General features: G+C 64.1%; 110 protein-coding genes and 3 pseudogenes (1 of these 113 running past the window's edge). 52 read left to right on the forward strand and 61 right to left on the reverse strand.

Annotation, left to right across the window (positions count from 1 at the left end):
* Positions 1 to 484: ArdC-like ssDNA-binding domain-containing protein (locus EN824_RS25125; protein ID WP_135916899.1), on the reverse strand; the 484-nt coding region annotated here is incomplete at its 3' end.
* A 494-nt stretch (positions 485 to 978) separates the two neighbouring features.
* Here EN824_RS25125 and EN824_RS25130 point away from each other — a divergent pair.
* The 3 genes and pseudogenes from EN824_RS25130 (at position 979) to EN824_RS25140 (ending at position 3190) form a co-directional block, all read left to right on the forward strand.
* Positions 979 to 1265, forward strand: a pseudogene (locus EN824_RS25130) (AlpA family phage regulatory protein).
* 199 nt (positions 1266 to 1464) lie between these two features.
* Positions 1465 to 1953, forward strand: a complete 489-nt coding sequence (locus tag EN824_RS25135; protein WP_135916900.1) for a helix-turn-helix domain-containing protein — start codon at positions 1465 to 1467, stop codon at positions 1951 to 1953.
* Positions 1931 to 3190, forward strand: a complete 1260-nt coding sequence (locus EN824_RS25140) for a type II toxin-antitoxin system HipA family toxin (protein WP_135916901.1) — start codon at positions 1931 to 1933, stop codon at positions 3188 to 3190. Before EN824_RS25135 ends, EN824_RS25140 begins: the two co-directional genes overlap by 23 nt.
* 144 nt (positions 3191 to 3334) lie before the next feature.
* Here EN824_RS25140 and EN824_RS25145 read toward each other — a convergent pair whose 3' ends face one another.
* The 4 genes from EN824_RS25145 to EN824_RS25160 all read right to left on the reverse strand — a co-directional run bounded on the left by EN824_RS25145 (position 3335) and on the right by EN824_RS25160 (position 7630).
* Entirely contained in the window at positions 3335 to 4591 is a 1257-nt protein-coding gene (locus EN824_RS25145) for a tyrosine-type recombinase/integrase (RefSeq protein WP_135906793.1), read from the reverse strand.
* Between the two features lie 292 nt (positions 4592 to 4883).
* Positions 4884 to 6446: a glutamine-hydrolyzing GMP synthase gene (gene guaA, locus EN824_RS25150; RefSeq protein ID WP_135880926.1), complete on the reverse strand. Its 1563-nt coding sequence runs from the start codon at positions 6444 to 6446 to the stop codon at positions 4884 to 4886.
* A gap of 55 nt (positions 6447 to 6501) precedes the next feature.
* Positions 6502 to 7167: a 5'-methylthioadenosine/S-adenosylhomocysteine nucleosidase gene (locus tag EN824_RS25155; RefSeq protein WP_135880927.1), complete on the reverse strand. Its 666-nt coding sequence runs from the start codon at positions 7165 to 7167 to the stop codon at positions 6502 to 6504.
* A gap of 4 nt (positions 7168 to 7171) precedes the next feature.
* Positions 7172 to 7630 (reverse strand): PaaI family thioesterase, encoded by a 459-nt coding sequence (locus EN824_RS25160; RefSeq protein ID WP_023686843.1) that lies wholly within the window; start codon positions 7628 to 7630, stop codon positions 7172 to 7174.
* A 275-nt stretch (positions 7631 to 7905) separates the two neighbouring features.
* On the opposite strand from EN824_RS25160, the gene EN824_RS25165 reads away from it, so the two are divergent.
* Positions 7906 to 8304 (forward strand): GFA family protein, encoded by a 399-nt coding sequence (locus tag EN824_RS25165; RefSeq protein WP_135880928.1) that lies wholly within the window; start codon positions 7906 to 7908, stop codon positions 8302 to 8304.
* On the opposite strand, the pseudogene EN824_RS25170 reads toward EN824_RS25165, so the two are convergent.
* Positions 8301 to 8390: pseudogene (locus EN824_RS25170) on the reverse strand (tryptophan-rich sensory protein); the annotation flags it as partial. The gene EN824_RS25165 and the pseudogene EN824_RS25170 sit on opposite strands and share 4 nt — an antisense overlap.
* A gap of 83 nt (positions 8391 to 8473) precedes the next feature.
* Positions 8474 to 9763 (reverse strand): RsmB/NOP family class I SAM-dependent RNA methyltransferase, encoded by a 1290-nt coding sequence (locus tag EN824_RS25175; RefSeq protein WP_135880929.1) that lies wholly within the window; start codon positions 9761 to 9763, stop codon positions 8474 to 8476.
* 322 nt (positions 9764 to 10085) lie between these two features.
* Between EN824_RS25175 and EN824_RS25180 the strand changes: the two genes are divergently transcribed.
* A complete protein-coding gene (locus EN824_RS25180) occupies positions 10086 to 10763 on the forward strand; it encodes an MIP family channel protein (protein WP_135861795.1) in 678 nt (225 codons plus the stop codon).
* Positions 10764 to 10832: 69 nt separating this feature from the next.
* On the opposite strand, the gene katG is transcribed toward EN824_RS25180, so the two are convergent.
* Entirely contained in the window at positions 10833 to 13034 is a 2202-nt protein-coding gene (gene katG / locus EN824_RS25185) for a catalase/peroxidase HPI (RefSeq protein ID WP_135932816.1), read from the reverse strand.
* 179 nt (positions 13035 to 13213) lie between these two features.
* On the opposite strand from katG, the gene EN824_RS25190 reads away from it, so the two are divergent.
* Entirely contained in the window at positions 13214 to 14122 is a 909-nt protein-coding gene (locus EN824_RS25190; protein ID WP_135932817.1) for a hydrogen peroxide-inducible genes activator, read from the forward strand.
* An 18-nt stretch (positions 14123 to 14140) separates the two neighbouring features.
* Here the strand turns inward: EN824_RS25190 and EN824_RS25195 are convergent, their stop codons facing one another.
* From EN824_RS25195 to EN824_RS25210, 4 genes are all read right to left on the reverse strand, one after another.
* Entirely contained in the window at positions 14141 to 14947 is an 807-nt protein-coding gene (locus EN824_RS25195) for an amino acid ABC transporter ATP-binding protein (RefSeq protein WP_135920380.1), read from the reverse strand.
* Entirely contained in the window at positions 14944 to 15885 is a 942-nt protein-coding gene (locus tag EN824_RS25200) for an amino acid ABC transporter permease (protein ID WP_135932818.1), read from the reverse strand. Before EN824_RS25200 ends, EN824_RS25195 begins: the two co-directional genes overlap by 4 nt.
* Before the next feature lie 56 nt (positions 15886 to 15941).
* A complete protein-coding gene (locus EN824_RS25205) occupies positions 15942 to 16799 on the reverse strand; it encodes an ABC transporter substrate-binding protein (protein ID WP_135932819.1) in 858 nt (285 codons plus the stop codon).
* A gap of 96 nt (positions 16800 to 16895) precedes the next feature.
* Positions 16896 to 17909, reverse strand: a complete 1014-nt coding sequence (locus EN824_RS25210; protein WP_135932820.1) for a 2OG-Fe(II) oxygenase family protein — start codon at positions 17907 to 17909, stop codon at positions 16896 to 16898.
* Positions 17910 to 18012: 103 nt separating this feature from the next.
* Here EN824_RS25210 and EN824_RS25215 point away from each other — a divergent pair, with 103 nt between their 5' ends.
* Complete coding sequence (locus EN824_RS25215; RefSeq protein ID WP_135932821.1) at positions 18013 to 18957, forward strand: nucleoside hydrolase; 945 nt, start codon at positions 18013 to 18015, stop codon at positions 18955 to 18957.
* A 103-nt stretch (positions 18958 to 19060) separates the two neighbouring features.
* Positions 19061 to 19735: a TetR/AcrR family transcriptional regulator gene (locus EN824_RS25220; protein WP_135932822.1), complete on the forward strand. Its 675-nt coding sequence runs from the start codon at positions 19061 to 19063 to the stop codon at positions 19733 to 19735.
* Positions 19736 to 19750: 15 nt separating this feature from the next.
* Here EN824_RS25220 and EN824_RS25225 read toward each other — a convergent pair whose 3' ends face one another.
* On the reverse strand, positions 19751 to 20392 hold the full coding sequence (locus EN824_RS25225; protein ID WP_135932823.1) for a class I SAM-dependent methyltransferase: 642 nt from the start codon (positions 20390 to 20392) through the stop codon (positions 19751 to 19753).
* A gap of 282 nt (positions 20393 to 20674) precedes the next feature.
* Here EN824_RS25225 and EN824_RS25230 point away from each other — a divergent pair, with 282 nt between their 5' ends.
* On the forward strand, positions 20675 to 22147 hold the full coding sequence (locus EN824_RS25230; protein ID WP_335930833.1) for an alpha/beta fold hydrolase: 1473 nt from the start codon (positions 20675 to 20677) through the stop codon (positions 22145 to 22147).
* 7 nt (positions 22148 to 22154) lie between these two features.
* Here EN824_RS25230 and EN824_RS25235 read toward each other — a convergent pair whose 3' ends face one another.
* From EN824_RS25235 to hisS, 4 genes are all read right to left on the reverse strand, one after another.
* Entirely contained in the window at positions 22155 to 23927 is a 1773-nt protein-coding gene (locus EN824_RS25235) for an AMP-binding protein (protein WP_135932824.1), read from the reverse strand.
* 97 nt (positions 23928 to 24024) lie between these two features.
* On the reverse strand, positions 24025 to 24723 hold the full coding sequence (gene hisG / locus EN824_RS25240) for an ATP phosphoribosyltransferase (RefSeq protein ID WP_127280715.1): 699 nt from the start codon (positions 24721 to 24723) through the stop codon (positions 24025 to 24027).
* The gene (locus EN824_RS25245; RefSeq protein WP_135932825.1) at positions 24720 to 25841 is read right to left on the reverse strand and encodes an ATP phosphoribosyltransferase regulatory subunit; all 1122 of its coding nucleotides are present in this window, start codon (positions 25839 to 25841) and stop codon (positions 24720 to 24722) included. Before EN824_RS25245 ends, hisG begins: the two co-directional genes overlap by 4 nt.
* Before the next feature lie 181 nt (positions 25842 to 26022).
* Entirely contained in the window at positions 26023 to 27519 is a 1497-nt protein-coding gene (gene hisS, locus EN824_RS25250) for a histidine--tRNA ligase (protein ID WP_127278596.1), read from the reverse strand.
* Between the two features lie 251 nt (positions 27520 to 27770).
* Here hisS and EN824_RS25255 point away from each other — a divergent pair, with 251 nt between their 5' ends.
* Positions 27771 to 28022 carry a hypothetical protein gene (locus EN824_RS25255; protein WP_127278595.1) on the forward strand — a complete coding sequence of 84 codons (252 nt, stop codon included), beginning with the start codon at positions 27771 to 27773 and terminating at the stop codon, positions 28020 to 28022.
* A 51-nt stretch (positions 28023 to 28073) separates the two neighbouring features.
* Positions 28074 to 28463, forward strand: a complete 390-nt coding sequence (locus EN824_RS25260; protein ID WP_127278594.1) for a hypothetical protein — start codon at positions 28074 to 28076, stop codon at positions 28461 to 28463.
* A gap of 89 nt (positions 28464 to 28552) precedes the next feature.
* Here EN824_RS25260 and EN824_RS25265 read toward each other — a convergent pair whose 3' ends face one another.
* On the reverse strand, positions 28553 to 29191 hold the full coding sequence (locus tag EN824_RS25265; RefSeq protein WP_127278593.1) for a DNA-3-methyladenine glycosylase I: 639 nt from the start codon (positions 29189 to 29191) through the stop codon (positions 28553 to 28555).
* A 211-nt stretch (positions 29192 to 29402) separates the two neighbouring features.
* Between EN824_RS25265 and EN824_RS25270 the strand changes: the two genes are divergently transcribed.
* Complete coding sequence (locus EN824_RS25270; protein WP_127278592.1) at positions 29403 to 30131, forward strand: L,D-transpeptidase; 729 nt, start codon at positions 29403 to 29405, stop codon at positions 30129 to 30131.
* A gap of 289 nt (positions 30132 to 30420) precedes the next feature.
* Positions 30421 to 31341 carry a bifunctional 5,10-methylenetetrahydrofolate dehydrogenase/5,10-methenyltetrahydrofolate cyclohydrolase gene (locus tag EN824_RS25275; RefSeq protein ID WP_127278591.1) on the forward strand — a complete coding sequence of 307 codons (921 nt, stop codon included), beginning with the start codon at positions 30421 to 30423 and terminating at the stop codon, positions 31339 to 31341.
* A 176-nt stretch (positions 31342 to 31517) separates the two neighbouring features.
* Here the strand turns inward: EN824_RS25275 and glcF are convergent, their stop codons facing one another.
* From glcF to EN824_RS25300, 4 genes are all read right to left on the reverse strand, one after another.
* Positions 31518 to 32843 (reverse strand): glycolate oxidase subunit GlcF, encoded by a 1326-nt coding sequence (glcF, locus tag EN824_RS25280; protein WP_127278590.1) that lies wholly within the window; start codon positions 32841 to 32843, stop codon positions 31518 to 31520.
* Positions 32844 to 32853: 10 nt separating this feature from the next.
* The gene (locus tag EN824_RS25285) at positions 32854 to 34059 is read right to left on the reverse strand and encodes an FAD-binding protein (RefSeq protein ID WP_127278589.1); all 1206 of its coding nucleotides are present in this window, start codon (positions 34057 to 34059) and stop codon (positions 32854 to 32856) included.
* Positions 34060 to 34298: 239 nt separating this feature from the next.
* A complete protein-coding gene (locus tag EN824_RS25295; RefSeq protein WP_135932826.1) occupies positions 34299 to 35795 on the reverse strand; it encodes an FAD-linked oxidase C-terminal domain-containing protein in 1497 nt (498 codons plus the stop codon).
* Positions 35796 to 35951: 156 nt separating this feature from the next.
* Positions 35952 to 37274 carry a DUF3422 family protein gene (locus EN824_RS25300; protein ID WP_135861811.1) on the reverse strand — a complete coding sequence of 441 codons (1323 nt, stop codon included), beginning with the start codon at positions 37272 to 37274 and terminating at the stop codon, positions 35952 to 35954.
* Positions 37275 to 37481: 207 nt separating this feature from the next.
* On the opposite strand from EN824_RS25300, the gene EN824_RS25305 reads away from it, so the two are divergent.
* Genes EN824_RS25305 through EN824_RS25315 form a run of 3 tightly spaced genes read left to right on the forward strand, consistent with a single transcriptional unit; the run spans position 37482 to position 40255 of the window.
* Entirely contained in the window at positions 37482 to 38285 is an 804-nt protein-coding gene (locus tag EN824_RS25305) for an FCD domain-containing protein (protein WP_127279738.1), read from the forward strand.
* Positions 38286 to 38310: 25 nt separating this feature from the next.
* Entirely contained in the window at positions 38311 to 39447 is a 1137-nt protein-coding gene (locus tag EN824_RS25310; RefSeq protein ID WP_127279737.1) for an alpha-hydroxy acid oxidase, read from the forward strand.
* A 34-nt stretch (positions 39448 to 39481) separates the two neighbouring features.
* Positions 39482 to 40255 carry a metallophosphoesterase gene (locus EN824_RS25315; RefSeq protein ID WP_127279736.1) on the forward strand — a complete coding sequence of 258 codons (774 nt, stop codon included), beginning with the start codon at positions 39482 to 39484 and terminating at the stop codon, positions 40253 to 40255.
* A 52-nt stretch (positions 40256 to 40307) separates the two neighbouring features.
* Here the strand turns inward: EN824_RS25315 and EN824_RS25320 are convergent, their stop codons facing one another.
* Both EN824_RS25320 and EN824_RS25330 read right to left on the reverse strand, forming a co-directional pair.
* Positions 40308 to 40448 (reverse strand): hypothetical protein, encoded by a 141-nt coding sequence (locus EN824_RS25320; RefSeq protein WP_023782442.1) that lies wholly within the window; start codon positions 40446 to 40448, stop codon positions 40308 to 40310.
* A gap of 404 nt (positions 40449 to 40852) precedes the next feature.
* Positions 40853 to 41551, reverse strand: a complete 699-nt coding sequence (locus EN824_RS25330) for a type 1 glutamine amidotransferase (protein ID WP_127279734.1) — start codon at positions 41549 to 41551, stop codon at positions 40853 to 40855.
* 88 nt (positions 41552 to 41639) lie between these two features.
* Between EN824_RS25330 and EN824_RS25335 the strand changes: the two genes are divergently transcribed.
* From EN824_RS25335 to EN824_RS25350, 4 genes are all read left to right on the forward strand, one after another.
* Positions 41640 to 42287 (forward strand): hypothetical protein, encoded by a 648-nt coding sequence (locus EN824_RS25335; RefSeq protein ID WP_127279733.1) that lies wholly within the window; start codon positions 41640 to 41642, stop codon positions 42285 to 42287.
* Positions 42288 to 42318: 31 nt separating this feature from the next.
* Positions 42319 to 43053 carry a 16S rRNA (uracil(1498)-N(3))-methyltransferase gene (locus EN824_RS25340; RefSeq protein WP_135861814.1) on the forward strand — a complete coding sequence of 245 codons (735 nt, stop codon included), beginning with the start codon at positions 42319 to 42321 and terminating at the stop codon, positions 43051 to 43053.
* A 145-nt stretch (positions 43054 to 43198) separates the two neighbouring features.
* Entirely contained in the window at positions 43199 to 44572 is a 1374-nt protein-coding gene (locus EN824_RS25345; RefSeq protein ID WP_135932827.1) for a glutamate--cysteine ligase, read from the forward strand.
* A gap of 89 nt (positions 44573 to 44661) precedes the next feature.
* Positions 44662 to 45693 carry a DUF937 domain-containing protein gene (locus tag EN824_RS25350; RefSeq protein WP_127280519.1) on the forward strand — a complete coding sequence of 344 codons (1032 nt, stop codon included), beginning with the start codon at positions 44662 to 44664 and terminating at the stop codon, positions 45691 to 45693.
* Between the two features lie 171 nt (positions 45694 to 45864).
* Here EN824_RS25350 and EN824_RS25355 read toward each other — a convergent pair whose 3' ends face one another.
* Complete coding sequence (locus EN824_RS25355) at positions 45865 to 46155, reverse strand: DUF1127 domain-containing protein (RefSeq protein WP_127280520.1); 291 nt, start codon at positions 46153 to 46155, stop codon at positions 45865 to 45867.
* Positions 46156 to 46332: 177 nt separating this feature from the next.
* Here EN824_RS25355 and EN824_RS25360 point away from each other — a divergent pair, with 177 nt between their 5' ends.
* The 3 genes from EN824_RS25360 (at position 46333) to EN824_RS25370 (ending at position 50130) form a co-directional block, all read left to right on the forward strand.
* On the forward strand, positions 46333 to 47289 hold the full coding sequence (locus tag EN824_RS25360; RefSeq protein WP_127280522.1) for a LysR substrate-binding domain-containing protein: 957 nt from the start codon (positions 46333 to 46335) through the stop codon (positions 47287 to 47289).
* 71 nt (positions 47290 to 47360) lie between these two features.
* On the forward strand, positions 47361 to 49007 hold the full coding sequence (gene xseA / locus EN824_RS25365; protein WP_127870920.1) for an exodeoxyribonuclease VII large subunit: 1647 nt from the start codon (positions 47361 to 47363) through the stop codon (positions 49005 to 49007).
* 4 nt (positions 49008 to 49011) lie between these two features.
* Positions 49012 to 50130 (forward strand): P1 family peptidase, encoded by a 1119-nt coding sequence (locus EN824_RS25370; RefSeq protein ID WP_127279163.1) that lies wholly within the window; start codon positions 49012 to 49014, stop codon positions 50128 to 50130.
* A 55-nt stretch (positions 50131 to 50185) separates the two neighbouring features.
* On the opposite strand, the gene EN824_RS25375 is transcribed toward EN824_RS25370, so the two are convergent.
* Entirely contained in the window at positions 50186 to 50437 is a 252-nt protein-coding gene (locus EN824_RS25375) for a DUF768 domain-containing protein (protein ID WP_015316487.1), read from the reverse strand.
* A 400-nt stretch (positions 50438 to 50837) separates the two neighbouring features.
* The gene (locus EN824_RS25380) at positions 50838 to 51527 is read right to left on the reverse strand and encodes an SDR family NAD(P)-dependent oxidoreductase (RefSeq protein WP_135861819.1); all 690 of its coding nucleotides are present in this window, start codon (positions 51525 to 51527) and stop codon (positions 50838 to 50840) included.
* 32 nt (positions 51528 to 51559) lie between these two features.
* Here EN824_RS25380 and EN824_RS35365 point away from each other — a divergent pair, with 32 nt between their 5' ends.
* Positions 51560 to 51727 (forward strand): hypothetical protein, encoded by a 168-nt coding sequence (locus EN824_RS35365; RefSeq protein WP_167531258.1) that lies wholly within the window; start codon positions 51560 to 51562, stop codon positions 51725 to 51727.
* Between the two features lie 84 nt (positions 51728 to 51811).
* Here EN824_RS35365 and EN824_RS25385 read toward each other — a convergent pair whose 3' ends face one another.
* A complete protein-coding gene (locus EN824_RS25385; RefSeq protein WP_245464414.1) occupies positions 51812 to 52813 on the reverse strand; it encodes an isopenicillin N synthase family oxygenase in 1002 nt (333 codons plus the stop codon).
* Between EN824_RS25385 and EN824_RS36165 the strand changes: the two genes are divergently transcribed.
* The 12 genes from EN824_RS36165 to EN824_RS25445 all read left to right on the forward strand — a co-directional run bounded on the left by EN824_RS36165 (position 52706) and on the right by EN824_RS25445 (position 63907).
* Positions 52706 to 53182 carry a hypothetical protein gene (locus EN824_RS36165; protein ID WP_245464415.1) on the forward strand — a complete coding sequence of 159 codons (477 nt, stop codon included), beginning with the start codon at positions 52706 to 52708 and terminating at the stop codon, positions 53180 to 53182. The genes EN824_RS25385 and EN824_RS36165 overlap by 108 nt on opposite strands.
* A gap of 189 nt (positions 53183 to 53371) precedes the next feature.
* Positions 53372 to 54433: a hypothetical protein gene (locus tag EN824_RS25395; RefSeq protein ID WP_127279167.1), complete on the forward strand. Its 1062-nt coding sequence runs from the start codon at positions 53372 to 53374 to the stop codon at positions 54431 to 54433.
* Between the two features lie 75 nt (positions 54434 to 54508).
* Complete coding sequence (locus tag EN824_RS25400) at positions 54509 to 55759, forward strand: hypothetical protein (RefSeq protein ID WP_245521009.1); 1251 nt, start codon at positions 54509 to 54511, stop codon at positions 55757 to 55759.
* An 11-nt stretch (positions 55760 to 55770) separates the two neighbouring features.
* Positions 55771 to 57531, forward strand: coding sequence for a hypothetical protein (locus tag EN824_RS25405; protein WP_245521010.1), 1761 nt, complete (start codon positions 55771 to 55773; stop codon positions 57529 to 57531).
* A 23-nt stretch (positions 57532 to 57554) separates the two neighbouring features.
* Positions 57555 to 58229 (forward strand): hypothetical protein, encoded by a 675-nt coding sequence (locus tag EN824_RS25410; RefSeq protein ID WP_135932828.1) that lies wholly within the window; start codon positions 57555 to 57557, stop codon positions 58227 to 58229.
* Between the two features lie 38 nt (positions 58230 to 58267).
* A complete protein-coding gene (locus tag EN824_RS25415; RefSeq protein WP_127870915.1) occupies positions 58268 to 59371 on the forward strand; it encodes a hypothetical protein in 1104 nt (367 codons plus the stop codon).
* 73 nt (positions 59372 to 59444) lie between these two features.
* Positions 59445 to 60278, forward strand: a complete 834-nt coding sequence (locus EN824_RS25420; RefSeq protein ID WP_127280028.1) for a hypothetical protein — start codon at positions 59445 to 59447, stop codon at positions 60276 to 60278.
* Positions 60275 to 61309, forward strand: coding sequence for a DUF4438 domain-containing protein (locus tag EN824_RS25425; protein WP_135932829.1), 1035 nt, complete (start codon positions 60275 to 60277; stop codon positions 61307 to 61309). Before EN824_RS25420 ends, EN824_RS25425 begins: the two co-directional genes overlap by 4 nt.
* A 47-nt stretch (positions 61310 to 61356) precedes the next feature.
* Positions 61357 to 62061 (forward strand): hypothetical protein, encoded by a 705-nt coding sequence (locus EN824_RS25430; RefSeq protein WP_135932830.1) that lies wholly within the window; start codon positions 61357 to 61359, stop codon positions 62059 to 62061.
* Positions 62062 to 62077: 16 nt separating this feature from the next.
* Positions 62078 to 62428, forward strand: coding sequence for a hypothetical protein (locus EN824_RS25435; protein ID WP_135932831.1), 351 nt, complete (start codon positions 62078 to 62080; stop codon positions 62426 to 62428).
* Positions 62425 to 63240 carry a serine protease gene (locus tag EN824_RS25440; RefSeq protein ID WP_127870912.1) on the forward strand — a complete coding sequence of 272 codons (816 nt, stop codon included), beginning with the start codon at positions 62425 to 62427 and terminating at the stop codon, positions 63238 to 63240. Before EN824_RS25435 ends, EN824_RS25440 begins: the two co-directional genes overlap by 4 nt.
* A gap of 178 nt (positions 63241 to 63418) precedes the next feature.
* Positions 63419 to 63907 carry a helix-turn-helix transcriptional regulator gene (locus tag EN824_RS25445; protein WP_127275917.1) on the forward strand — a complete coding sequence of 163 codons (489 nt, stop codon included), beginning with the start codon at positions 63419 to 63421 and terminating at the stop codon, positions 63905 to 63907.
* A 55-nt stretch (positions 63908 to 63962) separates the two neighbouring features.
* Here the strand turns inward: EN824_RS25445 and EN824_RS36170 are convergent.
* Positions 63963 to 64269, reverse strand: a pseudogene (locus tag EN824_RS36170) (hypothetical protein); the annotation flags it as partial.
* 73 nt (positions 64270 to 64342) lie between these two features.
* Between EN824_RS36170 and EN824_RS25455 the strand changes: the two are divergent.
* From EN824_RS25455 to EN824_RS25470, 4 genes are read left to right on the forward strand one after another with little or no spacing between them, the layout of a single operon-like run.
* The gene (locus EN824_RS25455) at positions 64343 to 65287 is read left to right on the forward strand and encodes a MurR/RpiR family transcriptional regulator (protein ID WP_135932832.1); all 945 of its coding nucleotides are present in this window, start codon (positions 64343 to 64345) and stop codon (positions 65285 to 65287) included.
* On the forward strand, positions 65284 to 65946 hold the full coding sequence (locus tag EN824_RS25460; RefSeq protein WP_135932833.1) for an isochorismatase family cysteine hydrolase: 663 nt from the start codon (positions 65284 to 65286) through the stop codon (positions 65944 to 65946). The genes EN824_RS25455 and EN824_RS25460 overlap by 4 nt, the downstream gene beginning before the upstream one ends.
* Complete coding sequence (locus EN824_RS25465) at positions 65943 to 67265, forward strand: glutamine synthetase (protein WP_127275914.1); 1323 nt, start codon at positions 65943 to 65945, stop codon at positions 67263 to 67265. The genes EN824_RS25460 and EN824_RS25465 overlap by 4 nt, the downstream gene beginning before the upstream one ends.
* The gene (locus EN824_RS25470; protein ID WP_135932834.1) at positions 67265 to 68050 is read left to right on the forward strand and encodes an N-formylglutamate amidohydrolase; all 786 of its coding nucleotides are present in this window, start codon (positions 67265 to 67267) and stop codon (positions 68048 to 68050) included. The genes EN824_RS25465 and EN824_RS25470 overlap by 1 nt, the downstream gene beginning before the upstream one ends.
* A gap of 90 nt (positions 68051 to 68140) precedes the next feature.
* Here the strand turns inward: EN824_RS25470 and EN824_RS25475 are convergent, their stop codons facing one another.
* The 5 genes from EN824_RS25475 to EN824_RS25495 form a co-directional block, all read right to left on the reverse strand.
* Positions 68141 to 69037, reverse strand: coding sequence for a dihydrodipicolinate synthase family protein (locus tag EN824_RS25475; protein WP_189522222.1), 897 nt, complete (start codon positions 69035 to 69037; stop codon positions 68141 to 68143).
* A 25-nt stretch (positions 69038 to 69062) separates the two neighbouring features.
* Complete coding sequence (locus EN824_RS25480) at positions 69063 to 71138, reverse strand: ABC transporter ATP-binding protein (RefSeq protein WP_127870910.1); 2076 nt, start codon at positions 71136 to 71138, stop codon at positions 69063 to 69065.
* Positions 71135 to 72034, reverse strand: a complete 900-nt coding sequence (gene opp4C, locus EN824_RS25485; protein WP_135880957.1) for an oligopeptide ABC transporter permease — start codon at positions 72032 to 72034, stop codon at positions 71135 to 71137. The genes EN824_RS25480 and opp4C overlap by 4 nt, the downstream gene beginning before the upstream one ends.
* On the reverse strand, positions 72027 to 72983 hold the full coding sequence (locus EN824_RS25490) for an ABC transporter permease (protein WP_127275910.1): 957 nt from the start codon (positions 72981 to 72983) through the stop codon (positions 72027 to 72029). The genes opp4C and EN824_RS25490 overlap by 8 nt, the downstream gene beginning before the upstream one ends.
* Positions 72984 to 73069: 86 nt before the next feature.
* Positions 73070 to 74671 (reverse strand): ABC transporter substrate-binding protein, encoded by a 1602-nt coding sequence (locus EN824_RS25495; RefSeq protein ID WP_167531256.1) that lies wholly within the window; start codon positions 74669 to 74671, stop codon positions 73070 to 73072.
* A 219-nt stretch (positions 74672 to 74890) separates the two neighbouring features.
* Here EN824_RS25495 and nanR point away from each other — a divergent pair, with 219 nt between their 5' ends.
* A complete protein-coding gene (gene nanR / locus EN824_RS25500) occupies positions 74891 to 75592 on the forward strand; it encodes a transcriptional regulator NanR (RefSeq protein ID WP_272483020.1) in 702 nt (233 codons plus the stop codon).
* A gap of 50 nt (positions 75593 to 75642) precedes the next feature.
* Here the strand turns inward: nanR and EN824_RS25505 are convergent, their stop codons facing one another.
* The 14 genes from EN824_RS25505 to uxuA form a co-directional block, all read right to left on the reverse strand.
* Positions 75643 to 76989, reverse strand: coding sequence for an FAD-binding oxidoreductase (locus tag EN824_RS25505; protein ID WP_135932835.1), 1347 nt, complete (start codon positions 76987 to 76989; stop codon positions 75643 to 75645).
* Positions 76990 to 77228: 239 nt separating this feature from the next.
* Entirely contained in the window at positions 77229 to 78074 is an 846-nt protein-coding gene (locus tag EN824_RS25510; RefSeq protein ID WP_135932836.1) for an SMP-30/gluconolactonase/LRE family protein, read from the reverse strand.
* A gap of 3 nt (positions 78075 to 78077) precedes the next feature.
* Positions 78078 to 79871 (reverse strand): CoA-transferase, encoded by a 1794-nt coding sequence (locus tag EN824_RS25515; RefSeq protein ID WP_245521011.1) that lies wholly within the window; start codon positions 79869 to 79871, stop codon positions 78078 to 78080.
* The gene (locus EN824_RS25520) at positions 79868 to 80884 is read right to left on the reverse strand and encodes a hypothetical protein (protein WP_135932837.1); all 1017 of its coding nucleotides are present in this window, start codon (positions 80882 to 80884) and stop codon (positions 79868 to 79870) included. The genes EN824_RS25515 and EN824_RS25520 overlap by 4 nt, the downstream gene beginning before the upstream one ends.
* Positions 80881 to 81669 carry an enoyl-CoA hydratase/isomerase family protein gene (locus EN824_RS25525; RefSeq protein WP_135861837.1) on the reverse strand — a complete coding sequence of 263 codons (789 nt, stop codon included), beginning with the start codon at positions 81667 to 81669 and terminating at the stop codon, positions 80881 to 80883. Before EN824_RS25525 ends, EN824_RS25520 begins: the two co-directional genes overlap by 4 nt.
* A 2-nt stretch (positions 81670 to 81671) precedes the next feature.
* Entirely contained in the window at positions 81672 to 82877 is a 1206-nt protein-coding gene (locus EN824_RS25530) for a CaiB/BaiF CoA-transferase family protein (protein ID WP_135861840.1), read from the reverse strand.
* Between the two features lie 18 nt (positions 82878 to 82895).
* Positions 82896 to 83681 (reverse strand): SDR family oxidoreductase, encoded by a 786-nt coding sequence (locus EN824_RS25535; protein ID WP_135861842.1) that lies wholly within the window; start codon positions 83679 to 83681, stop codon positions 82896 to 82898.
* Position 83682: 1 nt separating this feature from the next.
* Positions 83683 to 84678: an ABC transporter permease gene (locus EN824_RS25540; RefSeq protein WP_135932838.1), complete on the reverse strand. Its 996-nt coding sequence runs from the start codon at positions 84676 to 84678 to the stop codon at positions 83683 to 83685.
* A 4-nt stretch (positions 84679 to 84682) separates the two neighbouring features.
* Complete coding sequence (locus tag EN824_RS25545; RefSeq protein ID WP_135861847.1) at positions 84683 to 86215, reverse strand: sugar ABC transporter ATP-binding protein; 1533 nt, start codon at positions 86213 to 86215, stop codon at positions 84683 to 84685.
* On the reverse strand, positions 86205 to 87188 hold the full coding sequence (locus EN824_RS25550) for an ABC transporter permease (protein ID WP_135861849.1): 984 nt from the start codon (positions 87186 to 87188) through the stop codon (positions 86205 to 86207). The genes EN824_RS25545 and EN824_RS25550 overlap by 11 nt, the downstream gene beginning before the upstream one ends.
* A gap of 69 nt (positions 87189 to 87257) precedes the next feature.
* A complete protein-coding gene (locus tag EN824_RS25555; RefSeq protein WP_127278950.1) occupies positions 87258 to 88289 on the reverse strand; it encodes a sugar ABC transporter substrate-binding protein in 1032 nt (343 codons plus the stop codon).
* Between the two features lie 27 nt (positions 88290 to 88316).
* Entirely contained in the window at positions 88317 to 89168 is an 852-nt protein-coding gene (locus EN824_RS25560) for an IclR family transcriptional regulator (RefSeq protein WP_127278949.1), read from the reverse strand.
* Entirely contained in the window at positions 89168 to 90310 is a 1143-nt protein-coding gene (locus EN824_RS25565; RefSeq protein ID WP_135861851.1) for an extracellular solute-binding protein, read from the reverse strand. Before EN824_RS25565 ends, EN824_RS25560 begins: the two co-directional genes overlap by 1 nt.
* A 118-nt stretch (positions 90311 to 90428) precedes the next feature.
* Positions 90429 to 91613: a mannonate dehydratase gene (gene uxuA, locus EN824_RS25570; protein ID WP_135861853.1), complete on the reverse strand. Its 1185-nt coding sequence runs from the start codon at positions 91611 to 91613 to the stop codon at positions 90429 to 90431.
* A gap of 135 nt (positions 91614 to 91748) precedes the next feature.
* Between uxuA and EN824_RS25575 the strand changes: the two genes are divergently transcribed.
* From EN824_RS25575 to EN824_RS25595, 5 genes are all read left to right on the forward strand, one after another.
* Positions 91749 to 92537 (forward strand): FCD domain-containing protein, encoded by a 789-nt coding sequence (locus EN824_RS25575; RefSeq protein ID WP_245511974.1) that lies wholly within the window; start codon positions 91749 to 91751, stop codon positions 92535 to 92537.
* Positions 92530 to 93315, forward strand: a complete 786-nt coding sequence (locus EN824_RS25580) for an SDR family oxidoreductase (RefSeq protein WP_135861855.1) — start codon at positions 92530 to 92532, stop codon at positions 93313 to 93315. Before EN824_RS25575 ends, EN824_RS25580 begins: the two co-directional genes overlap by 8 nt.
* A gap of 4 nt (positions 93316 to 93319) precedes the next feature.
* Positions 93320 to 94435 carry a mannonate dehydratase gene (locus EN824_RS25585; RefSeq protein WP_135932839.1) on the forward strand — a complete coding sequence of 372 codons (1116 nt, stop codon included), beginning with the start codon at positions 93320 to 93322 and terminating at the stop codon, positions 94433 to 94435.
* A complete protein-coding gene (locus EN824_RS25590; RefSeq protein ID WP_245521012.1) occupies positions 94435 to 95136 on the forward strand; it encodes an RraA family protein in 702 nt (233 codons plus the stop codon). The genes EN824_RS25585 and EN824_RS25590 overlap by 1 nt, the downstream gene beginning before the upstream one ends.
* A 124-nt stretch (positions 95137 to 95260) precedes the next feature.
* Positions 95261 to 96007, forward strand: coding sequence for a DUF1236 domain-containing protein (locus tag EN824_RS25595; protein ID WP_135932840.1), 747 nt, complete (start codon positions 95261 to 95263; stop codon positions 96005 to 96007).
* Positions 96008 to 96128: 121 nt separating this feature from the next.
* On the opposite strand, the gene EN824_RS25600 is transcribed toward EN824_RS25595, so the two are convergent.
* Positions 96129 to 96740 carry an alpha-ketoglutarate-dependent dioxygenase AlkB gene (locus tag EN824_RS25600; protein WP_135932841.1) on the reverse strand — a complete coding sequence of 204 codons (612 nt, stop codon included), beginning with the start codon at positions 96738 to 96740 and terminating at the stop codon, positions 96129 to 96131.
* Positions 96741 to 96907: 167 nt separating this feature from the next.
* On the opposite strand from EN824_RS25600, the gene EN824_RS25605 reads away from it, so the two are divergent.
* Entirely contained in the window at positions 96908 to 97345 is a 438-nt protein-coding gene (locus EN824_RS25605) for a GFA family protein (RefSeq protein WP_135932842.1), read from the forward strand.
* Between the two features lie 67 nt (positions 97346 to 97412).
* Complete coding sequence (locus tag EN824_RS25610) at positions 97413 to 97613, forward strand: KTSC domain-containing protein (protein WP_135932843.1); 201 nt, start codon at positions 97413 to 97415, stop codon at positions 97611 to 97613.
* Positions 97614 to 97631: 18 nt separating this feature from the next.
* Here the strand turns inward: EN824_RS25610 and EN824_RS25615 are convergent, their stop codons facing one another.
* From EN824_RS25615 to cyoA, 8 genes are all read right to left on the reverse strand, one after another.
* Positions 97632 to 98894, reverse strand: a complete 1263-nt coding sequence (locus tag EN824_RS25615; RefSeq protein WP_135932844.1) for a DUF763 domain-containing protein — start codon at positions 98892 to 98894, stop codon at positions 97632 to 97634.
* 111 nt (positions 98895 to 99005) lie between these two features.
* Positions 99006 to 99542, reverse strand: coding sequence for a response regulator transcription factor (locus EN824_RS25620; protein WP_189343529.1), 537 nt, complete (start codon positions 99540 to 99542; stop codon positions 99006 to 99008).
* Entirely contained in the window at positions 99532 to 100884 is a 1353-nt protein-coding gene (locus EN824_RS25625) for an ATP-binding protein (protein ID WP_135932845.1), read from the reverse strand. The genes EN824_RS25620 and EN824_RS25625 overlap by 11 nt, the downstream gene beginning before the upstream one ends.
* Positions 100881 to 101696 (reverse strand): SURF1 family protein, encoded by an 816-nt coding sequence (locus tag EN824_RS25630; RefSeq protein ID WP_135932846.1) that lies wholly within the window; start codon positions 101694 to 101696, stop codon positions 100881 to 100883. The genes EN824_RS25625 and EN824_RS25630 overlap by 4 nt, the downstream gene beginning before the upstream one ends.
* Positions 101693 to 102070 (reverse strand): cytochrome o ubiquinol oxidase subunit IV, encoded by a 378-nt coding sequence (gene cyoD / locus EN824_RS25635; protein WP_135932847.1) that lies wholly within the window; start codon positions 102068 to 102070, stop codon positions 101693 to 101695. Before cyoD ends, EN824_RS25630 begins: the two co-directional genes overlap by 4 nt.
* Positions 102067 to 102693, reverse strand: a complete 627-nt coding sequence (gene cyoC, locus EN824_RS25640; protein ID WP_127870887.1) for a cytochrome o ubiquinol oxidase subunit III — start codon at positions 102691 to 102693, stop codon at positions 102067 to 102069. The genes cyoD and cyoC overlap by 4 nt, the downstream gene beginning before the upstream one ends.
* Before the next feature lie 9 nt (positions 102694 to 102702).
* Positions 102703 to 104700, reverse strand: a complete 1998-nt coding sequence (gene cyoB, locus EN824_RS25645) for a cytochrome o ubiquinol oxidase subunit I (RefSeq protein ID WP_135932848.1) — start codon at positions 104698 to 104700, stop codon at positions 102703 to 102705.
* Positions 104701 to 104710: 10 nt separating this feature from the next.
* Positions 104711 to 105892, reverse strand: a complete 1182-nt coding sequence (cyoA, locus tag EN824_RS25650; RefSeq protein ID WP_135932849.1) for a ubiquinol oxidase subunit II — start codon at positions 105890 to 105892, stop codon at positions 104711 to 104713.
* A 205-nt stretch (positions 105893 to 106097) separates the two neighbouring features.
* Here cyoA and EN824_RS25655 point away from each other — a divergent pair, with 205 nt between their 5' ends.
* Positions 106098 to 107420, forward strand: a complete 1323-nt coding sequence (locus EN824_RS25655; RefSeq protein WP_127871029.1) for an MFS transporter — start codon at positions 106098 to 106100, stop codon at positions 107418 to 107420.
* A 53-nt stretch (positions 107421 to 107473) separates the two neighbouring features.
* Here the strand turns inward: EN824_RS25655 and EN824_RS25660 are convergent, their stop codons facing one another.
* The 4 genes from EN824_RS25660 to EN824_RS25675 all read right to left on the reverse strand — a co-directional run bounded on the left by EN824_RS25660 (position 107474) and on the right by EN824_RS25675 (position 110726).
* Positions 107474 to 108256, reverse strand: a complete 783-nt coding sequence (locus tag EN824_RS25660) for an SDR family oxidoreductase (protein ID WP_127870884.1) — start codon at positions 108254 to 108256, stop codon at positions 107474 to 107476.
* A gap of 70 nt (positions 108257 to 108326) precedes the next feature.
* A complete protein-coding gene (locus EN824_RS25665) occupies positions 108327 to 108662 on the reverse strand; it encodes a hypothetical protein (protein WP_135932850.1) in 336 nt (111 codons plus the stop codon).
* The gene (locus EN824_RS25670; RefSeq protein WP_127871028.1) at positions 108662 to 109528 is read right to left on the reverse strand and encodes a DUF6772 family protein; all 867 of its coding nucleotides are present in this window, start codon (positions 109526 to 109528) and stop codon (positions 108662 to 108664) included. The genes EN824_RS25665 and EN824_RS25670 overlap by 1 nt, the downstream gene beginning before the upstream one ends.
* Before the next feature lie 58 nt (positions 109529 to 109586).
* Positions 109587 to 110726, reverse strand: coding sequence for a mandelate racemase/muconate lactonizing enzyme family protein (locus EN824_RS25675; protein ID WP_135932851.1), 1140 nt, complete (start codon positions 110724 to 110726; stop codon positions 109587 to 109589).
* Between the two features lie 131 nt (positions 110727 to 110857).
* On the opposite strand from EN824_RS25675, the gene EN824_RS25680 reads away from it, so the two are divergent.
* The 3 genes from EN824_RS25680 to EN824_RS25690 form a co-directional block, all read left to right on the forward strand.
* Positions 110858 to 111616 carry a FadR/GntR family transcriptional regulator gene (locus EN824_RS25680; RefSeq protein WP_135861871.1) on the forward strand — a complete coding sequence of 253 codons (759 nt, stop codon included), beginning with the start codon at positions 110858 to 110860 and terminating at the stop codon, positions 111614 to 111616.
* Positions 111613 to 112398, forward strand: coding sequence for an SDR family oxidoreductase (locus EN824_RS25685; protein WP_135932852.1), 786 nt, complete (start codon positions 111613 to 111615; stop codon positions 112396 to 112398). The genes EN824_RS25680 and EN824_RS25685 overlap by 4 nt, the downstream gene beginning before the upstream one ends.
* A gap of 75 nt (positions 112399 to 112473) precedes the next feature.
* A protein-coding gene (locus EN824_RS25690; RefSeq protein WP_135932853.1) for a sugar ABC transporter substrate-binding protein crosses the window boundary here: on the forward strand, positions 112474 to 113372 show its 5' portion. It continues 346 nt past the right edge of the window; 899 of the gene's 1245 nt are visible here — the first part of the coding sequence; the start codon lies at positions 112474 to 112476; its stop codon lies off the right edge, out of view.

A 113372-nucleotide genomic window follows, 5' to 3' on the forward strand; every position in this document is an offset into this window, starting at 1 on the left:
AGCTAGCCACCGGCAGCGGAGCCGAAACCGCGACTTCATCAGGCAGTCCTTCACATTGCTCGATATTGAAAACGGTGAAGCGCTTGAGGAAAGGGATCGCCTGGGCATCCTCGCCTGTCTCGCGAGCGCGCTTCCTCTCATGATCCGGGACAAAACGATCGGCATAAACGACCGTTGTCCCACGTTCGCCTTTGCGGACGTTCCCGCCGAGCGCGACAGACTGTCGATAGGTTAGCCAACTCTGCGTTGGGAACCCGCGTTCGACGACGGCACCCCAGAGGATAAGCACGTTGATCCCGCTGTACGTACGATGCGTGCTGGCATTCTTAGGCAAGGAAAGCGACGCTTTTGCCGCGGAAGTCCCCCATGGCTGAACCCAAGGAAAACGACCCGCTTCCAGTTCGGCAATTATCTTGCCAGTGATGTCGTCGTAGAGATTGGACCGGTCGGCGACGGCATGGTTTCGATTGTTCCGGACAGACATCGCGGTTCTCCGCGACGGGCGCCGAAGGCCTTTCCTTCCGCTTTTAACCCGTCGTGAAAACCCGACCCTCCTCTCACTCTCCGTCGGGAGAGCCCTCTGCTCTCCCGACCAAATGCGAAAAAGGGCGTACAAGGCGGAAGCCCCGAAATGTCCGTGAGCGGGAATAAGTCAGTTCGGTGCTGGAGCAGGTTCGTGGGCCTGAGACCGGTTCAACAGGGCGGCCGAAGGAGCATCAGCATAGCGCCGCCGTGAGGCGGGATGCGGGACCGACAGCCCCCGGCGAAGGGCGCCATATGAAACTTTGCTCGCTAACTTCAGCGCAGATCAGGAAGCGAGCCGTCGGGCATGACGCATGGTCGATCCGGGCCACAGCTACTCCTCACCGGCCGATATCCACGAAATCACCGCCCGGCATACGCTTGCCGGCTTTCGCCCTTTCCACCCGTGAAGGCTATCGGCTTCAATTGTCTGCTTAGCGAAGGAGGAATGGCGTCATGACAGGTCCCAGGGAAAGTGAACTAAAGCGGACGATCCGCCGCAAGCAGCTGCGCGAAATCGTACCTCTGGCCGACAGCACAATCTATGAAATGGAACAACGCGGGCAATTTCCACGACGTTTCGCTCTCACTCCTCGGTGCGTGGTTTGGGATCTCGCCGAAGTAGAAGCCTGGCTCAAGGCCCGCAGGGCAGTTCCGATCTCCCGTGCGAGTCCTCCTGATGTGCGTTTACGGAAACCTCTCCTGTCAGAGCGCGAGATCGGGCACAAATGCCGCAAGCATAGTGGGACGAGCGCCACGGTGAGGTCGATGATCAATCCGTTCGGGTAAATTTGCCGCTGCCGCGGACACATGGCGCCGCAAAGCCCCCTGGCCACGTCACTCCAATGCCTGAATGCAGCTCCCGGGTACGCGTCCAAGAAACCAGATTGAGCGGTCGCGAACGTCGAAAGCGCTGCTCACCCGACATCTGAGACATCTGTCATGACCATCCATCCTGCCGAAGATCAGCGATGGTCATGCCGGCACGATCACGTCGTCCCCATGATGCCGATGATGATCAGGATCAATAGCGCGTTCGGCTTGCTGCTTACGATCGGCATGATGCCGTCTCAAGTTACGAAGCGTCACACTCTTGAAAACAGCCATTATATGAGCTATTTTTTTCACAATGGCTCTAAACAGCTAATTTGTGAGGCGAAAATGATCGACCTGAACGATCTTGGCAATGAGATCAAGAATGCCAGAAAGCAGCGTAAGCTGACACGCGAAAAGCTCTCTGAACTCTCCGGCGTCAGTCGGGCGAGGATCGAAGCGCTTGAGAACGGCAGGGTATCCGACATGGGTTTCAAAGGCGTGCTCACGCTCATGAACATTGTAGGGCTCGATTTCCGACTGACGACCTTCAACAACAAGCGGCCCACACTCGAAGACATCTTGGAGGAAGACGATGCTGCGCGTTTGGGTGGGTAGCAAGCCAGTCGGCGTCCTGGACAGATCCGGCAAGCGTGGTTCGACTTTCGTGTACGATGTGAAGACCGATGGTCCTGACGCCGTGTCGCTCACAATGCCCAAGCGGACCGAATCATGGAATTCGGAGTTCGGGCTCCTTCCCATTTTCGACATGAACCTTCCCGAGGGGGCACTTGAAGGGAAGATCAGGGCGGCCTTCGCGAAGGCATTGGGCCGGTTCGATGACATCGACCTGCTGGCCGTTGTCGGCCGGTCGCAGATCGGCCGTATCCGCTTCACTGGAATGGAAGAGGAACTGGTGGAGGACGTCCCTTTCCGAAGCATTGACGACTTGCTGCGCGCTCGTCGGGCCGGCGATCTCTATAACGAGCTCCTGGAAACATACGCAGTCCATTCAGGGGTCGCCGGAGTGCAGCCGAAGGTCCTGGTGCGAGCCAGGGAGGATAGTCCGTTGGACGGACGCCAGTCGCTCAACGTCCGCGGAGCTACCCACATCGTCAAAATGTGGGATCCCGACGAGTATCCCGAATTGGCAGCAAATGAGTTCTTCTGCCTTATGGCAGCTCGGGAAGTTGGCCTCGAAGTGCCGGACTTCCGGCTATCCGAGGATGGTCTTGCCCTGGTGGTCGAGAGATTCGACCTGACCGACAGCTCGTACCTCGGATATGAGGACTTCTGTGTGCTGAACGGCGTGACCAGCAAGGACAAGTACAACGGAGGGTATGAAACAAAGCTCTTTAGGCGGATCAAGGAATTCGTCTCTCCCGAAAATGCCGTCGGGTCATTGGAAGCCGCTTTCCGCCTGTTTGTGATCAACTGCGCCATCCGCAATGGCGATGCACACCTGAAGAATTTCGGCGTCGTCTACAAAGACGCGGAAAGTCCGGTACGGCTGGCTCCCGTGTATGACCTCATCACGACTAGGGCCTACATCAAGAACGATGCCATGGCGCTTACGCTCGACGGCACCACTGCCTGGCCCGACCGAAAGAGGCTTGACCGGTTGGGCGTCACCCGCGCGAACCTCCGACCGGGGCGCGTAGCAGAGATCGTGGAGCAGACCTGCGACTCGCTCTCAGACGTTTCGGGAAGGGTGAAGGCCTATTTTGAAGGATCCCGCTTCCCTGAGGTCGGCGAAGACATGCTTAGGGAATGGCAGGCCGGAGTGCGCTCGCTTTGCGAGGGAAAGACGATCCACCTGATGGGGGTTTTGGACGAAACACGAGCAAACGACTAAAATATCAGCTCTTTCAGGGAAATCAGAATATAATAGCTAGTATTTAAGCTGTTCAGACCGAGGTGCGCTAGATTCCACCGCTGGCTTGCAGTCCATCGCCAAAACCAATTCTCCGCGCGTTCAGACCGGCACGGGCTCGTTCAGTCAAAGCGCCGGATCGGGCGCCAGGATCGGCAGCGACGGCGGAACGAGCGTCGGCAGGTACCTCTTGCCATCCACCCAGGCATCAATGATGTCCGACCATTCCTGCATCATATGGCGGCGCTGCACCTCATATTCGGCTTTGTTGTAAACGCCACGCGACGAGCGTCCGTCTTCGTGCGCCAAGCACTTTTCTATCCAGTCGCTGTTGAAACCAAGTTCGTTCAGCAGCGTCGAACCTGTCCGCCGCAGGTCGTGAACCGTAAACGGCTCAAGGGGCAGCCCCTCCATCTTGGCCCGTTCGACGACAGCATAGGTCACGCGGTTGAAGGTCGCGCGCGACATCGATGCATCCGCGTCATATCGAGACGGCAGCAGATATCTTGAATTGCCTGCACAGGTCTTCAAGGCGATCATGATGTCGAGCGTCTGGCGCGACAGATAGACGTTGTGCGCCTTCGAACGCTTCATCCTCTCCTTCGGGATCGTCCAGACTGCGTTCTCAAAATCGACTTCGTCCCAGACGGCGTCCTGCAGCTCGCTCTTGCGCACCATGGTCAGGAGGTAGAGGCGCATCCCCAAGCGGATGGTCGGAAGCGTTGCGACATGCTCGAGTTGCTTCAGCATCACTCGAATTTCTGAAGGGGTGAGTGAGCGATCCCGTGGAACGAAGTTGGCGATGGAGGCCGGCCCTACGTCGTCAGCCGGATTGGCGACCTTCTCGCCATGAAGAACCGCGAAGCTGTAGATCTGCTTGAGGATATCGCGCACGTGGATCGCTGTGGCAGGAGCACCACGATCAACGATCTTGCCGCAAAGTACCCTGAGGTCGTCAGGCGTGATTTCCGTCAGAAGGCGGTTCCTCCAGACCGGGAGCAGTTCACGTTCGAAGATTGAACGCCGCATCGCGCGAGTGCTGTCGGCCATGGGTCCGGCAGTCAACCACTTTTCACCGAACTCGCCGAAGCTCTTTGCCTCCTTGATACGGCGCTTCTCCCGCTGCTTCTCAATCGCAGGAGATCGGCCGTCGCGAATGTCTCGTCTTGCATCGAGGCACCGCTCTCGCGCCAGGGCAAGTGAGATGCCGTCGCGTCCGTATTTGCCCAGGTAGACAGTCTCCCGACGGCCGTTGAGCCTGTAATCCAGCCGGAATGAGATCGCGCCACTCGGCATGACGCGAATGTACATGCCATCGCGGTCCGCAATCTTGTAGATTTTATCTTTTGGTTTCAATGCCTTGAGGGCTGTGTCCGTCAGCATTCCTGCTGCCTCCTGAAAAGTACCGTCAGCGCAATTTCGGGGGCTCCTGGCAGGGATTTCCTATTGTCTTCAATAGGTTAAAACGAAAAAAGTACCGTCACGAGCCTCATTGGTCGTGACGGTACTTTGAAAAATTGGTGGGAGCAATATGGGCGAGGTCCGTCAGGCGGACCGCCAGCGCCAAAACCTGCCTGCCGATAGATGCCGAATGTCTTAGAGAGGATTTATTTTTGATTTCAATGGCTTGCGTCGAACTACAGCGTATTTTCGGCGGCGTTCGGATAGGCCTGAATCATTCCCACTCGATTGTCCCAGGCGGCTTCGAGGTGACGTCATAGACCACGCGGTTAATGCCGCGCACTTCGTTGATGATGCGGGTTGCGGCGGCACCCAGGAAGGCCATGTCGTAGTGGTAGAAGTCAGCCGTCATGCCGTCGACCGAAGTGACGGCGCGCAGCGCACAGACGAATTCGTAGGTGCGGCCGTCGCCCATCACGCCGACGGTCTGCACCGGCAACAACACGGCGAAGGCTTGCCAGATGGCGTCATAGAGGCCGGCCTTGCGGATCTCGTCGAGATAGATGGCGTCGGCCTCGCGCAGGATCTCCAGCTTCTCGCGCGTGATGCCACCGGGACAGCGTATGGCAAGACCGGGGCCTGGAAACGGATGGCGGCCTATGAAGCTTTCGGGCAGGCCGAGCTCCTTGCCCAGCGCCCTCACCTCGTCCTTGAACAGTTCGCGCAGCGGCTCGACCAGCTGCATGTTCATGCGCTCCGGCAGACCGCCGACATTGTGGTGCGACTTGATCGTCACCGACGGGCCGCCGGTGAAGGAGACGCTCTCGATGACGTCTGGATAGAGCGTGCCCTGCGCCAGGAAATCGGCACCGCCGAGCTTTTTCGCCTCTTCCTCGAACACCTCGATGAACAGCCGGCCGATCGTCTTGCGCTTCTTTTCCGGGTCCGACTCGCCTTCCAGCGCGGTGATGAACTTTTCCGAAGCATCGACCAGGATCAGCGGCAGATTATAGTACTGGCGGAACATCGCCACCACACCGGCGGCCTCGTCCTTGCGCATCAGGCCGTGGTCGACGAGGATGCAGGTGAGCTGATCGCCGACCGCCTCGTGGATCAGAAGGGCGGCGACCGAGGAATCCACGCCGCCCGAGAGCGCGCAGATGACCTTGCCCTTGCCGACCTGCTTGCGGATCGCCTCGACCGCGTGCTCGCGGTAGGCGCGCATCGTCCAGTCGCCTTCGATGCCGGCGATGTTGTGGACGAAATTCCTCAGCAGCCTCGCGCCGTCCGGCGTGTGCACCACCTCCGGATGGAACATGATGCCGTACATCCTGCGCTCGACATTGCCGAAGATGGCGAAGGGCGAGCTTTCCGATTTGCCGAACACCTCGAAGCCCGGTGGCAGGGCGATGACGCGGTCACCATGGCTCATCCACACCTGATGGCGCTGGCCGGTCGCCCACAGGCCCTCGAACAGCGGGCTGTCCTTCTCGATCTCGACGAAGGCGCGGCCGAATTCGCGATGGTTGGAGCTTTCGGCGACGCCGCCCATCTGCACGCACATGGCCATCTGGCCATAGCAGATGCCAAGCACCGGCACGCCGGCATCGAAGACGATCTGGGGCGCGCGCGGGCTGCCGATATCGGATGTCGAGGCCGGTCCGCCGGACAGGATCACCGCTTTCGGATTGATGCGCTTGAATGCCGCCTCGGCCGACTGGAACGGCACGATCTCGGAAAACACGCCGGCCTCACGGATGCGGCGGGCGATGAGCTGCGTAAACTGGCTGCCGAAATCGACAATCAGGACGGTGTCGGGGTGATTGGCTGTTGTCATGGCGAGCGTTTAGAGAAAGAAACGAGTCTGCGCAATGGGTTGCGTAGCCTGACTTTCAGACTGGTCTGGGCTGATCGTCGGATGAAGCCGCCCGCAGCAAACCCGAACCGATCGCCTGTTCGAGGCGCATGACGGCGTCGGCCAGCTTCTCGTCGATGACATGGAGATATTCGGTCCAGTCGCCGACGTGCCTCAGATCAGCCGCACCGTCGGAAATGCCGCGCAGCCCGATGAGAGGGATGTCGAACAGCTGGCAGGCACGCAAGCAGGCGAAGGTTTCCATGTCGACCATGTCGGCGGCGATCGCTTCGTACGCCGAGCCGGTAATGATGGCGCCGCCCGTCGACAGTGTCGCCTGCTTGATTTCGGGAATACGCAGCGGCAGCGGTACGGTCACCGGCAGGTCGAGAAACGGCGTGGCGCCCTTCTCGAAGCCCAGCGGCGAGGCATCGATGTCGCGATAGGCGGCCGAGACCGCCTGGTAGATTTCCGTCTGTTCCAGGGTCCGGCTGCCGGCCGAGCCGAGCGATACGACAAGGTCCGGCAATGCTTTTGCGGATTTCAACCAGGAAAGCTCGGCACCCAGCCGTACGCCGGCTTCGACCGGCCCGACACCCGTCATCAGCGGGGTGAACAGCCGCTGCAAATGCGGGCCGTATTCGGCCTTCGCCGCCATGACGAAGAGGACATCCTTGCCACCAATTCGCACGACGTTGCTCATCGGATCAGCCAGCTATCCCGTCACGCCCAACCACCGTCATCATCGTCCCGGTCATGGTTGCGATCAGCTTGGCCTCGCCGTCGGCGGCGAAGGCATAGGCCTGGCCGTCGGCAACGATGATGGTGCGGCCGGGTTTGGTCACCGACCCGCGGAACAGAAAGCGCTCGCCCCGGCCCGGCGCCAAAAGGTTGACCTTGAACTCGATGGTCAGCACGCCGGAATTTTCCGGCATCAGCGAGAACGCCGCATAGCCGCAGGCCGAGTCCAGCGCCGTCGAGATGACCCCCGCATGCAGGAAGCCATGCTGCTGGGTCAGCGCCGCCGAATAGGGCATCTCGATCTCGATGATGCCGGGCGTCACCAATGTCAGTTCGGCGCCGATCGTCGCCATCGCCTGCTGGCGCGCGAAGGACGCCCTGACGCGATCCTCATAGTCCGGAGCCGGTACGATCTTCGCTGCCATCGCCATTGCCTTCACGTTTGCCGGGAAAGCTTATCGCAGAGGCATGGGCGGCAGGCAAATGCTTTTGCTGCACTGCAACAAAACGACATCGAGGCGTCCTGGGCTACGGACTCGTAAAAGCGAAGCTGATGGCCGCCAAGGCCATGCTCGCGCACGCGAGCACAATCGCTAACGCCGAATGTCGCATTTGAGCGCCAGCTCGGCGCATCTCATGGCGACCTCTCGCTACGCCCGGTACAAATTATTGGTCAGGTCAGTTGGCAAGGAGGCCTTGCATGCGTGGTCATTGCTTATGTGGCGCTATTGCTTTTGAAGTCGACGGCCCGGCACAAGCATGCGTGGTCTGTCATTGTGAAAGCTGTCGGCGGCAATGTTCCGCGCCGATGACCGCCTACATTGGCGTCCTGAACGGCCAATGGCGATGGCTAAGCAAGCCGCCAAAGCTGTTCAACTCTTCTCCCGGTGTGGAAAGAACATTTTGCGATCACTGTGGCACGCCGCTGTCCTTCCGCTCAAAGAAGATGTCCAATGTCATGCATTTTTTCTCGGCAGCGATGGAGGAGCCGGAAAAATTCGCACCAACGCTGCATGTCGCTTTTGAGGAGAAGCTGCCTTGGTTGAAACTCGCCGACGGTCTGCCGACACGGTTTGGGCCTGACTATACGAAAAACTAGTTCAACCAGAGAAACGAAGCGGCGAGCGGAGTGGCGAACGCCACCCATGCCGCATAGGGCGCGAACAGCCAGCCGGAAAGCCGATCGCCGTTGCTGGGCGCCCCAGATCTTCATCGCGATGCCCGCCGGGTCACGCAACCAGGGGCGTTGCCGGCACCTGTCAACGGCGTCAGTTCACCCGGCGCATGGCGCAGAAGTAAAATCCGTCAGTGCCACTCAGCGCCGGCGAGAGCGAAATGCCACCCAGGGCACCGATCCGCATCGCGGCGGCATGGCCTGGAAAGTGGCTGTCCCAAAGCTGGCGATGATCGACCGGGGCAAAGCCGCCGTGCCGCTCGCGAAACGCGGCGACCTGTTCGCCATTTTCCTCGTCGAACACGGAACAGGTGATGTAGACCAGCAGGCCGCCGGGTTTGACATAGGTTCTGGCGGCATCGAGGATCGTCGACTGCTCGCCCTTGCGGGCGTCGAGCTGTCTCTGCGTCAGCCGCCATTTGGCGTCGGGACGCCGCCGCCAGGTGCCGCTGCCGGTGCAGGGCGCGTCCACCAGCACGATGTCCATATGATTGGCGAGCGGGGCAAGCTCGGCCGGCTTGGTGGCGACCTGCACATTGCGGTTTTCCGAGCGGCGGATACGGTCGAAGATCGGCGCCAGCCGCGCCTTTTCGGCATCGTGAGCGAAGATCTGACCGTGATTGCCCATCGCAGCCGACAGCGCCAGCGTCTTGCCGCCGGCGCCGGCGCAAAAGTCGAGTACCTGCATGCCTGCCGTCGCGCCGGCAAGCGCTGCCGCAATCTGCGACCCCTCGTCCTGGACCTCGAACCAGCCTTTCTGGAAGGCCGGCTCGGCCTGCACGTTCGGGTGTCGGCCGTCACCGTCGATCGGCGGGATGCGGATGCCGTAGGGTGCGATCCGTGCGGCGCTGGCACCGGTCTGCTCCAGTTCGGCCAAGACCTTGGCGCGATCGGCCTGCAGGGTGTTGACCCGGATGTCGAGCGGCGGACGCGTGGCAAGTGCTGCGCCCTCCTCGACCCATGTCCCGCCAAAGGCCCGTTCGAATAGCGGTTCGCACCAATCGGGGATGTCGGCGCGAACCGCAGGCGGCGCATCGGCAAGCCGGCGGTCTGCGATTGCCTGGAGTTCCGTTGCGCTGAGCAGCGGCGGCGCGAACTTGTCACCTTCGAGCGCAGCGTTGAGCGACTGCCCCGTCTGGCTCCATTCGAGCAGCAGCGCCCCGAAGCCGATGGCGCGCGGCGTGTCTTCGCCCAGCAACCAGCCGGCGGAGCGTTTGTGGCGCAGCGCGTCGTAGACGATGTTGCCGATCGCGGCGCGATCACCACCGCCGGCGAAGCGATGTGACAGGCCCCAATCCTTCAGCGCATCGGCCACCGGCCGGTGACGCCGACCAATGTCCTCCAGCACTTCGATGGCCGCAGCCAGCCGTCCGCCCAGTCGCATTCGTCATTCCATCAAATCGAGCACATGAATCCCAGGGCCTGCTCTTAGAGCCTTTCACGTCCGGATTGAACCCCGCTCCGTCGAGCACCGCCGAGACACTGCTGACCACGCCCACGGATCAAGCCGTCCAATAAATCTCCCCGGTCCGCGAAAGCAGATCGATCAATAGATGAAAGGTCTCTAATGTTCGCAACTGGCGACTGCAAGCACGGCTTGTGGCGCAACCGCTCTGCTTTCCAAGTTTTTCGGTTGGGAATACTCTTGCCGCCATGATTCGCGGCGCGGAAACCGTGGACCGGCGGATCGTCACGAGGAGAGGGCAATGAAGACTTATCTGGCGGAAGTTCTAGGCACATTTCTGTTGGTGTTCATCGGTACGGCGTCCGTGGTGACGGGCGGCTTCGGCGGCGCGCTGCCGCTTGGTCAGGAGGGCATCGGCCTGGCATTCGGCATCGGCCTCATCGCAGCGGCCTATGCGATCGGCCCGATTTCGGGCGCGCATCTCAATCCGGCGGTGACGCTCGGCGTCTTCCTTGCCGGCCGGCTGCCCGCCAAGGACGTCATCCCCTATTGGATCGCGCAGATCATCGGGGCCATCATCGCCTCGCTGGCGTTGTGGATCATCGTTTCCGGCCAAACCGGCGGCCACACCGGCGGCTTCGGCGCCAATGGCTGGGACGAGACGAAATGGGGCATGAGCTCGGCGTTCCTGTGGGAGCTGATCGGCACCTTCACCTTCGTCACGGTGATCCTCGGCGTTACCGCTGAAAAGCACTCGACGGCTTTTGCCGGTCTGGTCATCGGCCTGACGCTGGCGGGCATTCACTTCGCCATGATCCCGGTCACCGGCACCTCGGTCAATCCGGCGCGCTCCATCGGTCCGGCGCTTTTTACCGGCGGTGCCGCGCTTAGCCAGCTCTGGCTGTTCATCGTCGCGCCGTTGATCGGTGGCGCCATTGCCGGCGTCGTCGCCAAGGCGCGTGTCTTCGAGAAGGATTGATTTCCAAAGCCCGAATGCAAAAGGCGCGGGCCATGGCCCGCGCCTTTTTTGTAGGTCCTTAAGTTCGGATCAGGCAGCGATATCAAAGCGATCGGCGTTCATCACCTTGGTCCATGCCGCAACGAAATCCCGGGCGAATTTCTGCCCGGCATCCCCGGATCCATAGACTTCGGCCAATGCACGCAATTGTGCGTGCGAGCCGAAGATCAGATCGGCACGGGTGCCGGTCCACCTGAACGCCTTGGTCTTGCGGTCGCGCGCCTCGTAGACCTCTTCCGAGCCCGGCTCGGAGCCGGCAGCCGGATCCCACACCGTGCTCATGCTGAGCAGGTTGACGAAGAAGTCGTTGGTCAGCGTACCCGGCCTGTCGGTGAACACGCCGTGCTTTGACTGCCCGGTGTTGGCTCCAAGCACCCTCAGACCGCCGACAAGCACCGTCAGCTCCGGCGCCGTCAGGCCCAGCAACTGCGCCCGGTCGACCAGCATGGCTTCGACCGACATGGGCTGCTTGCCCCTGACATAGTTGCGGAAGCCGTCGACTTTCGGCTCGAGCGGGGCAAAGGAGTGGACGTCCGTCTGCTCCTGCGAGGCATCCATGCGGCCTGGCGTGAACGGCACCTTCAGGTCGTTGCCGCCATCCTTCGCCGCCTTCTCGACCGCGGCAACGCCACCGAGCACGATCAGGTCGGCCAGCGAGACCTTCTTGCCACCGGCATTGAACTCCTTCTGGATGGCTTCGAGCTTGGCCAGCACCTTCGACAATTGGGCCGGCTCATTGACGGCCCAGTCCTTCTGCGGTGCCAACCGGATGCGGGCGCCGTTGGCGCCGCCGCGCTTGTCGGAGTTGCGGAAGGTCGAAGCCGAGGCCCAGGCTGTCGAGACCAGTTCGGAAACCGACAGGCCGGAGGCCAGGATCTTGGCCTTCAGCGATGCGATGTCCTGGTCGCTGACCAGTTCATGATCGATCGCGGGGATCGGGTCCTGCCAGATCAGCTCTTCCTTCGGCACCAACGGGCCGAGATAGCGCACGACCGGACCCATGTCGCGGTGGGTCAGCTTGAACCAGGCGCGGGCGAAGGCATCGGCGAACTGGTCCGGATGCTCGTGGAAACGACGCGAGATCTTCTCGTAGGCCGGGTCCGCCCGCAGCGCGAGGTCGGTGGTCAGCATGGCCGGCGCGTGACGCTTCGAGGGGTTGTGCGCATCCGGCACCGTGCCGGCACCGGCGCCAGCCTTCGGCGTCCACTGATGGGCGCCGGCCGGACTCTTGGTCAGTTCCCATTCATAGTTGAACAAATTGTCGAAGAAGTTGTTGCTCCACTTGGTCGGCGTCGTCGTCCAGGTGACTTCGAGGCCCGAGGTGATGGCGTCGCCGGCAATGCCTGAGGCATGCTTGCTCGACCAGCCGAGACCCTGCGCCTCGATGCCGGCGCCTTCGGGTTCGGCACCGACCAGCGAGGCGTCGCCGGCGCCATGGGTCTTGCCGAAAGTGTGACCGCCGGCGATCAGCGCCACGGTTTCCTCGTCGTTCATGGCCATGCGCGCGAAGGTTTCCCGGATGTCGCGGGCCGAGGCCAGCGGATCGGGCTTGCCGTTCGGGCCTTCCGGATTGACGTAGATCAGGCCCATCTGCACGGCGCCGAGATGGCCGCGAAGCTCACGGTCGCCCGAATAGCGCTCGTCGCCGAGCCACTTGGTTTCGGAACCCCAGTCCACGTCCTGCTCTGGCTCCCAGACATCGGCGCGGCCGCCGGCGAAGCCGAAGGTCTTGAAGCCCATCGATTCCAGGGCGACGTTGCCGGTGAGGATCAACAGGTCGGCCCAGGAAATCTTGCGGCCATATTTCTGCTTGACCGGCCAGAGCAGACGGCGCGCCTTGTCGAGATTGGCATTATCCGGCCAGCTGTTGAGCGGCGCGAAACGCTGCTGGCCCGCTCCGGCGCCGCCGCGGCCGTCGCCAATGCGGTAGGTTCCGGCGCTGTGCCAGGCCATGCGGATGAACAGCGGCCCGTAATGGCCAAAGTCAGCCGGCCACCAATCCTGCGAGTCCGTCATCACATGGTGCAGATCCTTGATGACCGCATCGAGATCGAGGCTTGCGAATTCCTTGGCATAGTCGAAGTCCTCGCCCATCGGGTCGGACAGGTTCGACTGCTGGTGGAGAACGCCGAGGTCAAGCTGGTTCGGCCACCAGTCACGGTTGGTCCGGCCGGCGGATCCATGCGCCACGGGGCATTTGCCCGCGCTGTTATCGTCGGTTTTCGCGTCCATCTCTCACTCCAATTTTGCCGAGGTTTGATTTTGCCGAGGTTGATTTTTGCCGAGATTTTGGGGGCGGCCGGCGGCCCGCGCCAATCTGGAACGGTTCCAGACTAGGCCACACTGGCGATAAAAACAAATTGCCTTTCCTGTTTATTTCGATAGGATTTTCTTATGACAGGCTTGACTGCATGATCGGATTGACAGTTCGCCAGATGCACTATTTCGACGCGCTGGCGCAAACGCTGCATTTCGGGCGCGCGGCGAAACTTGCCGGCGTCAGCCAGCCGGCGCTGTCTTCCCAGATCGCCGAAATGGAGCAACGGCTGAACTGCCGGCTGTTCGAACGCGGGGGCAGGTCGGTGCGCATGACGGACGAAGCGATTACTCTGTTGCCGCGCATCGAGCGCATCCTGGCTGACATACGTGACGTGGAAACGACGGCCCGGCGCGGCCGCACGGCGATGGAGGGACGCTTCCGGCTGGGCATCATCCCGACCGTCGCGCCCTATCTTCTGCCGCGCGCCCTGCCCAAACTGAAGAAACATTTCCCGGCCTTGCTGCTCGAATTGCGCGAGGCGGTCACCACCTCCCTGGTCGAGGACACCGCATCGCGAAAACTCGATGCCTTCATCGCCGCACTTCCGCTCGACCATCCCGGGCTGATCACCGAGGCGCTGTTTCCCGACCGGTTCTTCCTGGCCGTGCCATCAGGCGATCCGGCCTTTGCATCGCCGCCGGTTCCACCCGAGAGCCCGGCGCTGGAGAGACTGATGCTGCTGGAAGAAGGCCATTGCCTGCGCGAACAGGCGCTGGCCGTCTGCGGCAATGTGCGGCCGGTGGCGATGGCAAGCTACGGCGCCACCAGCCTGACGACGCTCCTGCAGATGGTGGCGCATGGGCTCGGCGTCACACTCATCCCCGAAATGGCGGTCGGCCCCGCCGGCACTATCCCCGACCTCAAGATCGTGCCGTTCCAGGAGCCGATGCCGCAGCGCATGATCTGCCTTGCCTGGCGGCGCAACAATGCGCGGCATGGCGAATGCGTCGAGCTGGCGAAGATCATCCGGGGCCTCGGCGCGGCGGTGCTGGCTGGCTGAGAGCCGGTCTAACCGGCGCTACAGAACCCTGGACAGGAACTCGCGGGTGCGCGGCGATGTCGGGTTGGCGATCATCTCGCGCGGCGCGCCACGTTCGACGATCACGCCACCGTCCATGAAAACGAGCTGGTCGCCGATCTCGCGGGCGAAGCCGATCTCGTGGGTGACGACGACCATCGTCATACCGCTCTCGGCAAGGTCGCGCATGACCTGCAGAACTTCGCCGACCAGTTCCGGATCGAGCGCCGAGGTCGGCTCGTCGAAGAGCAGCACCTTGGGCTTCATCGCCATGGCGCGCGCGATCGCGACACGCTGCTGCTGACCGCCGGACAGTTCGCGCGGATAGCGGTCGACCTTGTCGGCGAGGCCGACACGCCGCAGCAGCACCTCCGCCTCGGCCTTCGCCTGGTCCAGCGGGATTCGCCGCACCTGCGTCGGCGCCTCGATCAGGTTCTCCATCACGGTCATGTGCGAGAACAGGTTGAACGACTGGAACAGCATGCCGATCTCGGCGCGGCGCCGGCACAGAAGATCGTCCTTCACCTCATAGAGCTTGTCGCCCTGGAGGTCGTAGCCGACGAACTGGCTGTCGACGAGCAGGATGCCGCCGCTGAGCTTTTCCAAATGGTTGATGCAGCGCAGGAACGTGCTCTTGCCGGATCCGGACGGACCAATGATGCAGGCGACCGATCCCTCCGGCACATCGAGGTCGACGCCTTTGAGAACTTCAAGCTGGCCATAGGTTTTGCGCACGCCGCGCGCGAACACCATGGAATCGGCCGGCACGCCGAAGCGGGCACGATTTTCGGATTTCACATCGCTCATCGGGCAAGGCCGCGCAGGCTGATGGCGTTGCGCAAGGCGCGCATCGTCAGGGGGTCGCGGCGGATATCGCTGCGGCCGAAATGGCGCTCCAGGAAATGCTGCCCGACCGACATGATGCTGACCACGGCGAGATACCAGAAGGCGACCACGATCAGCAGCGGGATCGTCTCGAAGGTGCGCGCGTAGATGCTCTGCGCGGTGTAGAACAGGTCATCGACGGCGATGAACGTTACCAGCGAGGTCATCTTCAGGAGGTTGATCGCCTCATTGCCGGTCGGCGGCAGCACGAAGCGCATGGCTTGCGGCAAGGTGATGCGCTTCAGGATCATGCGATAAGGCATGCCGAGCGCGCTCGCCGCTTCCGACTGGCCGGACGGCACCGACTTGATGCCGGCGCGGATGATCTCGGCCATGTAGCCGGCCTCGCACAGCGAAAGCGCCACCACGGCAGAGAAGAACGGGGTCATGAAATCATTGGTGCGCACGGAAAACAGCGTGCCCAGGAACGGCAGCGTCAGCGAGATCTCGCGCACCAGCAGCGACAGGTTGAACCAGAAGATCAGCTGGATCAGCGCGGGCACGCCGCGGAAGAACCAGACATAGACGCCGGAAAAGGCGCGCAGCACCGGGCTCGGCGACACCCGCATGATGGCGATGACGGTGCCGACCACGATCGCCAGCACCATGATGATGACGGTAAGCATCAGCGTGTTGCCGAGGCCGCGCATGATCGAGGGATGGAACAGGTAGCCGGCTGCCGTGCCCCAGGCAAAGGCCGGGTTGCTGGCGAAAGCGCGAATGATCAGGAAGGCCAGCAGCAGGGCGAACGCCGTGCCGATCCAGATGCCATAGCGGCGCTGCGGCACGACGATCAGCCGTGACACGGCGGCGGCGGCGCCCGGCTCGATGCCGATCTCGGTCGGGTGGGCCAAGCCCATCGGATGTCTCCAGGTTGCGGGCCGGCGCCTGATGAAGCATCAGACGCCGGTAGTCTCTATTCGGCGCGAAGCGCGTCCATGGAGCCAACGAAATACGGTTCCTTGATCGCGTAGGCACCCATGCCGTACTTCTCCAGGATAGCCTTGTACGTGCCGTTCTTGAACAGCTCGGCAAGTGCCGCCACCATCATGCCGGCGGTCTCCTTGTCGTCCTTGGCGATCGCCATGCCGAGTGGCGCGACTTCATAAAGCGTCGGCAGGACCACCAGTTGCCCTTTGCTCGTCACCTCGAAATAGCTCGATGCCGTGGCATCGTCCATACGCCCGTCGACGCGGTCCGAAAGCACAGCCTGGACGATATCGGTAGAGGAATTGAACACCGACTTTTCGATCGCCTTCTGGCCCTTGTCGGTGCATTCCTTGCCGAGCTTGTCGACCAGGAAATCCGAAGCACTGCCGGCCGAGACGCCTATGCGCTTGCCACAAAGCGGCGTGTCGCCGCTGAAGCTCGCCTTCTTGTCGGGTGACGTCGATACGGCGAGGCCCGCTTTCAGGAACATGACGAAATCGACCTGCTTCAGGCGCTCCGGCGTGGCCGAGAAGGTCTCCCAGGCGATCTTGAAGCGGCCGGCCGCGAGGCCCGGGATCATCGACGGAAACGGCGTGCGCTGGATATCGAGCTTGGCGTCGACGAGCTTGGCCACCTCGCCAGCGAGTTCGATGATGATGCCGGTATGCTTGCCGTCGGCGTCGAGATATTCGAACGGCGCGAAGTCCAGCGTGTTGGCGACGGCGAGCGTTCCGCTCTGTTTCACCTCAGCCGATTTCGGCACATCGGCGGCTTTGGAAACCCCACCCCAGACGGTGGCGGAGACCGCCAGCGCGAGACTGGTCATTCGCAGATATCTGTTCATTGCTGTTCCCCTTTCTTGTCCTGTTTACGATTCTTGTCCTGTTTACGATCTTTGTGGCAGAGCCCGAGCCGGTGGCCGGCGCGGGCTCGGCATTCCTTACGAAGCAGCGGCTTCGGCCGCCTTCTTCTTGCGGTAGTGATAATTCTTGTCGATGCGCTCCATCAGGTAATCGCCATAGAGCACCGGCTCGTATTTCGGCCGTGTGCCGGCCGGCACGCAGACCGGAAGTGCGGCGATCGTTTCATCCATGGACGGATCGAAGAAGAAGGGCTGCGAATAGCGCTCGCGTCCGGAGCGGTTGATGACGCGGTGCGGCGTCGAGACGAACTGGTCGTTGGACCAGCGCGCCAGGATGTCGCCGACATTCATGACGAAGGAATCCGGAACCGGAGGTGCTGGAACCCAGTTACCGGCCTTGTTCTTGACCTCGAGGCCGCCGACATTGTCCTGCGCCAACAGGGTGATGAAGCCATAGTCGGTGTGGGGGGCCGAGCCGAACAGGCCCTCTTCCTGGGGCTGCGTCGGATAGTGCAGCAGCCGCAGGAAGGTCGTCGGCTGCTCGAAATAGCGGTCGAGGCTGTCGGAGGGCAGCCCGAGCGAGAGCGCGATGGCACGCACCATCTTGCGGGCGAGCGTGCCCATCTCCTGGACATAGCGCTCGATGGTCTCCCTGAAGCCGGCAAGAGCGGCCTCGTCAGGCCACTGGTTGGGGCCTTGCAGCGGCTTGCCGGCCAAAGCCCGGGGATCGTCGGCGCCGACCTCGTGCATGAAGAAGATCGATTCGCTCTGGTTCGGCTTGCTGACCGCCGCCACGGACGAGGTCACGATGGTCGAGCCGGCAAAGGGCAGGAAGCCGCGGAAATTCTTGTCGATCTTCAGCTTGGCCTTCTCCTCCTCGGGCAAGGCGAAGAAACGCTTGGAGGCCTCGCGGACCGCTTCGACATCGGCGCGCGGAATGGGGTGGCCGGTGACATAGAGGAAGCCGATCGTCTCGAGATAGCGGCGCAGTGTCGCTGCCGTTGCCCGGATCGCCGCTTCGTCGTCGCCATAGAGCGCCGAGACGTCGAGGATCGGAATTTCGGAAAAATCGCCGCGCTCTTGTCCATCCATTTTCGAACACCCTGTCTTGAACATAAGATACAGTACTGTATTTCTACACATCCGAACGGCCTCATCAATAGGCTTTCGATCGCAAAACGAAGGACGCGGCATCATGGCACCACGCAAGATCATCATCGACACCGATCCCGGCCAGGATGACGCCTTCGCCATCCTCTTCGCACTGGGGTCGCCCGATGAACTCGACGTGGTCGGCATCACCACGGTCGGCGGTAACGTGCCGCTTGCACTGACCTCGAAGAATGCGCTCAAGGTCGTGGAGCTTGCAGGGCGGCCGGATGTGCCTGTTTATGCCGGCTGCCCGGCGCCGATGGTGCGCACGCTGATCACCGCCGAATATGTCCACGGCGAAACCGGCCTCGACGGCGCCGACCTTGCCGAACCGGTGACGCCGCTACAGGACGAACACGCGGTCAACTACCTGGTGCGCGCGATCATGGACGCGCCTGAAGGCGAATTGACCGTCTGCACGCTCGGGCCGATGACCAATCTGGCCATGGCCATGACCATGGAGCCGAGGATCGTGCCTCGCCTGCGCGAAGTGGTGCTGATGGGCGGCGGCTTCTTCCAGGGCGGCAACGCCACGCCGGCCGCCGAGTTCAACATCTTCGTCGACCCGCACGCCGCGCACAAGGTGTTCGCCAGCGGCGTGCCGGTGACCATGGCGGGTATCGACTGCACCTACACCGCACTGATGACGCCCGAATGGCTGGACCGCCTGCGCGCCACCGGCAGCCGCGCCGCGATCGAGGCCGCGAACCTGGCCGACTTCTACCGCCAGTACGGCACCCACAAATTCGAGACGCCGGCGCGCCCCATCCACGATGCCTGCGTGACAGGTTATCTCCTGGCGCCGCAAATCTATGAACAGCGCCAGTGCGCGGTGACGGTCGACATTGTCTCGCCGGAGACGATCGGCATGACGGTCGTCGACTGGTGGCATGTCACCGGCCGGCGCAAGAACTGCAATGTGCTGCGGCGCATCGATCCGGCGCCGTTCTTCGAACTCATGCTGGAGCGGATAAGCTCATTGCCCTGAGTTGCGCCTTCCGCGATAGATGGACACTTGATGAGTCGCGAAGCGCATCGGAGCCGGCGAACGGATTGCTGGCGTTGAGCATGGCGATGAAGGTCTTGACCACATGAAAGTCGACAGCGCCCCTGCCAGAGGCAAGAGACCGCCCAAAGCCGCCGCGCCCGCGAAGGCGGCGCGGCAGACGCTGAGCCGCGAGGCCTGGATATCGGCGGCGCGCAAGGTGCTGGAGAAACACGGCATCGGCGAGGTCAAGATCGACCGCCTCGCCAAGCAATTCAAGGTGACGCGCGGCAGCTTTTATTTCCATTTCACCAGCCTGGCCGATCTTCGTGACGGACTGCTGCAGGAATGGCGGGACATCAATTGCGAGCCCTTCTGGGCGATGCGCGAGATACTAGATATAGACGGCCTGCAGTTCTTCACCGACATCGTGCATGTCTGGGTCGACGAGGCCCCGTTCAGTCCCCTGCTCGACCTCGCCGTGCGCGACTGGTCGCGAACTTCGAAAAAGCTGGCGCGGGAAGTCAAGGATATCGACGACCTGCGCATCGAGCTCCTGATCCGTTCCTTCCGCGCCATGGGTTATCCCGAGGATGAGAGCCTGGTCAGGGCCCGCATCACCTATTTCCACCAGATCGGCCAATACGCTCTGTCCTTCAAGGAGGACCCGGCGGTGCGCCGGAGCTACCAGCCGCTGTTCGGCGAAGTGCTGCTCGGCCCGCTGGTCCAAGAGCCGGGTTCGGCGCCGAGGCCGGTGGAAATACGTGGTGGGCGGCGATAGCAGGGCGAAGGCGCATCAGCCCGTTGGGGGTATCGCGATGCCGGCATGGTGGCTTCCCAACTGCCAGAAGGGTAGCCGGAACCGTTCACGCTCCGCTTCGACGACATGGAAGCCCGCCGCCCGGATCAGGTGCAATGGATCGCGGTTGAGGTGGCAGCCGCCGGCGAGTCGGCCCCAGGACCGGTTCAGACGCTCTTGCCATTTGCGGCAGCGCGGCCCCTCGGCCTGGCCGTGCTCGATGAAGATCAGCCGGCCCGTGGGCTTCAGGATGCGCCGGATCTCGGTCAGCGCCGCCTCGGGATCCGGAATGGTGCAGAAGGCGTAGGTGACGACGACCGTGTCGGCGAAGCTGTCGATCAACGGCAGTCTTTCACCGCTGGCCCGGATACAGTCGACATTGAATGGCAAGGAACGGCTCTTCGGTTCGGCCAGGCCGAGCATCGTGCCGTCGGGATCGACGCCGACCAGCCGCTTCACCCTGCCGGCGTCGTAATAGGGAAGGTTCAGGCCGGACCCGAAACCGACCTCGACGACAACGCCGTCTGCCCGTGGGATCAGGCGCCGTCGCATATGCGTGAAAGTGCGGGCTGAACAGCCGACGTGGACGAAGTAGGGAGCCATGCAGCGCGCGTACCAGGAGAGACAGGATTGGCACATGTCTCAGCCTCCTTGCCCTGCGCCAGCAGCGCCAACAGGGGCGCCACCGCCGGCAACAGGCCCTGCTGTGCAATGGTGGATGAGAGTATTGACCAGTGACATTTCTCGCTCCAAGGGAGTCTCATGATCGGGCCCGATCGGCCCGATGTCGTGGGAATGGATAGAAGGCCGGCGTCCCCTCAGCGTCCCCGCATGGCCGTGGTCGGATCGATGGAGCGATTGGAATTCCGATTTCTGGGTTTTCCGGAGTTCCGCTTGAGCGGCCGGCGGGTGGAACTTGCCTTGCGCAAGGCGGCGGCGCTCCTCATCTACCTGGCCGAGGCCGGCGGACCGGTGGCGCGCGATGTCGTCGCCACGCTTCTGTGGCCCGAGACCGACGAACAGGCCGCTCGCGCCCGCCTTCGGCGGACACTCTATAAAATCCGCATCGCGTTCGGCAGAGAGATCATCGCCGCCACAGGCGCCTCGCTGAGCCTACACCCAGCCTTGTCCGCCGAGATCGACACCAGGGTTTTCGAGCAGGCCTGCAATTCCCGCTCTCTCGACGAGGCAGCCGACATCTACAACGACGATTATCTCGCCGGCTTCTCGCTGCCGGACAGTCCGGAATTCGAGGAATGGATCTTCTTCCGGCGAGAGACCTTGCGCGGCCGGCTGGTGCAGGCGCTGGAGCGGCTCGTCGAAGCCAAGATCGCCGGCGGCGAGCCGCGCGGCGCGGTCGTTCATGCGACACGGTTGACGGCGCTCGACCCCTTGAGCGAAAGCGCGCACCGCCACCTGATCCATGTCCACCTGACCGCCGGGGACAGGGCGGCGGCCGAGCGCCAGATCGAGACGTGCATCCGGCTCTTGCGGGACGAACTCGGCGTGGCGCCGGACCCCGCCACGCTAGCCATGCTGCGCGAGCCAACTCAGGACGCTACCTTGGACCTGCCCAGGACGTGCTACGTCGCAGTGGACGGCATTCACATCGCGTACCAGATCGTCGGTAGCGGCCCGACGGACATCGTGCTTGTTCCCGGCTTCATTTCGCATGTCGAGCGTATCTGGGAAGACGCAGGCTGCCGCGCCTGGCTGACCGCGGTTTCGCGCCTGGGTCGCCTGATCCTCTTCGACCGGCGCGGCATGGGGCTTTCAGACCGCGTCGGCGCCCGTCCCACGGTCGAGGCAACGGCGCAGGATATTCTGGCGGTCATGAACGCGGCCGGCAGCCGCCGGGCCTTGCTGGTCGGTGCGTCGGAGGGCGGGCCGGGCTGCATCCGTTTTGCAGTCGAGCATAGCGACCGGCTGAGCGGCCTTGTTCTCTGGGGCTCGCTGGCGAAGGGCAGCCGCGCCCCCGACTATCCCTACGCCTTGACCGTCGCGCAGTATGATCTGTGGAAGCAACGCCTGCTCGCGGGTTGGGGTGGCCCAGCGGAAATCGAAACCTTCGCCCCAAGCCTCACTGGCGACCGTCAGGCGAGGATCTGGTGGGCCGGATTGCTCAGGGCAGCCTCCAGCCCGGGCGCGGTCGCGGGCCTGCTCGAGGCATTACGGGATGCAGATGTCCGTCACCTCCTGGCAAAAGTCTCCGCCCCGACGATGGTCCTCCACCGTTCAGGCGACCGCGCCGTGCGCATCGAGGCCGGGCGGTTCCTCGCGTCCAGGATTCCGGGCGCCCGGTTCATCGAGGTCGACGGCGACGACCACTGGTTCTGGGTCGGCGACCGGCAGTCCCTGCTCGACAGCATCAGTGCCTTCGTACGACGCGGCTGATCCCGCCTCACGCCGTTTTCTGCGCCACCAGCCCCAACTCTTCCACCATCGCCTGACGCATCAGGAATTTCTGCGGCTTGCCGGTCACCGTCATCGGCAATTCGGTGCGGAAGCGAATGTGGCGCGGTATCTTGTAATGGGCGATCTGGCCCGCACAGAAGGCCTTGATTTCCTGTTCGGTGGCGACCTGGCCGGGTTTGAGCACGATCCAGGCGCACAACTCCTCGCCATATTTGGCATCCGGGATGCCGAAGACCTGCACTTCCCGCACCTTGGGATGACGGTAGAGGAATTCCTCGACCTCCCTGGGATAGACGTTCTCACCGCCGCGGATGACCATGTCCTTGACGCGGCCGACAATGTTGCAATAGCCCTCGGCGTCGATGGTGGCGAGGTCGCCAGTGTGCATCCAGCCGTCGGTGTCGATTGCCTCACGGGTCTTTTCGTCGTCGTCCCAATAGCCTTTCATCACCGAGTAGCCGCGCGTGCAAAGCTCGCCCGGCGCGCCGACGGCAACGGTGGCGCCATCGGCATCGACCGCCTTGACCTCGACATGCGGATGGATGCGCCCGACGGTCGACACGCGCTTTTCCAGCGGATCGTCGGTGCTGCTCTGGAACGAGACCGGACTGGTCTCGGTCATGCCGTAGGCGATGGTCACCTCCGACATATGCATCAGCGACACCACCTTCTTCATCACCTCGATCGGGCATGGCGAGCCGGCCATGATGCCGGTGCGCAGGCTGGAGAGATCGAAGGATGAGAAATCCGGATGGTCGAGCATGCCGACGAACATGGTCGGAACGCCGTAGAGGCCCGTGCAGCGCTCCTGCGCGATCGCTTTCAGCGTCAGGCCGGGATCAAAACCCTCGCAAGGGAAAACCATGGTCGCGCCTTTCGACACACAACCCATCGTGCCCATCGACATGCCGAAGCAATGATAGAGCGGCACCGGGATACAGAGCCGGTCGTCGACGGTGAGCTTGATGGCCGAAGTGACGAAGTTGCCGTTGTTGACGATGTTCAGATGAGTGAGCGTCGCGCCCTTGGGAGCGCCTGTCGTGCCTGAGGTGAACTGGATGTTGATCGCGTCGCCCGGCTTCAGACCCTCGGAGATGCGGTCGAGGCTGTCATGCTCGTCGCGGCCGGCCATGGCCAGCACGTCGCCGAAATTGAACATGCCTGGCGAGTTCTCCTCGCCCATGCGGATGACGATCCTCAGCGCCGGCAATTTGGCGGCCTTCACCTTGCCCGGCGTCGCCGTGGCGATTTCCGGCGCCAGCGTCTCGATCATGCCGAGATAGTCCGAGGTCTTGAAGCTCGCCGCCGTCACCAGGGCCTTGCAGCTGACCTTGTTCAGGGCATATTCCAGCTCGGTCAGCCGATAGGCCGGGTTGATGTTGACCAGAATCAGGCCGATGCGGGCGGTGGCGAATTGCGTCACCAGCCATTCCCAGCGGTTGGGCGACCAGATGCCGACGCGATCGCCCTTGCGCAGGCCGAGCGCCAGGAAGCCGGCGGCCAGCGCATCGACGGTGTCCGACAGTTCGCTCCAGGTGAAGCGCTTGTCCTGGCCGACGAAGATTGCGGCATCGAGCGTGCCGTATTTGCTGACGGTATCGGAGAACAGGGCCGGAATGGTCTCCTCCAGCAACGGCACCTTGCGCTCGCCCGAGACATGCGCCTTGCCGTCGACGGGCGCGACAAAGACAATGCCGGAGCGCGCGCCGCGTCCGCGCAGATTGGTGGCGTTCTTCAGCTCGTCGAGATTGACCGGCATCGCTCTCTCCTCCCAGCACGGACCGAGCCTATCAGCCTGCCGGAACGGTGGAAATCCCGCCGATGGTAGTGACACCCCTCCCGCCAGGGAAAGCAGGCTATCCGACCGTCGCCGTCATTTTCGCGGCTATATCCCGGAAGATGGCCTCATCGGCGGCGGAACGATCTTTCTTCGAGGCCACCAGGCAGGCCTGCGACTTCAGCAGGACGCCATCGCCCAGCACCTTGAGATGGTTGGCGCGCAGCGTCGAGCCCGTGGTGGTTATGTCGACGATGACGTCGGCAAGGCCGGCCGCCGGCGCGCCTTCGGTGGCGCCGAGGCTTTCGACGATGCGATAGACCTGGATGCCGTGCTTGAGCGAAAAGAACTGCTGCGTCAGCCGCCAGTATTTGGTGGCGATCCTGAGCCGCCGGCCATGGCGCTGGCGGAAATCTGCGGCGACGTCATCGAGATCGGCCATGGTGTCGACATCGAGCCAGATCTCGGGCACCGCGACCACGACATCGGCATGGCCGAAGCCGAGACGGGCGACGATCTCGGCCCGCGCTTCCCAGTCGGCGAGATTTTCCCGCACAAGGTCCTCGCCGGTGATGCCGAGATCGACCGCGCCCTGCCCTATTTCGCCCGATATTTCGGAAGCCGACAGGAAGACCACTTCGACATTGTCCAGGCCCTCGACGCGGGCGTGATATTTGCGCTCGTCGCCGGGCAGGCTGACGGCGAGGCCGGCCTTGGCCAGCACCTCCAGCGCCTGCTCCTTGAGCCGGCCCTTGGACGGGATCGCCAGCGTGATCATGGTGCCGTCTCCCGCAACGCCTCGATGCGGTCGAGCCACACCGAGAAGCCGACACCGGGGATCGCGGTCTTGGCGCCGAGCAGCGTCAGCAATCTGTCATAGCGGCCGCCACCGGCCAGGGGACGCTCGCCACTTGCGGCCGCGACTTCGAAGACCACACCGGTGTAATAATCGAGCGGACGGCCGAAGGCGGCGTCGTAGCGGATTTTTCCCGACGGCAAGCCATGCGCCTCGATCGCCTTGGCGCGGGCCGCGAATTTTTCCAGCGCCGCACCCAATGAAAGTCCGGCGCCGGCGGCGAAGGTTTCCAATGCCTGGGCCGCGCCATCGAGCGGCACGTCGATGGCCAGAAAACCTTTCAGCGCCGCGAAGGCCTCGTTCGACAGCCGCACGCTGCGCAACTCGGCCTTCTCGATGAGCCGCCGCGCGATGTCCGACGGCGCGCGGCCGGCCGATGCCGAGAGGCTGGCCTCCTCCATGCCGCCGGCAATGTGCTGGGAAAGGCCGTCCAGATCACCGTCGAGGACAAGCGCTGCGACCGGGCCGGAGAGCTGGCCGTTGCGCGGCGGGTTGGCGAGATCGGCGAGTGCCGCCTCCAGCATCGGCGCCGAGCCGAAGGCGCGCGCCAGCCGCATGCGCCAGCCGCGCGGCAGGCCGAGTGCCGCCAGCACCGCCTCGAAGATGCCCTGATCACCGAGCGTGACCACCAGCGGCCTGCCGGGCAGCACCAGCGAAAGCAGTGCGTGCGCGTCAGCGACAGAGCGGGCATCCGCTTCAGCCGTGTCGCGGTCGCCGAGATCCTCGATGCCGGCCTGAAAGAACTCGTTGCCGCCCTCGCGGCGCTGGCGAAACACCTCGCCGAGATAGGAATAGCGGCGCGGCGTGCCGGCCTGGCTGGTTATGTGGTCGAGACAGACCGGAATGGTGAATTCGGGCCGCAGGCAGAGCGTCTGCCCAGTCTCGCTCTCCGTAAGGAAAATGCGCCGGCGCAGATCCTCGCCGGCCATGTCGAGGAACGGATCGGCCGGCTGCAGCACGGCAACTTCCACCGCATGCGTGTTGCGGGTTGCGAAGAGCGCGATGATGTCGGCTGATATGGCGGGGTAGCGGGAGGTCATATGCCGCGCCCTTCCCTTCTCCCCCTGTGGGAGAAGGTGGATCGGCGCGCAGCGCCGAGACGGTTGAGGGGTGCGTGTCGGAATGAAGCGTTTGCGTTCCCTGGAACACCCCTCATCCGACCTCGCTTCGCGAGGCCACCTTCTCCCACAAGGGGAGAAGGACAAGAGCGCGCGGCGCTCGTCACTTGGTCCGCTCCTGGGCCTGCGCCGCCAAGATCTTCTTCACTTCGGCGACCAGCTCGCTTTCCGCCACCGTCACCTGCGCCGGGCGCGCGGCGCGCCATTCGGCATTGTCGGTGATTTCGGCGGACATGCGCGCGCCTTCGATCAGGTCCTTGATCTGCAGTTCACCCTTGGCGCGCTCGTCGCCGCCCTGAATGATGGCGACCGGACAGCCGCGACGGTCGGCATATTTGAGCTGCGCCTTCATGCCGGCGCCGCCGAGGTACATTTCGGAGCGGATGCCGGCGGCGCGCAGTTCCGCCACCATCTTCTGGTAGCGGCCGAGGCTTTCCGTGTCCTTGTCCATGACCAGCACGACAACCGGCGCGATCACGTCGGCGCTTCCGAGCTTGCCAAGGTTCTTCAGCGCCGTCATCAGCCTGGAGACGCCGATGGAAAAGCCCGTCGCCGGCACCGGCTCACCGCGGAAGCGTGAGACCAATCCGTCATAGCGGCCGCCGCCACCGACCGAGCCGAAGCGTACGATCTGGCCGTCCTCATTGGGGATCTCGGCCAGCAGTTCGGCCTCGAAGACGGGACCCGTGTAATATTCCAGGCCGCGCACGACGGAACGGTCCATGGCGATGCGGTCCTCGCCGTATCCGGCGGCCCTGACCAAGGCTTCGATCGTCGCGAGTTCGCCGACGCCCTCCTGGTAGACCGTGTTGCCGCTGACGCTGGCATCCTGGCCGGCCTGCGCATTGCGCGCCGTCGCCAGAAGGACGGCTTGGGCTTGAGTATCGTTCAGCCCGGCGCCCTTGGCGAAGTCGCCCTCGCCTTCCTTGCCGCCATCCCAACGCCCTGGGCCAAGCAGAAGCCGGACACCTTCCGCGCCGAGCTTGTCCAGCTTGTCGATGGCACGCAGCACGGTCAGCCGACGACCGGCATTCTCCTCGCCGCCAAGGCCGATTGCTTCCAGCACGCCGTCCAGCACCTTGCGGTTGTTGACGCGGATGACATAGTCGCCGCGCTTGATGCCGAGCGCTTCCATGACGTCGGCCATCATCATCGCCATCTCTGCATCCGCCGCAACGCCCGGCGTGCCGATCGTATCGGCGTCGAACTGCATGAACTGGCGGAAGCGGCCGGGGCCGGGCTTTTCGTTGCGGAACACCCAGCCGGACCGGTAGCTGCGGTATGGCTTGGGCAGGCGTTCGAAATTCTCGGCGACGAAGCGTGCCGTCGGCGCTGTTAGGTCGTAGCGCAGCGACAGCCACTGGTCGTCATCGTCCTGGAAGGAGAACACGCCTTCGTTCGGCCGGTCCTGGTCGGGCAGGAATTTGCCGAGCGCATCGGTGTATTCGATCAGCGGCTGGTCGGCCGGCTCGAAGCCATAGAGCTCATAGACCGAGCGGATCGTCGCCATCATCTTCTCGACGGCGCGGATGTCCTCGGCGCCGCGGTCGGCAAACCCGCGCGGCAGCCGCGCTTTCGTCTTTTCCGATTTGTCGGCCATAATCTGGGCACCCGATGGTTCATGACTTCGTGGCGCGGTAAATCTACCGCGTTCCACAGCGCGCGTTTCCTAACCGATGAAGCCGGGAGCGGCAAGGGTTGGCGCCCCGCGGCGCACCCGACGAGATCAGGAAAAATCGAAACCCTCTGAAACAAAAACACGCCAGAAGTGAAACAATGCCGCCATGAGCGCGGCATCGTGCCGACACAATCGCGGCCGATACAGCGCATCGAAACGAAGGGGTTCAGGACATGACCAGTGCAACGGAATTCCAGGCCAACGGCGAGGCCGGTGAACTGCCCACACGCTTGCGCCCTGCGGGCACCCATGCACCGAAAATGGCTGGCCAGGCGGCCGGGCCGTTCGATGTACCCGCCGACACCGGCAAGGGATCTTCCCTGCGCGACGCCCTGGTGACCGGCCTGCTGGTGATCTATCCGACAGTGGCCACCGTGGCGGCAATCGTCGCCGGGCTGTTCCTGGCCGGCGCCAACGGCACCTGAAACCGTCCGTTTCGCTGGATGCGATTTTCATTCTTGATCAGGGGATTGAGCATGCGACTGGGCTACGCATACGCGCTTGGCTGCGCGTTTTTACTTGGGGCGGCCAATCCGGCCAGCGCCGCAGGCTGCAAGCCGGGGGACGCGGGCCTTGCCGGCCATTACTACCTGCGCGGCGTCATGGAGGTCGGCTCCGAACTGCTGCTGAAGAAGGACGGCAGCTTCGAGTTCATGCTCGCCTATGGCGCCAATGACCAGTACGGTAAGGGCTGTTGGGTGAAAAAGGGCTCGACGGTCGAGGTCATCCCCGCCGGACGCAGTTCGGCATCGACGCATCATACGCCCGACGACAGCGGTTTCAGCGGCCTTGTGCTGAGCATTTCAGGCCGCAGCCTGGTGTGGGACATCAATGGCAGCGGACACAAGGGACGGTTCGAGAAGTGAGGGCAGCGCGACACCTGGCAAGGTCGGCGCCGCCCCTCATCCGGCCTTCGGCCACCTTCTCCCCGTGAACGGGGAGAAGGAAAAAGCAGCTATTTCGGCCGCTTGAAAGCCTTCCGCTGCTTCTCGACCTGCTTGCGGCATACACAGCCTTCGAGATGGTCGTTGACCAGCCCCATGGCCTGCATGAAGGCGTAGACCGTGGTCGGGCCGACGAAGCTCCAGCCTCGCTTCTTCAGGTCCTTCGAAATCCGCACGGAAACCGCGGTGGTCGGGTTGGCGCGCAGATGGGCGAGATCGACGGTTTGCGGCCGTTCCTCCTTGCCGGGTTCGAACCTCCAGAACCAGGCGGCCAGCGAGCCGAACTCGTCGACCATTTCGCGGGCGCGTTTGGCGTTGTTGATGGTCGAGACGATCTTGCCGCGATGGCGGATGATACCGGCATTGCCGAGCAGGCGTTCCACATCCTTGTCGGTGAAGGCGGCGACCTTGTCGAAGTCGAAGCCGGCGAAGGCCTCGCGAAAATTCTCCCGCTTGCGCAAAATGGTCAGCCATGAGAGGCCCGACTGAAACCCTTCGAGGCAGATCTTCTCGAACAGCCTACGGTCGTCGGCCACCGGCCGGCCCCATTCATGGTCGTGGTAGTGCAGATAGTCGGGCAGATTGCCATGCCAGAAGCAGCGCACGACACCGTCAGGACCGGCAAGCAGGCCGGTGTTTTCATTGCTCATCTCAAGAGATCCATCCGTTAACGCGCTTCCGCGCTGCTTTTACCGTGGCTTTACCAGATTCCTGAACCCGGCGGTAACCACACAAAAGGTTTACTGACAGAACCGCATTTTACGCATTCCGATTCATGTTTCGGTTGCTGCTCGCCGCCAATGATCGCGCAAACCGGGAGCGTTCTTGCCCGGCGTATCAGGCTATCAAGGTGCGTTCCCGATGAAATTCCTGCTTCCGTTGTTCAGCGCGGCGGTGCTTGCCGCAAGCGTCATGCCCTCCCTTGCCGACGACCGCTATGCCGACAGGCCGCCGGTGATGGTGAGCCCCGACCTTTCCGCGCCCTGGGTGCTGCAGCTTGGCCATGCGCCGGGCATCGTGCGGCAGAACCGACAGGCCGTGCAGCAGCCGCGCCAGCGCACCGCGCAGCCCGACCGTGTGCAGACGGCGGGCGTGCAGGCGCCGGCCAAGCGCATGGTCATGCGCCCGCAGATCAACCCGGTCTACCTGCCGCAGGAAGTCGCTTATGACGGAGGCCAGAAGCCAGGCACCATCGTCATCGATACCACGCAGAATTTCCTCTATCTGGTCGAGAAGAACGGCAAGGCGCGGCGTTACGGCGTCGGCACCGGCAAGCCCGGCTTCGAATGGTCGGGCACCCACAAGATCACCAACAAGCGCGTCTGGCCGGACTGGCGTCCGCCTGCGGAGATGATCAAGCGCGAGGCGGCCAAGGGCCGCTACCTGCCGACTTATCTGGCCGGCGGGATGGAAAACCCGCTCGGCGCGCGCGCGCTCTATATCGGCACGACGGAGTACCGCATCCACGGCACCAACCAGCCCTGGACGATCGGCGGCGCGGTGTCGTCGGGCTGCATCCGCATGCGCAACGAGGACGTGGTCGACCTTTATGAGCGGGTCAATGTCGGAACCACGGTCGAGGTGATATAATGATAGCGAATCAGCCGGTTAAGCAGTGCTGAGCAGGTTTTTGCGCGCTGTTGCCCTCAAGCCATAGCGCGCTTCTGGAAGACGTGCTTAGACTGGCGGCGAGTTAACGGGGGACGGGCCGTGTGGGGATACGGCCAGTCACGAGAGGGCAGCACGGGTAACCGGGCTGCCCTTTTCGTTTCACGGTGCGACAGGTCGCCCCGGAGGCACGGTGTTTCGCTTTCAGGGCTGATTTCCGGGCCATGCTCTGCTATTGCAGTGCACAATCTTCCCACCAAAGGTTCGAGCTATGTCCCTCTCCGACGACAGCCGCTATCTCAAGGGCGGCCCGGTCGCCCAGCGCATCATCGCCGCCGTGCGCGAGGACGCGGCCATTGCCAAAGCCGAGGGTTTCCCGCCCAAGCTGATCTCGATCACCGTCGGCGATACCGACGCGGTCGATGTCTATGTACGCAACCAGCGCGCCAAGGCTCAGCTCGCCGGCATCGATTTCGAGGAGCGGCGCTTTCCCGCCACCATCACCTCGGGTGAGCTGGAAGCAGCCATCCACGGGCTGAACGCCGATCCGCGCGTCACCGGCATCATCATCCAGCGGCCGGTTCCCGCGCATATCCCGGTCAAGACGCTGCAGGCAGCGGTGCATCCGCTGAAGGATGTCGAGGGCATGCACCCGGCCTCGATCGGCAACATCGTCTACAACCAGCTCGACCTCGCGCCCTGCACGGCCGCGGCCTCGGTCGAACTGCTCAAGGAAACCGGCCTCGACCTCAAGGGACTGGAAGTGGTCGTCGTCGGCCATTCGGAAATCGTCGGCAAGCCGATCGCCTTCCTGTTGATGAGCGAAGGCGCGACCGTGACGGTCTGCCATCACATGACCCGGTCGGTCGCCGCCCATGCGCGGCGCGCCGACGCGCTGTTCGTCGCCGTCGGCAAGCCAAGGCTGATCAAGGCCGACATGGTGAAGCCAGGTGCGGCCGTCATCGACATCGGCATCAATTCCGAAATCGGGCCTGATGGCACCAGCCGCGTCGTCGGCGACGTCGACACCGACAGCGTCAAGCACGTGGCCTCCTGGATCACCCCGGTTCCAGGCGGCGTCGGCCCGATCACGGTGGCCATCTTGCTGCGCAACACGATGGTCGCGCTCAGCCGCCAGCGCGCGCTCTACGAGGCGACCTACGGCACGGCCGACAGGCTGGCGGCGGAATAAGACAGGGCGGCGTCACCCCCCTCACCCAGCCTCCGCTTTGCTCGGCTGACCTCTCCCCGAGGGGAGAGGAGACTATCACCGCCGGCGTCAACCTCTTCTCCCCGACGGGGAGAAGGTGGCCGCGAAGCGGCCGGATGAGGGGGATTTGCCGTAACTCTGACAGGGGCAACGCCGCGCTACTCAGCCGCAACCAGCCTTTCCTCGGAGACGCCTTCCGGTCGCGGCCCGCCATAGGCCCAGTCGAGCAGCTTGACCGTGTGCACCACCGGCATCCTGGCAGCGGACGCGATCTGCGTGATGCAGCCGATATTGCCCGTGGCGACGATCGCGGCGCCCGTCGCCTCGATGTTTTTCACCTTGCGGTCGCGCAGCCTGGCCGAAATCTCGGGCTGCAGAATGTTGTAGGTGCCGGCCGAGCCACAACAGAGATGGCCCTCGCGCGGCTCGCGCACGATGAAACCGGCCCTGGCGAGCAGTTCCTTCGGCTGACGCGTGATCTTCTGGCCGTGCTGCATCGAGCAGGCCGAGTGATAGGCGACGACCGCGCCCGGCTTGCGCACCGGTTCGGGCAGATCGATGGCGGACAGATACTCGGTGATGTCCTTGGCCAGCGCCGACACGCGCGCGGCCTTGTCGGCATAGGCCGGATCGAGCCGCAGCATGAAGCCGTAATCCTTGATCGTCGTGCCGCAGCCCGACGCGGTGATGATGATGGCGTCGAGCCCGCCCTCATCGATGGCACGGGTCCAGGCATCGACATTCTGCCTGGCCGAAGCAAGAGCGGCTTCCTCCCGTCCCATATGATGAACCAGTGCGCCGCAGCAGCCCTCGCCCGGCGGCACCACAACCTCGACGCCGAGCCGTGTCAGCAGCGAGATGGCCGTATCGTTGATGCCGGGATCCAGCACCGATTGCGCGCAGCCGGTCAGGATGGCCACGCGTCCTCTTTTCGCTAACTGTCCGGCATGGATGCCCGGCAAGGCCATCGGCGAGGCTGCCGGGATTGATGCCGGCGCGAGCTTGAGCATCGCGCCGAGCGGCTTCAGCGCCGGGATTTTTTCGAACAGGCCGATGAACGGCTTGCCGAGCTTCGCTAGTTTGAGCGCGGCGCGGAAGCGACGGGGATAGGGCAGTACGAAGGCGAGCATGGCGCGGGTCAACCGGTCGAGCAGCGGCCGCTTGTAGGTTTGCTGGATATGGGCGCGGGCATGGTCGACCAGATGCATGTAGTTCACGCCTGAGGGGCATGTCGTCATGCAGGCGAGGCAGGACAGGCAACGATCGATATGGGTGACGATTTCCTTGTCGGCGGGACGGCCGTTCTCCAGCATGTCCTTGATCAGGTAGATGCGCCCGCGCGGCGAATCGAGCTCGTTGCCAAGCGTCACATAGGTCGGGCAGGTGGCGGTGCAGAAGCCGCAATGGACACATTTGCGCAGGATTTTTTCGGACTCGGCGACATGCGGATTAGCTAGCTGTGCGGGCGAAAAATTGGTCTGCATCTCTGATGTCCTAGGCCATGCGGCCGGGATTGAGGATGTTCTTCGGATCGAATTCCTGCTTCAGCCGCTGGCTGAGTGCCGCCAGCGCCGGCGCCTGCGGTTCGAACACCGGCAAGGCAGCGCGGTGGGCAGGCGCGGCGCGCACCAGCGTCGCGTGGCCGCCGCCGTGTTTTCTCAAGAGACCGCGCAGCAAAGCGGCTTCCGGATCCCCCTCTTCCATACGCAGCCACACCAGCCCACCCTGCCAGTCATAGAAGGCGCTGACGGCGGCCTGCATGCGCAGCGTCAGGACCATCTGGTGGCCCTGCGCAGGCGTCATAGAGACCCGCCAGACCGGCTTCCCGCTGCCGTCCGCGAAGGGCCTGATATCCCTGATATCACGCCAGATTGCCTTGGAGGTCTCGCTGGTAATCTCGTCCAGCGGGCCGGCCTTGCCGAGCAGTGTTTTCAGCGCTGCAATGCGATAGTCAACGGACGGGCCAAAGCCTTCGACGCGCAGCAGCGTGGCGGCTTCAGTGCCGAGCGCTCCGCCCGCGACGCGCGCGGCAATGCGCTCCGGCAAATGGGCGGCACTCGACACTTCGGCGCTGGAGCCGAGCGCCAGGGCCATGGCGGCGCAGGCGGCATCGTCGAGCAGGCCACGGACGGCGAGCGTGACTTCGGTCTCGGCGGCTGGCAGCACCTTGAAGGTGAGGTCGGTGAAGACGGCCAATGTACCCCAGCTGTTGGCCATCAGCTTCGACAGATCGTAGCCGGTGACGTTCTTGACCACGCGGCCGCCCGACTTGAACGCTTCGCCCCGACCGGAGACGACGTTGATGCCGAGAATATGATCGCGCGCGGCGCCCGCCTTCAGCCGGCGCGGACCGGACAGGTTGGCGCCGAGCACGCCGCCAATGGTGCCTTTTCCCGGCTCGCCGCCGAGCAGCGGGCCGTAATCCATCGGCTCGAAGGCGAACTGCTGACCGTTGTCCGCCAGCAGCCTTTCGATATCGGCCAGCGGCGTGCCGGCCTTTGCCGACAGCACCAGTTCGGCGGGTTCGTAGAGGGTCACGCCTGAGAGTTTCGACAGGTCGAGTGTATGCTCGGTCTGCAACGGACGACCGATGCCGCGCTTGGAGCCGTGGCCGAGGATTTCGAGCGATGTTTCCTCCGCCGCCGCCCAGGCAACGGTGGAGAGGACTTCGGCTGGGGTAAGTGGGGTGAAGGTGGTCATGAGTTCGCGCCTTTCCTCGCCCCCGCGAAGTGGGGGAGACAGGATAGGCCGAGTTCCGTCGCGCCCCCCTCTGTCCTGCCGGACATCTCCCCCTCAAGGGGGGCGATCAGATGTCGCGCAGGGTTTCGCCAATCTTCTGCGTTGAAGAAAAGCCGAAGCGCACAAACAGCCAATCTCCCCCCTTGAGGGCGAGATGTCCGGCAGGACAGAGGGGGGTGTTCGCGCGCCGACATATCCGCTCAAAACCTCGGAATGTCCGGGAACGCCACTTGGCCCCGATGCACGTGCATGCGGCCCAGTTCGGCGCAGCGGCGCAGCTGCGGGAAGACCTTGCCGGGATTGAGAAGATGGTTGGGGTCGAAAGCGCATTTGACGCGCATTTGCTGGTCGAGGTCGACCTGGTTGAACATTTCCGGCATCAGGTCGCGCTTCTCGACCCCCACGCCATGCTCGCCGGTGAGCACGCCACCGACCTTGACGCAGAGCCGCAAAATGTCGGCGCCGAAGCTTTCGGCCTTGTCGAGTTCGCCCGGCACGTTGGCATCGTAGAGAATGAGCGGATGCAGATTGCCGTCGCCGGCGTGGAAAACGTTGGCGACGCCGAGACCGTATTTTTCCGACAGCTCGCGCATGCCGGCCAACACGCGCGGCAGTTCCTTGCGCGGGATGGTGCCGTCCATGCAGTAGTAATCGGGCGAGACGCGGCCAACGGCGGGGAAGGCCGCCTTGCGACCGGCCCAGAAACTCAGCCGCTCCTGCTCGGACTGCGAGATGCGGCACGTGGTCGAGCCGTTGGCGATGGCGATCGCCTCGACCGCCGTGATCAGATGATCGACCTCGACGCCGGGGCCATCGAGCTCGACGATCAGCAGCGCCTCGACGTCGAGGGGATAGCCGGCATGGACGAAATCCTCGGCGGCATGGATCGCCGGCCGGTCCATCATTTCCATGCCGCCCGGAATGATGCCGGCGCCGATGATGTCGGCGACGCACTGGCCCCCCTGCTCGCTGGTCGGAAAGCCGATCAGCAGGGCGCGCGCCGTCTCCGGCTTCTTCAGGATGCGCACGGTGACCTCGGTGACGACGCCGAGCAGGCCTTCCGAACCGGTCATGACGCCGAGCAGGTCATAGCCCTCGGCGTCGAGGTGACCGCCGCCGAGCCGCACCACCTCGCCATTCATCAGAACCATCTCGATGCCGAGCACATTGTTGGCGGTGAGGCCGTATTTCAGGCAGTGCACGCCGCCGGAGTTCTCCGCCACGTTGCCACCGATCGAGCAGGCGATCTGGGAGGATGGATCGGGGGCGTAGTAAAACCCCTCCTGCTCGACGGCTGACGTGATGCCGAGATTGGTGACGCCGGGCTGGGCGACGACGATGCGGTCGGGAAAATCGATCTCGAGAATGCGGTTGAACCGGCTCATGACGAGCAGCACCGCGTCCTCCAGCGGCAGCGCGCCGCCCGACAGCGAGGTGCCCGATCCGCGCGGCACGACGCGGATGTTGCGGTCGTTGCAGTATTTCAGCACGCGCGAAACCTGCGCCACCGTCTCGGGCAGCACCACGACCAGCGGCAGTTGCCGGTAGGCGGTCAGGCCATCGCTTTCGAAGGCACGCATTTCATTGGCCGCGTCGACCACGCCCTCGCCCGGCACGATGATGCGCATGTCGGCGACGATTTCGCTGCGCCGGCGCAGCGTCTCGGCGTCTGGCTTGGGCATGGCAAGGCCGGACATCGGCGCTTCCTCCACTCGACTGGTAAAAATGATTTACCAGCTAGCGGCATTTGTTGCAAATCTTGCTTTGGTGGCGTCAGGGCGGCGGATGCAGGCAAAGCTTCCGCAGCGGCAATCTGCCGCTGCACATCCGTTGCGTCCGAAGCATGGCGCGGACTATTCGCCCGGATGTTTCGCCGGCTCGGAATGCATCCGTCGCACGCGGCGCACGCCCCACCAGACCAGCAGGATGGCGAACGGCACCGAGGCGGCGGTGACGACCTCGGGCGCGAAGGCGTGGCCAAAGACCGACGCGCCCTTGGCGACATAGCCGATGAGGCCGACAACGTAATAGGAGACGGCGGCGACCGAAAGGCCTTCGACGGTCTGCTGCAGCCGCAGTTGCAGGCGGGCGCGGTTGTTCATCGAGGCGAGCAGGTCGCGGTTCTGCTTCTCGACCTCGACGTCGACCCAGGTCCGCAGCAGCGTGGTGGCACGGGTCAGCTTGCGCGACAAATTGGCCTGGCGCTCCTCGACCGAGCGGCAGGTGCGCATGGCTGGCGCCATGCGCCGCAGCAGAAAGCCCGCCCAGGTGTCGTAGCCCTGCACGGGCTCCTCATCCAGCGCCTCCAGTCTTTCCGTGACGATGCCGTCATAGGCGCGGCTGGCGCCGAAGCGGTAGAGGCTGGAAGCGGCATCGGCCTCCAGTTCGGCGGCAAGCTCCGTCAGACCGGCGAGCAGCGTCTGGTTGTCGCGGGTCTCGGCGACCTTCATTTCCAGCGTCGTCTGCGCCAAGCGGTCCTCGATGCGGCGGGCGCGGCCGGACAAGGTGAGCGCCAGCGGCAGGCCGAGCATGGCAAGCGTGCGGTAGGTCTCGATGTCGATCAGCCGCTGCGACAGCGCGCCGGTGCTGGCCGGGGTCAGGCCGCGGTCGAGCACCAGCATGCGGGTCATGCCGTCGCCGTCCTGGCGGAAGTCGGTGACGATGGCCGCGCTGCCACGCTCGACAAGCGAGTAACAGAGGCTGGTCGGGTCGAAGCCGGCGACCTGCCTCTCGCTCGCCTGCGTCCATTTGCGGATCTCGAGCCGGATGCCCGAGATGACGGTTCCCGGCGGCGAAAAGCCATTGCCAAAGGGCGAATCCTCTTGCCCCCGGCCATTCTCGGCCAGCGGCCCTTCCCAGAGATAGGTCGAGAATTCCGTGTGCCGCTCCCAGCGCAGCGTCCCCTTGCCCCATTTCATGGCGTGGTGGCGGGCGTGACGCTCGGGAGCGGCGATGCCGAGACGGCGCGACAGTTCCGAAAGCACGGCGTGGTCGACCGCTGAGCCGCCTTCGGTCATGAAGGAGAGTTGGACAAGCACGCGCGGCTTCTCGACCAGCGGATGGGGGCGGGCGTGAACCTCGCCGAGCGCGCCGGGCCGGCCTTCATGCGCCGGAAAGCCCATGACGCTGCCCTGGCTGCGCGGCTGGAATTCAAGATTGGACGTCTCGTCCGACACGTCTGGTCCCCCTGGTTTCGACCCTTCGTGCAATGGCGTCGTCTTGCGGCAATCGGCAAGGGACGTAAACAGCAAAATTTAGCGCGAGGCGATATGCCGGCGCGGCGCGAAAATCGACCGAACGAGACGAATTGGATAAATAATTTGACCAGTTGGCGACAGAGGCTCTAATCTGCGCGACATCATTCCCTTCTCCAGGCGCTTCCTTTGAGCGACATTTTCTCCAGGATCGAGCATTCGCGCACCGCCGACGAGGTGGTGCAGCAGATCGAAAGCCTCATCCTCGAAGGCGTGCTGCGCACCGGCGACCGGCTGCCGGGCGAGCGCGAACTGGCACGCCAGTTCGATGTGTCGCGGCCCATCCTGCGCGACGCGCTGAAGGCGCTCGAAGCGCGCGGCCTGCTGTCGACCCGTCCGGGCGGCGGCACGCACGTCGCCGACATTATCGGCCAGTTGTTCACCAAGCCGGTGGCGGACCTGATCTCGACGCATCGCAAGGCGGTGACCGACTATCTGGAATACCGCCGCGAGATCGAAGGCATAGCCGCCGAATACGCGGCGCGGCGCGCCACACCGGAGGACCTTGCCTTGCTCGATCGCATCATGGCGCGCATGGACGAGGCGCATCGTACCGGCGATTTCGACGACGAGGCCGAGATCGACGTCGAATTCCATCATGCGATCTGCGAATGCGCGCACAACATCCTGCTTCTGCACACACTGCGCTCCTGCTACCGGCTGCTGTCGGAAGGCGTGTTCCAGAACCGGCTCCTGGTGTTCACCGTGCCCGGCGCGCGCGAGGCGCTGCTGGCGCAGCACCGGGCGATCCACACCGCGGTCAAGGCCGGCGATCCGGCCGGCGCCCGCCAGGCGGCGATGGACCACATGACCTATGTCGAGCGTTCGATGGCGGAAGCCGAACGCAGCGGCGACTGGCAACGCGTGTCGCGGCTGAGGCTGAGGCAGCGTTCGGAAGCCGGCGACGGCGAACCAGCGCGCAGACGCTCCTAATCAATTCGATCAAGCGGGGACCACCATGAGCGACATTCTGACCATCGCAGACCTCAAGGATCTCGCGCGCCGGCGCGTGCCCAAGATGTTCTTCGACTATGCCGACTCGGGCGCCTGGACCGAGAGCACCTACCGGGCGAACGAGGAAGACTTTCAGAAGATCAAGTTCCGCCAGCGCGTGCTGGTCGACATGAGCAACCGCTCGCTGGAATCGACCATGATCGGCCAGAAAGTGTCGATGCCGGTGGCGCTGGCGCCGACCGGCATGACCGGCATGCAGCATGCCGACGGCGAGATGCTGGCAGCGCAGGCGGCAGAGGAATTCGGCGTGCCGTTCACGCTCTCGACGATGAGCATCTGTTCGATCGAGGATGTCGCCTCGGTGACGAAGAAACCGTTCTGGTTCCAGCTCTATGTGCTGCGCGACAAGGATTTCGTGCTCGATTTGATCGACCGGGCGAAGGCGGCGAAGTGCTCGGCGCTGGTGCTGACGCTCGACCTGCAGGTCCTCGGCCAGCGCCACAAGGATGTCCGCAACGGGCTTTCGGCGCCGCCCAAGATGACGTTGGCCAACATCATCGACCTGGCCTCAAAGCCGCGCTGGTGCCTGGGCATAGCCGGCACCAAGCGCCGCACCTTCCGCAACATCGTCGGCCACGCCAAGGGCGTCGGCGACGTCTCTTCGCTGTCGTCCTGGACGACGGAGCAGTTCGATCCGCAGCTGTCGTGGAAGGACGTCGCCTGGATCAAGGAGCGCTGGGGCGGCAAGCTGATCCTCAAGGGCATCCTCGACAAGGAAGATGCGCTGATGGCGGCCAAGACCGGCGCCGATGCCATCATCGTTTCCAACCATGGCGGGCGCCAGCTCGATGGCGCGTCGTCGTCGATCATGGTTCTGGAAGAAATCGCCGATGCGGTCGGCGACAGAATAGAAGTGCATATGGACGGCGGCATCCGCTCCGGCCAGGACGTGTTGAAAGCGCTCTGCCTGGGCGCCAAGGGCACCTATATCGGCCGGCCATTTCTTTACGGCCTGGGCGCGCTCGGCAAGGAAGGGGTTACCAAAGCGTTGGAAATCATCCGCAAGGAGATGGACATCACGCTGGCGCTGTGCGGAAAGCGTCTGGTCACCGACATGGGCAAGGAGCAGCTCCGACGCTAAGTCAGTGACATCTGACCACGGAGATACCCAGACCTTGGCGGAACCCGGCATCCATTTCCTCGACGCACACGGGCCGGACGGCGTGCGTCTGTACGCGATCGGCGACGTGCATGGCCGGGTCGACCTGCTGGCCGCCATGCATGGCCAGATCGAGGCCGAGATTGCGAGGGACAGGGTCGCCGACTGGCGCATCATCCATCTTGGCGACTATGTCGATCGCGGACCGGACTCCAAGGGCGTCGTCGACTTCCTGATCGAGGCACGCGAACGCGATCCGCGAAACCTGATGCTGGCCGGCAATCACGACATCGGCTTTCTCGACTTTCTCAAGACACCCGACCCGGAAGGGCTCTTCATCCGTTTTGGCGGCATTCAGACCGCGCAATCCTACGGAGTGACGATCAACAGCGGCAACGGCGCCTGGTTCGGCAAGGCGGAATCAGCCATGCGCAAGGGTCATCAAGCCCTGCTCGAAGCGGTGCCGCAAAGCCATGTCGACTTCCTGCGGTCGCTGCCACTCTCGGTGACATCAGGCGACTTCTTCTTCTGCCATGCCGGCATCAGGCCGGGTATTCCCCTGGAAAAGCAAAGCCCGCAGGACCTGATCTGGATCCGTGACGTTTTCCACGATCACACCGGCCTCTTCCCGAAGATCGTGGTGCACGGCCACACACCGGTCCCCGAGGCGGAAGTGATGGCCAACCGCGTCAATGTCGACACGCTTGCCTGGCAGTCAGGCATGCTTACCGCGCTCGTCGTTGACGGCGCGGACAAACGCATCCTGGAAATATCGATAAGGGAGCCTTAACGGCCCCGGTGCCCAAGGGCGCGAGGGATCCGGGCGCGAGGGATGCCCTGGCTTAGCGCAGGGAGGCGGTGACGCCGTAGCCGTCAACCGCATTGTGGTTGTTGGCGGCATCGGCGGCATAAATACCAAGACCGCAAAGTACGATGGCGGACAGCATGGCAAAGGACAGAAGCGCTGCTTTCACGGAGGTCATCTCTTGTTGAGCTTCCTGCATCTGTGCACGAGGCGGTTACCAATGCGTTGAAACGGAAAATACGTGTCAAAGTTTCGACGATTTCGCGCTTCTAGGTGTGTTCTGTATCGATGGTGTGTCGCACGGGTCACACAAAAGGTTCATCCCGGTTGCACAGCCGACATAGGGCGCGCGCCTTCTAGGATGGCGGGCGGACACAAGCCAAGGATGAAAGGGGTTTTCCCCAAACGGTTTCACGGCCGCGTGCCAATTATGTCACGCGGAGCATGAACGGACGTTTAGAGCGGATCAGAGTTTGATAGAATCTCTGACCCGCTCTAACTTCTTGTTTTTACGCAATTCCCAAGGGGAAGCGCTGCGCGCTTCTCCCGGGAAAACCGCTACACACTTTTCCTGGAATTGCTCTAGATCGTCGCCACCCAGGCACGGGCGATGGCCAGACCAGCGGCATCGGCGTCAGGGCCGTTGCTGGCCATTTCACCGTCGAGCTTGCCGGCCCAGTCGGGATGGCGCGCGGCGATGGTCGGCGCGAAGGAGGAGCTCCAGTCCTTCACCATCGGCCGGTCGGCCTCGAAATGGAACTGGAAGCCGTAGACGGCGCGGCCGACGCGAAACGCCTGGTTTTCGGCGACATCGTTGCCGGCGAGCCGCACGGCGTCCTCCGGCAGCTCGAACGTGTCGTCGTGCCACTGGAAGATCGGGAACTTTTCCGGCAGCTCAGCCAACACCGGATCGGCCTTGGCATCGGCCGTCAGCGACACGCCGCGCCAGCCGAATTCGTTGGCCCCGCCGATGCGGTTCGCGCCGCCAAAGGCGCGAGCGACGAGTTGACTGCCGAGACAGATACCGAGCACGGCGCGGTCCTTGCCAGCGAAATCGCGGGTCAGTTCGAGCAGCGCCGGGAAATAGGGATATTCTTCGTCGGCCAGCGCGTTCTGGCCGCCGCCGAGCACCACCATGGCATCGTGGCCGGTTGCGTCCCGTGGCAGCGCATCACCCTTATAGGGAAGCCGCACATCAAGATCGGCACCCGCTTCGGCCAGTGCCGCACCGACTTGGCCGAGCCCGGTATTGTCGTAGTTCTGGACTACCAGCACCCGCATCGAAAAACCCTGCTGACATGAAAATGCTGTCGCGAGCGATATCATGGCGCCGGCGTTTCAGCCAAGATGCGTATCCCAGGAGAAAACTATGCCACTGCAGAACCGGGTCGATCCGTTCGGCGCCATTCACGCCGTGCCGGAGCGCGGCCTGTTCACCGGCAATCGCGGCATCATCCACGCCCCCGCGACAAAGACGCTCCTGAAAAAGCGCTGGGCGCTTCCGGCCTGGATCATCTGCGTGTGCCAATTCCGCAATGTGCAGCGCGAGCCGATGGGCCGCAACCGGCCCGGTGGCAAGGCCGGCTGGACCGAATTGTTCTTCCTCGACGAGGTGACGGCGCTCGCCGCCGGACATCGCCCCTGTTTCTTTTGCCAACGTGAACGGGCCAAGGATTTTGTCCATCGCTTCGGCCAAGCCTTCGGTATTGCCGAGCCGCGCGCGCCACAGGTCGACAAGCGGCTGCATAAGGAGCGGCTGGCGTCGGGCGGCAAGCGGTCTGCGGTCGCGATGGATGCGCTTGCCGGCCTGCCCGACGGCGCGATGATCGCAGCTGGCGGCAGCGCCTGTGCCTTGCGCCACGGCAAGATATTGCCATGGACTTTTGCCGGATACGGCCCGCCAACCAGCCCTGATCATTTCGGGGACGAGACGCTTGTGCTGCTGACCCCGGAAACGACGCTTGCCGTGCTGCGCCATGGCTTTCAACCCGTGTGGCATCCTTCCGCCAAGGCTTGACGCAGGCGGCCGTCTCGCTCATTCCTCGGCCATGCGCGCCAACTACAAGATGCAACGTCTGTTCGTGCCCGACGACCTCGGACCAGACATCGAGTTCGAACCCGGCCAGCAGCAGAGCCATTATCTCCTGCATGTGCTGCGGCTCGCCGAAGGCGCCGAGATCCTTGTCTTCAATGGCCGCGACGGCGAGTGGTCGGCGGCGATATCAGCGAAATCCAAGCGGTCGGTGCGGCTGAAAGTACTGGCGCCGCAAAGACCGCAACCGCCCTTGCCCGACCTCATCTATTGCTTCGCGCCGCTGAAGCAGGGCCGGCTCGACTATCTGGTGCAAAAGGCGGTCGAGATGGGCGCCGGCATCCTGCAACCGGTCATCACCCAGCACACGCAGGTGGCAAAGCCTTCCATCGATCGCCTGCGCGCCAATGTCGTCGAGGCCGCCGAGCAATGCGGCATCCTGGCTGTGCCGGAAGTTCGCGAGGCGGAAAAATTCGAGCGCCTGCTGACCGGCTGGGACAAGGAAAGGCGGCTGATCTTCTGCGACGAGGACGCCTCGACCAACAACCCACTGCCTGCCTTGCAGGCAGTAAGGGAGAAGAAGCTCGCTTTGCTGGTCGGGCCCGAGGGCGGCTTTTCCGACGAGGAGCGCAAGATGCTCCGCGCCCTCCCCTTCGTGACCGCCATTCCGCTCGGGCCGCGCATCCTGCGCGCCGACACCGCGGCCGTGGCCGCGCTCGCGGCGATGCAGGCGACAATTGGCGACTGGTAGGACGTTGTCTGTTGCAAGAGGTGCTCGCGGGCCGAGGTCTTCAATTCCTCTTGACCTGTGGCTCAGGATTTTTCGCTTGATCGGCTACTGACATTTCGTCCATTTAGCGCCGGCGGTGGGTCCAACCGCCTTTGAGGGCTTGAAAATGGCGCGCGACACAACCGATTTCCGGCCAATCGAAGGCGTAGACGAGCTTGTCGAGCATCTAGCCGAAGGCAACAAGCCGCGCGAAAAATGGCGCATCGGCACCGAGCACGAGAAATTCCCGTTCTATGTCGATGGCAACGCACCGGTGCCTTACGGCGGCGAGCGCGGCATCCGCGCCATCCTCGAAGGCATGCAGAACAAGCTGGGCTGGGATCCCATCATCGATGACGGCCGCATCATCGGCCTGGTCGAGCCGACAGGCCAGGGCGCGATCTCGCTTGAGCCTGGCGGCCAGTTCGAACTCTCCGGCGCGCCGCTGGAAACGATCCACCAGACCTGCCGCGAGGGCAATGCCCACCTGGCGCAGGTGCGCGAGATCGCCGAGCCGATGGGCATCCGCTTCCTCGGCCTCGGCGGCAGCCCGAAATGGTCGCTGGCCGAAACGCCGAAAATGCCGAAGTCGCGTTATGAAATCATGACGCGTTACATGCCCAAGGTCGGCACCAAGGGTCTCGACATGATGTATCGCACCTGTACGATCCAGGTTAACCTCGACTTCGAGAGCGAAGCCGACATGCGCCGCAAGATGCAGGTGTCGCTGAAGCTGCAGCCGCTGTCGACGGCGCTGTTCGCCAACTCGCCCTTCACCGACAGCCGGCCGAACGGGCTGCAGAGCTGGCGCGGCGACATCTGGCGCGACACCGACAACCAACGCTCCGGCCTGCTCGAATTCTGCTTCTCGCCCGATTTCGGCTTCGCCGACTATGTCGAATGGGCGCTCGACGTGCCGATGTATTTCGTCATCCGCGACGGCCACTATCACGACATGACGCATATCACCTTCCGCCAGTTCATGGCCGGGGCCGCGCGCAACGAAGTGCCGGACGGGCTGCCGACGATGGGCGACTGGGCGAACCACCTGTCGACCTTGTTCCCCGACGTGCGGCTGAAGCGTTTCCTGGAAATGCGCGGCGCCGATGGCGGCCCCTGGCGGCGCATCTGCGCGCTGCCGGCTTTCTGGGTCGGCCTGCTTTACGACGAGGCGGCGCTCGATGCCGCCGAGGCGTTGACGTCGAGCTGGACCTACAAGGAAGTGCTGGCGATGCGCAATGCCATGCCTGAACTCGGCATTTCCGCACCCTTCCGCAACACCACGCTGCGCGAGGTCGCCCGCGACGTCATGACCATTTCGCGCACCGGGCTGAAGAACCGCGGCAAGAAGAACCGCGACGGCTACGACGAAACCTCGTTCCTGAACACGCTCGACGAGGTCGTGGCGCGCGGCACCACCAGCGCCGAGGAGATGCTGTCGGCCTATCACACGCGCTGGGGTGGCTCGATCGAGCCTGTATTCATGGAATATGCCTATTAACCCCGCGCGCTGACGGGCGGCAAAAGCCGCTTCAATCGGGCGTTGAAACGAATTAGGCTCTCTTCGAGGATTTCCCGGAGGAGAAGCCGATGCCTACCTTGTTCGACATGCTGACGCAGGCCCAGAACGGCAACGGCATGCAGGCGCTTGCCCAACAATACGGGCTTTCGCTGCAGCAGACACAGGCGGCGGTCGCCGCACTGCTGCCGGCCTTTTCACAAGGGTTGCAGCGCAACACCGCCGATCCCTATGGGCTCGGCGCCTTCATGACGGCGATGGCAAGCGGCCAGCACGCCAAGTATTTCGAGGACGCGACGCGCGCCTTCTCACCGCAAGGCGTCGACGAGGGCAACGGCATTCTGGGCCATCTGTTCGGGTCGAAGGATTTGTCGCGTGCCGTGGCCAGCCAGGCGGCGCAGGCGAGCGGCGTCAGCCAGCAAGTGCTGCAACAGATGCTGCCCGCGATCGCGTCGATGGTAATGGGCGGACTGTTCAAGCAGACGACAAGCCAGATGCAGGCAGCGGCTGGTCTGGGTGGCGGCGGCAACAATCCACTGGGCGAGATCATCGAGCAGATGATGCGGCAGGGCGGCATGCAGGCGCCGGCGCCACAACAGCGCCAGGCGCCGTCGCCTCAGAACCCCATGGACAACCCGCTCGGCAAGGTCTTGCAGGACATGTTCGGCGGCGGCTCACCGCAACCACAAAGCCAGCCGCAGCCGGCGCCAAATCCCTATGGCGACAATCCGCTCGGCAAGGTGCTGCAGGATATGTTCGGCGGCGGCGCGCCACAGCAACCACAAAGCCGACCCCAGCCCCAGCAGACGCAGAGCCCATACGGCGACAACCCGCTTGGGAAAATCTTCGAGGAGATGCTGCGGCAAGGCGGAGGCGGAGGCTTCGGCCTGCCCGGCGGGCAGCCGGGGCCACAGCCTGAAGCGCCGCAGCCGCAGCCGCGCCAGGCACCACAGCCGCAGGTCAATCCAAGCGGCCGGCCTCGGAACCCGTTCGACGACATTTTCGGCAAGATGTTCGAGACCGGCGCCCAGCAGCGTGACGACTACCAGAAGGGCGTGGAAACGATCTTCGACCAGTTCAAGCGAGACATGGACCGGCGATAGGCGTCAGGCCAAAGCCATTTCCCGGCAAGCTAGAAAAGAAAAGCCCGGTCCTTGGGAGGACCGGGCAGCGTGCAGGCAGGCCGGCGGGGAACCGGCAGGGAGTGGGGAGCCTGCATGAACCTTGGTCGCGCTGAACCGCAGAAAGGTTCAACAAGACCGAAACTGAACCAATCAGGCTACCTTGCGGGCGATATCCTCGATCGTTTCCACGCGGTCGCTGGCGATCTCACGCAGGATTGCCGTCGGATCGCGGCCGAACGGCACGTCGATCGCGACATGCAGGTCGGCGCGCGTCAGGCCGATATCGGCAAGCTCGGCATCCGACATCTCGCCCAGGCGGTAGAAAGCACGGCGGTTTTTCCAGGCGCGGTAGATATTGAAGGCCGTGTTGACCACGCGCGCCGCAACGGACGGACGCGAAGTGATGCGCGAGGTCTCGGTGGCGAAATCGATCGTGGTCATGTCGGTCTCCTTCAGACTCGAACAGACGAAACCCGACGATCGGCGCTGGCGACAGCGGCCGTTCCGGCTTCGATTCACATGCCTTCATGTGGACAATGCGAATTTGCCATCGACCGATTGATTAATCCAACGAATGTTTTTAATCTTTGGCATCAACACTAGTGATGGATCATGTCGATGAAAGCGCCGCTCGATCTCGATCAATTGCAGACCTTCATCTCGATCGCCGACACTGGCAGCTTCACGCGCGCAGCGGAAGAAGTGCACCGAACCCAGTCGGCGGTGTCGATGCAGATGCGCCGGCTGGAGGAGCGGATCGGCAAGCCGCTGTTCGAGAAGGAGGGGCGCACCAACCGGCTGACGGAGGAAGGCGACAAGCTGCTCTCCTATGCAAGGCGGCTGCTCTATCTCAACCGCGAGACGCTCGCCGCCTTCGACGACCAGCGGCTCGAAGGCACGATCCGCATCGGCACGCCGGACGACTATGCAGATCGTTTCCTGCCGGAAATCATGGCACGTTTCACCCGCTCCAATCCGCGCGTCGAACTGACCGTCATCTGCGAGCCGACGCCGGGACTGGTCGAACACATCAAGCGCGGCAATCTCGACCTGGCGCTGGTGACGCACAATGATGTGCGCGGCCAGTCGGAAGTCGTGCGACGTGAGCCGCTGCTGTGGGTATCCTCGGCCAACCACGCGACGCACGAGCAGGAAATCCTGCCGATGGCCTTCGGCCGGCCGAACTGCATCTGGCGGCGCGCCGCCGTCGACGTGCTGGACCAGCAGAACCGCGACTACCGCATCCTGTTCACCAGCTTCTCGGCGACCGTGATCACCGCGGCCGTGCTGTCCGGCCTGGCGGTCTCGGTGCTGCCGGAATGCGCGCTCAGGCCTGGCATGCGGGTGCTGGGCGAAGCCGATGGCTTCGGCGCCCTGCCGGACTGCCGCATCGGCATCATGCGCGGCCAGACCTCGCGGCCGGAGATTGTCGATGCGCTTGCCCGCCATATTTCGGAAAGCCTGGACAACATCTCGATCCCGCTTGGCGAGGAAACGGGAACGTTCGACTTCGCGGCCCTCGCCTTCGCCAAGATGAAGCGGAGCAAGCCGAACCAGATCCTGCCGGGCTGGTAGATGCGGATCATCAATATCGGGGCTGACATGGCCGCCTTGACGTCGGCGCTCAACCAGCCCCCAATCGGCCAATGAGCGAAGCAGCATCCGAATCACGCACCAACGCCACCGAATACACGGTGAGCGAGATATCGGGCGCGCTGAAGCGCACGGTCGAGGACGTCTTCGGCAATGTGCGGGTGCGCGGCGAAATTTCGGGCTATCGCGGGCCGCATTCCTCGGGTCACGCCTATTTCGCGCTGAAGGACGACCGCGCCCGGCTCGACGCCGTGGTGTGGAAAGGCACGATGAGCCGGCTGAAATTCCGTCCCGAGGAAGGGATGGAGGTGATCGCCACCGGCAAACTCACCACCTATCCCGGCAAGTCCAACTACCAGATCGTCATCGACAATCTGGAGCCGGCCGGCGCCGGGGCGCTGATGGCGCTGCTCGAGGAGCGCAAGCGCCGACTGCAGGCGGAAGGGCTTTTCGATGCGGGCCGCAAACGCCGGCTGCCGTTCATGCCCCGCGTCATCGGCGTCGTCACCTCGCCGACCGGCTCGGTCATCCGCGACATCATCCACCGCATCAAGGACCGCTTTCCGCTGCATGTGCTGGTCTGGCCGGTGCGCGTGCAGGGCGACACGGCGAGTGCGGAAGTGACCAATGCCGTGACCGGTTTCAACGCGCTGGCATGGGACAGCCCTATCCAGCGTCCCGATCTCTTGATCGTCGCGCGCGGTGGCGGCAGCCTGGAAGATCTGTGGGGCTTCAACGACGAGGCACTCGCCCGCGCCGTCGCCGCCTCGGGCATTCCGGTGATCTCGGCGGTCGGCCACGAGACCGATTGGACGCTGATCGACCTCGTCGCCGATGTGCGGGCGCCAACACCGACAGGCGCGGCCGAAATCGCCGTACCGGTGAAGGCGGACCTCGAAGCGACGCTGGCCAGCCTCGGCGCACGGCTCAAGGCAGCCGTCCTGCGCAATTTCGAGCGCAAGCGGCAAGCAACACGTGCAGCAGCGCGTGCGCTGCCTTCGCCCGATCAATTGCTGGCGCTGCCGCGCCGGCGCCTCGACGAAGCGACGTCGAGGCTCGGCCGTGGCCTGATGGTTTCCACCGAGCGCAAGCGGGCACGATTCTTCGCCGTAAAATTGACGCCGGCGATGCTGTCGCAGCGGATTGCCGAGGCGCGGCGCACCAACGACCGTAATCTTTTGCGTGCGCAACGGGCGCTGCGTACTCTGGCGAGAAGCCGGCGGGCGGAACTCAATCGTGCAGCGGATCAGTTGCCAAAATGCGCCAAGGCATCGCTGCAACGGCACAGGCAGCAACTGGCTTTGCTGCAGGGCCGCATCACGATCGAGCCGACAGCACGGCGGCAACGTGTTCATAGAGATTTGCTGACCGCTTTGACGCGACGCGGCGGCCAGGCGATGCTGCTTAGGCTGGAGCGGTTGCGCGGCCGCATCATCCAGGCCGACCGGCTGATGGCGACGTTGTCGCACAAGGCCGTCCTGGCGCGCGGCTTCGTGCTGGTGAAGGATGCCGACGGCGCCGTCATCAAGCAGGCCGCGGACGTGGCGTCGGGTATGGCGCTTTCGCTGGAGTTCGCCGACGGCACTGCCGATGCGGTGGCAACCAGCGGCGCGGCGCGGCCAAAGCCCGCCGCCAGGCCCGCGGCCAAGGCCCCAGTTGCCAAGACGAGAGAACCCGGCAATCAGGGATCCTTGTTCTAAGAGCATGACCGACAATCCGCACCATCTGGCAACACCGTCGGGCAAGCCGCGCGCGCGAAGCTTCAATATCGACTTCGACGGCACGCCTGGGCCGTTCAATGCGATCACCGACGTGCCAGGGGTCGCGGTCGGCTATACGACGCTGATTTCAGGCGATGGTGCGCTTGTCGTCGGCAAGGGACCGGTGCGCACCGGCGTGACCGCCATCCTGCCCAGGCCTCGCGCCGAGCTGGCGACGCCGGTCTTCGCCGGCATCTTCAGCCAAAACGGCAATGGCGAGCTGACCGGCTCGCACATCATCGAGGAAACCGGTGCTTTCAACTTCCCGATCACCATCACCAACACGCATTCCTGCGGTGTTTCGCGTGACGGCACGCTGCGCTGGATGAACCGGGTGCTGCCGGCCGCGATCGACAGCGCCTGGGGTTTGCCGGTGGCGGCGGAGACCTATGACGGGTTTCTCAACGACATAAACGGCCACCATCTGACATCGGAGCATGTCACCGAGGCGCTCGACGGCGCGGCCGGCGGACCGGTCGAGGAAGGCAGCGTCGGCGGCGGCACCGGCATGATCACCTTCGGCTTCAAGGCAGGCTCGGGCACGGCATCGCGCATCGTCGCATGGCAGGGGCGCACCTACACGGCCGGCGCTTTCGTGCAGTCGAATTTCGGCAAGCGGCACAATTTCACGATGCGTGGCCGGCGCGCCGATCCCGAACTCACCGAACCAGCGATCCGCGAAGCCACGTCGCGCGCGGAAAAGGGTTCGATCATCGCCGTCATCGCCACCGACGCGCCGTTCCTGCCGCACCAGATGAAGCGGCTGGCACGGCGTGTGCCGCTCGGCGTCGCCATGACCGGCGGCTTCGGCTATCACAGTTCGGGCGACATCTTCCTCGCCTTCTCGACGGCCAATCCCGCCGCGGCGCTGGGGCTGTCTGGCCGCATCGCCAGCGCCGATTTCATTCCCGACGCAGACATCGACCCGTTCTTCGACGCGGTGATCCAGGCGGTGGAGGAATCGATCCTCAACGCCCTGGTCGCCAATGACGACATGACCGGCCGCGACGGCAATTTCGTGCCGGCGCTGCCAAAGACGTGGTTGAAAGAAAAGTTCGGCTGAGACGAAAACGCGGGCCGAACGGCCCGCGCTTTCAGACAGGATTGTCCCTGAAAATCTATTCCGCGGCCTTGCTGGAAGCCTGCTGGTTTTCGTCCGCCTCGGCAGCTTCCTCGAGCCGGGAAGCGATCAATTCCTGGATGTCGCCGACTTCCTCCTGGATGTCCTCCAGCGGTATGCCGACCTCGGCTGCCTTGGCGGCGCATTCGCGGGCCAATGTCTCGGCCTGTTTCTCGATCCTGGCGTGGGACTGGCAATGGACCTTTTCACCGATCCATCCCCGCAAGAACTCGATCGCATGTTCACTCATACTGCTTTTCCCTGGCGGCAAAGCCGGTTGGTAATCATAAACGTCGGCATCCCGCAAAGGATGCATGCTCCCATTCCAGCCGAGTCGCGGCCAGCCGGCAAGCCAATGCCGTCCAGGGTCCACAGAGCCGAAGGAAATCGAGGGGTGAAGAACATTTTCTGATTCTGAAGGACTGTACCGTTGGCGGGATCTGCCCGCTCCGAGCAATTGCTTCTACCTTTTACGGCTTCCAGTCCGTTTCGTATCTCAATGGCTGTCGCTGCAGCCGCCTTATGACGTTACGCTTCAAGGCGCGAGCCATCGAAGCCGCCGCTATATAGTGACATCCTCATGCGATGTCGACTCTCCTCAAGGCCTGTGCACACGAGCCATGCAAAGGTCGCATGGATCGCTGATGCGGTCAGAAGTTTTCGACCCATGGCCTGAGCTCCATTTCCCAGGTCCAGGCGCTGCGGTGCTGGCGGTGGATGGAGAGATAGGCCGCGGCGATCGCATCCGGCGACAGCCGGCGGTCCTGCAGCTCGGACTCCTGTCCAGACGCGGCCGAGGCGATGGCCCCGTCGATGATGAAATGCGCGACGTGAATGTTCTTGGGCGCCAGTTCACGGGCCATGGATTGCGCCAGCCCGCGCAATCCGAATTTGGGCATGGCAAAGCCGGCAGACCCGGCGAACCCCTTCACGCTTGCCGTCGCGCCGGTGAAAAGGATCGACCCCGAGCCCAAGGCCAGCATCCGGCGGGCCGCCTGCTGAGCCACCAAGAACCCACCATAGGCCCCGACCAATAGCGCCTGACGGACCGCCTCGGGATCGAGCTCTGCTATCGGGCCGCGAGCGCGGCCGCTGGCGTTGAAAATCACGAGGGAAAGCGGGCCAGCCTTGTCGGCGACATCAAACAGCTGCTCCACCGAGGCCGGATCCGAGACATCCGTCGCCACGGCTTGCGCGCCGGCTTGCGCCTGCAATGCACCGAGCTTCTCGATATTTCGAGCGGCCAGGACGATTTGGAACCCTTCCCTGGCGAGAAGACGCGCCAGCGATGCGCTCAATCCAGAACCCGCTCCGGCAATGACGGCGACATTGGATGTCATGTGACCTCTCCTTCTTCCACTGATTGCAACGGTTGGCGCATGCCGAAGTCTGCCGGATCAACGCCGCACCGGCAACGCGCAAGGCGGAAAGAAAAATGGCCGGGCGCGAAACGCCCGGCCAAAAGAAGGTCACAACCTTCAGAGGGGAACACCGTTCAGCGAAATGGGAGGAGAACACCGAACGGATTTTTCTCTTTTGAACCGATCTTCACGCAGATGCGACGAACGATTTTCCAAAATCAGCCGGGACTGCAAAAAATCCATTCGTTCTTGTGGCAACAGGCTCAACCCGCTCCGGTTTCCGGCTCAAGCAGGTCGGCGTAATGGCGGCGCGCGACGTCGGGATGCGAGCGCAGCCGGCTTTTCAGCACATTGGTTCCGACATCGCGAAACAGCGGATTGTCCGGATCGCTGGCCGGCCCGCGCGCCTGCGTCGCCAATTCCTCGGGGAGTTCGAGCAGCGGTATCGTCGCATCGAGTTTGGCGCTGAAGAAGAACGGCACCGAAATGCGTTCAATGCCGGCGGGCGGCGTCACGACGCGATGCACGGTCGCACGCAAATAGCCGTTCGAGGCCAGCTCGAGCAATTCACCGATGTTGACGACGAGCGTGCCGGGAATGGGATCCACATCCACCCAGCTGCCATCATAGTCGACCTGCAGCCCCTTATTGTCATCCTGAAGCAACAGCGTCAGGAAACCGCCATCCTTGTGCGCGCCGACACCTTGATCACCGCCGGTCGCCTCACGGCCCGGATAGCGCACGATCTTCATGCGGTGGTTTGGCTGCTCACGGTAGATCGGGTCGAAGGCATCCTCTGGCTGGTCGAGCGACAGCGCGAAGGCTTTCAAGAGCCTGATGGCCACCCCTGTCGCCTTGGCCTGCCATGCCAGCAGGGCGGGTTTGAGTTCTGGCAACGCAGCCGGCCACTGGTTCGGCCCCTGCAGCCGCGTCCAGGCGGGAATTCCGGGGCCTTGCGCTATGGGCTGGCGCTCGACGCCGATATCGAGCTGTTCGCGCCAGTCGGCCTTGCCCTTGGTCAGCTCGCCGCCGGCGCGCGTATAGCCGCGGAACTGCGAGGACTTGACCATCTCGATCGCGAGCTTGTCGGCCTCGGCCAAGGCAAAGAAGCGGCGGGACGCGGTGAGCACCTCGCTGATCTCGGCCCAGGAGATCCCGTGTCCGGCCAGGTAGAAAAAGCCGATGTCACGCGAGGCGGAGCGGAGATCCGCCAGAAATGTCCGACGTTCCGATGCGCCTTGCTCAAAGCGGCTCAAATCGAGCACGGGTACTATTCTGGGCATATCAGGCTCCTTTACCGGTTTCCTTCCGCCGCCAATGCCTACAAGTCTCATCGACTCCCCCTTGCCCGGAAAGAAACGATTGGCCCTTCAAAAGCCATCGCGACGAATAATTTTCCACGCCGCGCAGGCGATATGATGATGATCGTGATCACGGCAGGAGATATGGCCGAACTGAGAAGGGTGTTGCGTTGCGGTAAAGACGAGGAAGACTTCCCAACCTTATGGCGAGCCTGGCCGGCGACGGCGGCTTTCAGCATGCCGCGAAGTATTTATGGGCCTTTCTCCAATTTTTGGCGCTTCACGTCAGATATCAGCCGTAAATCCGTTTATAATAAAATTATAGTAAAATAATACTCGCAATATATTTGTTTTAAGCACAAAATTCCGCACCTGAATAGTCGCCGATACTGACGACCATCTTCGAGCTACCCAGTCCTGCCGACTTGAGGGCGATCACTTCAGGGGGGACTATCCCGACCGGCGTTAATCGCTTTGGTCCCGCTCTCCTGAGGGGCCGATCGCTCAAGAGGAGATCTCGAGATGGACGGGTATGACGAATCGATGTTCGACGACCTAGCCTTTGATGAAGCGGAAGGCCCCGCCGACAGCTATGACGAATTCGACGAAATGGACGAAGGCGACGGCTTCGAAGGTGCCGATGAAGGCGACGAGGGCGACGAGTATGACGCGGGCGACGAGTACGAGGCTTCGAGCTTCGACGAGATGGACGCCGGCGACGAATTCGATGAAGGCGACGACTTCGACGAGAGCGACGATTTCGACGAGGGCGACGATGACGGCTGGGACCAAGCGCTGGGCTTCGCGCTCGCGGCTGAAGACAGCGACGAGTTCTTCCGGCGCATCGCCCGCGGCATACGCGGCGCCGTGCGCACCGTGCGGCGTGCCGCTCCCACCATCGGCCGCATCGCCCGCGCCGTGGCGCCGGTCGCCAGCCTCATCCCAGGCTACGGCACGGCAATTGGCGGCGTCGCCAATGTCATCGGCCAGCTGATGGCGGACGAAGCCTCGGAGGACGAAGCGCTCGACGCCTTCGCCGAGCTCGCGGTGCGCAATCGCGCCGCCATCCCGCTGGTCGCGGGGCTCGCCGCCAGACGCGTGCTCGGCCCCGCCGCCGCCCGCATGCCGGCGGCCGCCCGCATCCAGGCGGTGCGCACCGTGCGCCGCGCCGCCACCCAGCTCGTCAACCGTGGCGGGCCGACCGCGATCCGCGCCTTGCCGCGCATCGCCAACAGCGTGCGCCGCACGGCGGTCACCCGGCGCACCCCGGCTTCTGTGCGGCCAATGGTGCTGGCGCGCACCGCGCGCCGTGTCGCGGCACGCGGGCATGGCTTGCGCCGGCAGCTGACGCAGCCCTTGCAGAGAGGGCGGCGGATCGTGCGCCGCACGGCCGCGGCGGTCCGCTCCGGCATGGCTCCGGCACGCATCCTGGCGCGCGCCGCCGGGCGGGCGCTCGGGGGAATGGGCGGCATTGGCGGTTGGACCGGTGGGTATGCTCCGGGCTATGGCCAGGGCCAGGGTTCCGGGCGCCGGCGGCGCATCGTCATCCGCGGTCCGGTCAGCATCACCATCCGGCCCAACTGAAACCCTCTCGGTGCAACCAGAAGGATCGTGGCGATGCGCACGGGTTCTTCGACCAGGCGGTTCCTGGACACCAAGTTGCGGGCGCTGAAGGCGCGCGCGCAGCGCCTGAACCGGCTGACGCCGCGGCGCATCGGGCTGCGTCCCGAAGACCTGCCCTATGCGCCGTCGCGAGCCCATTTCCACGCCGCCAACCGGCGGCTGGCCGCCATCGGCAACGCCATCAATCGGCAGATCGCCGTGATCGAACGCGGCTGGCCGCCGGCAACGGCGCAGGCGGCTCTCACCCAGATGGCGTTGCTCGACCGCAGCATCGACCGGCTGCGCCGCAGCTTCGGCATGTTCTTCGAGGTGATGTCGCAGCGCGGCTCGGGCTTCGCGCCGGCGCTGGCCGCCCATGACGCGATCGCGATGGACTGTTATACCGTCGTCCGCGCGGCCTTGCCCGGCGTCTTCGCCGGCCCGCTGCTGAAGCCGCTGACCTATATGGAACACGGCTATTCGCCGGCGACGCAGCGTCGTGGCGTGGCGCTGGCGCGGTTGCTCGGCGACAGCAATCCGTTCCCGGTGATCCGCGTCCCCTGGGACCGCGACAATCCCTGGCAATCGGTATTCCTGCACGAGGTCGCGCACAATCTGCAGGCCGATATGGGCCTGTGGCAGGAAAACGCGCAGGCGGTCGGTAACCGGCTGGCCTCGATGCGCTTCGATCCGCTCGTGGTGACCATTCTGCGCCGCTGGCACAAGGAGATCTTCGCGGACCTCGCGGCGCTGCTGCTCGGCGGCACGGCGTCGGTCTGGGGCATGATGGAGTTCCTGGCCCACCCCGGCGCGCGCGCCTTGACCTATCGCCCCGGCGGCGCCCATCCGACCGGCTGGATCCGGGTCCTGATCCTGACCGAAATGCTGCGCCGCATGGGCTTCGCCGCCGATGCGGCGCGCGCCGAACGCGTCTGGCGCGCGCTCTACAATCCGTCGCGCGGCCACAGGCTGCCTCCGGTGCTGCTTGCGTCGGTCCCGCGCCTCATCCCGGCGGTGGTCGACGAGATCGCCTACCAGCCTCGGCGGGGGCTGGGCCAGCACGCGCTGGCCGATGCCATTCCATTCACGCGCGCCGACGAAGCCCGCATCCGGCGCGGCGGAATCCAGATCGCGGCGGGGCACGTACCCGACCTGCCGCCACGCTTTCTTGTGTCGGCCAGCCGTTTCGCGCTGGAGGCCGGCGCCGAACCGGACGCCATTGCCAAGCTCGTCATCAGGAACCTGGCCCAGCGCCAGGCAAGCCGACGGCCCGCCGCGCAACCGTCCCCAGCCGCACTCGTTGCATGAGGTGAGATGTCATGGCCGACCTGTCTACAACCGCCGCCAGCCCGGTCTCGAAATTTCGGTCGCCCGCCACGGTCGCCGTCGACAATCTGCTGCGCAAGACGCTGCGCGTCAGTGATCCGCGCGATCCCGACCAGATGGCCAACGCGCTGCTGAACTTCTACCCGCAGGAAGCGGACAGGGACCGCCGCGAACGCGCCGGTCTGGCCTATTCGAGCGTGCCCGATTATGTGCCGCAGGTACGGAACACGGGTCCGTCCTCGGTCGAAATGGCCCAGGCGCAGGACGATCTCGAGCGCGACCTGCAGACGCTTTCGACCTCCTCGCCACTGAAGGACATCCGCATCGAGATGATTGGCTGGGGCCGCTCGATCCGGCAGCTCGCCAATGACGGGCTGGCCGCCGCGCGCCTTTCGCTGGATTCGGTCAACCACGACCGCGCCATGTCGGCGCGCCGCCAGCTCGGCGAGTATTCGCGCCTCGCACGCTATGTCGGCACGCTGACCGATGGCAGCGCCATCCTGTTCCGGCGCTTTGCCCAGAGCTGCGACGTGCTGGCGGGGCTCATCCTTGTCGCCATCGGCGAGGGGCTGGCGTCCAACGGCATCACACGCAGCACCTCGATCGTGCGTTCGGCGGCCGGTGAGCTGCAGGCGCGCCGCAATGCCGTCATCATGGCGCTGCGCAGCCTGACCGGCTCGATCGAAAGCGCGCTTGGCCAGGAGGACTGGCCGCGCGGCATCGAAGCCTATCGCAATCTGGTCCTGCAACTGGAAGCCGGCGGCCAGGCGGACCTGCGTGCCCTTCTGGAAGAGAACGCGCTGTCGCAGGCGATGGACGACCTGGTCGACCTCTCGACCGGGGCAAGCGTCGAGAGCCTGCGTGAACTATCGACCGCGTCGGCGATGCTGGTTCACCGCTTCCAGCGCCTGATCCAGTTCGGCCAGAGCATTCCGGTTCCGATCGACGTGCCGATCACATCGGGACCACCGGAATCGCCGCCGCTGGTGGCGTTCGTCTCCAGCCTGCAGCTCTTCGTCGATGCCTTCGTCGCCAAAGGCAGCTCGCGGCTGCTTTATGTCGCGCGCCCGCCGATCATCGTCTACGGCCTCTATGGCGCCGGCGGTCCCGACCAGGGCGCCGTCCGCTTGATGAACCTCACCATCGCGCGCGGTTTCCTGCTCGAGCAGGTCGACTGCTTCGCCGGCTGCGGCTGCGACGACAACGAGATCAGCTGCCAGGTGCTCCTGGATTACATGCTGTTCCTGCTCGACCGGGCGATCGATCTCTATGCGGTCGGCATCGATCCGGACGGCCTCGGTGAACAGGAGAGACGCGCGACCGCCGTCGGCCTCGCCGTCGGCGCGGTGCTGGACCTGACCGACCAGGTGGCGAACCCCGGCGTGCTGCTGTGCGAATTCAGCGACAAGCTGAAGACCAAGCTCGCCACCATCTCCGGCGAGTTGCTCGACCCGTTCGGTGGCGCTGGCGCCTGGGACCCCGGTCTCAAGGGGCTGATGGTGCGTGAGCTGCGAACCTTCTACCAGGCCGAGGAGCAGACCGAGCGCCTGGTGCGGTCGCTGACCCAGCAATGCGACTTCAACGTTTTCAACTTCCGCAACAACCAGTCGCTGATCCGCTGGATGATCCGCACGATCCTGCAGAACACGTTCAACCAGGGCACCAACCTGCCGAGCCCGGTCCAGATGCCGTCGCCTATCGCGAGCTCGATGGCTAGCATGGGTCAGAACCGTCCCGACTACTGGTCGGCGTGAGCAGGCATGAGAGGAGCAGGACAATGGCTGCGAAAATTCCGTTTCCCTATCATCCGGCCAACAAGTTCCACGCCGGGGTCAAGGCCCGCTTCGAAGTGGAGGCCCAGACGCCGCAATCGATCGACCTGTTGACCAAACAGGTCGATACCGGCAGCCAGGGAACCCAGAAGGCCATCGGCGACGTTGCCAAGGCGATCAGGAGATATCCCGACGGAGACCAGTCGAAGACCTTCGAACGGCTGACCGCCGCGATGGAGACCATCGCCACCGCGCTGCAGAACCAGCCCAAGGGTAGCGAGATCGACAAGAAGCTTGGCGACATCGGCAAGGCGATCGACAGGTTTGACGAAACGGTGCGGTCGTTTGGCCTGCGCGACAGGGACAATGTCACGGCACTCTACGCGGCGGCGGTCGACACGACCGGCGACATCGTTGGCCGTACGAATGCGGGCCAATGGCTCATCCGGGCGGAATTCCCGTCGCTGCAGGCCATCGTCAAGTTTCAGAAGACCAAGCCGCAGGACGAACGGCGCAGCGAGTTCGTCAAGCGCGTGCGCGCTGTCGAGCCCGCCCCACCAGGCCTTCCCGCGGCGATCACCGACAGCGAGCTGGCGCGCTTCTTCGACCTGGTGCCGGCCGTGATCAGCGCCATCAATGCCAGTCAGGACACTGGCTCCAGCGAGCCGCCCAAAGCCTGAAACCATGAGCCGCCAATTCGAGCAACATGAGGTCTGTTATGGCTAGCGAATCCAATGAGGTCATCCAAAGGCTGTTCCAGCGCTTCTTCAGGGACGAGCTGCCCGGATTGTCGCCGGCGGACCGCGCCGCTTTCGAGAGCGAGTTCGAGGGCCGCTACGGTGAACTGCTCGATCGCTCGTCCAGTGCGACGACAACGAGCTTCGCGGATCTGGTGGGCTTCGGCGACGGGCCGCTCAAGCCGTTCGACGCGCTGCAGATGCCGTTGCTGCGCAACGACTTCGACGAATCCATCATTCCGCCGCAGCTGCAGGCCTCGGCAGAACTCTATTACATCTACCAGATGGACCGCATGAAGCTGTTCCAGGTCGTCGATGTGCTGCGCCGGCTGTTCCAGAACGGCCAGATCCGCATCCAGCGCGGCCCCGGCGCGCGCGGGCTCTACATCCTCGAGAAGTGGCGGCCGATCCGCTACAAGCGCCGCGACCGGCTGATCGCCTATCGCCGCGTCTTCAACTATGGCCGCGCGCCGGTGCCGTCGGGGGCGATCGTCAACCGCAGCTTCCACTTCATGCTGGTCGCCTTCATGAACGCGATGTCGCAATACTTCCAGGATCTGACCATCGGCCAGGTCATCCGCGGCAGCTCGACCATCAATGACCGGCCGTTCGCGGCGCTCGCCACGGTGCAGCGTGTGGGTACCGACCTGCGCTACCATCTCGACCGTTCAAGCTATGGCAACATCCTGGCGCTGACCCGTGAAACCGGCCAGTACGTGCAGCAAATCTTCGAACTGTTCGACGCGCCCGACATCAAGAAGTCCTTCGACGCCAACACCAAATGGGATGTCATCGAAGCCGTCGCCAACCGGCACTTGGGCGGCGCGGCCGAGATGTCGCAGCGCGCCAAGATGGCGGATGCGGGGCGCAGGACGCTGCAATACATCGCCGAGAACGATTTCCGCACGACGATCACGCCGGCCGAGTTCGACGCCGACGCCAAGAAGATGGGCTCGCAGGCCGACGCGTGGCTCGCCGCCTACCGGCTGACGCGCGAAGGGCGCCGCTTCCCCGGCCTCGATGGCGATCGTGTGCACTGGTCGTACGGGCTCAACCGCAACACCGCCTCGCGCATCGCCGCCTAAACCGTTGCAGCTGTTCAGCATCCGGTGGAGTCGCCGGACAGCTCCAACTCTTTGTTTCTGAAGGGTGTCCGCGATGGACCACCATCTGGCTCTTCCCGGGCGCTTTTCGCCCAAGCCCCCGAACATCGTCATCGATGCGCCGCTGGCGCTGTCGCCGATGGGGCTGCTCGTCACGGTGACGCTGTCGCAGTCGGCTCGGGTGTGGCTGCCGCGCGGCTTCTACACCTTGCTCGACAATGACGAGTACTACCGCCACCGGCCGGACCAGATGGGCGGCGGCTGGCTGCATCCCGATGCGCGGGACGCGACGCTCAGGGAATTGGTGCTTGAGCTCGAGCCGTGGCGCCGCGCCTGGCAGAACGGCCGGCTGTCGTCACGCGTGCACTGGGTCGGCGACGCGCAATATGAGAGCGCGCTGCCCGAGCGCGAAGGCACTGCCCTGCTGCCGCGCTTCGAAGGCTGTTGTGCCGCGCTTGAAGCCCGGCTTGGCGACCTCGCCGGCACCGCAGCACCGCTCGACGAATGCGCGCGCGACGTCATTGCCCTGTCGGCCGCGCTGCAGCCCGAGAGCACCTACATCCTGACCATCGCCGGCAGCGCCGGTGCCCGGCCGCCGCTATGCGACTATCTGGAGCGGCTCGCGTTTCCGGCCACACGTCATCCGGGCGCGATCCCGGGTTGGTCTGGTCCGGCCTTCTGGCCCGCCGCCGCCCCGATCGCCGCGAGCGGCCGCAGCGCCGCCATCGTGCAGGTCGTCGCGCCGGTCATCCTGGCGCTGCCGGACGGCTGGAGCGAAACCGACTGGGCGCTGGAGGATCCAGCCGACCATGACGAGACGCCGGACGATCCCTGGCGCAATGCCTGCGCGCTCTGGTACGAGCTGGCACCAGTGGAGGCGGCGGCATGAAACCGGCCCGCCTCCACCCGGTCCACGGCCTGCGCACCAATGCGCGCGACCTGGTGATGATCAGCGTCGCCGGGCAAGTGGCTTCGCCGACAGAGAAGGGAACGCCGTGGCGCATCGGCTACGACGGCAGGCCGCGCTCGCTGCCGGGCACCGGCGGCATCGTGCTCAACCATCGCGTCGGCGACCCTTGCGTCGGGCTCGCCGGCGATCATGTCGAACCGGCGGTGTCGATCCGCAACGAGGCGCGCGCGGCCGGCGGCAGCCCTGATGCCGCCAACCAGGCGCTGCAGAGCTATTCCTGCGTCGGCAATCACGCCATCGTCACGACGGGGCGCGCCGCCGGCGCGCGCGGCGTGGTGACCGGCAAGCATGGCGGCGTCGACACGGTGCTGATCGACTTTCCGCTGCCGGCGATGCGTCAGATGGCGATCGGCGACCGCATCCAGGTCTGGGCCTATGGACTTGGCCTGCGCCTGACCGACTATCCCGACGTTGCGATCTGGAACTGCTCGCCACGGCTGCTCGCGCGCTGGCGGCCGGTGGAGCGCAACGGCAGGATCCACGTCAAGGTCACGCATCGCATTCCCGCCCGCGTCATGGGTTCGGGGCTGGGCCGCAACAATGTGCTGCGCGGCGACTACGACATCCAGATGTCCGATCCGGGCATGGTGCGTCGCTACAAGCTCGGCTCGCTGCGTTTCGGCGACATTGTCGGCATCATGGACGCAGACAACCGCTATGGCCGCTCGCGGCTGGGCGGGCATGTTTCGGTGGGTGTTATCGTGCACTCGGACAGCACCGTGGCGGGTCATGGCCCGGGTGTCGTCTCGCTGCTTTCGGCACCGGCTTCGCTATTGCAGCTTGAGCTCGATCCGAGCGCCAACATCGCCAGCTATCTCGATATCAGGCCGCCACGGCCGGCGCGGCCTTCCTTTCCGCTGCCCACGGTCGAACAGCGGGAAAGAACCGTGGCGCGGCTGCGCCGGCGGGCGACGGCGGCAGACGCAAAGGTGGATGCCGGTCCGGGTTAGCTCCGGCGGGCAAGCGACATTGAACACAACGCAGGAAGGGAGCCGGCATGTCATATCTCGACGAACAACTCGACGCGCTGGTTGACGAGGCAGCGCAAACAGTCGGCCACCGCCGGCCATGCGGCTGCGCACAATGCCGCCGGCAACAGGGCTTTCGCGCCGTGGAGGTCAGGCGCCGGCATTTCCCAAGCGGTGGCTGCGGCTGCGGTTGCGGCGGCGACACCTCCTTCGACGAAGCCACCGTGCGGCGGGGACGTGCTCCGCGGCCGGCGCGCGGCCAGACCCCGGCACGGGCTCGGGGTTCGCAACTGCCGGGCTGGCGCGGCTGGACGCCGCCGGTGTCGCTGGCCGCCATCGATGCGGCGCGCACCGCCGCCGGCAGGGGCCAAGCCGTCGATCCATTGCTGCGGCCGTTCCTGGCGCCGGGGCCGCAGGTCTATCGCATCACCCGCGCCGGCATAGACCGCGACCGTCCGCTCAGCATCGGCATGACCAAGGGGACCAATTCGATCGCGCAGAGGATTGTCGAACATTACCGGCAGCCGAGCCGCGCCGACCCCCGGGTCAACACCGCGATCCGCAACCTGCAACCGGGCCAGGTCCTGGTCCAGGCGGCTCGCCTGACCCGCCAGGCGATGCATCCAAGGCGGGCCCGGAACTATGAGGGCTGGCTGCAGGACCGGGAGCGGCCACTGCTCTATGACCCCAACAGCACCACATTCGATGAAGCGGGGCTGATGTACACCAACTGAACCAAGGGAGATCTCCATGCACGGGCAAGTCGCACCTCATGCAAGGTCGGTATGGGCCGACCTCGATGCCATCGTTCTCCAGGAGGTCAAGGCGCTGCGCTCGGTCCCGCCGCGCCCGGCGGAACCACAATTTGGTTCCGACGAGGAGTTCATGGATCGCGCGACGGCCTACCTTGAGGGCCGGGGCGAAGAGGCCCATCTTCTAGTGGACCGCCTGCGCGACATGCTCGGCCCGGCAGCGGACGCGGACATGGCCGCGACCGACGTCCCACGGGAGGTGGCAAGCGGAGGCGGGATCTACGATGTGGCTCCGCCGGATGTCGCGCCGTCGCAAGCCGAGCCACCACAAGCCGAGCAAGACACATGACGCTGTTCTCGCCAGCGCCCTTCGAACTCGACCGTCTGGCCGACGAAGCGGATTATGCGGTGGTCGGGCCGACCGACGGCCGCGCCAGAGTCGCGCACACCAACCGCTTTCCGCACAGCGCGGTCTGCCATATCGAGCGCGACTTCGGCGACGGCAGGCTGACCGGCTGCACCGCTTTCCTGATCTCGCCGACGCGCCTGCTGACCGCCGCACACTGCATCACCAGCCCGATCCGGCAGCGGCTTGGCCTGCCCAACCTTGCCGTGCGCATCCGGGTCACGCCGGGCCGTGCGTCCCGCGACGCGCGCCCCTTCGGCTGGCAATGGGCGAAACGCTGGCACGTCAATCCGCCCTACCGCCGTCGGCCATCCGCGCTGCACGATGTCGGGCTGATCGAACTCGAGCGGCCGTTCTCGCCGGCGCCGGGTTTTTTCCGGCTGTGGTCGCCGAGCCGGCAGGATCTCGACAGGCTCCGGGCCTCGCGTCTGCTGCACATTTCAGGCTATCCGGCCGACAAGCCGGAGGGCACGCAGTGGGAGCATGCCGAGCGTCTCGACCGGATCACCGAGCGGCAGCTTTTCTACAGCGTCGACACCTGTCCGGGACACAGCGGCGCGCCGGTCTGGATCCAGCGCCAGCAGGCCGGCCCGCCGGTCATCATCGCCGTTCACACCGCCGGTCCGCGCCCGCATTCGGGCGGCGCCTGGGGCTGCCGGCCGGGTGTGCCGCTGGCGCCGGCCGGGCTGTTCAACCGCGGTGTCAGGATAACGCCGGACCTGTTGCGCTCTATCAACTCCGGATTCGCACCCTGACCTGAAAATTGATGGCCCCAAATGATTTTGGGAATGCTAATATTCCGGGAAGTGTTATAGTTCGGGCCATCAATGCAGCATTCATACGGGTTGCGCCGTGGTCCGGTGGCGTGGCCGTTTGCTAAGGCGCCAGGGCTTGTGATTGTAATGAGTTTCCTGCCAACTAAGGCGTTCGGTCATGATTGGGCATGCCGAGAACTTGCAGAGGCTTTCGGAGTTCGCCGAAGAACTCTCCGCGTCACGGAATGAGCGGAACACCGATACGGACACATCGAGTTTTGTGGTGAACGGCCATTCGCTGGTCGCCATCCGGCATCTCGAAGATGAGGAGCCTGGCGGCCCGAGCGGCCATGGCGATCAGCGCCCCGTGGGCCGCATCGTATGCGCCGGCACTCACTATCTGATCTATGACGCAGTCTATGTTCCGGCAACCGCCGACACACCGCTCACGGCCGCCGATATACTGACGCGGCGCGAGCTGCAGATCGCGCTGCTGATCGCCGAAGGCAAGCTCGACAAGGAAATCGCACGCCAGCTCGGCATCAGCGGCTACACGGTGCGCGAACACATCAGGCGGATCTTCGCCAAGCTGAATATCGGCCGCCGCTCGGCAATCGCATCTTGCGTGCTGCCCGGATGGACGGATTTTCGCCATGATGTCCGATAGATCGAGGCGCTGCCTGCGACCAGCATGGGTCAGCCGATGCCTTGCCTGAAGGGTCAGCCCTGAGCAGCATGCCGAAGAGTTCGCGCGGCTCGTCGGGGTCGGCCAGCATGTCGAGTTCCTGGTAGAGGCTGGTCGACTTCAGCTGATCCCTGACATAACCCAGCGCCGAAAAGTCCTCTATGGCGAAGCCTACGGAATCGAACAGCGTGATCTGGGCGGCATCGCGCCGGCCCTTGGTCGCCTGATATGACCTGCCACAGGTTATCGGGCACATGCTGCTGGATCTCGCCTTCGATGGGGGTCTGCTGGGGATATTCGACGAAGATGCCGAAGGCCGGCGATCGCCCGATGTCAACATCCCTTCATTGTTGACACTATTTAAAGTATCTGTAATAGTTTTTACAAAACAAGAGACCGTGGATTTCGGGGAGGCCAGTGGCGATACGCGATGTTCTGATGCGCGGGGATCTAGCGCTGACGCCGTCGGAGGAAAAGATCGTCCGGCTGCTGTTGACGGACTATCCGACCTCCGGCCTTGGCACCGCCTCGTCGCTCGCGCGGCGCGCCGGCGTCAGCGATCCCACCGTGGTCCGGCTGGTGGTCAAGCTCGGCTATGAGGGGTTTCCGGATTTCCAGGCAAAGCTGCTCGCCGAGGTCGAGGCCAGGCTGCATTCGCCTCTGTTGATGATGGAGACCAAGCGGCAAAGCGGTTCCAGCGACAGCGCGGTGCTCGCCTATCTCGATTCCGTCACCGCGGCCCTGCAGAAAGCCACCGCCGCGACACCGGTCCAGACCTACGAACGGGCCGCCCGCCTTTTGATGGAGGCCAAGGGCGAGATCGTTCTGGTCGGCGGCCGGTTCAGCCGCCACATCGCCGGCATGCTGGCCGGATATCTCGCGCAGTTCCGCAGCGGAGTCCGCGATCTCGGCGTGCTCTCCCCCCAGACATTCGACACGCTGGCCGATCTCGGCCGCCGCGACGTGCTCGTCGTCTTCGACTATCGCCGCTATCAGCTCGACGTGATGGCCTATGCAAGCCAGGCGGCCGCGCTCGATGTGCGCATTCTTCTGTTCACCGACCAATGGCTGTCGCCGATATCAGACCTCGCCGAAGTCACGATCGTCAGCCCACTCGAAGTCGCCTCACCCTATGACACGCTGGCGCCGGCGATCGCGCAGATGGAGGCGTTGACCGCCCAGATCGTTTCAACGCTGGGCGATGACGCCCGGGCTCGTATCGAGAGAATCGAGAAAGTGCGGCGCGCCAATGCGGTGACGCTCGACAGCGATGCGGAAGGCCAGACGGTTGGCCCCCGAAAAACAGCTGGACCACGCAAGACACCTGGACCCAAAGCAGCAAAGCAGGACGACAAGGCATGACCCAAACCTTATCCAAGCTGGCCCTACCCAAGCGAGACGAAGCCTTCCGTGCCGGCGAGACGGCGCTGCTGCTCGTCGACATGCAGCGCATCTGGCTGGAGCCGGGCGCAGACCCCTCGCATCCGGAGCGCGGCCCAGACCATTATTTCTACCGGCAGACAGCCTTGCAGACGATCCCCAACCAGGAGCGCCTGCTGGCGGCGGCGCGGGCCAATGGCGTCGAGGTGCTGCACACCATCATACAGAGCCTGACCGAAGATGGCCGCGACCGTTCGCTCGACCACAAGCTGACGCCGATCCATGTCGCGCCCGGCCTGCCCGAAGGCCTGCCGGTTGCATCGCTGGCGCCGGTCGGCGACGAGATCATGCTCCCGAAGACCTCGTCCGGCATCTTCAACTCGACCAATGTCGACTACCTCCTGAAAAACCTTGGCATCCGCTACCTCGTCGTGGTCGGCGTGCTGACCGACCAGTGCGTCGACATGACGGTGCGCGACGGAGCCGACCGTGGCTATCTCGTCACCTGCGTGTCGGATGCCTGCGCCACCATCACCCAGCAACGTCACGACATCGCGCTGAAGGCCTTCGGCGGCTATTGCTGGGTCACGGACACCGACACCGTCGTCGACCGCTTCAACGCCCTGGGAAAAACGGCATGACATCGACCGTCGAGCCCCTCGTTGCCGTCGTCACGACAGACCTCTCCGCCATTACGCGGGGCCGCTTCGTTACTGAAGGCAAGTTGCAAAAAACCGCCGCGACCGGTGTCGGCTGGCTGCAGGCCAATCTGTCGATGACGCCGTTCAATTCGATCGTCGATCCCAACCCCTGGGGCTCGTCGGGGGACCTTCGGCTGATCCCCGATCTCAAGGCACGCTTCCGCACCGAACGGACGGGATCGGCGACCCCGTTCGACATGGTGGCCGGCGACATCGTCGAGCTCGACGGCAGCCCGTGGCTCGGCTGCACGCGGACCATGCTCCGGGACGCGCTGGCGGAATTGAAGGCTGCGACCGGCCTTTCCGTCATCGCCGCCTTCGAGCACGAATTCCACATTGCCGATGGCAGCTTCGCGCCGGCGCATTCGATGTCCTTTGCGGCGCTGCGCCGCACCGACCCGTTCGCCCCCAATCTGATGGCGGCGCTGGAGGAGGCAGGCGTCGGCCCCGAAGTCGTCATCGCCGAATTCGGCAATGAACAATTCGAAGTGACGCACGAGCCGGCCGATGCGCTGACGGCAGCCGATCGCGCCGTCGCCATCCGCGAAATCACGCGCGAAGTGGCGCGCAATGCCGGCTGGCGCGCGAGCTTCGCGCCCAAGATCGCCCCCAATGCCGTCGGCAACGGCGTGCACATTCATTTCAGCTTCGTCGACGAAGACGGCAAGCCGGCGACTTACGATGCGGCGCGGCCCGGCGGCCTCTCCGCCAAGGCCGGCGCCTTCTGTGCCGGCGTGCTGCGCCATCTGCCTGGGATGACCGCCATGACGGCGTCGAGCGTATCATCCTTCTATCGCCTCAAGCCGCACAGCTGGAGTTCGTCCTACACCTGGCTCGCCGACCGTGACCGCGAGGCGTCGCTGCGCATTTGCCCGACGGTGACGATCGGCGGACGCGATCCGGCACGGCAGTACAATGTCGAGTACCGGGCGGCCGACGCCACCGGCAATCCTTATTTGTCGCTGGCCGCGATCATCCGCGCCGGGCTGGAAGGGCTGAAGGCGGATCTTCCCTCGCCGCCGCTGGTCACCGGCGACCCGACGCTGATGAGCGAGGCGGAACGGGCAAAGCTTGGCCTGGTGCGGCTGCCCGAAACCTTGCCGGCGGCGCTGGACGCGCTTCTGGCCGACAAGACCGTCACGGGATGGTTCGCCCCGATCTTCATCGAGACCTTCGTCGGGCTGAAGCAGCATGAAGCCGAGCGCCTGGCCGGCCTCGATCCGGCCGCCATCTGCGATCTCTACCGGACGCTCTATTGATGACCGCACGGAGTGAAAGGAACACGCCCGCTCAAGGAGACTGGCCCGACGCCGTCGAGGTTCTCAACGAGCACGGCCGCTGCGACATCGTGCTGCTGTGCGAGCATGCGTCGAACCACATGCCGGCCGAATATCGGCAGCTGGGGCTCGATGCCAGCCACCTGCGGCGCCACATCGCCTGGGACATCGGCGCCGCGGAGGTGACGCGCCTGTTGTCGGCGCGGCTCGATGCGCCGGCCTTCCTCAGCGGCTATTCCCGGCTGCTGATCGACCTCAACCGGCCGCTGGACAGCCCGGGCAGCATCCCCCTGCTGTCGGAGGACACCGACATTCCCGGCAATGCCGGTATCGACGCGGCGGAACGGGACCGACGCGCCAAGATCATGTTTTCGCCGTTCCATGAGCGGGTGACCGCGCATCTCGACCGAAGAATTGCCGAAGGCCGGCCGACGCGGATCGTGACCATCCACTCGTTCACGCCGGTGTTCCTTGGTGTTGCCAGGCCATGGCATGCGGGCGTGCTGTATGCGCGTGCAGCCGATCTCGCCGCAGCGATCCTTTCGGGCCTGCGCGCCGACGCGTCGCTCAACGTCGCGGCCAACGTGCCCTATGTGATCAGCCGCGACGCCGACTACGCCGTGCCCATCCATGGCGATGATCGCGGCATCCCTGCTGTCCTCATCGAGATAAGGCAGGACCTGCTGTCGACACGGTCCGGCATCGAGGAATGGGCGGACCGGCTGGCGGCGGCGCTGCCCGCCCGCGAGACGGAGACAACTTCGTAAAGAATCTCGACCTGCGCGGACATGACGCGCGACCATCGCGCAGATCGGCACTCAGCGTGGCACCGCTTTATCAGTAACGGGAGCCGCGGCTCACGCCAGCCACTCCTTGATCGCCGGGCGAGCGAGAACGGCACGCATGCGGTCCTCGGCGTCGGCGACAGCCAGTGTCATCGGGGCACGGGTCGGACCGCATTCGACGCCGATGACGCGGAACGCCGCCTTCATGCCCGGCAGCACACCGGTTTCCAGCAGTGCCTCGACGAAATCCTGCGACACCATCTGCAGCGCCTTCGCCTGGCGCAGATCGCCGCCGCGAACGGCCTGATCAATCGCCACGTAGAGCCTGCCGAGCAGATTGTAGGTAGTTCCGATACCACCCTCGGTGCCGAGCATGCCGGCGGCGGCATAGATCTCATCGAAGCCGTAGTAGAACAGCTTCTGCGGCTGCCGCTTGCGCAGCAGGGAATATTTGAACAGGTCGGTGGAGGTGAACTTGATGCCGACGACTTTGCTGAGATCGAGCAGCCGGACCAGCAGGGGAAGCGGCAGAGGCCGGCCGGTGCGCAAGGGGATTTCGTAGACGATAAGCGGCAGGTCGGTCGCCGCCGCCAGCGCCTGGTAGTAGCCGAAGACTTCTTCGTCGGAGAACGGGTAGGAATGCGGCGGCAACGCCGACAGCGCGTGATAGCCGAGCTTGCGCGCCTGCCGCGCCAGACGGATGGAATCACGCAGGTTCGGCATGCCGACATGGGCGATCAGCTTGACGCCACTTGAGACCGCGCCGGCGAAGACCACCTCTTGCTGCGCCAACAATTCGTCCACCGTCAGCAGGCCGGATTCGCCGCTGCTGCCACCGACATAGAGGCCTGCCAGACCCTGGCGCAGCACATAGTCGTTGATGTTGCGCTGCCGTTGCGGATCGAACTCGCCGGCATCGCTCAGTCCGGTCATCAGGGCGGCATACATACCCGCCAATTGCTTGGTCATTGGGATCCTCGGTTTTCCAGATTTGTCATGATGTGGCTTCGCCAGCGTGGTGGCAGGCGACGAGATGCTGGCCGGTGCCGGCGGAGCCGAAATCGCGCCGTGCCGGATCGACCTTGGTGCAGATCTCGGTCGCCAGGGGGCAGCGCGGATGGAAATGGCAGCCGGGCGGCGGCTTCGACGGATCGGGCACGCCACCGCCGAGCACGATGCGGCGGCGTGTGCCCCCCGCCTTGGGATCGGGCTCCGGGATCGCCGACAACAGCGCGCGCGTATAGGGATGCAGTGGTGCGCCGAACACCGCTTTCGTGGTGCCGATCTCGACGATGCGGCCGAGATACATCACCGCGACGCGGTCGCTGAGATAGCGGATCATCGACAGATCGTGCCCGACGAACAGATAGGTCAGGCCGAGGCGCGGCTTGAGGTCGTCGAGCAAATTGACGATCTGCGCCTGGATCGAAACGTCGAGCGCCGAGATCGGCTCGTCGGCGATGATGAATTTCGGATTGGCGGCAAGCGCGCGGGCAATGCCGACGCGCTGGCGCTGGCCGCCGGAGAGTTCGAACGGATAGCGGTTGCGCAGCGCTTCCCGGAGACCCACCAGCGCCAGCAATTCGCTGACACGGGCATCGCGCGAGGCGCGGGTGCCGATCTTCTGCGCACGCAACCCTTCGCCGATAATGCGGCCGACGGTCATGCGCGGGTTGAGCGAACCGAACGGGTTCTGGAAAACCATCTGCATGTCGCGGCGGCGCTGCTTCAGCTCCTCGCCTGTCGCGCCCGCATAATTCCTGCCCTCGAAGACAATGCTGCCGGCGCTGGGGCGCTCAAGGCCCAGCACGGCGCGGCCGGTCGTCGATTTGCCGCAGCCGCTTTCGCCGACCAGCGCCAGCGTCTCGCCGCGCATCACCTCGAAGCTGACGCCGTCGACGGCATGCACCGCGCCGACCTGCCGCCTGAGCACGCCGCGCCGGATCGGAAAATGCACCTTGAGATCGGTGACGGTGAGCAGCGCTTCCTGCTTCGGTGCCGTCACGGCCGGCTTGTCAGCGGCGCCGGCGCCCGTGCGCGGCCCCCGTTCCACCTCCCGCCAGCGCCAGCAGGCGACGGTCTGATCGGCACCGGCAGCTTCCAGCGGCGGCCTTGCCTGGCGGCAGCGCGCCTCGGCATGGTCGCAGCGCGGCGCGAAGGCGCAGAAGGTCGGCGCCAGCGTGACATTGGGCGGCGCGCCCTTGATCGGCACCAGCCTGGTGTTGGCCGCCGTCAGCGACGGGATCGAGTTCAACAGGCCGATCGTATAGGGATGCTTGGTTGCCGAAAACAAATCGCCGACCGGCGCGCTTTCGACGATCGAGCCGGCATACATCACCGCGACGCGATCGACGAAGCCGGCGACGAGGCTGAGGTCGTGGCTGATCCAGATGATTGCCATGCCGAGCTGCTTCTGCAGGCGCACGACCAACTCGACGATCTGCGCCTGGATGGTGACGTCGAGCGCGGTCGTCGGCTCGTCGGCGATCAGGATCGACGGTTTGCACACCAGCGCCATGGCGATGCCGATGCGCTGCAACTGGCCGCCCGAGAACTGGTGCGGAAAGGCGCGCATGCGCTGCGGCGCGTTGGCGATGCCGACCAGCGCCAGCATGTCGAGAGCCTGGCGTTCGGCCTCGGCGTCGTTCAGGCCCTGGTGCTCGCGCAGCGCCTCGGTCAGTTGCAGGCCGATGGTCAGCACCGGATTCAGCGACGACATCGGATCCTGGAAGATCATGGCGATGTCGCGGCCGCGTATCTGGCGCAGCTCTCTGTCGGGCATGGCCAGGAGATCGCGGCCACGAAACAGCGCCCGGCCCGCGGTGACGCGGCCGGGCGGCTTGCGGATCAGGCCCATCAGCGTCTGCACGGTGACCGATTTACCGGAGCCGCTCTCGCCGACGATCGCCAGCGACTCGCCCTCGGCAAGGTCGAAGGAAACGTCGTTGACGGCATAGACGGAATTGCCGCTCGGGCCAAATTCGACGCTCAGCCCCTGCACCGAAAGCACCGCCTGCTGCCCGATCCCCTTCGCGGCCCTGCCGACGGCAAGCGTGTCGGCGCCGATCATTTGCCACCCATGATGTGCTGCGGGTCGAGCGCATCGCGCAGGCCGTCGCCGACGAAGTTGATGCTGAGTACGGCCATGGCGATCATCGCGCCGGGCGGGATCCACATCCAGGGCTGGCTCTCCAGGATCGACAGCGTGCGGGCGTCGCGCAGCATGTTGCCCCAACTGGCGGCCGGCGCCTGCGCGCCAAGGCCGAGGAAGGAGAGCGAAGCTTCGAGCAGTATGACGGTCGCCACGTCGAGCGTGATCGCCACCAGGATTGGGCTGAGCACATTGGGCAGGATGTGTTCGAGGATGATGACCGGGGGCGAGGTGCCGAGCGAGCGCGCGGCCAGGATGAATTCCTGGTTGCGCAAGGCCAGGATCTCACCACGCGTCAGGCGGGCGATGGAAGGCCAGCTGAGCAGTCCGATCACCACCATGGTGTTGAAGATGCTGGGCCCGACGACCGCGACGAAGGCAATGATGATGACCAGGCGCGGGAAGGTCAGCACCATGTCGATCAGGCCCATCAGCAGGAGGTCCACCTTGCCGCCGAAATAGCCGGCGACGCAGCCGATGAAGATGCCGATCGCCGCCGAGATCGCCACGGCGACGAAGCCGACCGTCAGCGATATGCGGCCGCCATAGAGGATGCGGGCGAAGATGTCGCGGCCGGTGCCGTCCGTGCCCAGCCAGTGCATGCCGCCAGGCGGCTGGTTGCGACCTCTGAGATCGATTTCGTTGGGGCCGTAATGGGCGATCAGCGGCGCCAGCACGCAGGCGAGCACGATAATGGCGAGCATGATCAGGCCGAGCGTTGCCAGGCGGTGGTTGAGGAAGCGGCGCGCCGCCTCGCCCCACAGGCCGCGCGATGCGCCGGCGGCGATCGTCATGTCGAGGGCGGCGTCAGTCATAGCTCACCCTGGGGTCGAGCACGCTGTAGGCGAGGTCGGTGCCGAGATTGGCCAGCATGACGATGATGGCGGTGATCAGCACGTAGCCCATGATCACGGGACTATCCCTGTTCACCACGGAATCGATGAACATCAGGCCGATGCCTGGCCACTGGAAAATGGTCTCGATCACCACCGAGCCGCCGAACAGCGTCGGCAGCGCCAGGCCGAAGACGGTAACCAGCGGGATCAGCGCGTTGCGCAGGCCGTGGCGCAACGTGATGGTGCGGGGCTTGAGGCCCTTGGCCTTGGCGGTGCGCATATAGCTCTGGTTCAGCACTTCGAGCATGCCGGCGCGGGCATAGCGCATGAAGATCGCGGCACGGAACAACGCAAGTGCGGCCGCGGGCAGGACGAGGTGCCTGAGATTGTCGAGGAGCGAGAAGTTTTCACCAGCCGTGGAAATGCCCGACGACGGCAGCCAGCGCAGCTCCAGGGCAAAGACGTAGACGAGCAGCAGTCCCATGAAGAAGTCCGGGATCGAGACGCCGACAAAGCCGGCAAGCGTCAGCGAATAGTCGGTGAGCTTGTATTGCCTGAGCGCCGAGATCACGCCCAGCGTGGTGCCGATGACGAAAGCGACGAGCAGTGCGACGCCCATCAGTTCCAGCGTCATCGGCAACCGCTCGACAATGATGTCGCCGACACTGCGGCCATTGACGAAGGAACGGCCGAGATTGCCGTGCAGGATCTGGCCGATCCAGTGGAGGTACTGGATGTAGACCGGCTGGTCGAGGCCGAGTTCGCCGCGCCGCATGGCAATCAGTTCCTCGCTCGACGGCGCCTCCGCCGTGATCATCGCCAGCACCGCGTCACCCGGCATGGCATGCGCGATGGCGAAGACGATCACGGTGACGCCGAACAGCACCGGGATGCTGAGCAAGAGTTTGCGCAGGAGATAGCTGAGCACCGGCCTCTCCTATGGCTGAAGGCGGTTTTGAGACAACGGATCGGGAGGCTCGGTCAGAGCCCCACGACCGGCAAGGCTATCCGCGGCTATTTCGCCACCTCCCATTTCTCGACTTCGTTGTAGACGGGGTGGTTGAAGATCACGAGCGGCTGTTGCTTGAAGTGCTGGGCGAGGCCGACGATGCGGTTGTTGAAGGCGAGCGGCCGCACCTCGTTCCAAAGCCAGGCCTTGGGCAGGTCCTGGTTGAGGATGCGCGAGGCCTCCTGATAGCTCGCGGCGCGTGTGGCGCGGTCGTTTGACTCCAGACCCTTGTTGAACAGCTCATCGACCTTGGGGTTGCAGTAGCCCATGGCGAGCGGCTTGGCGCCGCAGACCACCAGGGGCGAGCCGAGCGAGGGGTCGAGCCCCATGCCTTGCGCGAAGAAGCCCATCTGGAAGCTGCCGTCGGCATAGACCTGGTTGATCGCCGCCGGATCGAGCAGGCGCGGCTGGATGTTGACGCCGACGGCGGCCAGATAACTCTGGATGGCGGTGACGGTGTCGACGTTCATCTGGTCGGAATAGTAGTAGATGAAATCGACCGGCTGGCTCGCATCCCAGCCCGCGTCGGTAAGCAACTGCTTGGCCTTGTCGGGATTGTAGTCGTAGGGTTCGAGGTCCTTGGCGCGCGCCCAATCCTGCGGGAACAGCGTGTTCAACAGTTCGCCGGCGCCCTGCTTGACGGTGTCGATGATCGCCTTGCGGTCGATGGCATAGAGCATCGCCTGGCGCACGCGCACATCGGCGAAGCGCTTGTTCTCCAGATTGAACTGAAGATAGGTCGGCAAGCCGGCGGAGAATTTCGGCAGCACCGTCAGATAGTCGAGCTTCTGCAGGCGGGGCAGTTCGGAGATCGGCACGCCGCCGCCCTCATAGGACATGGCGTCGACCTCCTGCGTCTCGAGCGCGGCGATAATCGGCGGCACGTCCTTGTAGATCTGGTAGATGATGCGGTCGAGCTTGGGCGCGCCGAGGAAATAGTCGGGATTGCGGTCGACCTCGACATACTGGTCGCTCTCATACTTCTTCCAGATAAACGGGCCGGTGCCGACTCGATTGACCCAGAACGCATTGCCCTTGACGTCGGCGGGCGCGACCTTGCCCAGGATGTGCTCGGGAAAGATGCTGATGGCGATGAGCTGCAGCTCGACCCAGAGCGGCTTGGCGCTGTCGAGCTCGATCTGCACGGTCGCGTCGTCCAACGCCTTCACCCCGGCAAGCGAGGTGGCCGAGCCATCCTGGAAGGCCTTGTATCCGGCCACGGCGGAAAGCTTCTGCGCCCAGGGCGAACCGACCTTCGGATTGGCGTAGAGATTCAGGCTGAACACCACGTCCTTGGCGGTGAAAGGCGTGCCGTCATGCCATTTGACACCATGGCGCAGGTTGAAGACATAGGTCTTGCCGCCGTCCGCCGTCTTCCAGCTCTCGGCCAGCATCGGCTGCACGCCGTCGCCCGTCCATTTGATGTGGACGAGGCCCTGCAGCACGGTCTCGTCGAGCCGATGGCCGCAGGTGGTGTGCAGCGTGCCCATCTCGATGCAGCCGGTACGCATGGCGGAGCGGAACGTGCCACCTCCTTCGGCCTTCACGGCACCCGCAGCAAGCATGAGCGCCAGCGCCGGCAAAAGGCTGATCAGAAATCGTCTCATGGAATTCTCCTCCCTTGGATTGTCTCGGCCGGTCGTGGCTGACGTCTGAGCGCGCTTTCTCGCGGTCGTTTGGTCGCGGTTGGGCGTCCGGTCGCTCATTGCAAGCAGCGACCTCCTCCTACCCTTCGGTCGCGCCAAGCCCCAGCGATCCACAACTCCTTGCCCTGTGCTCGCTTGCGGTGACTGGTCTAATAGCTTAAAAGGTACACCATGCACAATATGCCGGTTCGAAAAAAATTGTCCGACGAAGTCCGCCTCCGCCTGGAGGCGATGATCCGGGACGAGGTCTATCCGGTCGGCGCTTCGCTGCCGTCCGAGCGCGAGTTGATGTCGATGTTCGATGTCGGGCGCCCCTCGGTGCGCGAGGCGTTGTTTGCGCTGGAAAAGATGGGCCTCGTGCGCATCAACAGCGGCGAGCGGCCCAAGGTGACGCGACCGACGCCGAAGAACATGCTGGAGCAGCTGACGGGCACCGCGCATCTTTTGATGGACCAGCCGGATGGCATCGGTCATTTCGAGCAGTTGCGGCTGTTTCTCGAAGTCTCGATCGCGCGCCATGCCGCGGAGGTGGCGACACGTTCACAGATCGACGCGCTGGCGGCGGCGCTTGCCGAAAATGAACGCGCCATTTCACGCGCCCGCGCTTTCGCCCTCACCGACGTCGCCTTTCACCGCGTGCTGACCGCGATCCCCGGCAATCCGATTTTTCTCGCCGCGCACGAGGCGCTGGTGGAATGGCTGATCAACCAGCGCATCCACATGGCCAACACCGAGCTCGAAAACCGCATCAGCTTCGCCGGGCACAAAAACGTGTTCGAAGCTATCGAACGGCACGATCCCGAAGCCGCTGGCCAAGCGATGCGGGAGCATCTGGAAAACGCCCGGCGCAAGTTCAATCCGGGCCAGTCGAAACCCGACTAATAGAAAGATCGCGGCTATCTACGCCGCGTGAAACGTCGGGGCCATCTCGTCTAGAGCGATGGCCCCATCAGGATACGGCTGCCGTCGCTGAACCGGGATAGACGGAACCTGTGAAGGTTGTGTCCAGCCTCGTTGCCCTGGATCAAGTCGGACAGGACGCGGCCCATGCCGGGCCCTATGCCGAAGCCATGGCCACTCATCCCGGTCGCGATGACGAGACCCGGAACCGCTGCGGCGCGATCGACCACCGGCACGACATCCGGCATCGCATCGATCATGCCGGCCCAGCTTGCCCTGAGCGGCACCGCCTCGAATTGCGGGAAGAGCTCCTTGAACCCACGATCGATGGCGTGAAGCGCCCTGGGCTCCGGCACAGGATTGAGAACGCGCATCCGTTCGAACGGGCTTTGCTTGTCGGCATCCCATTTGCGCGGGGTAGACCAGCTGTCGGGATATGCACGAGGCGCCGCCGGCAGGTAGCGCCTACCGAAAGGGTTCGCCTTCAGGGCGGGCAGATATTTCGGTGCGTGACGCAAAGCATCCGGCCCGACATAGAGCAGGTGGCTGCCTCCCGCCGCCAGCGTGTATCCACCGTCCTTTCTACGCCGGAAGGCGATGCGTTCGTCCGCGGCGGCGCCAGCATGGATTTCCGGCATCGGCGCGGTCGCCGCGACGGTCGTGCGGACACTGAGCTGCGGGATCGAGACGCCATGCGCGCGCAGGAACAGCGACGTCCAGGCACCGCTGGCGACAAGCACATTCGACGTGGCGATGCGGCCTTTTTCGGTCCAGACCCCGCTGATACGCCCCGCGGAGATATCGAGCATGCGTGCCGCACAGTTCTCGATGATGGTGACACCCTGGCGAGCGGCCAGGCGGGCAAGGGCCGGCACGGCGACCCAGGGCTCGGCGCGCATGTCCGACGGCGTGGTCATGGCACCCTTGAAGGAGCGAGACATGGCTGGGATCAGCTTGGCGGTCTCGCCCTGGTCGAGGAGACGCGTGTCGACGCCATGGGCCTCTGCGACCTTCAGGAACTTGGCGAAATCAGCCATTTCCTTGTCGGTGCGCGCAAGATAGGTCACGCCGGTCTGCGTCAGGCCTATGTCCTCGCCGCACTCCTCGGCCAGTTGGCGCCAGAGACGCTGCGCTTCGATGACGATGGGCAGTTCGTCCGCGTCGCGGCCCTGCTGGCGGATCCAGCCCCAATTGCGCGAGGACTGCTCCGCGGCGATGCGCCCCTTCTCCAGCAAAGTCACCGGTATGTTGCGCCGGGCCAGGAACACGGCCGCGGTCACGCCGATGATGCCACCGCCGACAATGACCACATCCGACGTCTTCGGCAGCGGCGCCTGAAACTGGACCGGACTGGCCTCGGTGAAAGGGAAGATCGTCAAAGGATTATCCTTGTTCATAAGCGTGGCCCGACGCCGAATGGCTGGTCATGGTGGCGCGAAAGTCGCAAGCCAAGCACGACGTGCGTCAACGAGCACTACACGACCGGTCTCGAAAATTTGCATGCCAGCTCGATGAAATTGTTGACCACCCGTCGAGGCCGCTTCTCGTCGCCGCGGCCAGACTTCGAGAACTGCGCCGCGGCCGCCAGTACATGCCGTGGCGAAAATTGGATGGTGGTTCAGCTTTTCAGCTCTCGAAGCGCCGTCAGATCGATCTCGGTGATGTGCCAGCGGCCGAGATTCGCCGTGTAGAGTTTGTTGCCCTTGAAGGCGATGTTGGTGGGATGCGCCAGTGTGGTGGCCGCCGGGTCCTCGATCAGCACTTCGAGGCCTCGGTCCGGCCGCCAGCGATAGATGCGGCTTGGCTCGTAGCACGAGATGAACAGCGCGCCGTCAGACGCGAAGGCGAGCCCATCGGGAACATTGTGCACGCCTTCGACGACGACTTTTCGCGGCCCTGCCGTGCCGTCGGCGAGGATCGGCACATGGCTGATGCAGGGCGCGTCGCTCTCCACGACATAGAGGCCGTTGCCATCAGGCGCCATGGCCATGCCGTTGGCGAAGGACATCGCCTCCCGGCACCACAGGCCACCCTCGCCGGTCTTGAGGTCGTAGCGGAAGATGCCCGAACGACTGTCTTCGCCGACGCTGTCCGACACGTAGAGCCAGCCCCTGGCCTCATCGACGATCGGATAGTTCGGCACGCGGATGCCGGACGACGCGAAGCGCTCCATGCGACCTGTCGCGGCGTCCCGGCGGAAGATCGCGGCATGCCTGAGATCGCAGGCAAAGCAGTTGCCCGCGCTATCGAAGGCGATGCCGAGCAGAAAGCCATCCGTGCCGCCCATGCGCTCGACCGAACCGCCGTCGGAGGCCAGCCGCAGGAGGTCACCTGTCTCGGTGCCGCACCAGATCGAGCCATCCCGGTGGACCGCCACGCCCTCAGGATGCGCGACGCGCGGGCTGGTGAAGATGCCGTCGAAGAAGACGCGCGCGGCCGACATGTCGAGCAACGGCTTTGGCATGGATCAGCTCCTTGCGGTGAACGACCTCTGCTCTGCTGCTATACAGCGCTCGACCATGACGCGGTCCGCGGCGAGGATTTCCGCGATCAGCGCGCCGCGCTCCTTGGCACTGACGAATTCCAGGCGGCGCAAGCCGAGCGGATCGATGCGATTGCGCAGGACGGCGAGCGTATCGCTGGAAGGCAGCGGGACCTCGCGGCAATCGGCATCGAAGGTCACCGCAAATCCGGTGGCGTCGCGGATCTGCGGCTGCGTGGTACCAGGCATTGTCTCGATGACGATCAATTCCCGGGATATCTGGTCGAGCCGGAAGATGCAGAGGTCGGTGAAGACCAGCGCCTTGCCGGTGCGATAGCCCATCGGCTCGCGCTCGGCCGGCGTCAGCAGCCCGCGTGCGGAACTGGCGATCTCGACCCCCTCGACCAGCGACTGGGCCGAATGGCGGGGAACGTAGAGCAAATAGTCGCGATGCATGTTGGCGACATCGGCCATGCCGCCCTGCCCCGGCAGCCGGATCAGTCCGCCGCTTGGCTTGCGCAGCGCGATGGTGTTGACGCGGCCGCGCCGGTCGACCTGGGCTGCGCCGACGATCTCATGCGTCACGGCACCGGCCTGGTAGTAGGTCGAATAAGTATCGTCGCCGCCTGCATGCGCCGCCGCCGTCTCGCAATCGAGGCTTTCGATCAGCGACAGGATCATCGGGCTCGGCGCGATGTCGAGATGGCCGCAACTCATCGTCGCGATGATCATGTCCGGCGCGTGCGTTGCCTTGGCCAGCCGGTAGGCGACATTGGCGAGCGGCGAGACGGCGCCGGCACTGGCGAAGCTTTCATTGTCGAGTTCGGCCGCGATTCTTGCGGCGATGATCTCGTCGACGGATGCTTTCCTGTCGCCATGCACGAGACCAGGCATCGCGAGGACAGTCTCGGCGCTGACTTTCGCAGCCTGTTGGAGCGGCTCCGGCACGCCTTCCGGAGGCATGCGCAGATTGTCCGCCAGGGCTGCGTCCTTGGCCGCGAACGCCTTCGACAATGCCGGGTAGTCCGTGACGTAGAATGGCAGGCAGGATGCCGGATAAGCGCTGCCTGGCGCGAGCGCTATAGCCGAGACCTGATTACGGGTGAGGATGCTCTGGCGGCCGTCCTGCCGCAGCGCCCCGACCGGGACAATTTCCTCGACCGTGACCAGCACTTTGCGAGCAGCACCGGCCATGGCGAAGTCCAGGGCACGTGGCCCGATAATCTGCACATTGCCGCTTTCGTCGGCGCGCTGAGCATGGACGACGAACGTATCGAGCCGCAGCGGCGGGATAGATCCCGTATCTGTTCCGGTCACCGGGTCAGGCCTGGCGCTCGCGCCCGGCACACGCGCCAGCATGTCCGATCCCAGTGGCAGTTGGAACGGCATCGACGGCAGGTTCTGCTGCGCCGCCCGCAGCGCCTGGATCATGGCGAGTGCCGTCCAGTCGCGAACAGGGATTGCGCCGGCCTCGGCAGCCGCGCGGAACCTCGGCGGCAACCCAAATATGTCGAGACTGGAAAAACAGAGATCGATTTTCGCAACGGCATTTGCTTCGAGCAGCAGTTCAAGCGGCAAGCCGCCAGCCCAGCAGACGTAGTGCAAGTCCTTGACGCCGGAACGCGCGACAGCGCGCAGCAAGGCGATCGGCAGCCGGGCGAAATGGTGGCCGCCGACGCCAAGCGAGTCGCCATGGCCGACCATCGCGGCCAATCCCTCGATATTGGTGAAGTGCGGCCGGTTCGGTTTGACTAGGGACGTCTCAGAACTGTTCCTCACAGCGCGGATGCCTCGATACGGTAGCGGGTCACGAACGGGTTTTCGGGCGAGAATTCCAGCGCCGTCGCAATGCCGGATTGCGCGATCGGATTGTCGGCCAGGGCGGTTGCAGGGCCGAGGCCGAAGGGCGAGCAGATCGGCTCGATGCCGATGGCGACATGACGCCCATTCCAAGGGGCGGCCTTGCGGCCGCGATTGGAGTACCACAGCAGGAGGCTCGGGAAATGCGCCTTTTGCCAGGAGAGTTTTACGCGATAGCCCTCCGCGTGGTTGGCAAGCGCCGCGGTGCCGTCCAGCCCTTCGATCTGCAGCAATTCCTCGGTATCGGCGGTGAGCGGCAATCGCGAGGCGTCGGCCGTGCCGCCGGCGCGCGCGGGCACGCTGGTGAGGTCGGTGAAGGATTTGCCGCGGGCGAACAGTTCCGCGCCGGGTTCGACATCGTGTGGATAGGTGCGGCCTTCATCGAAGCTGCCGAGTTCCAGTGAGGCGGCACCGGTCTCGAACGGGAGCCGGAATACTGGATGCAGGCCGATCGGCAGGCGGCAGGCGCGGCGGACGACGATCCTGAACTCGATGTCGATGGCCGCCGCCGACGGATCGGGCGTCACTGTCCGTTCAACGCGCTCGACCGGGCTTGCCTGGGGATAGGTCAGCTCCAGCGACAACGACCCACTGCCGCTGACCCGCCAGGTCCAGTCATGGTTGGAGCCGTGGCCATGGACCTCCTCCTCCGATTCCGGCGAACCCATCACGCGCGCCCAGTTCCCGGGCCATCCCTCGGCAGGCACCGAATAACCGAAGGGCACGCAGGGCCATTCGCCGCGCAGTTTGCGCAGGATGCCTGGCAGCGCCTCCGTGCCGGGTTCGTTCGACCACGGCGCGATGTGCATCGGCGAGACCTGCCTGCCGTCTTGCAGAATGAAAGTAACCGGCGCCAGCATGGCGCCGAGCCGCTGCACGGTCAGCGCGCCGTAGGCCCAACCTAGTCCGCGATAGTCGTCGCCGCCCTTCACGGCCCGGCCTTCTTCACCTTCGCAATACTCCTCTCGGCGAACTCCCTGACGCGCCGCTGGCCGATCTCGCCGCGGTAGAGGTCGCCTAATATGTCGCGCTCCATGGCGAGACCGGCAGCCAGATCGCCCGCCACGGCATGCGCCGTCAGCCTCTTCAACCCTTCGATCGCGGCGGCGGGTTCGGCGGCGATCATTCCGGCCAGTTCCAGCGCGCGCGGCATCAACCTGTCGACGTCGACGATCTCGTTGACCAGGCCGGCAGTGACGAATTCGGACGCCGGCACGATCGCGCCGGTCATCAGCAGAAAATTGGCGCGGTTGCGGCCGAGCTTGGCGACGCTGCGCTGCGTGCCGCCGCCGCCGGGGATCAGCCCGAGCTTGATCTCCGGCAGGCCGAGCTTGGCGAACTGGTTGGCGATGACAATGTCGCAGCACAGCACCAGTTCCATGCCGCCGCCCAGCGCGAAGCCGTTGACCGCCGCGATCACCGGCTTTGCATTGTTCTCGATCGCCGCGTACATGCGCGTGCCGGCGGCCTGGAAAATGTCGAACTCCGGGCCGGTCTGCGCGGCATATTCCTTGATGTCGGCGCCGGCCATGAAGCCGCGCCCCTCGCCGGTCACCACGATCGCACCGACGCCCTCGTCGCCGGACAGCGCCTCGAAGGCTTCGGTGATCTCACCTTGCATCAGCCGGTTCATGGCGTTGAGCTGGTCGGCCCGGCGGAAAGTGACGACCGCGACGCGGCTTGATATTTCAACCGTGAGTGTCTGGTAGGCGCGCATCGTCAGGCCGCATCCACGGTCATGTCGCCGGATGCTTCCAGCGCTGCGATCTCATCCTTCGAGAGACCGAACTCGGCCAGGATCTCGCGGCCATGCTGGCCGACCAGCGGCGCGGGCCGCTCGATGGTCGCCGGCGTCTCGCTCATCTTCACCGCCGGTGCCACCACCCGCACCTTGCCGCCGCGCGGATGATCGTAGCTGGTGATCATGCCCATATGCGTGACCTGCGGATCCTCGGCCGCGCGGCGGATGTCCTTCACCTCCGCGCACCAGATGTCGGCTGCCAGCAGCCGCGCCAACAGATCCTGCGTGCCAAACTTTTTGGTCTCGGCATTGACCTTTTCGAACACCTCGTCGCGCTTGTCGAACAGGGTCTTGAGATCGTCGTAGACGGCAAGCTGTGGCGCCCGCAGCACCTCGTACAGCGTCTTGAACGGGCTCATGGCGATCGAGATGTAGCCGCCGTCGCTGGTCTCGTAGATGCCGAACGGCGCCTGCATGCCGGGATGGCCGATGCCGGAATTCGGCCGCACGAAATCCTCGCCGAGATTGAGCACGGCGACATATTCCTGGTTGAGATGCGCCAAAAGACCGGCCAGCAGATTGACCTCGATCTTCTGGCCCTTGCCGGTCTTCTCGCGATAATAGAGCGCCGACAGGATGCCATAGACCATGTTCATGGCGCCGATCTGGTCGGCGAGGCCCGCGCCGGCGGGAACCGGAGCCTGGTCGCCGCGGCCGGTGTTGGCGATCAGCCCTGCCAACCCCTGGATCAGCATGTCCTGACCGGGGCGCTCGACATAGGGTCCCTCCTCGCCATAGCCCGACCCGGAGCAGTAGATGACGCGCGGATTGACAGCCTTGAAGTCCTCATAGCCGTAGCCGAGCTTGGCCAGCACGCCGGGACGGAAATTCTGCACGACGACGTCGGCGCTCTTCGCCATCTCCATGATGATGGCATGTACCTTGCGGCTCTTCAGGTTCAGCGCGATCGAGCGCTTGTTGCGGTTCCACGCGAGGAAGTTCGGGCTCTCCGAGCCGCCAACCCATTTGGCGAAGAATGTCATGCCACGGAACATGTCGCCGGCGCCTGCGCGCTCGATCTTGATGACATCGGCGCCCATGTCGCCCAGCAGTTGCGTTGCGAACGGCCCCTGCAGCAGATGGCTGAAGTCGAGGATGCGGACGCCTTCGAGAGCCTTGTTCATGTCATGTCTCTTTGTGTTTCAAAGCAGTTCGGGAACGTAGCGCGCGGCGGCGGTCAGGCCGCCATCGACGCGCAGGTCGGTGCCGGTGGTGAAGCCGGCTGCATCGGAGGCGAGATAGACGGCGGCTTCGGCAACCTCGGACGGCTCGCCTATGCGGCCGAGCGGATGCATCTTGACCCAGGCCTTGGCGAGGTTGCCGCCGATCTCCTTGATCAGCTTGTCGTTCATCGGCGTGTTGATGGTGCCCGGCGAGATCGAATTGACGCGGATGTTCATCGGGCCGAACTCGACCGCCATCTGGCGCGTCATCGCCATCACCGCGCCCTTGGCGCCGGCATAGGCGGTCCAGCCATCCAGCCCGATATGGCCCTGGGCCGAGGCCATGTTGATGATCGAGCCTGATTTCTGCGCGATCATGTGCGGCAGCGCGTGTTTGCAGCCGCGAAACACGCTGGTCAGGTTGACCGACATCAGCCGGTGCCATTGTTCGTCGGTCATCTCATGCACCGGCATGCCGCCAATGGCGATGGCGGCATTGTTGACCAGAATGTCGAGGTGCCCGGTCTTCTTGACGGCACTGTCGATGAGCCCCGAGATATCGGCCTCCTGCGACACATCGCAATGCACATAATCGGCACGGCGGCCGGCCGCGCGCAGCGCGGCGGCGAAATCCTCGCCTGCTTTGTCGGCGATGTCACCGATGAAGACATGCGCGCCTTCGCGCGCCATCGCCTCGGCAATCGCGTGGCCTATGCCGTCGGCCGCACCGGTGATGACGGCGGTTTTTGCTTCGAGACGAGCCATGTCAGCCTCCGTTCGCGCGCCGGCGCTTCGCCTCGTCGAAGGCGACCGCGGCGATGATGATCATGCCGGTGATGACCAGCTGCCACTCGGTCGGCAGGCCAAGCCCGCGCAGGCCATTGGACAGAAACTGGAGGATCAGCACGCCGAGCGCCATGCCGGTCAGGCTGCCGATGCCGCCGGCGAGGCTGACCCCGCCGAGCACCGTTGCCGCGACGACCTGGAATTCGAAATTGAGTCCGGCCGTGTGCTGCGCCGAGCCGACGCGCGCGGCCAGGATGATGCCGGCAACCGTCGCCAGCAGCGAACTGATGATAAAGCAGATGAACTTCACCCGCCGGACATCATAGCCGGCAAGCCGCGCCACTTCCTGATTGCCGCCGACGGCATAGATCTGCCGTCCGAACGGCCGGTGCTGCATCATGTAGCCGAAGGAGGCAAGCAGGACGATCGCAATGACCGCCGAATACGGGATGATGTTGAACAGGCGGCCATCCGAGAGCGCGATGAAGCTGTCGAGGCTGGCATTGTCCGGGATCGCGCGCTGGCCGGTGTAGAGATAGACGCCGCCGCGCATGATGAACATCGTGCCCAAGGTCACGATCAGCGAGTTGATGCCGGCATAGGCGGTGAGATAGCCGTTCACCACACCGATGATCAGGCCGAACAGCAGTGCTGCGCTGACGCCGAGCAGCAGCGAGTTGGTGTCGTTCATGATGATGATCAGCGGCAACGCTATGGTCGCGAGCAACGATCCGATCGAGATATCGACCTCACCGGAGATGAAGACGATGGCGCAGCCAATGCCGGCGGTGAGCGCGAGCGAAGCCTGGCCGAGCACGTTGGTCATGTTGCGCACGGAGAAGAAATTCTCGACCGTGACGGAAAAGAAGACCAGTACCAGGATGAGGCAGACGAACAATGCCAGTTCCTGCCGGGCAAAGAGCCGCGCCAGCAGGGAGGGTTGAGCTTTTGCGGAAGCTATATTGGCAAGGCTCATGGTCTTATCCGATCGCCGCATTGAGGATCTTTTCCTGCGTGGCTTCATCGCGCGACATGATCGCGGTCAGACGGCCCTCGCACATCACGGCGATCCGGTCGGCGAGACCGAGCAGCTCCGGCATTTCCGATGTCATCATGACGACCGCCAGGCCTTCGCCGGCGAGCCGGTCGATCAGCGCGAAGATCTCCGACTTGGCGCCGACATCGATGCCGCGCGTCGGCTCGTCGACGACGATCACCTTCAGGCCTCGCATCAGCCAGCGCGAGATCAGCACCTTCTGCTGATTGCCGCCCGACAGATTCTTCACCTGCTGGAACAGGCTGGGGGTCTTGATGCGGAAGCGGTCGACATAGTCCTGCACCGCCCGGTGCTCCTTCGCCGTATCGATGAAGCCCATGCGTGCGAAGGCGCCAAGCGAGGCGAGGCTGGCATTCTGGTAGACGGGCAGCTCGCCCATCAGCCCTTCGCTCTTGCGATCCTCGGTGAGCAGGCCGATGCCGAGCCTGACACCGGTGCGCGTGTCATGTGGCGTGAGGCGCTGACCGTCGACGCTGATCGTGCCCGCGGTGATCGGATCATAGCCGACGATCGCCTTGGCGAGTTCGGTGCGGCCCGCGCCCATCAAGCCGAAGAAGCCGAGCACCTCGCCGGTGCGTGCCTCGAAAGACACCTCGTCGAGCTTCCTCGCCGTGCTGAGCTTCTCCACCGACAAGGCAACCTTGCCGCCTGCCGCGCCGCGCTGGCGCGGAAACAGATTGTCGATGCGACGTCCGATCATGTCCTGGATCAGCGTGTCGTTGCTGTGCTCGCCGATCGGTTTGGTCGAGATGTGGCGCCCGTCGCGCAGCACCGTCACCGTGTCGGCGATCTCGAACACCTCGTCGAGCTTGTGGCTGACATAGACCACCGCGATGCCGAGGCTGGCCAGACGGCGGATGACGGTGAACAGCAGCGACACCTCGTTCGGCGTCAGCGAGGACGTCGGCTCGTCCATCACCACGACGCGGGCCTCATGAGCGAGCGCGCGGGCGATTTCGACCATCTGCTGCTGGCTGACCGGCAGCGAACCCGTGCGCGCAGCCGGATCGACATTGAAACCGATACGGTTGAACAGGGCGGCTGAATCGGCGCGGATTTTCTTCCAGTCGATCGAGCCCGTCCTGCCGGTCGGGTAGCCCTCGAGGAAGATGTTCTCGGCAACCGTGAATTCGGAGATCAACGCAATCTCCTGGAAGACGACCTTGATGCCCTCTTTCAGGCTGTCGCGCGGCGACTGGATATCGACCTCGCGTCCGCGCATGCGAATGGTACCGGCATCCTTGCCGTAGACGCCGGCCATGATCTTGATCAGCGTCGACTTGCCGGCGCCGTTCTCGCCCATCAGGGCATGGATCTTGCCGGGCTTCAGGGTGAAGTCGACATTGTCGAGCGCCACGACACCCGGGAAGCGCTTGTCGATGCCGCGCAATTCCAGTGCCGGCACATCGGTATCGATGGCCGCGCCCTCGCCGGGGTGCAGAAAATCAACGGACATTGGCTCTGTTCCGGATGATGTCGAGATAGGTGGCCAGGATGATGACGACGCCCGGCACCACCATCTGCAGATCCTGGTTCCAGCCGAGGATGATGATGCCGTTGTCGATCACCTTCAGCACCAGCACGCCGAGCAAGGTGCCGAACAGCGAGCCGCGCCCGCCGAGCAGGCTGGTGCCGCCGAGGATGACGGCGGCGATGACGGTCAGTTCGAAACCACGGCCGGCGGTCGGCTGGCCAGCATTCATCAGCGACGAAAGGATCATGCCGGCAACGCCGACGCATAGGCCGGTGACGACGAAGGCAAACAGCTTGAGGCGTTCGGAACGTACGCCGGACAGGCGCACCGCCTTTTCATTGGCGCCCACCGCGTAGAGGTAGCGGCCGAGCGTGGTGAAGCGCAGCGTGACATAGGCGACCACGAAGATCAGCGCGGCCAGGATGACAGGCACAGGCACAGGCCCGACATAGCCGGCGCCGAGGTCGGTGAAGCTTGCCAGCTGATTGTGGTTCTGCACCGCCTCGCGCGTGAACAGATAGACGCCGCCCTGCAGCATCATCATCGTGCCGATGGTGGCGATCAGCGAGTTCACTCTCAGCCTGGTGACGACCAGGCCGTTGAACAGTCCGACCCCGCCGGCAAAGGCGAGCGCCGCCAGCATGCCGAGCGCCAGGCTGTGGGTGGAATTCAGCACCGCCATGCCGATGCAGCCGACGAAAGCGAGCGAGGCGCCGACCGACAGGTCGACCTCGGCGGTGATGATGAGCATGGTCATGCCCGAGGCAACGACCAGCACCAGCGCGCATTGGCGCAGGATGGCGATGATGTTGGCTTCCGAATGGAATTGCGGCGCCGCGATCGAGATGGCGATGCACAGCACAGCCAGGATGACGCCCAGCACGAGCTGGCTGCTGCCCAGCAGCTGGCCGCCGATGAAACGCTTCGGTGCGGAGGCGTGTGTAAGCTCGCTCATTTCAGTCCATTCCAGACCACTTGCCTGACACTGCCCTTCCCGCGTCAGGGAAGGGCAGCGTCATCAGGCTTATTGCTTCAGGTCGGCGGAGGTCTTCATGCACTTTGCCGGCGGCTGGAGCGCGTTGACGGCATCCCATTTGATGGTGCGGGTGGTGCCGTCATAATCATAGTACTTCTTCCAGTCGTCGCCGTTCATAGGCGCCGTCGGGCTGACGATGTGCTCGGGCACTTCCTCGTTGTTGAAGAGCTTGACCGCCGCGTCGATGGCGGTGAACCCTTCCTTTTCCGGGAACATCGCGGCCTCGATGCGGTACGATGGTTCGTTCTGCATGGCGTTGATGAAGGCGAGGCCCTCGCCGCCGGTGCCGACCGTCAACAGGCCGTCTTGCGACTTCCCTGCCGCCTTCCAGGCTTGCAGGCCGCCAAGCGAGGACGAGTCGTTGATGCCGTAGATGATGTTGATGTCGGCATTCTTGGCGAGCGCCGCCGAGGAGACTTCGAGCGCACGGTCGGGGTTGCCGCCGCCGTCGAGGTCGTGGACCATGACCGCATCAGGAATGACGGTCTTCAGCCCGTCCATGAAGCCGTGCGAGCGCAGCACCGTGGCCGACAGCAGCGGCAGGCCGACATTCATCACCTTGGCAGTGCCGCCAAGCTTTTCCTTGGCGTATTTGCCGGCTTCTACCCCGGACATGTAGCCCGTATCGTAGTCGCAGATGGCGACCATCGTGGTCATGCCCTTGACCGGGTTGCCTTCCAGCACCACCGGGACGTTGGCTGCCTTGGCCTGTCGCAACAGCGGCACCACGCCTTCCTCGTTGACCGGGGTGATGATCAGCACGTCGACACCCTTGGCGATGAAGTCTTCGGCCGCGGCGACCTGCTTGGCGATGTCGAGATTGGCGTCCTGCACCTCGACTTCGATGCCGAGTTCCTTGCCGTGAGCCTTCATGCCCTTGATGACGTTCTGATACCACTCGTGGGTGGCGTAGTTGGTGACGTAGCCGATGCGCTTGGGCATGTTCTCGGCATGCGCGGTGGCGGCGCCGAGCGCCAGCATGGCGGCTGACGCAAACAGGATTGACTTGGACCAGAGCATTTTCTTCTCCCAGATTTATCGCTTTTGTTAGTCGCTGAACGGGTAGTCCCGCCGTTCCGGGTCGGCACGTAAAGAAGAGGCGGAGTCGGACCAGCCGAGTGCCGCCGATATCTTTTCGGCGGCGGCCTGGGTACGTTCGAAAACGGCTTCGCGGCCGAACCGCGCCGCCTTTTGCGGCAGCAGCGGAACGGTGAGCGCGGCGATGACGGCACCGGTGTGGTCGCGCACCGGCATCGAGATGTTGGTGCAGCCTTCGACCGCCAGCGAGGCGCGCATCTCGTAGCCGAGCCTCGCGACCTCGTTCAGCCGCGCCTCGATTTCAGCCCGACTGCCCTGGCCTTCGCCGGCGGCCACGATGCGCTCGACGATCCGGTCGCGCTCGGCCCGGTTCGAATGGGCAAGCAGCACGGCGCCCGAACTGGTTTCGAGGATCGGGAAATGCGACCCCAGCGCCACCGAGTAACGCATCGGCAGCGGGGAATCGATCTGCAGCACCACCAGCGCGTTTTGTCCTTCGCGCACCACCAAGTGGCAGCTTTGGTCGGCATTGGCGGTCAGTTCGCGCATTGCCGGCAGTGCGCATTCGACCAGCCGGTTTACCGGCGGATGCATATGCGCCAGTTCGAACAGCTTCAGCGACAGACGGAAACGGTCCGACTGGGTGCGGAAGATGTAGCCGCGCTTCTCCAGGAGAAGCAGAATGCGGTAGATCTCGTGGATGGAGCGTCCCAAGCCGGCCGCGATCTCGGTCTGGGTCAGCGTCTCGGCACTCGAGGCCATGAACTCCAGAACGTCGAGCGCCTTGTCCACCGCCGGCACGCGATAGCCGTTGCGGCCGGCTTCGCCGTCGTCGAGTGTATCGGCAACGCTGGCGGCCATCACGCAATGCTGCCTTCCGGTTGCCTGGTTTCGCGGTAGAGGCGATTGACGAGGTCAGTAAGGTCGGCCGCCGATACCTCGCCGGCGATGGCGGCCGCCGCATGCGGCGCGCATTCGCGGAAGAAGGCGATGAAGCCCGGATGCGTCGGACGCAGATAGGACGACGTGATGGTCCGAAGCGTGGCGCTGAAGAAACCGCCTGAAAGCGCGTTGACCTCGGCGTCTTTCCAGGCGGCGAGCGATCCCGGCTGTCCGCCCGCCTTCACATAATCGCCGCGCTGGTAGTCGGGCGAACACAGGAAGAGCGCATAGTCGATCGCCGCCTGTTTGTGTTTCGACTGGGCGCTGACGCCGATGCCGGCGCCGCCGAGCAAGGCGCCGGCGGAGCCCGGCGTCGGCACGTCGGCAAAGCGCAGATATGGCCCGTCGGTTTTCGCCGCGTAATTCACATAGCCGAAGGCGAACGGCACATAGACCACGTCGTCATGCGCGATCATGTGGTCATAGCAGCGGATCGGGTTCCATTTCGACGAGTCCGGATGCGAAAGCGCCGCCAGCTCCCGCAACTGCGCGATGGCCTGCTCGACCCTTTGCCTGGCGATGAATTGCTCACCGGCCTCCTGCGGATGGCCGAGCGTCAGAAGCATGCACATGGCATCCGTCGGGACCGAGGGCAGACCGAGCCATTTGCCGTCCTTGCGCGCAAGCCGGCCGAGTTCCAGCACCTCGTCATGCGTGCGCGGCACCGGCCCGTAGCGCTCCAGCAGGTCAGGGCGATAGGACGCGACCTGGCAGGCGGCATCGATCGGCAGTGCCCATTGACGTCCGTTCCTTTCGTAGGAGCGCCAGGACCCGCCGACTGAATCGTGTTCGAAGAACCGTATTTGCTCCGCCGACAGATGCGCGTCGAACGGCACCATCAGCTCATCCTGCGCGATGTCGCCTATGAAGGGATGGTCGAACACTACCAGATCGTAAGTGCCGAGCACCGGACCGAGCGCGCCCTCGCCGAATTCATACAGGCTGCGGCGGTCCCATTCGATTTCGAGGCCGGTATTGCCAGCGCAATAGGGCGCGACGCTGGCGTCCAGCGGACCCCAGCAACGTCGATGATCCCACGCAAGACCGCGCAGCCTTGTCATTTCAGGCATTCCTCCCTGGAGCCGGGCATGACTGCCCGGCCCGCCGACTAGTAGCAGGTATTTTCACATAGACAAGTAACTTTTACATATGCAAACGGCAGTTCGCCTTCCGATGGCCTCAGGCCAGGCCGAACCGCTCGACGGCGCGCATGATGCCGCGCAGCTCGGCGAGGCCCTTCAGCCGACCGATCAGCGAGTAGCCGGGATTGATCTTTTTCTTGCCGATGTCGTCTGCGAGCAGGTGGCCATGATCCGGCCGCATCGGGATTCGCCAGTCGGCGCGGCCTTGTGCGCGGCGGCGCGCCTCTTCCTGCATCAAAGCGAGGATGACATGCGCCATGTCAGTGCCACCCTCGAGATGCTCGGCCTCATAGAACGAGCCGTCGTCCTCGATGGTGATGTTGCGCAGATGGACGAAATGGATGCGGTCGGCGAATTCCTTGACCATGGCGACGATGTCGTTGTCGGCGCGCGTGCCGTAGGAACCAGTGCAGAAGGTCAAGCCATTGGCGGGGCTGTCGACAGCGTTGAGGATGAAACGCGCATCCTCGGCCGTGGAAACGACGCGCGGCAGGCCATAGAGCGAGAATGGCGGATCGTCGGGGTGGATGCACATGCGCACCCCCGCCTCTTCAGCCGCCGGAATGATCTCGCGCAGGAACCAGGCGAGGTTGTCGCGCAGTTCCTTCGGCCCGATCGCATCGTATTCCGCCAGGGCCTCGCGGAAACTGTCCCTGTTATAGCTGCGCTCCGTTGCCGGCAGGCCGGCGATCAGGTTGCGCTCGATCTGGTCGATCTGCTCCGGCGTCAGCGCCTTCAGGCGTTGCTCGGCCTCGGCGATACGCGCCGGCGTGTAGCTTGCCGCGCCATTCTTGCGCTGCAGGACAAAGAGATCATAGGCGGCAAAGTCGATGGCGTCGAAACGCAAGGCGTAGCCCGTCGTCGGCAGCCGGTAGGCCAGATCGGTACGGGTCCAGTCGACCACCGGCATGAAATTGTAGCAGATCGTCGCGATGCCGGCCTTGGCGAGCGCGCGGATGCTGTCGCGATAATAGCCGGCATAGCGCTCGCGCTCCGGCGCGCCGATCTTGAACGAATTGTGGACCGGGATGCTCTCGACAACCGACCAGGTCAGCCCAGCGGCCTCGATGATGCGCTTGCGCTCGAGCACATCGGCCTCGGGCCAGGCCCTGCCGTCATAAATCTGGTGGAGCGCCGAAACCACGCCGGTGGCGCCAGCCTGTTTGACATGCTCGAGCGTCACCGGATCATCGGGACCGTACCAGCGCCAACACTGTTCCATGAAGTCTCCTCACTGTTTGGCGGCGACCATATTGTTGGACCACCATCCTGTCAACAGAACCTTTATTGCCGCTCAAGGTTGATTTTTGATCGACAGAACTCTAATCTGGTCCAACAAATCGCAAGGAACTAGCTGTTGGAACAGGCGAGCCGCGAGCCGATGGAAGCGTCTGAAGAAGCAGGAATCAGCAGTTCGGCCGTCGACCAGACGGTGCGGCAGATCCTCGACCTCATTCGCAATCGGGCCTTGTCCGTCGGCGACGTCCTGCCTACGGAACGGGAGCTCGGCGAATTGTTCGGCGCCAGCCGCAACACGATTCGCGAGGCGCTGCGCACCATCCGCACCTATGGCCTGATCGACCCCAAGCCGCGTGTCGGCGCGGTGCTGGCCGACAGGCAGAGCGTCGCGATCCAGAATTTCTTTGCCGCGCAAATGGACATATCGAAGACGTCCTTTCACGACATACAGGGATTTCGCCGCATCATCGAGGTGAGCGTCGGCGATCACATCATCCTCAATGCCGGCATCGCCGAACTCGACGCCCTGGACGAGGTCAATGGCCTGATCGAAACCGCCAGGGATGTGCAGGAGGCGGCGCAGCGCGATTTCGATTTCCACCTGGCGCTGATGAAGCTCGCCGGCAACCGCATGCTGGTGCAGACCTACCAGTTCCTGTCGCCGGTCATCCTCCACATCATGACCGTCGGCAAATCCATCCGGCCGGTGCTGAGCGAAACACGCCACGCCCATGGCGAGATCATCGCGGCGCTGCGTGCGCGCGACCGCATCGCCTATAGCTACCTGATGAGCCGGCACCTCGACTTCGGCCTGCGCTTCGTTCCCGACGATCTCGAAAACGCCCGAACCGCGCCGGTGACCCCGTCGCCAGACAGAACACTTCCCAAGGATTTGCCCCATGCTTGATTTCGAGAACAAGGTTGCGCTGATCACCGGCACGACCGGCATCGCGCTGGCCACCGCCAGGCGCCTGGCCCAAGGTGGTGCCTCGATCGTCGCTTGCGGCATCGACAGGGCAGCCAACGCCGCCATGCAGGAAAGCCTCGCCAAGGCCGGGGCGAGCGCTTTGGTGCAAACCGTAGACGTCTCCGTTGCCGACGAGGTGCGCGAGGCGGTCGCGGCCGGCGTCGCGAAATTCGGCGGCATCGATGTCATCGTCAATTCGGCGGCGGTGCATCCCTATGGAACGGCAACGACGACCGACTGGGAAACCTGGAACCGGGCGATGACGGTCAATGTCGGCTCGATCTACCTGACCGCGCATTTCGGCATCCCGGAAATGGTCAAGCGCGGCGGCGGTGCCATCGTCAACGTCGCCTCGGTGCAGGGCTTTGCCTGCCAGCAGAATGTCGCCGCCTACGCCACGACCAAGGGCGCCATCCACACGCTGACGCGGTCGCTGGCGCTCGATTACGCCGCATCGGGCATAAGGGTGAATTCGGTCAGCCCGGGTTCGATCCGAACACCGATCCTGGAGAAAGCCGCGCGCGGCAACAATGGCAGCGATGCCGACGTCGAAGAGGCCTACAGGCGCTTTGGCGCCGCCCATCCGCTCGGCCGCATCGGCGAGCCCGAGGAAGTGGCGGAGCTTATCGCGTTCCTGTGCTCGTCGAAGGCCGGATTCTGCACCGGCGCCGATTACAGAATAGATGGCGGGCTGACCGCCGGCATTGGCGTGAAGTAGCACCATGAAGATCGGTCTTGGCCTTTACCGGGAGTCGCTCACGCCGGATAATTTCCGCTTTGCCCGACAGGCAGGCGCGACCCACATCGTTGCCCACCTCACCAACTATTTTCGCGGCCGCGACCCTTCGCTGTCCGCCGGCAGCGAGAAAGAAGGCTGGGGCGACTGCTCCGCTGACGAACTCTGGAATTACGAGGATTTCGCCGGCCTGGTGAAGACCGTGCGCGACAATGGTCTGGAAATAGCCGCGATCGAGAATTTCTCGCCTCGCTTCTGGTCCGACATCCTGCTCGGTGGTCCCGACAGGGCAAAGCAGATCGAGGGGCTGAAGCGCCTTATCCGCGACGCCGGGCGCGCCGGCATTCCCTGCATCGGCTATAATTTCTCGATTGCCGGGGTCTGGGGCTGGTCGCGTGGACCTTTCGCGCGCGGCGAGGCGATGTCGGTCGGGCTCGATCTCTCCGCCATCGATGCCGATCTGCCGCTGCCAGACGGCGTCGTCTGGAACATGCGTTACCGTGCGGGAAGGCCGGATGCGGAACCCGTGCGCGTCAGCAGCGAGGAACTTTGGCAGCGGCTGGACGTGTTCCTGCGCGAGATCGTGCCCGTGGCCGAAGAGGCCGGCGTCGTGATGGCGGCGCATCCCGACGATCCGCCGGCCGAGGTGCTGCGTGGTGCGGCGCGGCTGGTCAACCGGCCGGAGAAATACGACCGGCTGATGGACATCGTCGATTCGCCGTCCAATGGGCTGGAGCTGTGCCTCGGCTCGCTGCAGGAAATGCCTGGCGCGGACGATATCTACGACCATGTAAGGCGCTTCGCCCGACGCGGCCGCATCGGCTACATCCACTTCCGCAACGTACGCGGCAAGGTGCCCAGATATCACGAGACCTTCGTCGACGACGGCGACATCGACATGGCCGAGATCGTCCGCATCCTGCGCGACGAAAACTATGGAGGCGTGATGATCCCCGACCATACGCCGGAAATGTCCTGCGACGCGCCCTGGCATGCCGGAAAGGCCTTTGCGCTGGGTTATATGCGCGCGCTGGTGCAGAACGCCGCGGCTCTCGGACCTTCCCGCACCAGCCAATCCACTGACGCTCGGAGACAAGCCTGATGGCCGGATCTATTCGCCTCCATGGTGACGACGCCGAAATGTATCGCCTGTTCGAGGCCGAACTCTTCGTCGCCGTGGTTGGCGACGTGATGGACACGATCGGGCTGCAGCACCAGTTCCTGCCGCCCGTGTTCAAGCCCGTCGACGACAAGACACGGCTGCTCGGGCGGGCCATGCCGGTGCTTGAGACAGACATCTTCCTGTCCAATGGACCGACGCACAATCCGCTGATGACCAAGCCGTTCGGGCTGATGTTCGAGGCGCTGGACGACCTGAAGCCCGGCGAGATCTACGTCGCCAGCGGCGCCTCGCCCCGCTACGCCCTATGGGGCGAGCTGATGTCGACCCGCGCCAAAATCCTCGGCGCGCATGGCGCCCTGGTCGACGGCTTCGCCCGCGACACGGACGGCATCAAGGCATTGGGATTTCCCTGCTTCTGCACCGGCTACTACGCACAGGATCAAGGCGTGCGTGGTAAGGTCATCGACTACCGGTGCACGCTCGAAATCGGCGGCGTGCGGATCGAGCCGGGGACGCTGCTGTTCGGCGACAAGGAAGGCGTTATCGTCATCCCGCGTCAGGCCGAGGAAGAAGTGGTGCGGCTGGCCTTGGAGAAAGTGCGTGGCGAAAAGCTCGTCGCCAAGGCGATCCGCGAAGGCATGAGCGCGGTGGAAGCCTACAGGACTTTCGGCATCATGTGATCGATCCCAAAGGCTCAGGTCCTATCAGCCATGGGTGGTGGCATTAACGCATCCAGTTCGGAACATTCTTTTTTGGTCGAAGTTCTCCCCTTTGAAGGGACGAACTCTCCGAAGGAGATTTCCTATGAAACATGTTCTCATGACCAGCATGCTTGCGATTGGGCTCGGCTGCGGGGCGGCGATGGCTCAGACACAGCCCGCCGAAAGCCAATCAGGAGCGGACACAAACTGCGCTTCCGGCACGACCAACTGCCAAAACGGCTCGAAGATGAAGGACCAGGCACAGGGTGCCAAGGCCCAGACTGATCAGCAGGCTCAGGGCAAGGCCAAGATGAAGACGGACGAGCAAGCCCAGGGCAAGGCCAAGGTCCAGACCGATCAGCAGGCTCAGGGCAAGGCAGGCACCAAGACGGACGAGCAGGCCCAGGGCAAGGCAGGCGCCACCACCGACCAGCAGGCCCAGGGCAAGGCCAAGATGCAGACGGAACAACAGGCCCAGGGCAAGGCCGGCACCACGACGGACCAGCAGGCCCAGGGCAAGGCCAAGGTCCAGACCGATCAACAGGCTCAGGGCAAGGCCTCCACGCAGGACAAGACTTCGACCGCGTCCATCAGCAATGTAACGGTCGAACAGAAGACCCAGATCACCCAGGTGTTCAGGGAAACCAAGGTCGAGCCGGTCGCCAGCGTCAATTTCGACGTCTCCGTCGGCATCGAAGTTCCGCGGCACAAGATCAGGCTGCATCGTTTGCCGGCTCGCATCGTCAAGATCGTTCCGGCCTACGAAGCCTACGAGTATTTCGTTCTCGCCGACGGCCGGATCGTCATCGTCGATCCGGATACATACAAGATCGTGCTGATCCTGACCTAGGAGCAATTCCAGGAAAATTTACAGTACGACATTGCTCACCCCGTTCCGCCGCACGCGGGTCGGGTTGAGCACTCATGGCGAGATGGATGCGGACAGCTTTCCCGTGCAACCTCAGTGCAGCTCAGGGATTCCGAGGCCGCAATGTTCGCAAGGTAATCGAGTAGCGGCGTTCGGCAAGCGGAGGAATGCTGTGCTCCCATTCTGTTCGCGAAGGGCCCGTCATGAGGTAGGCCGATCTCGGCTCGACGGTGACGGTCCGGCGCTCCCATCCGGACCCGTTCTCGCGCCGAAGGCGGAAATCGCAGGGCGCCAGCAGCGAGACGCCCGCGACGTCCTCGAAATGAGGCTTGTCGCGGTGCCAGCCGATGCCGGCTCCGGGCCGGTATTCATTGATCAGAACCTGCGCGAAGGCTTCGGTGGGCCGACGCGCAAAGGCCGCGACCTTTTCGCGCAGGGGCAGCAGAAAGTCAGGGATCGGCGGCGCCTCGACGACCTCGCGCCGGTCATAATCGTAGCGAAGGCCAAAACCGACGACACGCCGGTTCGCCAGATGGCCGTGGAAGTCGAAGGCCTTGAAGGGCAGTCCTTCAAGCTGTCGGACAAGTTCGATTTGCTCTTGCGGCGTGATGAGCCCGGGCTGGTAGACGAAGCCCTCCGGCAAAACATCCTGAGCGGCACTGAAGAGATCGTACTGGGCCACACGGCCGGCTGTTTTCGGTTTGAGCGACGACATCGTGCCTAGATGGTGAAGGCCGGACCGCAGGGCAAGACGGGAACCGCGCTTGCTTGCCTCGGACACATCTCAAAACCGGCGCAACGGAACACCGGAGCGGCGTGAAAGTTTAGGAAACGGCGGCTCCGTCGGAGGCCGCCGGACTTGTTCCAGCCTTGGAGTGCCGGATGCCGCGCGTTGAAACCGGGGCCTGCTTTTGCGGGGCGATTGCCGCCGCCATGGACGGTGAGCCTTTCTGGATATGCTACGATCACGATGACGATTGCCGACGGGCGATCGGCAGTCCGCTCACCATCTGGGTCGGATATCGGCCGAGTCAGTTCCGCCTTTTGAAGGGAACGCCAAAGGCTTTCTCCAGAACGCCGGGCGTAGCCCGCACTTTCTGTCCCGACTGCGGGAGCTCCATAGGCTATAGCGACGAAGGCCTGCCGGACGAGTTGTATCTGACAATCGGGTTCTTCGACAGACCCGAAGGGCTGCGGCCACATGCCCATGCCTATTGGGACCTGAGGCTGCCTTGGGTCAACATTGCCGACAAGCTGCCGCGCATCGATCGATATTCGAGGACACGCGACGAGAAATTCGGCAATCCACGCGACAGGTAGCACCTTCGGGCGGTACGGAACCGGACCATGCCTGGCGGGTTAATCGGAGGAGCCGTCAGGTGCCACCATGCCGTCGACCGTCATTCGAAGCACGCAATACGATCCCGCGACCAGGATCCTCTCGGTCTGGTTCGTGCCGCACGGCAACCGCTATGACTATGAGGAAGTCGCCCCGGCGATCTATGCGGCGCTCATGAGGGCTTCCTCGAAAGGCCGCTTCTTCAATAAATTCATCAAGGATCGCTACAGCTACCGTCGCGTGGCGTGATACCCCGCCAGCGACCCGTCACGCCTTCTTGTTATGCCCGGCGGTCACCTCATCCGGCGCCGGCTCCCAACCAAAGACACTGCGGCCGCCAAGCAGATGCGACTGGTCGAATTCGCCGGCGACAATTTCCTTGAGGCTAGGACCGGTGACGTATCGCTCGACCTGCCGCGACTGATCGTCGAGCCGCCTCAATGCGCCGATTTCCTCTTCGCGGCCAAGCCTGGCCTTTTGCACGGCGGACTTCAGCACACCGATCGTCTCGTCATAGACCTTGAGCGGAACAGGGAACGGATGCCTGTCCTTGCCGCCATGCGCCAGCGAAAACCGGCCAGGGTCCGAAAACCGGCACGGCGCGCCATGCACCACTTCGGCAACCAGCGCCAATGCGCGCACCGTGCGGGCGCCGACGCCGGGAACCAGGAGAAGCTCGGCGAAATCGGCGGGACCCCGCTCGGCGGCGGCGGCCATGTTGCCGTGAAGGCGATGCATCACGACATCGCTTTCGCGGACGTCATGGTGAGCCGGCATGATCAGATGCGGCAGCAATGGCTGCGCCGGAGCCGGTGCGGCACCGGGTTCCAAGGCGGCGAACTCCCGAATGATGCGGTCAGGCCCGAGATCCTGGAGCAGGTCCAGCTGTCCCTGGCGCGAGGCCTCGGCGCGCCGGTCGGTCAGGTTGACGATCTCGCCCTGGTTGGCGCCTTCAATTGCGGCATGCGGCTGGTCGACGAAACTCTTCAAACCCTCGGACAGCCAATGATAGCGGCGCGCCACCTTGCTGTCGCCGTTCATGCCTTGCTGCACCACCACCCAGTCGCCGTCGTCGGTGACGATGAAGCCATGCAAATAGAGATCGAAACCGTCCTGGACGGCGGCGCTATCCACCTTGGCGACCAGCCGGCTGGCGGTTGCCAGGCGCGCGCCGTCGAAGCCGATACGCTCGCCGATGGCGGCTAGTTCATGCGGGGTTTTGCGCGAATGTGCGCCACGGCCGCCGCAGACATGAATGCCAAGCTCGCCCGACAGCGGCGTGAGACCGCGTTTCAAGGCGCCGACGACGCTGGTCGTGATGCCGGACGAGTGCCAGTCCATGCCCATGACGGCGCCGAAGGACTGGAACCAGAACGGATGCGCCAGCCGCCGCAGCAATTCATTGCGGCCATAGTGATGGATGATCGCCTCGGACATGACGGCGCCGAGACGCGTCATGCGATCGCCCAGCCATTTCGGCACACGTCCGCCGTGAAGGGGAAGATCAGCACTGCCCGATCGTTGCGCCACGTCCTTGCCTGCTCCGGTGCCCGCGAATCTCAGACAAATAGGTATCCCGGAGCGCACACGGAAGCACTGAATGGTCGCACCCGGCCCGGTCGCGAACGCAAATGCGCTCTGCTATCTCACCACGCGCTTCTCGAGCTTGCGGGCCAGAGTGCGGCGATGCAGGCCAAGCCGGCGCGCCGTTTCGGAGATGTTGAAGCCGGTTTCGACCAGCGTTTCGTGGATGCGCTCCCATTCCAGATTCTTGATCGAGGTGGGCCGGGAGGAGAGCGGTACGGAAACATCGCCCTCGGCCCGGCCGAAGGCGGCTTCGATGTCATCGGTGTTGGCGGGTTTCGCCAGGTAATGGCTCGCGCCGAGCTTGATCGCCTCGACAGCCGTGGCGATGCTAGCAAACCCCGTCAGCACGACAATCCTGATCGAAGCATCGCGGGCGCTGAGCAGCTTGACGCACTCCAGTCCGGAGCCGCCGGCTCCAAGCTTGAGGTCGACGACAGCGTAAGCCGGAACAGTTGTTTCGAGGGCGCTAAGCAATGCTTCCCGGTCGTGGCAGACGACGACGTCGTAATCGCGCTTTTCGAAGGAGCGCTTCAGCGTTTTGGCGAAGGTGGCGTCGTCCTCTACGATAAACAGGGATCGATCAGGCCTCACGATCATCTCCATCGGTCAGCGCCGCAAGCGGCAGCGAAAGAGTAACACAGGCGCCCTGTTCCATGTTGCGCGCCGAAAAATCGCCTCCCAGTTTCCGGACCACGTTCATGACGAGGAACAGGCCAAGACCGCCGCCCGGCCGTCCCTTGCTCGACATATAGGGTTGGCCGAGTGCTGCCAGAATACCTTCGTCGAAACCCGGCCCGCGATCGCGCACGGAAATCACCAGCTTGTCGCCCTGCCGCTCGGCGGTGACGCCGACCCAATCCTGCGACGCCTCCTGGGCATTGTCGAACAGGTTGAAGATGACCTGCTTCAGCGCCGTGTCGGATACGATCTGCTCGTCCGGGTCGAAATCGTTTTTGTATTCCAGCTTGAATGGCTGGCGACTCATGCGCCATTCCTCGACCAGATCGTCGAGGAAACCGCGAATGGTCGTGCGTATCGTTCCCTCGCCCCTCGCCTGGCCGGAAGACATCAGGATCCCGGACACGATGCGCTTGCAGCGCTCGATCTGGGCCTGCATCTCGGCCATGTCGGCCGCCATTTCGCGGTTGCGCGTGAGCGTGCGCATCTGGCGCCAGTCGGACAGGATGACGGATATCGTGGCAAGCGGCGTGCCGAGTTCGTGCGCGGCGCCGGAGGCCAGCAGGCCCATGCGCACGATGTGGTCCTCCTCGGCCGAGCGCTGGCGCAGATCGGCGAGATAGGCGTCGCGCTCGCGCAGATTGCGGTTGATGCGCGTCATGAAGATCACGATCAGTCCGGCCGCCAGCACGAAGCAGATGAACATGCCCCTGATATGCAGGGACAGGAGATCGCTGCCGCCATGATGCGGGATCGCGATCGGCTGGAAGAGGAAGATGAGGAAGACGAAGCAGGCCGATGCAGCCGCCACGAGGATCCAGGTAAACCTTGGCGTCAGCAGTGCTGCGCCAAGCGTGATCTGCAGGAGATAGAGCGATACGAACGGGTTGGACGCGCCGCCGCTCAGGTAGAGCTGCGTCGTCAGTGCCGCCATGTCGAAGATGAGCGCAACGAAGAGCTGGGTGTTGCTGATGGGCCTGGTGCCGCGCAGGACCAGCAGGCTGAAGATGTTGAGGCCCAGCAGGAAAAGCACCACGCCGGCCATCTCCGGCAGCGGCAGCGGGATATCGAACCAGTATTCCGTCGCCAGAATGGTGAGCACCTGACCCGCCACCGCCAGCCAACGCAGTTGGATGAGCAGGAACAGGTTCTTCCTGTTCGTTGCATCAGGGTGCGATACTGCCCCGTTCTTGCCGGCTAGGGATGCCGCCACCAGGGATTTGTCATGATGAAGCGCTTGCGTGGGGACGCTCATCTCGCGGGTCCTCGCCGTCGGCCGTGGCCGATCATCGGCCTGGCCAGGGCAATGGCGAGCATCGCAGCGAGCGCGAACCAGGTCAAAGCATAGACCAGGTGGCTGTTGCGAAAAGTCACGACGGTCAGTCCGCCGCGCGGCCAGCCCTCCATGCGTGACGCTTCCGCATCGACGAAATAGGGAGCGACATTGCTCGTCAAGCCGTGCGCGGTTGCTATGGCGGCGACGTCTCGCGAATACCAGCGATTGCCCGTGGTGTCGTTCTTGCGCAGGAAGCCGCCGCCGGGTTCGCTCATGCGCAACAGGCCGTCGATGACGGCCGGCGCGGTTGGGCCGCCTCTCTCCCGTTCGAACTCAGCCTTGCGCTCCAGGGGAATGAAGCCGCGGTTGACCAGCACGACGAAGCCACGGTCGGTCCGCATCGGCGTCAGCACCCAATAGCCGCCGCCAAGCTCCGTCACCGCCTGCACAAGCGTGTTGGCGCCGCCCTGGTAGCGTCCCGCCAATCGCACATGGCTGTATTCGTAACCGGCCGCGGTGATGCCGTTCCAGCTCTCCGGGCCAGGCGCATCGACAACCGGGGCATGAATGCGTTGGTCGACACGGGCGATCAGGTCGAGCTTCCAGACCCGCCTTTCCAGTTGCCATATGCCGAGCCCGGCAAACACCAGCACGCCGAGGAGCCCGAGCAGTACAAGGACAAGGCGCGACACGGACGACCTGCCGCCGCGCTCTTGCAGGACGGGACGCGGGCCGATGCCTGTTTGTCCGATCGCCTCGATGGTGGTCCTCCCAGAGCCCGCCGGGCTCATGGCATCTCGCGCATGTCGTGCAGCCCGGGCATCATGTTGGCGTTGAGATGATACATTACCCAGAGCGAACCGGTCAGCACGATGACAACCAGGATCAGCGTGAAGATCAGCGCCAGCATCGACCATCCGCCTTCCGAGGCGGTGTTCATATGCAGGAAGAAGACCATGTGGACCACGATCTGCACGACCGCGAAGGCCATGATGACGATGGCCGTGGCCTGCTTGTCATCGATGACGCCGCTCATGACCAGCCAGAAGGGAATGGCGGTCAGGATCACCGACAGGACGAAGCCGATCAGATAACTCTTGATCGATCCGTGTGCTGCCCCACCATGGGCGTGGCCGTGCCCCTCGGCATGATCGTGAGTGCTCATCGCAACATCCCCATCAGGTAGACGAAGGTAAAGACGCCGATCCAGACGACGTCGAGGAAGTGCCAGAACATGCTGAGGCACATCAGCCGGCGGCGGTTGGCCTCGATGAGACCGTGTCTCGCGACCTGGATCATCAGCGTCGCCATCCAGACTATACCGAAGGTCACGTGCAGGCCGTGCGTGCCGACGAGCGTGAAGAAGGACGACAGGAAAGCGCTGCGCTGCGGCGTGGCGCCTTCATGGATCATGTGCGCGAATTCGTAGAGTTCGATTGACAGGAAGGCCAGGCCGAACAGCATGGTCACGGCAAGCCAGGCTTGTGTCGCCGCGACGCGCCCCTTGTCCATGGTCAGCATGGCGAAGCCATAGGTGATTGAGGAGAAGAGCAGCATGGCGGTGTTGACCGCCACCAGATCGAGGTCGAACAGGTCCTTGGGCGCGGGCCCGGCCGCATAGTTGCCGCCAAGCACGCCATAGGCGGCGAACAACATCGCGAAGATCAGACAGTCGCTCATCAGGTAAAGCCAGAAGCCGAGCATGGTGGAGCCGCCTTCGGCGTGCGCATGCTCTTCTTCCAGGTGGAAGACCGGTTCGGTGTCGGCCGTGATTGCCGTCGATGTCATGCTCAAACCCTAACCCTGAGCGGCGAGGAGCGTCGTCCTCACCTCCTCCGTCTGCGAGACTTCGGCCGCCGGAATGTGGAAGTCGCGGTGATAATTGAAGGTATGGCCGATCGCCGTGGCGATGAGGCAGACGAAGCTCAGCGCCGCCAGCCACCAGATGTACCAGATCAGGCCGAAGCCGAGCGCGACGCTGAAGGCGGCTAGGATGATGCCGGTCCCGGTGTTGCTGGGCATGTGGATCGGTTTGAAGCCGGCGAGCGGCCTGATGTAGCCGGCCTGCTTCATGTCCCACCAGGCATCGTTGTCGCGAATGACCGGCGTGAAGGCGAAATTGTAGGCGGGCGGCGGTGAGGAGGTCGACCATTCGAGCGTGCGGCCGTCCCAGGGATCGCCGGTCGGATCGGCAAGCGCCTCACGCCTGCGGATGGAGACGAAGATCTGGATCAGGAAGGCGGCGATGCCGCAGGCGATCAGCACCGCGCCGAAGGCGGCGATGACGAACCATATCTGCAGCGAGGGATCATCGAACACACGCATGCGGCGCGTCACGCCCATCAGGCCGAGGATGTAGAGCGGCATGAAGGCGAACCAGAAGCCGACCACCCAGCACCAGAACGAGACCTTGCCCCAGAACGGATCGAGCTTGAACCCGAAGGCCTTGGGCCACCAGTAGGCAATGCCGGCGAACAGACCGAACAGAACGCCGCCGATGATGACATTGTGGAAGTGCGCGATCAGGAACAGGCTGTTGTGCAGCACGAAATCCGCCGGCGGCACGGCAAGCAGCACGCCGGTCATGCCGCCGACGACGAAGGTGAGCATGAAGGCCAGCGTCCACATCATCGGCAGCTCGAAGCGGATGCGGCCCCGGTACATTGTGAACAGCCAGTTGAAGATCTTCGCCCCGGTCGGGATCGAGATGATCATCGTGGTGATGCCGAAGAAGGAATTGACGCTGGCGCCGGAGCCCATGGTGAAGAAGTGGTGCAGCCAGACAAGATACGACAGGATGGTGATGACCACCGTGGCGTAGACCATCGAGGTGTAGCCGAACAGGCGCTTGCCGGAGAAGGTCGAGGTGACCTCGGAAAAGACGCCGAACAGCGGCAGGATGAGGATGTAGACTTCCGGGTGACCCCATATCCAGATGAGGTTCACATACATCATCGGGTTACCGCCGAAGTCGTTGGTGAAGAAGTTGGTGCCGACATAGCGATCGAGCGCCAGCAGCGAGAGCACCGCCGTCAGCACCGGGAAGGAGGCGACGATCAGCACGTTGGTGCAGAGCGACGTCCAGGTGAAGACCGGCATGCGCATCATCGTCATGCCGGGCGCGCGCATCTTGATGATCGTGCAGATCAGGTTGATGCCCGACAGCGTCGTGCCGACACCCGCCACCTGCAGCGCCCAGATATAGTAGTCGACACCGACGTCGGGACTGTAGCCGATGCCGGAGAGCGGCGGATAGGCAAGCCAGCCGGTGCGGGCGAATTCGCCGACGAACAGCGAGGCCATGACGAGGATGGCGCCGCCGACCGTCATCCAGAACGAGAAATTGTTGAGGAACGGGAAGGACACGTCGCGCGCCCCGATCTGCAGCGGCACGACGAAGTTCATCAGCCCGGTGACGAAGGGCATCGCCACGAAGAAGATCATGATGACGCCGTGGGCGGTGAAGATCTGGTCGTAGTGATGTGAGTTCAGGTAGCCCTCGGAGCCGTTGAAGGCGATGGCCTGCTGGAGCCGCATCATGATGGCGTCCGAGAAGCCGCGCAAAAGCATGACGAGGCCCAGCACCATGTACATGATGCCGATCTTCTTGTGGTCGACGCTGGTGAACCATTCGCGCCACAGATAGGTCCAGAGCTTGAAATAGGTGATCGCGCCGAGAAGCGCGATGCCGCCGAGCGCCACAGCGACGAAGGTGGCGACGACGATGGGTTCGTGCAGCGGCAGCGACTCCAAGGTGAGGCGGCCGAAAATGAATTTGGTCAGCGTATCGGGCATCGGCTGTCTCTCACAATTCACGCCGCAGCAGGCCGAGAGGCGGCGTATCCGCCTCGGCGCTGCGGCTGTCTGTTCCTGGCCGGAGCAGCCCCGCCCCGCGAAGCGGCGACAGGTGCTTCGCCGGCCAATAGCTCGGCCAGGCATCGCGCGACGCGCGTGAGACGGCAGCCGCCTCTTCCGCCGTGCAGATGCTGGCGACATAGGAGGGGTCGTTTCCGAACACCGCGCCACGCCGCGCGAGCTTGTCGTATTGCAGCGGCAAGGTGTTGCGCACACCGGCAAGACCGAGACCACCCTTGGCGTCGATCGACATCATCTCGTTCATGCACATCTTACCGCGCTCGACGCACAGATTGAGGATGGCGCCATAGAGGTCGGGATCGACGGAGGCGTAGTGCCGGACCGGTTCGTTCTCGCTCGGCTTTTCGAGTTCGAGATAGCTGTCGCGGTTGAGCGCCGCCGACGCGGTCCTGGCCTGTGCCACCCACTGGTCGAAGGCCTGGTCGGACAGGCCGTGGAAGGCGAAACGCATGCCCGAAAAGCCGGCGCCGCTGTAGTTGGCGGAGAAACCGCTATAGGTGCCCGGCCGGTTGATGACGGCGTGCAGCTTCGTCTCCATGCCCGGCATTGCATAGATCTGTCCGGCAAGGGCTGGAATGTAGAAAGAATTCATCACCGCCGACGAGGTGATGCGGAAATCGATCGGCTGGTTCACCGGCGCCGCCAGTTCGTTGACGGCGGCGATGCCGTAATCCGGATAGATGAAGAGCCATTTCCAGTCGAGCGCCACGACCTCGACCCTGAGGGGCTTGTGAAGCTGAGTGACGGGCTGGCCGGGTTCGATCCGGTCGATGCGGCGGTATGGGTCGAGCAGGTGGGTGCCGAGCCAGGTCAGCGCGCCAAGGCATATGATGATGAGGAGCGGTGCCGCCCAGATCACCAGTTCCAGTTTCGTCGAATGGTCCCAGTCCGGCGCATAGGTCGCCGAGGCGTTGGATTGCCGGTAGCGCCAGGCGAAAAAGACAGTCAGCGCCATGACCGGCACGATGATGATCAGCATCAGCAGGGTCGAGACCACCAGCAGGTCGCGCTGCTGGGCCGCGACATCGCCCGCCGGCGCGAGCACGACCATATCGCAGCCGCTCAACAGCCCTGCCAGGGAAAGCAGAAGCAAGGCTCCAAATCGTTTCATCAGACACTGCCCTCGATGGATCGCCGCAGCGCGTTGCGATGTTGCAGTGCGGTATCGACAGAGGGCTACTGCCGGCGACGGCACGGTGACATTGGACAATTTGTCCAATGCCCAGCCGGGCCGGGTCTGGCGCAGTGTGCATTGCACAATGGGCTTGCTACAAATGCGTCCCAGGTATTTCATCCACGCGGTGGCGACGGACAAGATGGCTCAGACTTCGACTGCCGAAACAAACAGCGAGCTGATCGGCTCGCATCATGGCCAGGTCAGTGCGGGCGATATCGCGGTCGGCGTGATCGTGGGCAGGACGTCGGAATTCTTCGACTTCTTCGTCTATGCGATCGCGTCCGTCATCGTGTTCCCCAAGCTGGTGTTTCCGACGCATGATCCGCTCGTCGGAACGCTCTACTCCTTCGCCATCTTCGCGCTGGCCTTCATCGCCCGTCCGTTCGGCTCCGTCCTGTTCATGGCCGTCGATCGCGCCTACGGTCGCGGTGCGAAACTGACGATCGCGCTGTTCCTGCTCGGCACCTCGACCGTCGCCATCGCGTTCCTTCCCGCCTATGGCGATATCGGCGCGGTCGCGATCTGGCTTTTGGCGCTGGCACGCATCGGGCAGGGCGTGGCGCTCGGCGGGACGTGGGACGGCCTGCCCTCGCTGCTGGCGCTGAACGCGCCACGGAGCCGGCGCGGCTTCTATGCCATGATCCCGCAACTGGGGGCTCCGATCGGCCTCATCGTGGCCAGCGCTCTCTTCGCCTTCTTCGTCGCCAACCTGTCGGCCGACGACTTTCTTGCCTGGGGCTGGCGCTATCCGTTCTTCGTCGCGTTCGCCATCAATGTCGTGGCCCTGTTCGCCAGGCTGCGCATCGTGGTGACGCCCGAATTCTCGAAACTGTACGAGAGCGGCGACCTCCAGCCGACGCGCATAAGGGACACGATCAGGGCCGAGGGCCGCAATGTCGTTATCGGCGCCTTCGCGCCGCTGGCGAGTTTCGCCCTGTTCCACATGGTGACGGTGTTTCCGCTCTCCTGGGTGTTCCTGTTCACAAATGAGGGGCCGGCGCGCTTCCTGGCGATCGAGGCGGTGAGCGCGCTGTTCGGCATCGCCGCCATCGTCGCGTCAGGCCCGCTCGCCGATCGTGTCGGACGCCGCGCGCTGCTCGGCGGTTCGGCGATCGCCATCGCGACGTTCAGCGGCTTTGCCCCGCAGCTGCTGGATGGCGGCACCGTTGGCGAGGCCCTGTTCATGGTGCTGGGCTTCATCCTGCTGGGGCTGAGCTTCGGGCAATCGTCGGGTGTCGTCGCATCGAGCTTTTCGCGACAGCATCGCTATACCGGTTCGGCGATAACCTCGGATCTCGCCTGGATGTTCGGCGCCGGCTTCGCGCCACTCGCGGCATTGCTTTTGGCCGGCAATTTCGGCCTCATCGCCGCGGGCGCCTACCTGCTTTCGGGCGCGGCCTGCACCTTGCTTGCCTTGTGGATCGATGGACGGCGTTCGGCCGCGGACCGTCCGACCGACTGAACGCTCTATGGCGGCGAGGGTCAGCGAGCGTCGCAGGGCGGCTGCCCCGCCGGTCAGCGGAACATCGAACCGCCATCGACGTCGAGCGCCGCGCCATAGACGAAGCTCGCGGCGTCGGAGCACAGGAACAGGATCGCGGCGGCCATGTCGTCGGGCCGGCCCATCCGGCGTATGGGCAAATTGGCCGCGATGCGGTCCTTGAGGGCCGGATCGATGTGGGAATGCATCGGCGAATCGGTCGGCCCCGGATTGAGGGCGTTGATGCGCACCGCCTTTCCCGCCAGTTCGCGCGCGACCGACTTCACCAGCGACAGCGTGCCGGCCTTCGAGGCCGCATAGGCCGTGTCGGCGATAAGGCCGCCACCGCCATGCACGCCGGCGTCCGATGCCACGCAGACGATGTTTCCCCCGCCGCTGCCCTGCATGCGCTGCACCGCGCCCTGGACCGTGAAGAAGGTGCCCAGCAAGTTGACGCCCAGCACGCGCTGCCAGTGCGCCCAATCCTGGTCGGGGATTCGCTTGGCGGTGATGATCGCGGCACAGGTGACGACATTGTCGAGCCGCGCCAGCCTGGCATCGCAATAGTCGAACATGCGCCCGATGCTGTCGGGATCACCCATGTCGGCCACCACCTTGTGCGGCGTCCCGGCCATCCCGCCCAGCTCGTCATGGCGCCTTGCAAGGCCTTCCGCATCACGGTCGCACATCACGACCTCGGCCCCCTTGGAGAGGAATGCACGGGCGGTTTCGAAACCCATGCCGCTCGCGGCACCGGTCACCAGCACGGTCTTGCCGGCAAAGCTGTCCGGGGCAAATGTGGCGTATACGTCGATCATGATTTCTCCATGAGATCGAAAGAGGGATGGCCAGCCGTAGGCGAGGCCTGTGACGTTGGCGCGAGCCGGTTCAGGCCTTCAGGTGCAGCGTCACCAGCACTGTACATTCGGCGCCGCTGTCGAACCTTGTCGCGACGCGCAGCCAGTTGCCGAAATGGGCTAGCCGCGCCATCGCCACGGCGTCGCGCTCCTTTGGCATCGGAAACTCGGTGCCCTCGCGCAGCCAGTGCATGCCGTCCGGCGAGACCTCGACCCATGCCGTGGCGATGGGGCCGACGGGTTGCTTGAGTGCCCGCACGAAGAAGATCGCCTCGCGCGCCCATCCCGCCTCGTAGGGCTCGCTGGCGGCTTCGCCACGCCAGCACTCGTTGCGGGAGACGACCGCGGTGATGTTCTCGGGCAGCATCAGAAATCTCCCGAAATGCAGATGGAATCGACGTAGAGGAAGGCCCGTTTGGCGACGTCGGTTTCGGCGAAAAGGCCGAAGTTGAGCATGCACCACAGGTTCTTCATCGCCGGGAGGCGGATCGAATCGAAGCCCGAGAGATCAAAGCTGCGATCGTTGCACCTGAGCCCGAGCGCCGTCATCGTTGCCAGATCGAAATCGAAGCACAAATACGTCCAGTTCACCTTGGTGGGGATTTCGTTGTAGCAGAGACGCTGCGATCCGCCGGGAAGATCGACCCAGCCTTCCGGCGACAGATGGTAGTGGCTGATCGTCTTGTTGTCGGTGCCGATCGGGGTGATCCTTTCGGTCTCGCGCTTGTACTGCCATTTCTGCAGATGCTGGCCGTCGAGCGCGTTCAAGAAGCGCAGATGCGGCATGACGCGATCGTTGTTGCCGTCCTGGTCCCCACCTTGCAGATCGAAGAGGAGGCCGACGGAGCGCACGTCGGTTTCGGACAGCTTCAGCGTGTTGGCCTCCGGCTTGAAGGTAAAATAAATTTCGAAACGGATCGGCCCGCGTTTGCGGAATGTGTGGCGTTTGATGGCGACGTTGCGGGCGCCCGCCACCGGTCGTGTCGCGATCTTGAGGGCATAGGACGAATCCATCCCGCCATGCGAGCCGGCGTCCCAATGGGCGAGCGTCGACAGCATCGCGCTAGTGTGCTGCGCGTAGCCCGGCAGCATGGTGTCGAGATCGTCCTCGTAGTTGCCGACAAGCTGCGACCAGCCGCAATGACCGCGCGCGAAATTGTCGAACGACAATATCCGCGGCAGCGGATCGAAACGGCTGAGCGCGGGGTCCGCGCGCAGCAGCGCCAGGCGCATCGCCTCGGTCAGGTCGCCGGTCTGGTCTGGAGTCTGGTTCTTCATCTGGTCTTCGGCCTCATTCGGCTTTCAGTTTCTTGACGGCTTTCCAATCGATTTCGATGCCGAGTCCGGGTTTTTGCGGGACATCGAGCGTACCGTTCTTCTGCCTGACGCAGCCGGGCGCGAGATCGGCCAGATGCGTCTTGAACGGGCTGGCATCACACTCGCATTCCATCACGCCGAAGTTCGGCATCGCGGCAGCCATGTGGACGCTCGCGGTCTCGCAGACGATGCCGGACATGCCGATATGCGGAGCGTAGCGGACGTCATGCGCGGCGGCATATTCGGCCATGCGGCGCGTCTCGGAGATGCCGCCGGCGCGCGCCACGTCGGGCTGCAGCACCGACAGTGTGCGGTTGGCGATCAGGCGTTGCGCCTGGTCGAGGGTGAAATTGCTCTCGCCCGCGGCCAGCGGTACGTCGCAGCGCCGACGCAATTCCTCATAGCCCTGCTCGTTCTCCGGCTGCAGCGGCTCCTCGAACCAGAAATAGCCATTTGCCGAAAGCGCGCGGCCAACCTCGACGGCCTCGTCCAGATTGTAGGCCCAGTTCGCATCGACACAGAGCCCGATCGCGTCTCCGGCCCGCTTGCGGATGCGCTCGATGCGCTTGCAAGCGTCGCGCACAGGACGCGCCATCTTGACCTTGACGCGTGTAAAACCCTCGGCGACGTAGCGGTCGAGTTCAGCGTCGGCGGCTTTGTCGTCAACCCAGTTGACGGCCGCCGCGTAGACGTCGATGCAATCCCGTCCGACGCCGCCAAGAAGTTTGGCGATCGGCTGTCCGGTTGCCTTGCCCAGTATATCCCATAGCGCGATATCGACGCCGGCGATGGCCTCGATCAGCATACCGCCTGCCCTGCCCGACAAAGCGCGGCGCATCGACTGCCACAAGGCGCCGATATTGCGGGCGTCCTGGCCGAGCAGGCGCGGCCTGAGCGAGCTTTCGATCAACTCGACATAGGCCTTGGGTGAAAATCGCGCCAGGGTTTCGCCGACCCCGACAATGCCGTCTGTGGTGCGCACTTCGACCAGAACCAGCGACACCTTTTCGTAGACGCCCCATGACGTGACCGTAGGCCTGGGCAGCGTCTGACTGAGGGGATGGGCTATCACCTCGGCAATCTTCAGCGGCCCGGCCGCGGTTGGATCGCTCATGCGCATCGATACCAGACTTCCCTCGTCCCTGCGGATGGCTCGTCATAACGCTAACTTATAAACTTAGCAACCAGAAAACTTAGTTGCTATGTTTGGGACAATCGTGCTAGGCAGCCAAAAGAGGATCCCGAATGGCCACAGAAGCAGCACGCAAATCGATTTTCGCCGTGAAGCCCGCGAGCCCATCACGCCTTGCGGATGGGGTCTCCGATGCAATCGCAGCGGCGCTGTTCGACGGACGCATCGCCCCTGGCGAGGCGTTGCCGCCGGAAGGCGAGATCGCCCGGGAGTTCGGCGTCTCCAAGCCGATTGCACGCGAGGCGCTGCGCCAGCTGACCAGCGCGGGCCTGGTGTCGACGCAGCAAGGCAAGGTCGCGCGCGCGAAGGCGCTCAGTGGCGAGCCGATGGACCGCATCTATGCCTATGCCGTCCGTTCAAGCCTGACGCGGCTTCAGGAAGCCAACGAGATGCGCCGGGTCATCGAGGTCGGCATCGCCCGGCTGGCCGCCGAGCGCCGCGATCCGCGGGGGCTGGACCTGATGCGCCAGGCTTTGCTCGACATGCGGGCCGGCATTGGCAAACCGGGTGATTTCACACAGGCCGACATCATGTTCCACCTCGGCCTCGCGACAGCCACTGGAAATTCCATGATCCGCATCCAGATGGAAGGGATGCGTTCGGTCCAACGGGAGGTTTCGGAGCTGTTCTCACGACGCTCCAATCGCACCGAGGCGGATTGGCGCGCCACCGTTGAACGGCACCAGGCAATCCATGACGCGATCGCGGCGGGCGACACCGACCTCGCGGACCGGCGCGTCCACGAACACTTCGACGCGGCCGACATCGCTTCGTTCGAGGTCGCCGACAAGCTCGGGGAGCCGTCGCCTTGAGCCAGGACCGTTTTTCCCTTGCCGGTCGTCGAGCGCTGGTCACTGGCGCCAGCTCCGGCATCGGGCGCGCGGTTGCGATCGCCCTTGCCCAGCAGGGGGCCACGGTCGCGCTGCACCATTTCGGCGACGCCGCTGGCGCGCGCGACACGGCTGCGGCCATCGGTCTCGGCACCGTTGTGCACGAGGCCGATTTCACCGACAGCAGGGCAATGTCGGCCTTCGCGGACGAAGTCGGCGACGGCGCCATCGACATCCTGGTCTCGAACGGCGCGATCGAGCGACGCCGTGCTTGGGACGAAGTCGACGAAGCGCATATCCAGGCACATGTCGCGGCCAACTTCACGGCCCTGTTCACCTTGGCCACGCGGCTGGTTCCAGCCATGGCAAAGCGCGGATGGGGGCGCGTGGTGGCGACCGGCAGCGTGATGGCGAGGCGGCCGCGCGCCGAAACGATCGTCTACGCGTCGCTGAAGGCGGCGCAACTGACGGCGGTGCGCGCCATGGCGCGTGACGTCGCGCCGCACGGCGTCACCATGAATGTGGTATCGCCCGGCGCGATCGAGACGGAGGCCACCGCCGAGCGGTACCGGGACGCCGCTTTCCGCCAGGCAGTGGCGGCGAAGATTCCCGCCGGACGCCACGGCCAGCCCGACGACGTCGTCGGCGCTTTCGTTTTCCTGTGCAGCGACGCCGCCCGCTACATCACCGGTGCCGACATCCCCGTCGATGGCGGTTGGACGATCGGTGACGCGCCCGGTGCCTTGCCAGGAGCGACAGCATGACCACACGCCGCCGGCCGGGCCATTGATATCGCGCCCACAGTTGTTGAGTGACCATCAGCGTTTCGGGAGGAAATCATGAAGACCGCAATCAAGCTCGCACTATCGGCCGTGGCGCTGTGCGCCCTATCGGCACAGTCGATGGCCCAGGAACTCCGGATGACGGTGTGGACCGGCAACGAGGCCCATCTCAAGATGCTGAACGGCATCGCCGCGGGTTTCATCGCCAAGCACCCGGGCGTCACGGTGAAGTTCGAGACCGTTCCGGTCGCCGACTATACGCAGAAGCTCACCTTCCAGGTCGCCGGCGGTAACGCCCCCGATATCGCCTGGATGATGGAAGATGCCGCACCGGCCTTCGAGAACGCCGGCCTGCTCATGGACATCGGCCCGACGCTGAAGGCGACCGAGGGATACAATTTCGAGGATTTCTCCGAGCCGGCGATGGCGCTCTGGCAAAAGGACGGCAAGGTCTACGGCATGCCGTTCTCGACCTCGCCTTTCCTGATTTACTACAACAAGGACATGTTCGACAAAGCGGGTCTCGAAGATCCCAACCAGCTTGCCGCGAAAGGCGAGTGGAACATGCAGAAATTCCAGGAGGTCGCCAAGCAGGTCACCGACGCCAATCCCGGCAAATGGGGCTTCGAGTTCAAGGACGGCGAAGGCTATGCATCGCGCATGACGCACGCCTTGCTGCCACCCGTGCGCGCCTATGGCGGCGATCTGTGGGCCAACGGCCAGTGCGGCCTGGACAAGCCGGAAGCGGTGGCCGCCGTCAAGCAGCTCCACGACATGGTGTTCAAGGACAAGTCGATCGTGCCGCCGGGGGAACAGGGCGACTATTTCTCCGGCAATTCGGCGATGACCGTGAACCAGATCTCACGGGCCTCGAAGATGCCCGAGGCGGGTTTCAAATGGGGCATCGCTCCGCTGCCTTCGGGACCTGCCGGCGAGGCTCCGGTCATCGGCCAGGC

The sequence above is a fragment of the Mesorhizobium sp. M8A.F.Ca.ET.181.01.1.1 genome (assembly GCF_004792025.1).
Lineage (GTDB): Bacteria > Pseudomonadota > Alphaproteobacteria > Rhizobiales > Rhizobiaceae > Mesorhizobium.

Bases quoted from the DNA above. Each gene is read 5' to 3' on its own strand.
- hisS (WP_127278596.1), bottom strand. From the start codon at position 27,519: ATGGCCGACAAATCGGAAAAGACGAAAGCGCGGCTGCCGCGCGGGTTT.
- EN824_RS25545 (WP_135861847.1), bottom strand. From the start codon at position 86,215: ATGTCCGTTGATTTTCTGCACCCCGGCGAGGGCGCGGCCATCGATACC.
- cyoD (WP_135932847.1), bottom strand. From the start codon at position 102,070: ATGAGCACTCACGATCATGCCGAGGGGCACGGCCACGCCCATGGTGGG.
- EN824_RS25445 (WP_127275917.1), top strand. From the start codon at position 63,419: ATGATTGGGCATGCCGAGAACTTGCAGAGGCTTTCGGAGTTCGCCGAA.
- EN824_RS25495 (WP_167531256.1), bottom strand. From the start codon at position 74,671: ATGAGACGATTTCTGATCAGCCTTTTGCCGGCGCTGGCGCTCATGCTT.
- EN824_RS25345 (WP_135932827.1), top strand. From the start codon at position 43,199: ATGGCGCGCGACACAACCGATTTCCGGCCAATCGAAGGCGTAGACGAG.
- EN824_RS25340 (WP_135861814.1), top strand. From the start codon at position 42,319: ATGCGCGCCAACTACAAGATGCAACGTCTGTTCGTGCCCGACGACCTC.
- EN824_RS25550 (WP_135861849.1), bottom strand. From the start codon at position 87,188: ATGAGCGAGCTTACACACGCCTCCGCACCGAAGCGTTTCATCGGCGGC.
- EN824_RS25510 (WP_135932836.1), bottom strand. From the start codon at position 78,074: ATGCCAAAGCCGTTGCTCGACATGTCGGCCGCGCGCGTCTTCTTCGAC.
- EN824_RS25475 (WP_189522222.1), bottom strand. From the start codon at position 69,037: ATGACCAAGCAATTGGCGGGTATGTATGCCGCCCTGATGACCGGACTG.
- EN824_RS25605 (WP_135932842.1), top strand. From the start codon at position 96,908: ATGCCGCGCGTTGAAACCGGGGCCTGCTTTTGCGGGGCGATTGCCGCC.
- EN824_RS25420 (WP_127280028.1), top strand. From the start codon at position 59,445: ATGGACCACCATCTGGCTCTTCCCGGGCGCTTTTCGCCCAAGCCCCCG.
- guaA (WP_135880926.1), bottom strand. From the start codon at position 6,446: ATGACAACAGCCAATCACCCCGACACCGTCCTGATTGTCGATTTCGGC.
- EN824_RS25430 (WP_135932830.1), top strand. From the start codon at position 61,357: ATGTCATATCTCGACGAACAACTCGACGCGCTGGTTGACGAGGCAGCG.
- EN824_RS25220 (WP_135932822.1), top strand. From the start codon at position 19,061: ATGAAAGTCGACAGCGCCCCTGCCAGAGGCAAGAGACCGCCCAAAGCC.
- EN824_RS25675 (WP_135932851.1), bottom strand. From the start codon at position 110,726: ATGAGCGATCCAACCGCGGCCGGGCCGCTGAAGATTGCCGAGGTGATA.
- EN824_RS25160 (WP_023686843.1), bottom strand. From the start codon at position 7,630: ATGGCAGCGAAGATCGTACCGGCTCCGGACTATGAGGATCGCGTCAGG.
- EN824_RS25395 (WP_127279167.1), top strand. From the start codon at position 53,372: ATGGACGGGTATGACGAATCGATGTTCGACGACCTAGCCTTTGATGAA.
- EN824_RS25270 (WP_127278592.1), top strand. From the start codon at position 29,403: ATGAAATTCCTGCTTCCGTTGTTCAGCGCGGCGGTGCTTGCCGCAAGC.
- EN824_RS25370 (WP_127279163.1), top strand. From the start codon at position 49,012: ATGACCGACAATCCGCACCATCTGGCAACACCGTCGGGCAAGCCGCGC.
- EN824_RS25435 (WP_135932831.1), top strand. From the start codon at position 62,078: ATGCACGGGCAAGTCGCACCTCATGCAAGGTCGGTATGGGCCGACCTC.
- EN824_RS25175 (WP_135880929.1), bottom strand. From the start codon at position 9,763: ATGCGACTGGGCGGACGGCTGGCTGCGGCCATCGAAGTGCTGGAGGAC.
- EN824_RS25360 (WP_127280522.1), top strand. From the start codon at position 46,333: ATGAAAGCGCCGCTCGATCTCGATCAATTGCAGACCTTCATCTCGATC.
- katG (WP_135932816.1), bottom strand. From the start codon at position 13,034: ATGGACGCGAAAACCGACGATAACAGCGCGGGCAAATGCCCCGTGGCG.
- EN824_RS25625 (WP_135932845.1), bottom strand. From the start codon at position 100,884: ATGAGCGTCCCCACGCAAGCGCTTCATCATGACAAATCCCTGGTGGCG.
- EN824_RS25245 (WP_135932825.1), bottom strand. From the start codon at position 25,841: ATGACCTCCCGCTACCCCGCCATATCAGCCGACATCATCGCGCTCTTC.
- glcF (WP_127278590.1), bottom strand. From the start codon at position 32,843: ATGCAGACCAATTTTTCGCCCGCACAGCTAGCTAATCCGCATGTCGCC.
- EN824_RS25585 (WP_135932839.1), top strand. From the start codon at position 93,320: ATGAAGATCGGTCTTGGCCTTTACCGGGAGTCGCTCACGCCGGATAAT.
- EN824_RS25310 (WP_127279737.1), top strand. From the start codon at position 38,311: ATGAGCGACATTCTGACCATCGCAGACCTCAAGGATCTCGCGCGCCGG.
- EN824_RS25330 (WP_127279734.1), bottom strand. From the start codon at position 41,551: ATGCGGGTGCTGGTAGTCCAGAACTACGACAATACCGGGCTCGGCCAA.
- EN824_RS25670 (WP_127871028.1), bottom strand. From the start codon at position 109,528: ATGCGCCTGGCGCTGCTGCGCGCGGACCCCGCGCTCAGCCGTTTCGAT.
- EN824_RS25590 (WP_245521012.1), top strand. From the start codon at position 94,435: ATGGCCGGATCTATTCGCCTCCATGGTGACGACGCCGAAATGTATCGC.
- EN824_RS25610 (WP_135932843.1), top strand. From the start codon at position 97,413: ATGCCGTCGACCGTCATTCGAAGCACGCAATACGATCCCGCGACCAGG.
- EN824_RS25560 (WP_127278949.1), bottom strand. From the start codon at position 89,168: ATGGCCGCCAGCGTTGCCGATACACTCGACGACGGCGAAGCCGGCCGC.
- EN824_RS25355 (WP_127280520.1), bottom strand. From the start codon at position 46,155: ATGACCACGATCGATTTCGCCACCGAGACCTCGCGCATCACTTCGCGT.
- EN824_RS25165 (WP_135880928.1), top strand. From the start codon at position 7,906: ATGCGTGGTCATTGCTTATGTGGCGCTATTGCTTTTGAAGTCGACGGC.
- EN824_RS25440 (WP_127870912.1), top strand. From the start codon at position 62,425: ATGACGCTGTTCTCGCCAGCGCCCTTCGAACTCGACCGTCTGGCCGAC.
- EN824_RS25535 (WP_135861842.1), bottom strand. From the start codon at position 83,681: ATGGCTCGTCTCGAAGCAAAAACCGCCGTCATCACCGGTGCGGCCGAC.
- EN824_RS25525 (WP_135861837.1), bottom strand. From the start codon at position 81,669: ATGCGCGCCTACCAGACACTCACGGTTGAAATATCAAGCCGCGTCGCG.
- EN824_RS25655 (WP_127871029.1), top strand. From the start codon at position 106,098: ATGGCTCAGACTTCGACTGCCGAAACAAACAGCGAGCTGATCGGCTCG.
- EN824_RS25320 (WP_023782442.1), bottom strand. From the start codon at position 40,448: ATGACCTCCGTGAAAGCAGCGCTTCTGTCCTTTGCCATGCTGTCCGCC.
- cyoC (WP_127870887.1), bottom strand. From the start codon at position 102,693: ATGACATCGACGGCAATCACGGCCGACACCGAACCGGTCTTCCACCTG.
- EN824_RS25255 (WP_127278595.1), top strand. From the start codon at position 27,771: ATGACCAGTGCAACGGAATTCCAGGCCAACGGCGAGGCCGGTGAACTG.
- EN824_RS25155 (WP_135880927.1), bottom strand. From the start codon at position 7,167: ATGAGCAACGTCGTGCGAATTGGTGGCAAGGATGTCCTCTTCGTCATG.
- EN824_RS25145 (WP_135906793.1), bottom strand. From the start codon at position 4,591: ATGCTGACGGACACAGCCCTCAAGGCATTGAAACCAAAAGATAAAATC.
- hisG (WP_127280715.1), bottom strand. From the start codon at position 24,723: ATGATCACGCTGGCGATCCCGTCCAAGGGCCGGCTCAAGGAGCAGGCG.
- nanR (WP_272483020.1), top strand. From the start codon at position 74,891: ATGCCGGTTCGAAAAAAATTGTCCGACGAAGTCCGCCTCCGCCTGGAG.
- EN824_RS25565 (WP_135861851.1), bottom strand. From the start codon at position 90,310: ATGACAAGGCTGCGCGGTCTTGCGTGGGATCATCGACGTTGCTGGGGT.
- EN824_RS25195 (WP_135920380.1), bottom strand. From the start codon at position 14,947: ATGAGCGATGTGAAATCCGAAAATCGTGCCCGCTTCGGCGTGCCGGCC.
- opp4C (WP_135880957.1), bottom strand. From the start codon at position 72,034: ATGACTGACGCCGCCCTCGACATGACGATCGCCGCCGGCGCATCGCGC.
- EN824_RS25215 (WP_135932821.1), top strand. From the start codon at position 18,013: ATGGCACCACGCAAGATCATCATCGACACCGATCCCGGCCAGGATGAC.
- EN824_RS25235 (WP_135932824.1), bottom strand. From the start codon at position 23,927: ATGCCGGTCAATCTCGACGAGCTGAAGAACGCCACCAATCTGCGCGGA.
- EN824_RS25470 (WP_135932834.1), top strand. From the start codon at position 67,265: ATGACCGCACGGAGTGAAAGGAACACGCCCGCTCAAGGAGACTGGCCC.
- EN824_RS25210 (WP_135932820.1), bottom strand. From the start codon at position 17,909: ATGGATGGACAAGAGCGCGGCGATTTTTCCGAAATTCCGATCCTCGAC.
- EN824_RS25555 (WP_127278950.1), bottom strand. From the start codon at position 88,289: ATGCTCTGGTCCAAGTCAATCCTGTTTGCGTCAGCCGCCATGCTGGCG.
- EN824_RS25375 (WP_015316487.1), bottom strand. From the start codon at position 50,437: ATGAGTGAACATGCGATCGAGTTCTTGCGGGGATGGATCGGTGAAAAG.
- cyoB (WP_135932848.1), bottom strand. From the start codon at position 104,700: ATGCCCGATACGCTGACCAAATTCATTTTCGGCCGCCTCACCTTGGAG.
- EN824_RS25660 (WP_127870884.1), bottom strand. From the start codon at position 108,256: ATGATCGACGTATACGCCACATTTGCCCCGGACAGCTTTGCCGGCAAG.
- cyoA (WP_135932849.1), bottom strand. From the start codon at position 105,892: ATGAAACGATTTGGAGCCTTGCTTCTGCTTTCCCTGGCAGGGCTGTTG.
- EN824_RS25580 (WP_135861855.1), top strand. From the start codon at position 92,530: ATGCTTGATTTCGAGAACAAGGTTGCGCTGATCACCGGCACGACCGGC.
- EN824_RS25415 (WP_127870915.1), top strand. From the start codon at position 58,268: ATGGCTAGCGAATCCAATGAGGTCATCCAAAGGCTGTTCCAGCGCTTC.
- EN824_RS25275 (WP_127278591.1), top strand. From the start codon at position 30,421: ATGTCCCTCTCCGACGACAGCCGCTATCTCAAGGGCGGCCCGGTCGCC.
- EN824_RS25190 (WP_135932817.1), top strand. From the start codon at position 13,214: ATGATCGGATTGACAGTTCGCCAGATGCACTATTTCGACGCGCTGGCG.
- EN824_RS25350 (WP_127280519.1), top strand. From the start codon at position 44,662: ATGCCTACCTTGTTCGACATGCTGACGCAGGCCCAGAACGGCAACGGC.
- EN824_RS25480 (WP_127870910.1), bottom strand. From the start codon at position 71,138: ATGATCGGCGCCGACACGCTTGCCGTCGGCAGGGCCGCGAAGGGGATC.
- xseA (WP_127870920.1), top strand. From the start codon at position 47,361: ATGAGCGAAGCAGCATCCGAATCACGCACCAACGCCACCGAATACACG.
- EN824_RS25680 (WP_135861871.1), top strand. From the start codon at position 110,858: ATGGCCACAGAAGCAGCACGCAAATCGATTTTCGCCGTGAAGCCCGCG.
- EN824_RS25225 (WP_135932823.1), bottom strand. From the start codon at position 20,392: ATGTGCCAATCCTGTCTCTCCTGGTACGCGCGCTGCATGGCTCCCTAC.
- EN824_RS25380 (WP_135861819.1), bottom strand. From the start codon at position 51,527: ATGACATCCAATGTCGCCGTCATTGCCGGAGCGGGTTCTGGATTGAGC.
- EN824_RS25295 (WP_135932826.1), bottom strand. From the start codon at position 35,795: ATGTCCGGCCTTGCCATGCCCAAGCCAGACGCCGAGACGCTGCGCCGG.
- EN824_RS25630 (WP_135932846.1), bottom strand. From the start codon at position 101,696: ATGAGCCCGGCGGGCTCTGGGAGGACCACCATCGAGGCGATCGGACAA.
- EN824_RS25600 (WP_135932841.1), bottom strand. From the start codon at position 96,740: ATGTCGTCGCTCAAACCGAAAACAGCCGGCCGTGTGGCCCAGTACGAT.
- EN824_RS25180 (WP_135861795.1), top strand. From the start codon at position 10,086: ATGAAGACTTATCTGGCGGAAGTTCTAGGCACATTTCTGTTGGTGTTC.
- EN824_RS25405 (WP_245521010.1), top strand. From the start codon at position 55,771: ATGGCCGACCTGTCTACAACCGCCGCCAGCCCGGTCTCGAAATTTCGG.
- EN824_RS25205 (WP_135932819.1), bottom strand. From the start codon at position 16,799: ATGAACAGATATCTGCGAATGACCAGTCTCGCGCTGGCGGTCTCCGCC.
- EN824_RS25530 (WP_135861840.1), bottom strand. From the start codon at position 82,877: ATGAACAAGGCTCTCGAAGGCGTCCGCATCCTCGACTTCAGCCATCTG.
- EN824_RS25540 (WP_135932838.1), bottom strand. From the start codon at position 84,678: ATGAGCCTTGCCAATATAGCTTCCGCAAAAGCTCAACCCTCCCTGCTG.
- EN824_RS25135 (WP_135916900.1), top strand. From the start codon at position 1,465: ATGACCATCCATCCTGCCGAAGATCAGCGATGGTCATGCCGGCACGAT.
- EN824_RS25460 (WP_135932833.1), top strand. From the start codon at position 65,284: ATGACCCAAACCTTATCCAAGCTGGCCCTACCCAAGCGAGACGAAGCC.
- uxuA (WP_135861853.1), bottom strand. From the start codon at position 91,613: ATGGAACAGTGTTGGCGCTGGTACGGTCCCGATGATCCGGTGACGCTC.
- EN824_RS25425 (WP_135932829.1), top strand. From the start codon at position 60,275: ATGAAACCGGCCCGCCTCCACCCGGTCCACGGCCTGCGCACCAATGCG.
- EN824_RS25410 (WP_135932828.1), top strand. From the start codon at position 57,555: ATGGCTGCGAAAATTCCGTTTCCCTATCATCCGGCCAACAAGTTCCAC.
- EN824_RS25200 (WP_135932818.1), bottom strand. From the start codon at position 15,885: ATGGGCTTGGCCCACCCGACCGAGATCGGCATCGAGCCGGGCGCCGCC.
- EN824_RS25465 (WP_127275914.1), top strand. From the start codon at position 65,943: ATGACATCGACCGTCGAGCCCCTCGTTGCCGTCGTCACGACAGACCTC.
- EN824_RS25595 (WP_135932840.1), top strand. From the start codon at position 95,261: ATGAAACATGTTCTCATGACCAGCATGCTTGCGATTGGGCTCGGCTGC.
- EN824_RS25665 (WP_135932850.1), bottom strand. From the start codon at position 108,662: ATGCTGCCCGAGAACATCACCGCGGTCGTCTCCCGCAACGAGTGCTGG.
- EN824_RS25140 (WP_135916901.1), top strand. From the start codon at position 1,931: ATGCTGCGCGTTTGGGTGGGTAGCAAGCCAGTCGGCGTCCTGGACAGA.
- EN824_RS25335 (WP_127279733.1), top strand. From the start codon at position 41,640: ATGCCACTGCAGAACCGGGTCGATCCGTTCGGCGCCATTCACGCCGTG.
- EN824_RS25260 (WP_127278594.1), top strand. From the start codon at position 28,074: ATGCGACTGGGCTACGCATACGCGCTTGGCTGCGCGTTTTTACTTGGG.
- EN824_RS25285 (WP_127278589.1), bottom strand. From the start codon at position 34,059: ATGACCACCTTCACCCCACTTACCCCAGCCGAAGTCCTCTCCACCGTT.
- EN824_RS25265 (WP_127278593.1), bottom strand. From the start codon at position 29,191: ATGAGCAATGAAAACACCGGCCTGCTTGCCGGTCCTGACGGTGTCGTG.